Origin of the sequence: Plantactinospora sonchi (assembly GCF_036422035.1) — a bacterium.
GTDB lineage: Bacteria > Actinomycetota > Actinomycetes > Mycobacteriales > Micromonosporaceae > Plantactinospora > Plantactinospora sonchi.
Map to the genome: position 1 here is coordinate 1 of NZ_JAZGQK010000021.1, position 115343 is coordinate 115343.

Annotated in this window: 96 protein-coding genes (1 of these 96 running past the window's edge); 46 read left to right on the plus strand and 50 right to left on the minus strand. The window is 72.3% G+C overall.

Features of this window, described 5'->3' with window-relative positions:
• Position 1: 1 nt before the first annotated feature.
• The gene (locus V1633_RS23350) at positions 2–1603 is read right to left on the minus strand and encodes a peptide ABC transporter substrate-binding protein (RefSeq protein WP_407951945.1); all 1602 of its coding nucleotides are present in this window, start codon (positions 1601–1603) and stop codon (positions 2–4) included.
• Between the two features lie 309 nt (positions 1604–1912).
• Between V1633_RS23350 and V1633_RS23355 the strand changes: the two genes are divergently transcribed.
• Positions 1913–2914, plus strand: a complete 1002-nt coding sequence (locus tag V1633_RS23355; RefSeq protein ID WP_331212050.1) for an ArsR/SmtB family transcription factor — start codon at positions 1913–1915, stop codon at positions 2912–2914.
• Between the two features lie 157 nt (positions 2915–3071).
• On the opposite strand, the gene V1633_RS23360 is transcribed toward V1633_RS23355, so the two are convergent.
• Entirely contained in the window at positions 3072–4643 is a 1572-nt protein-coding gene (locus V1633_RS23360; RefSeq protein WP_331212051.1) for an aminopeptidase P family protein, read from the minus strand.
• 199 nt (positions 4644–4842) lie between these two features.
• Here V1633_RS23360 and asnB point away from each other — a divergent pair, with 199 nt between their 5' ends.
• A complete protein-coding gene (gene asnB / locus V1633_RS23365) occupies positions 4843–6801 on the plus strand; it encodes an asparagine synthase (glutamine-hydrolyzing) (RefSeq protein WP_331212052.1) in 1959 nt (652 codons plus the stop codon).
• Positions 6802–6933: 132 nt separating this feature from the next.
• On the opposite strand, the gene V1633_RS23370 is transcribed toward asnB, so the two are convergent.
• Both V1633_RS23370 and V1633_RS23375 read right to left on the minus strand, forming a co-directional pair.
• Positions 6934–8037: a lytic polysaccharide monooxygenase gene (locus V1633_RS23370; protein ID WP_407951928.1), complete on the minus strand. Its 1104-nt coding sequence runs from the start codon at positions 8035–8037 to the stop codon at positions 6934–6936.
• 326 nt (positions 8038–8363) lie between these two features.
• A complete protein-coding gene (locus V1633_RS23375) occupies positions 8364–8738 on the minus strand; it encodes a nuclear transport factor 2 family protein (RefSeq protein WP_331212053.1) in 375 nt (124 codons plus the stop codon).
• Between the two features lie 136 nt (positions 8739–8874).
• On the opposite strand from V1633_RS23375, the gene V1633_RS23380 reads away from it, so the two are divergent.
• Entirely contained in the window at positions 8875–9852 is a 978-nt protein-coding gene (locus V1633_RS23380; RefSeq protein ID WP_331212054.1) for a PfkB family carbohydrate kinase, read from the plus strand.
• Positions 9853–9857: 5 nt separating this feature from the next.
• On the opposite strand, the gene V1633_RS23385 is transcribed toward V1633_RS23380, so the two are convergent.
• The 3 genes from V1633_RS23385 to V1633_RS23395 form a co-directional block, all read right to left on the minus strand.
• Positions 9858–10688 carry an MBL fold metallo-hydrolase gene (locus V1633_RS23385; protein ID WP_331212055.1) on the minus strand — a complete coding sequence of 277 codons (831 nt, stop codon included), beginning with the start codon at positions 10686–10688 and terminating at the stop codon, positions 9858–9860.
• Between the two features lie 22 nt (positions 10689–10710).
• Positions 10711–11145 (minus strand): thioesterase family protein, encoded by a 435-nt coding sequence (locus V1633_RS23390; protein WP_331212056.1) that lies wholly within the window; start codon positions 11143–11145, stop codon positions 10711–10713.
• Positions 11146–11320: 175 nt separating this feature from the next.
• Entirely contained in the window at positions 11321–11722 is a 402-nt protein-coding gene (locus V1633_RS23395; RefSeq protein ID WP_331212057.1) for a DUF4190 domain-containing protein, read from the minus strand.
• Between the two features lie 196 nt (positions 11723–11918).
• Here V1633_RS23395 and V1633_RS23400 point away from each other — a divergent pair, with 196 nt between their 5' ends.
• Positions 11919–12650 (plus strand): PRC and DUF2382 domain-containing protein, encoded by a 732-nt coding sequence (locus tag V1633_RS23400; protein ID WP_331212058.1) that lies wholly within the window; start codon positions 11919–11921, stop codon positions 12648–12650.
• Positions 12651–12735: 85 nt separating this feature from the next.
• Here V1633_RS23400 and V1633_RS23405 read toward each other — a convergent pair whose 3' ends face one another.
• Genes V1633_RS23405 through V1633_RS23415 form a run of 3 tightly spaced genes read right to left on the minus strand, consistent with a single transcriptional unit; the run spans position 12736 to position 16330 of the window.
• Complete coding sequence (locus V1633_RS23405; RefSeq protein ID WP_331212059.1) at positions 12736–15036, minus strand: FtsX-like permease family protein; 2301 nt, start codon at positions 15034–15036, stop codon at positions 12736–12738.
• 32 nt (positions 15037–15068) lie between these two features.
• Positions 15069–15725 carry an ABC transporter ATP-binding protein gene (locus tag V1633_RS23410; RefSeq protein WP_331212060.1) on the minus strand — a complete coding sequence of 219 codons (657 nt, stop codon included), beginning with the start codon at positions 15723–15725 and terminating at the stop codon, positions 15069–15071.
• The gene (locus tag V1633_RS23415; RefSeq protein ID WP_331212061.1) at positions 15722–16330 is read right to left on the minus strand and encodes a PadR family transcriptional regulator; all 609 of its coding nucleotides are present in this window, start codon (positions 16328–16330) and stop codon (positions 15722–15724) included. Before V1633_RS23415 ends, V1633_RS23410 begins: the two co-directional genes overlap by 4 nt.
• A 173-nt stretch (positions 16331–16503) precedes the next feature.
• Here V1633_RS23415 and V1633_RS23420 point away from each other — a divergent pair, with 173 nt between their 5' ends.
• Positions 16504–17649 (plus strand): phosphatase PAP2 family protein, encoded by a 1146-nt coding sequence (locus tag V1633_RS23420; RefSeq protein ID WP_407951929.1) that lies wholly within the window; start codon positions 16504–16506, stop codon positions 17647–17649.
• 74 nt (positions 17650–17723) lie between these two features.
• Here V1633_RS23420 and V1633_RS23425 read toward each other — a convergent pair whose 3' ends face one another.
• The 3 genes from V1633_RS23425 to V1633_RS23435 all read right to left on the minus strand — a co-directional run bounded on the left by V1633_RS23425 (position 17724) and on the right by V1633_RS23435 (position 20159).
• Entirely contained in the window at positions 17724–19151 is a 1428-nt protein-coding gene (locus tag V1633_RS23425) for a PH domain-containing protein (RefSeq protein WP_331212062.1), read from the minus strand.
• Complete coding sequence (locus tag V1633_RS23430; RefSeq protein ID WP_331212391.1) at positions 19148–19636, minus strand: PH domain-containing protein; 489 nt, start codon at positions 19634–19636, stop codon at positions 19148–19150. Before V1633_RS23430 ends, V1633_RS23425 begins: the two co-directional genes overlap by 4 nt.
• Before the next feature lie 292 nt (positions 19637–19928).
• A complete protein-coding gene (locus tag V1633_RS23435; RefSeq protein ID WP_331212063.1) occupies positions 19929–20159 on the minus strand; it encodes a hypothetical protein in 231 nt (76 codons plus the stop codon).
• A gap of 145 nt (positions 20160–20304) precedes the next feature.
• Between V1633_RS23435 and V1633_RS23440 the strand changes: the two genes are divergently transcribed.
• The 3 genes from V1633_RS23440 to V1633_RS23450 are packed head-to-tail and all read left to right on the plus strand — an operon-like array spanning position 20305 to position 23347.
• Positions 20305–21456 carry an AAA family ATPase gene (locus V1633_RS23440; protein WP_331212064.1) on the plus strand — a complete coding sequence of 384 codons (1152 nt, stop codon included), beginning with the start codon at positions 20305–20307 and terminating at the stop codon, positions 21454–21456.
• Complete coding sequence (locus V1633_RS23445; protein WP_331212065.1) at positions 21453–22400, plus strand: DUF58 domain-containing protein; 948 nt, start codon at positions 21453–21455, stop codon at positions 22398–22400. The genes V1633_RS23440 and V1633_RS23445 overlap by 4 nt, the downstream gene beginning before the upstream one ends.
• Entirely contained in the window at positions 22397–23347 is a 951-nt protein-coding gene (locus V1633_RS23450; protein ID WP_331212066.1) for a VWA domain-containing protein, read from the plus strand. Before V1633_RS23445 ends, V1633_RS23450 begins: the two co-directional genes overlap by 4 nt.
• A 669-nt stretch (positions 23348–24016) precedes the next feature.
• On the opposite strand, the gene V1633_RS23455 is transcribed toward V1633_RS23450, so the two are convergent.
• From V1633_RS23455 to V1633_RS23470, 4 genes are all read right to left on the minus strand, one after another.
• On the minus strand, positions 24017–25357 hold the full coding sequence (locus V1633_RS23455) for an acyltransferase family protein (protein ID WP_331212067.1): 1341 nt from the start codon (positions 25355–25357) through the stop codon (positions 24017–24019).
• Positions 25354–26280: an alpha/beta hydrolase gene (locus V1633_RS23460; RefSeq protein ID WP_331212068.1), complete on the minus strand. Its 927-nt coding sequence runs from the start codon at positions 26278–26280 to the stop codon at positions 25354–25356. Before V1633_RS23460 ends, V1633_RS23455 begins: the two co-directional genes overlap by 4 nt.
• 132 nt (positions 26281–26412) lie before the next feature.
• The gene (locus tag V1633_RS23465) at positions 26413–27078 is read right to left on the minus strand and encodes a response regulator transcription factor (protein ID WP_331212069.1); all 666 of its coding nucleotides are present in this window, start codon (positions 27076–27078) and stop codon (positions 26413–26415) included.
• A complete protein-coding gene (locus V1633_RS23470; RefSeq protein ID WP_331212070.1) occupies positions 27075–28406 on the minus strand; it encodes a sensor histidine kinase in 1332 nt (443 codons plus the stop codon). Before V1633_RS23470 ends, V1633_RS23465 begins: the two co-directional genes overlap by 4 nt.
• Positions 28407–28571: 165 nt before the next feature.
• Between V1633_RS23470 and V1633_RS23475 the strand changes: the two genes are divergently transcribed.
• The 5 genes from V1633_RS23475 to V1633_RS23495 all read left to right on the plus strand — a co-directional run bounded on the left by V1633_RS23475 (position 28572) and on the right by V1633_RS23495 (position 33329).
• Complete coding sequence (locus V1633_RS23475) at positions 28572–29276, plus strand: beta-ketoacyl-ACP reductase (RefSeq protein ID WP_331212071.1); 705 nt, start codon at positions 28572–28574, stop codon at positions 29274–29276.
• Positions 29277–29332: 56 nt separating this feature from the next.
• Positions 29333–30109: an enoyl-ACP reductase FabI gene (fabI, locus tag V1633_RS23480; protein ID WP_331212072.1), complete on the plus strand. Its 777-nt coding sequence runs from the start codon at positions 29333–29335 to the stop codon at positions 30107–30109.
• Positions 30110–30198: 89 nt separating this feature from the next.
• Positions 30199–31251, plus strand: a complete 1053-nt coding sequence (locus V1633_RS23485) for a ferrochelatase (RefSeq protein ID WP_331212073.1) — start codon at positions 30199–30201, stop codon at positions 31249–31251.
• A gap of 89 nt (positions 31252–31340) precedes the next feature.
• Entirely contained in the window at positions 31341–32120 is a 780-nt protein-coding gene (locus tag V1633_RS23490; RefSeq protein WP_331212074.1) for an HAD-IIA family hydrolase, read from the plus strand.
• A 795-nt stretch (positions 32121–32915) separates the two neighbouring features.
• Positions 32916–33329: a DUF2267 domain-containing protein gene (locus V1633_RS23495; protein ID WP_331216541.1), complete on the plus strand. Its 414-nt coding sequence runs from the start codon at positions 32916–32918 to the stop codon at positions 33327–33329.
• Between the two features lie 124 nt (positions 33330–33453).
• On the opposite strand, the gene V1633_RS23500 is transcribed toward V1633_RS23495, so the two are convergent.
• Positions 33454–34473: an aldo/keto reductase family protein gene (locus V1633_RS23500; protein WP_331216542.1), complete on the minus strand. Its 1020-nt coding sequence runs from the start codon at positions 34471–34473 to the stop codon at positions 33454–33456.
• A 223-nt stretch (positions 34474–34696) separates the two neighbouring features.
• The gene (locus V1633_RS23505; RefSeq protein WP_331216543.1) at positions 34697–35488 is read right to left on the minus strand and encodes a hypothetical protein; all 792 of its coding nucleotides are present in this window, start codon (positions 35486–35488) and stop codon (positions 34697–34699) included.
• Between the two features lie 98 nt (positions 35489–35586).
• Here V1633_RS23505 and V1633_RS23510 point away from each other — a divergent pair, with 98 nt between their 5' ends.
• Positions 35587–36399, plus strand: coding sequence for a DUF3097 domain-containing protein (locus V1633_RS23510; protein ID WP_331216544.1), 813 nt, complete (start codon positions 35587–35589; stop codon positions 36397–36399).
• 62 nt (positions 36400–36461) lie between these two features.
• Here the strand turns inward: V1633_RS23510 and V1633_RS23515 are convergent, their stop codons facing one another.
• Positions 36462–37025: a GNAT family N-acetyltransferase gene (locus V1633_RS23515; protein ID WP_331216545.1), complete on the minus strand. Its 564-nt coding sequence runs from the start codon at positions 37023–37025 to the stop codon at positions 36462–36464.
• Positions 37022–38371 carry a serine hydrolase domain-containing protein gene (locus tag V1633_RS23520; protein ID WP_331216546.1) on the minus strand — a complete coding sequence of 450 codons (1350 nt, stop codon included), beginning with the start codon at positions 38369–38371 and terminating at the stop codon, positions 37022–37024. Before V1633_RS23520 ends, V1633_RS23515 begins: the two co-directional genes overlap by 4 nt.
• 239 nt (positions 38372–38610) lie before the next feature.
• Here V1633_RS23520 and V1633_RS23525 point away from each other — a divergent pair, with 239 nt between their 5' ends.
• From V1633_RS23525 to V1633_RS23535, 3 genes are all read left to right on the plus strand, one after another.
• Complete coding sequence (locus V1633_RS23525) at positions 38611–39084, plus strand: NfeD family protein (protein ID WP_331216547.1); 474 nt, start codon at positions 38611–38613, stop codon at positions 39082–39084.
• A gap of 5 nt (positions 39085–39089) precedes the next feature.
• Positions 39090–40202, plus strand: coding sequence for an SPFH domain-containing protein (locus V1633_RS23530; RefSeq protein WP_331216799.1), 1113 nt, complete (start codon positions 39090–39092; stop codon positions 40200–40202).
• 260 nt (positions 40203–40462) lie between these two features.
• Positions 40463–41281 (plus strand): hypothetical protein, encoded by an 819-nt coding sequence (locus V1633_RS23535; protein WP_331216548.1) that lies wholly within the window; start codon positions 40463–40465, stop codon positions 41279–41281.
• A 99-nt stretch (positions 41282–41380) separates the two neighbouring features.
• Here the strand turns inward: V1633_RS23535 and V1633_RS23540 are convergent, their stop codons facing one another.
• Genes V1633_RS23540 through V1633_RS23550 form a run of 3 tightly spaced genes read right to left on the minus strand, consistent with a single transcriptional unit; the run spans position 41381 to position 42531 of the window.
• Positions 41381–41842, minus strand: coding sequence for an SRPBCC family protein (locus V1633_RS23540; RefSeq protein ID WP_331216549.1), 462 nt, complete (start codon positions 41840–41842; stop codon positions 41381–41383).
• On the minus strand, positions 41832–42161 hold the full coding sequence (locus V1633_RS23545; protein ID WP_331216550.1) for an ArsR/SmtB family transcription factor: 330 nt from the start codon (positions 42159–42161) through the stop codon (positions 41832–41834). Before V1633_RS23545 ends, V1633_RS23540 begins: the two co-directional genes overlap by 11 nt.
• On the minus strand, positions 42154–42531 hold the full coding sequence (locus tag V1633_RS23550; protein WP_331216551.1) for a VOC family protein: 378 nt from the start codon (positions 42529–42531) through the stop codon (positions 42154–42156). The genes V1633_RS23545 and V1633_RS23550 overlap by 8 nt, the downstream gene beginning before the upstream one ends.
• 114 nt (positions 42532–42645) lie before the next feature.
• On the opposite strand from V1633_RS23550, the gene V1633_RS23555 reads away from it, so the two are divergent.
• From V1633_RS23555 to V1633_RS23565, 3 genes are all read left to right on the plus strand, one after another.
• Positions 42646–43509: a TrmH family RNA methyltransferase gene (locus V1633_RS23555; protein ID WP_407952089.1), complete on the plus strand. Its 864-nt coding sequence runs from the start codon at positions 42646–42648 to the stop codon at positions 43507–43509.
• A gap of 111 nt (positions 43510–43620) precedes the next feature.
• Positions 43621–44799 carry an epoxide hydrolase family protein gene (locus V1633_RS23560; RefSeq protein WP_331216801.1) on the plus strand — a complete coding sequence of 393 codons (1179 nt, stop codon included), beginning with the start codon at positions 43621–43623 and terminating at the stop codon, positions 44797–44799.
• A 64-nt stretch (positions 44800–44863) separates the two neighbouring features.
• Entirely contained in the window at positions 44864–46543 is a 1680-nt protein-coding gene (locus tag V1633_RS23565; RefSeq protein WP_331216552.1) for a PucR family transcriptional regulator, read from the plus strand.
• Between the two features lie 22 nt (positions 46544–46565).
• On the opposite strand, the gene V1633_RS23570 is transcribed toward V1633_RS23565, so the two are convergent.
• Entirely contained in the window at positions 46566–47915 is a 1350-nt protein-coding gene (locus tag V1633_RS23570; RefSeq protein ID WP_331216553.1) for a hypothetical protein, read from the minus strand.
• 96 nt (positions 47916–48011) lie between these two features.
• Positions 48012–49376, minus strand: a complete 1365-nt coding sequence (locus V1633_RS23575; RefSeq protein ID WP_331216554.1) for an acyltransferase family protein — start codon at positions 49374–49376, stop codon at positions 48012–48014.
• Positions 49377–49697: 321 nt separating this feature from the next.
• On the opposite strand from V1633_RS23575, the gene ngcE (V1633_RS23580) reads away from it, so the two are divergent.
• The 3 genes from ngcE (V1633_RS23580) to V1633_RS23590 all read left to right on the plus strand — a co-directional run bounded on the left by ngcE (V1633_RS23580) (position 49698) and on the right by V1633_RS23590 (position 53034).
• On the plus strand, positions 49698–51110 hold the full coding sequence (ngcE, locus tag V1633_RS23580) for an N-acetylglucosamine/diacetylchitobiose ABC transporter substrate-binding protein (RefSeq protein ID WP_331216555.1): 1413 nt from the start codon (positions 49698–49700) through the stop codon (positions 51108–51110).
• A gap of 104 nt (positions 51111–51214) precedes the next feature.
• Complete coding sequence (locus V1633_RS23585; RefSeq protein WP_331216556.1) at positions 51215–52120, plus strand: carbohydrate ABC transporter permease; 906 nt, start codon at positions 51215–51217, stop codon at positions 52118–52120.
• A complete protein-coding gene (locus tag V1633_RS23590; RefSeq protein WP_331216557.1) occupies positions 52120–53034 on the plus strand; it encodes a carbohydrate ABC transporter permease in 915 nt (304 codons plus the stop codon). Before V1633_RS23585 ends, V1633_RS23590 begins: the two co-directional genes overlap by 1 nt.
• A 39-nt stretch (positions 53035–53073) precedes the next feature.
• Here V1633_RS23590 and V1633_RS23595 read toward each other — a convergent pair whose 3' ends face one another.
• The gene (locus V1633_RS23595; RefSeq protein ID WP_331216558.1) at positions 53074–54066 is read right to left on the minus strand and encodes an N-acetylglucosamine kinase; all 993 of its coding nucleotides are present in this window, start codon (positions 54064–54066) and stop codon (positions 53074–53076) included.
• A gap of 199 nt (positions 54067–54265) precedes the next feature.
• Between V1633_RS23595 and V1633_RS23600 the strand changes: the two genes are divergently transcribed.
• The 5 genes from V1633_RS23600 to V1633_RS23620 all read left to right on the plus strand — a co-directional run bounded on the left by V1633_RS23600 (position 54266) and on the right by V1633_RS23620 (position 59632).
• Complete coding sequence (locus tag V1633_RS23600; RefSeq protein WP_331216559.1) at positions 54266–55228, plus strand: MurR/RpiR family transcriptional regulator; 963 nt, start codon at positions 54266–54268, stop codon at positions 55226–55228.
• 228 nt (positions 55229–55456) lie between these two features.
• Positions 55457–56959: an N-acetylglucosamine/diacetylchitobiose ABC transporter substrate-binding protein gene (gene ngcE, locus V1633_RS23605; RefSeq protein WP_331216560.1), complete on the plus strand. Its 1503-nt coding sequence runs from the start codon at positions 55457–55459 to the stop codon at positions 56957–56959.
• 18 nt (positions 56960–56977) lie between these two features.
• Complete coding sequence (locus V1633_RS23610; protein WP_331216561.1) at positions 56978–57910, plus strand: carbohydrate ABC transporter permease; 933 nt, start codon at positions 56978–56980, stop codon at positions 57908–57910.
• Between the two features lie 13 nt (positions 57911–57923).
• Positions 57924–58853, plus strand: coding sequence for a carbohydrate ABC transporter permease (locus tag V1633_RS23615; protein WP_331216562.1), 930 nt, complete (start codon positions 57924–57926; stop codon positions 58851–58853).
• Between the two features lie 173 nt (positions 58854–59026).
• Positions 59027–59632 (plus strand): GNAT family N-acetyltransferase, encoded by a 606-nt coding sequence (locus V1633_RS23620; protein ID WP_331216563.1) that lies wholly within the window; start codon positions 59027–59029, stop codon positions 59630–59632.
• Positions 59633–59678: 46 nt separating this feature from the next.
• Here the strand turns inward: V1633_RS23620 and V1633_RS23625 are convergent, their stop codons facing one another.
• Positions 59679–59903, minus strand: a complete 225-nt coding sequence (locus tag V1633_RS23625) for a helix-turn-helix domain-containing protein (protein WP_331216564.1) — start codon at positions 59901–59903, stop codon at positions 59679–59681.
• A 12-nt stretch (positions 59904–59915) separates the two neighbouring features.
• Positions 59916–60515 (minus strand): DUF2975 domain-containing protein, encoded by a 600-nt coding sequence (locus V1633_RS23630; protein ID WP_331216565.1) that lies wholly within the window; start codon positions 60513–60515, stop codon positions 59916–59918.
• A 187-nt stretch (positions 60516–60702) separates the two neighbouring features.
• Here V1633_RS23630 and V1633_RS23635 point away from each other — a divergent pair, with 187 nt between their 5' ends.
• Both V1633_RS23635 and V1633_RS23640 read left to right on the plus strand, forming a co-directional pair.
• A complete protein-coding gene (locus V1633_RS23635) occupies positions 60703–62442 on the plus strand; it encodes a bifunctional 3'-5' exonuclease/DNA polymerase (RefSeq protein WP_407952090.1) in 1740 nt (579 codons plus the stop codon).
• 171 nt (positions 62443–62613) lie between these two features.
• Positions 62614–63213 (plus strand): nucleotidyltransferase family protein, encoded by a 600-nt coding sequence (locus V1633_RS23640; protein WP_331216566.1) that lies wholly within the window; start codon positions 62614–62616, stop codon positions 63211–63213.
• 206 nt (positions 63214–63419) lie between these two features.
• Here V1633_RS23640 and V1633_RS23645 read toward each other — a convergent pair whose 3' ends face one another.
• The 5 genes from V1633_RS23645 to V1633_RS23665 form a co-directional block, all read right to left on the minus strand.
• Positions 63420–63947, minus strand: coding sequence for a hypothetical protein (locus tag V1633_RS23645; RefSeq protein ID WP_331216567.1), 528 nt, complete (start codon positions 63945–63947; stop codon positions 63420–63422).
• Between the two features lie 162 nt (positions 63948–64109).
• On the minus strand, positions 64110–64919 hold the full coding sequence (locus tag V1633_RS23650) for a metal-dependent hydrolase (protein ID WP_331216568.1): 810 nt from the start codon (positions 64917–64919) through the stop codon (positions 64110–64112).
• Between the two features lie 199 nt (positions 64920–65118).
• Entirely contained in the window at positions 65119–67134 is a 2016-nt protein-coding gene (locus tag V1633_RS23655) for a protein kinase domain-containing protein (protein WP_331216569.1), read from the minus strand.
• 132 nt (positions 67135–67266) lie between these two features.
• Positions 67267–68583: a glycosyltransferase family 4 protein gene (locus V1633_RS23660; protein WP_331216570.1), complete on the minus strand. Its 1317-nt coding sequence runs from the start codon at positions 68581–68583 to the stop codon at positions 67267–67269.
• A gap of 147 nt (positions 68584–68730) precedes the next feature.
• Positions 68731–70719, minus strand: a complete 1989-nt coding sequence (locus V1633_RS23665; protein ID WP_331216571.1) for an amylo-alpha-1,6-glucosidase — start codon at positions 70717–70719, stop codon at positions 68731–68733.
• 123 nt (positions 70720–70842) lie between these two features.
• On the opposite strand from V1633_RS23665, the gene V1633_RS23670 reads away from it, so the two are divergent.
• Complete coding sequence (locus tag V1633_RS23670) at positions 70843–73500, plus strand: MGH1-like glycoside hydrolase domain-containing protein (RefSeq protein WP_331216572.1); 2658 nt, start codon at positions 70843–70845, stop codon at positions 73498–73500.
• A 60-nt stretch (positions 73501–73560) separates the two neighbouring features.
• On the opposite strand, the gene V1633_RS23675 is transcribed toward V1633_RS23670, so the two are convergent.
• From V1633_RS23675 to V1633_RS23685, 3 genes are all read right to left on the minus strand, one after another.
• Positions 73561–74622 carry a hypothetical protein gene (locus V1633_RS23675; RefSeq protein ID WP_331216573.1) on the minus strand — a complete coding sequence of 354 codons (1062 nt, stop codon included), beginning with the start codon at positions 74620–74622 and terminating at the stop codon, positions 73561–73563.
• A 77-nt stretch (positions 74623–74699) separates the two neighbouring features.
• On the minus strand, positions 74700–75047 hold the full coding sequence (locus V1633_RS23680) for a PadR family transcriptional regulator (protein ID WP_331216574.1): 348 nt from the start codon (positions 75045–75047) through the stop codon (positions 74700–74702).
• Between the two features lie 96 nt (positions 75048–75143).
• On the minus strand, positions 75144–76070 hold the full coding sequence (locus V1633_RS23685; protein WP_331216575.1) for an acetamidase/formamidase family protein: 927 nt from the start codon (positions 76068–76070) through the stop codon (positions 75144–75146).
• A gap of 171 nt (positions 76071–76241) precedes the next feature.
• On the opposite strand from V1633_RS23685, the gene V1633_RS23690 reads away from it, so the two are divergent.
• The gene (locus tag V1633_RS23690) at positions 76242–77003 is read left to right on the plus strand and encodes an ABC transporter ATP-binding protein (RefSeq protein ID WP_331216576.1); all 762 of its coding nucleotides are present in this window, start codon (positions 76242–76244) and stop codon (positions 77001–77003) included.
• Positions 76997–79489 carry an FtsX-like permease family protein gene (locus tag V1633_RS23695; protein ID WP_331216577.1) on the plus strand — a complete coding sequence of 831 codons (2493 nt, stop codon included), beginning with the start codon at positions 76997–76999 and terminating at the stop codon, positions 79487–79489. The genes V1633_RS23690 and V1633_RS23695 overlap by 7 nt, the downstream gene beginning before the upstream one ends.
• A gap of 101 nt (positions 79490–79590) precedes the next feature.
• On the opposite strand, the gene V1633_RS23700 is transcribed toward V1633_RS23695, so the two are convergent.
• Positions 79591–80631 (minus strand): polyprenyl synthetase family protein, encoded by a 1041-nt coding sequence (locus tag V1633_RS23700; RefSeq protein WP_331216578.1) that lies wholly within the window; start codon positions 80629–80631, stop codon positions 79591–79593.
• Positions 80632–80780: 149 nt separating this feature from the next.
• Here V1633_RS23700 and V1633_RS23705 point away from each other — a divergent pair, with 149 nt between their 5' ends.
• A complete protein-coding gene (locus V1633_RS23705) occupies positions 80781–81743 on the plus strand; it encodes an FAD-dependent oxidoreductase (protein WP_331216579.1) in 963 nt (320 codons plus the stop codon).
• Between the two features lie 201 nt (positions 81744–81944).
• On the opposite strand, the gene V1633_RS23710 is transcribed toward V1633_RS23705, so the two are convergent.
• The 3 genes from V1633_RS23710 to V1633_RS23720 all read right to left on the minus strand — a co-directional run bounded on the left by V1633_RS23710 (position 81945) and on the right by V1633_RS23720 (position 84940).
• Positions 81945–84035, minus strand: a complete 2091-nt coding sequence (locus V1633_RS23710; protein ID WP_331216580.1) for a putative bifunctional diguanylate cyclase/phosphodiesterase — start codon at positions 84033–84035, stop codon at positions 81945–81947.
• 140 nt (positions 84036–84175) lie between these two features.
• Complete coding sequence (locus V1633_RS23715) at positions 84176–84460, minus strand: hypothetical protein (RefSeq protein WP_331216581.1); 285 nt, start codon at positions 84458–84460, stop codon at positions 84176–84178.
• A 48-nt stretch (positions 84461–84508) separates the two neighbouring features.
• Positions 84509–84940 carry a hypothetical protein gene (locus V1633_RS23720; protein WP_331216582.1) on the minus strand — a complete coding sequence of 144 codons (432 nt, stop codon included), beginning with the start codon at positions 84938–84940 and terminating at the stop codon, positions 84509–84511.
• Positions 84941–85512: 572 nt separating this feature from the next.
• Here V1633_RS23720 and V1633_RS23725 point away from each other — a divergent pair.
• The 5 genes from V1633_RS23725 (at position 85513) to V1633_RS23745 (ending at position 91355) form a co-directional block, all read left to right on the plus strand.
• Positions 85513–86877, plus strand: a complete 1365-nt coding sequence (locus V1633_RS23725; RefSeq protein WP_331216583.1) for an ABC transporter substrate-binding protein — start codon at positions 85513–85515, stop codon at positions 86875–86877.
• 94 nt (positions 86878–86971) lie between these two features.
• A complete protein-coding gene (locus V1633_RS23730; RefSeq protein ID WP_407952100.1) occupies positions 86972–87964 on the plus strand; it encodes a carbohydrate ABC transporter permease in 993 nt (330 codons plus the stop codon).
• 111 nt (positions 87965–88075) lie between these two features.
• Positions 88076–88915 (plus strand): carbohydrate ABC transporter permease, encoded by an 840-nt coding sequence (locus V1633_RS23735; RefSeq protein ID WP_331216585.1) that lies wholly within the window; start codon positions 88076–88078, stop codon positions 88913–88915.
• Positions 88916–88921: 6 nt separating this feature from the next.
• Positions 88922–90130 carry an ABC transporter ATP-binding protein gene (locus tag V1633_RS23740; RefSeq protein ID WP_331216586.1) on the plus strand — a complete coding sequence of 403 codons (1209 nt, stop codon included), beginning with the start codon at positions 88922–88924 and terminating at the stop codon, positions 90128–90130.
• A 355-nt stretch (positions 90131–90485) separates the two neighbouring features.
• On the plus strand, positions 90486–91355 hold the full coding sequence (locus V1633_RS23745; RefSeq protein ID WP_331216587.1) for a DMT family transporter: 870 nt from the start codon (positions 90486–90488) through the stop codon (positions 91353–91355).
• A 54-nt stretch (positions 91356–91409) separates the two neighbouring features.
• On the opposite strand, the gene V1633_RS23750 is transcribed toward V1633_RS23745, so the two are convergent.
• On the minus strand, positions 91410–92123 hold the full coding sequence (locus tag V1633_RS23750) for a GNAT family N-acetyltransferase (protein ID WP_331216588.1): 714 nt from the start codon (positions 92121–92123) through the stop codon (positions 91410–91412).
• Between the two features lie 126 nt (positions 92124–92249).
• Here V1633_RS23750 and V1633_RS23755 point away from each other — a divergent pair, with 126 nt between their 5' ends.
• The gene (locus V1633_RS23755; RefSeq protein ID WP_331216589.1) at positions 92250–93299 is read left to right on the plus strand and encodes a TetR/AcrR family transcriptional regulator C-terminal domain-containing protein; all 1050 of its coding nucleotides are present in this window, start codon (positions 92250–92252) and stop codon (positions 93297–93299) included.
• Between the two features lie 96 nt (positions 93300–93395).
• Here V1633_RS23755 and V1633_RS23760 read toward each other — a convergent pair whose 3' ends face one another.
• A complete protein-coding gene (locus V1633_RS23760) occupies positions 93396–95444 on the minus strand; it encodes an anthranilate synthase family protein (protein ID WP_331216590.1) in 2049 nt (682 codons plus the stop codon).
• A gap of 337 nt (positions 95445–95781) precedes the next feature.
• On the opposite strand from V1633_RS23760, the gene V1633_RS23765 reads away from it, so the two are divergent.
• From V1633_RS23765 to V1633_RS23775, 3 genes are all read left to right on the plus strand, one after another.
• Positions 95782–97197 carry an FGGY family carbohydrate kinase gene (locus V1633_RS23765; RefSeq protein ID WP_331216591.1) on the plus strand — a complete coding sequence of 472 codons (1416 nt, stop codon included), beginning with the start codon at positions 95782–95784 and terminating at the stop codon, positions 97195–97197.
• 215 nt (positions 97198–97412) lie between these two features.
• Positions 97413–99836, plus strand: a complete 2424-nt coding sequence (locus tag V1633_RS23770; protein WP_331216592.1) for a sensor histidine kinase — start codon at positions 97413–97415, stop codon at positions 99834–99836.
• 3 nt (positions 99837–99839) lie between these two features.
• Entirely contained in the window at positions 99840–100262 is a 423-nt protein-coding gene (locus V1633_RS23775; protein WP_331216593.1) for a roadblock/LC7 domain-containing protein, read from the plus strand.
• A gap of 136 nt (positions 100263–100398) precedes the next feature.
• Here V1633_RS23775 and V1633_RS23780 read toward each other — a convergent pair whose 3' ends face one another.
• Both V1633_RS23780 and V1633_RS23785 read right to left on the minus strand, forming a co-directional pair.
• The gene (locus tag V1633_RS23780; protein ID WP_331216594.1) at positions 100399–101427 is read right to left on the minus strand and encodes a phosphotransferase family protein; all 1029 of its coding nucleotides are present in this window, start codon (positions 101425–101427) and stop codon (positions 100399–100401) included.
• Positions 101428–101499: 72 nt separating this feature from the next.
• A complete protein-coding gene (locus tag V1633_RS23785) occupies positions 101500–103002 on the minus strand; it encodes a GH1 family beta-glucosidase (protein ID WP_331216595.1) in 1503 nt (500 codons plus the stop codon).
• Between the two features lie 1060 nt (positions 103003–104062).
• Here V1633_RS23785 and V1633_RS23790 point away from each other — a divergent pair.
• From V1633_RS23790 to V1633_RS23800, 3 genes are all read left to right on the plus strand, one after another.
• Positions 104063–106972 (plus strand): glycoside hydrolase family 48 protein, encoded by a 2910-nt coding sequence (locus V1633_RS23790; protein ID WP_331216596.1) that lies wholly within the window; start codon positions 104063–104065, stop codon positions 106970–106972.
• Between the two features lie 522 nt (positions 106973–107494).
• Entirely contained in the window at positions 107495–108376 is an 882-nt protein-coding gene (locus V1633_RS23795) for a phosphatase PAP2 family protein (RefSeq protein WP_331216597.1), read from the plus strand.
• Between the two features lie 55 nt (positions 108377–108431).
• The gene (locus tag V1633_RS23800; protein ID WP_331216598.1) at positions 108432–109112 is read left to right on the plus strand and encodes a maleylpyruvate isomerase N-terminal domain-containing protein; all 681 of its coding nucleotides are present in this window, start codon (positions 108432–108434) and stop codon (positions 109110–109112) included.
• A gap of 121 nt (positions 109113–109233) precedes the next feature.
• Here the strand turns inward: V1633_RS23800 and V1633_RS23805 are convergent, their stop codons facing one another.
• The 5 genes from V1633_RS23805 to V1633_RS23825 form a co-directional block, all read right to left on the minus strand.
• Positions 109234–110067, minus strand: a complete 834-nt coding sequence (locus tag V1633_RS23805; protein WP_331216599.1) for a DUF1028 domain-containing protein — start codon at positions 110065–110067, stop codon at positions 109234–109236.
• A gap of 88 nt (positions 110068–110155) precedes the next feature.
• On the minus strand, positions 110156–112639 hold the full coding sequence (locus tag V1633_RS23810) for a transglutaminaseTgpA domain-containing protein (RefSeq protein ID WP_407952091.1): 2484 nt from the start codon (positions 112637–112639) through the stop codon (positions 110156–110158).
• Entirely contained in the window at positions 112633–113784 is a 1152-nt protein-coding gene (locus V1633_RS23815; protein WP_331216600.1) for a DUF58 domain-containing protein, read from the minus strand. Before V1633_RS23815 ends, V1633_RS23810 begins: the two co-directional genes overlap by 7 nt.
• A gap of 13 nt (positions 113785–113797) precedes the next feature.
• Positions 113798–114793 carry an AAA family ATPase gene (locus V1633_RS23820; protein ID WP_331216601.1) on the minus strand — a complete coding sequence of 332 codons (996 nt, stop codon included), beginning with the start codon at positions 114791–114793 and terminating at the stop codon, positions 113798–113800.
• A 33-nt stretch (positions 114794–114826) separates the two neighbouring features.
• Positions 114827–115343, minus strand: the final stretch of a protein-coding gene (locus tag V1633_RS23825) for a fibronectin type III domain-containing protein (protein ID WP_331216602.1). The gene runs 2123 nt beyond the window's last position; the window shows 517 of its 2640 coding nt (coding positions 2124–2640); its start codon lies beyond the right edge, outside the window; its stop codon occupies positions 114827–114829.

Below are 115343 nucleotides of genomic sequence, written 5' to 3' on the forward strand. Positions count from 1 at the left end.
ACTACCCCGCCATCTCGATCTTCAACAGGTCGACCTGGCCGAACAGGTCCAGTTCGACGTCGCGGACCTTGGTGGAGTGCCCGAAGTTGTTCTGTCCGAAGCGGAGCGGGATCACCGGCATGTCCCGGACGAGGATCTCCTCGGCCTGCTGGTACTTCTTGATCGCCTCCGCCTGGTTCGGCGCGGCCACGCCCTCCTCGACCAGCCGGTCGAAGTCCGGGTTGCTGTAGCCGTAGTAGTTCGACGAGCCGCCGGTGGTGTAGAGCGGACCGAGGTAGTTCTGCATCGACGGGTAGTCCATCGACCAACCCAACCGGAACATCCCGACCGGGGTCTTCTCCTCCAGCTTGGTCAGCAGGTCGGCGAACCGCGACTCGGAGGTGCCGACACACTCCACCCCGAGGTTGTTGCGGAGCTGGTTGCAGGTCGCGTCGATCCACTCCTTGTGACCGCCGTCGCCGTTGTAGGAGATCTGCAACCGCGACGGACCGCCCGCGGCCTGGTACGCCTCCTTCGCCCGGACCGGGTCGAACTGGCACGCCTCGCCGCAGGTGTCCGGCCGGGCGCCCGCCACCAGCGGGGAGACGAAGGCCCGGGCCGGGGTCTGGGTGTCCTTGAAGATGGTCCGGATGATCTCGTCCCGGTCGATCGCCATCGAGATCGCCTTGCGCACCTCCGGGCGGGCGAACTCCGGCTGGAACGTCGGGAAGGCCAGGAACTGGAAGGACGACAGCGGGCTGCGCTTGAACCGGTCGCCGAGGTCGTCCGGCGCACTGCCGATGTTCTCGGTCGAGATCTGCCGTACCACGTCGAGGTTTCCGGCGGTCAGATCGGCGTACTCGGCGGACAGCTGCTGGTAGATCTGGAACACCACCCCGCCGATCTTCGGCCTGGCCCCGGGGTACGCGTCGTACCGTTCGACCTCGATCCGGGAGTCGTGCTGCCAGGTGCCCTTCATCCGGAACGGACCGTTGCCGATCAGCGCCTCCTCGAAGCCCTCCTTCAGCACCCCGTCGGAGGCCCAGGCGGCGTTCGGCAGCGGCGCGAAGACGTGGTAGCCGAGTACCGACTTGAACTCGGCGAACGAGCTCGACAGCGTGATGGTGAAGGTCTGCTCGTCGACCTTGCGCAGGCCGGTCAGCTTCCGGGCCTTCGGGTCGGGCGCCCGCTGCGGGCCCTCGCCGTCCGGATCGAGCGACTGCAGGTCCTCGTACCCGGCGATCTTCTCAAAGAAGTACGAGCCGCCGTTGCCGTTCGGCCCGTACGCCGCGTGGTTCCACGCGTTGAGGTAACTGTCGGCGGTCACCGGCTCGCCGTTGTGGAAGGTGAAGCCGCTCCTCAGCCGTACCGTCCAAAGTGTGTTGTCGGTCGACTCGATCGACTCGGCGGCCACCTCGACCGGCCGCTTGTCGGCGTCGAACTCGACCAGTGGCGTGAAGAGCGCGGCCAGCACCTGGGCGCCGGCGCTCTCGGTGGTGTTCGCCGGGAGCAGGTGCTGCGGCTCGACGAGACCGATCCGGACGGTGCCGCCACCCGGGTCGGCGGGGTCGTCGCCGCCACCGACGCACGCGGTGGCGGCGAACACCACGGCGAGCGCCACCATGACGGCTTGGCCGGGGTGTCGCCCCGAGCCCTTCGAGGTCAGGCGTCTGGGTACCGGCATGGAGCAGCCTCCTTCACAGATCGCCACCGACCCGACCGCGGGCGCCGGCGGCGGCGCCGCGCCTCGCGCGGCCACTTCCCACCAGTTACGAGCCGGCCGGCCAGGTTCGGCAATGCTTTTGGCTGGGCCCAAACCATCCGGGAGACCGACAACTGGCCGCCGGGGCGACAGCGTCTGGTGATCAGGCGGCGGACGGTCCGGCGCGGACGACGAGGACCGGTACCGGCCGACGGTGGTGTGGAGTCCGAGGTGGAGGTGGTGATGATCCGGATCTGGCTGGGACCCGACGACATCGCCCGGACCCGGATCGCCCCCGCGCCGCTGCCGCTGCACGAGATCCTCGTCAGCCTCGCCACCGCGCCCGTCGTCGACGACCCGGAACTGGTCCGCCTGCTGCGCGATCTGCGCCTCGGCGCCGGGCCGGCGAGCCCGGTCCGGGACGCGTCCGGTCCGGGCGGTGGCGTGGACGCCGGTGTGCGCCCGGCCAACCTGCTCGCCCCGCTACCCGAGGACCCCAGCCTCGAGGGCGCGTTGGAATGGCTGGTCACGAACTCGACGTACCGGGTACGGAGTCTGGCGGCCGCCGTCCGGGCCTACTACGAGCGCGGGGTGGCCGATGAACTCGCCGCCTGGGAGTCGGTGGTCCGGCTCGACGTGGCCGAGCGGAGCCGGTCGCTGGCCACCGGCGGGGTGGAGGCGCTGCTGGGTCTGCTCGACCCGCTGGCGGCCTGGCGCAACCCGGTGCTCGCCGTCGCGTCCCCGGTCGACCTGGACCTCCGCCCGGACGGCACCGGACTGGTGCTGGTGCCGTCCGTCTTCGCCCGCCACCTCTGGGTCGGGAACCAGCCCGATCCGGCCGTCGTGGTCTTTCCCGTGCGCCGCCCCCGTGCGGTGGGCAGCCACCCGGCGCGGTCGCACTCGATGGACGGGCGGTCGGTGGGCGGTCGCCCCGACGACCCGCGCCGGGTCCGGCCGCCCGTCCCGGCGTACGCCCCGGCCACCGCCGATCCGCTCATCGCGCTGCTCGGTCGCTCCCGGGCCGCGGTGCTGCGCGCCGCGCTGGTCGGGGCGAACACCACCGACCTGGCCCGACGGGCGGGGATCAGCACCCCGTCCGCGTCGCAGCACGCGAGCGTGCTGCGGGACGCGGGTCTGCTCCGGACCACCCGGCACGGCCGGGCCGCACACCACACGCTCACCCCGCTGGCCCGGGCCCTGCTGACCGCGTACGAAACCGCGACCCGCCGCTGACCCCGGACCGGAACGGTGCCGGCCGGTCAGAACGGCGCCGGCAGGTCCTAACCATGGCGGTCAGAACGGTGCCGGCAGGGCAGGAACCGTGGCAGTCAGAACGGTGCCGGCCGGTCAGGACGGTGTGTTCCCATCCCGACCGGCCGACACGGCAGGTTCAGCCGGGCAGTCGGGGACCGGCGGCGCGCTGGGCGTCCAGCCACGCCTCGACCTCGTCGGCGCGGCGGGGCAGCCCCGCCGACAGGTTGACCGCGCCATCCGCAGTGACCAGTACGTCGTCCTCGATCCGGATCCCGATGCCGCGCAGTTCCGCCGGAACCAGTTCGTCCTCGGGCTGGAAGTAGAGCCCGGGCTCGACGGTCAGCACGTAGCCCTCGCCGAGCGCGCCGTCCCGGTACTGCTCCTTGCGGGCGTTGGCGCAGTCGTGCACGTCCAGGCCGAGCATGTGGCCGAAGCCGTGCAGCGTCCACCGGCGGTAGATCATCGACTGCTCGTCCATCGCCTCCTCCACACTCACCGGCAGCAGCCCCAGGTCGGCGAGGCCCTCGGCGAGCACCCGCATGCAGGTGCGGTGCACGTCCTTGAACGTGACGCCCGGCCGGATGAAGTCCATGCCGGCCTGCTGGGACGCGTACACGATGTCGTAGACCTGTCGTTGCAGCGGGCTGAAGGTGCCGGAGACCGGGACCACCCGGGTGACGTCGGCGGTGTAGAGGTGGCGCCCCTCCACCCCCATGTCCATCAGCAGCAGCTCGCCCGGCCGGGTCTGGCCGGTGTTGCGGATCCAGTGCAGGATCGTCGCGTGCTCGCCCGCCCCGACGATCGAGCTGTAGCCGACGTCGTTGCCGTCGTGTCGGGCGCGCAGCCCGAACACACCCTCCAGCAGGCGCTCGGCGACCGGCCGGTCGGCGGGCAGGATCCGGGCGACGTCCTCGAAGCCGCGCACCGTGGCGTCGATCGCCTCCTGCAACTGGGCGATCTCCCACTCGTCCTTGACCAGCTTGTGCTCGGAGATGACGGCGGCGAGTTCGCGGTCCCGGCCCAGTCGGGCGGCCTCCTCGGCGTCGGTCTGCCGGGCCTCGTACGGCCGGACCGCGCCGTCGACCGACGGGTCCAGACCGCGCAGCACCCGGGTACGCCTCGGCGCGCAGTCGGCCAGCGCGTCCGCCAGCTCGGACAGCGGCCGGGTCTCGATGCCGAGTTCGGTGGCCTTCTCGGCCAGGGTGTGCCGGCGGCCGACCCAGAGTTCGCCGTCCCGGCTGCGGAAGAACTCGTCGTTCTCCCGGGACGACCGGGGACGCATGTAGAGCAGCGCGTCGTGCCCTGACCCGTTCGGGCGCATCACCAGCACACTGTCCGGATCGTGGTCACCGGTCAGGTAGACGAAGTCGCTGCCGGGCCGGAACGGGTAGTCGGTGTCGTTGGCCCGTACCTTCTCCGGGCCGGTCGGGATCACCAGGGTCTCCCCGGAGAACGCGGCCGACAGCGCCGCGCGACGCTTGGCGTGGTTGGGCACCTCGGGGCGCGGCCCGACCGGCAGTGTGGTGTCCTGCCAGCCCTGCCGCATGAAGGTGAGGAACTTCTCCGGGAAGTCCGGGTCGTGTGACTCGGTCCGTGCGGTGTCAGCCTGCGCTGACCCGGTCCGCGCTGACTCCGTCGGCGCCGTGCCGACCTGCGCCGACCCGGTCCGCGCCGGCTCCGCCGTGATGTCGGTCCGTTCGTCTGACATCGCCGCTCCTCCCTGATGCCGCCCGGGTGTCCCCCGGTCGCTCTGCCCGCCCCGGACTGGTCGAGCCCGGCGTCGGGGTGTTGATCACCCGCCTTGGCCTGATGCGACCGTACCGCGCCCACGCCGCCGTGGTGTACGGGCGTCAGGTGTGCCGGCGGTGCCGGCACGCCACCGGGCAGCGCGTGGAAAGATGACCGCCATGTGCGGACTCCTGGCCTTCTTCAGCGCGCACGGCAACGCCGGCGCACATCGCGACGCCCTGGCCGGTGCGTTGGAATGCCTGCACCACCGAGGACCGGACGAGACCGGTGTGGAGGTGATTTCGACCCCGGACGGGTACACCGACGCCGTCTTCGCGCACAAGCGCCTGTCGATCATCGACGTGGCACTCAGCCACGAGCCGCTGCCGTACGCGAACGGCCGCTACCTGCTGACCTTCAACGGCGAGATCTACAACTACATCGAGTTGCGCGAGGAGCTGGCCCGCAACTTCGGTGCGCAGTTCGCCACCCAGGGTGACGGCGAGGTGATCGTCGCCGGCTTCCACTACTGGGGTGAACAGGTCCTCAACCGGCTCCGCGGCATGTTCGCCTTCGTGATCTGGGACCGGCAGCTCCGTCGGGCCTTCGGCGCCCGGGACAACTTCGGGATCAAGCCGCTGCACTACCTCCAGACCCGGGACGGGGTGTACCTGGCGTCGGAGAAGAAGGCGCTGCTGCCGTTCGCGCCGTCGGCGCACCACGGCGACGCGGGAGTCGACCGCGCCAACCTGTCGCACTACCTCACCCTGCAGTACGTTCCGGAGCCCGGCACCCTGCACCAGGGCATCAACCGGATCGGGTCGGGGGAGTACCTGACCTGGTCGCCCGGGCAGCAGATCGAGATCCGCCGCTGGTACCGGCCGGTCTTCCGGCCCGCCCCGGTGCCGGAGCCGGAGCGGCTCTACCACCAGATCCGGGAGACGCTGCGGGAGAGCGTCCGGATGCACATGCGGGCGGACGTGCCGGTCGGCTCCTTCCTCTCCAGCGGCATCGACTCGACCGCGGTGGTGGCACTGGCCCGGGAGTTCAACCCGAACATCCTGACCTTCACGGTCGGTTACGACGTGCCGGGCTACTCGGAGATCGAGGTGGCCCAGGACTCCGCCAGGCACCTCGGGGTGACCACCATCCCGACCAAGATCGGGCCGTACGACATGATGAACGCGCTGCCCAAGATCGTCTGGCACCTGGACGACCCGGTGGCGGACCCGGCCCTGGTGCCGCTCTACTTCGTGGCGAAGAAGGCGGCCGAGCACGTCACGGTGGTCCTCTCCGGTGAGGGCGCGGACGAGTTCTTCGGCGGCTACACGATCTACCGGGAGCCGCTCTCGCTCGGCACGGTCAACGGGCTGCCCGGCGGGGTGCAGAAGGGCCTGCGGGCGGTCTCCAAGGCGATTCCGCAGGGGGTCAAGGGGAAGAGCTTCCTGGAGCGCGGCACCACCCCGATCGAGCAGCGCTACTACGGCAACGCCCGGATGTTCACCGAGGAGGAGAAGCAGGACCTGCTCCGCCGCTACGACCCCTCGGTGCGGTACACGGACGTCACCGCGCCGATCTACGCCGAGTGCACCGAGCTGGACGACGTCACCAAGATGCAGTACGTCGACCTCTACACCTGGCTGCGCGGCGACATCCTGGTCAAGGCCGACCGGATCTCGATGGCGCACTCGCTGGAGGTGCGGGTGCCGTTCCTGGACCGGGAGGTCTTCGAGGTCGCCGCCGGCATCCCGGTGGACCTGAAGCTGCCGCCGCGCTCCGACGCCACCAAGTACGCGATGCGTCAGGCACTGAACGGCGTCGTCCCCCCGGCTATCGTCAACCGGCGCAAGCTCGGCTTCCCGACCCCGACCCGGGTCTGGCTGGCCGGCGAGATGTACGAGTGGGCCCGGCACGTCTTCTCCATCTCCGGCGCCGGTGACCTGCTCGACCTGTCGTACGCCATGCGGCTGCTCGACGAGCACAAGCGGGGCGAGGCGGACCACTCCCGCAAGGTCTGGACGGTGCTGGTCTTCTGCATCTGGCACGCGATCTTCGTGGCCAAGACCCTCGACCCGGGGATCGAGCGCAACCAGTCCGCCCTGCTCACCAAGCCGGTGGTCGGCTCCATGGTCCGCTGACGGTGTAGGGAAGGGCCCCCATCAACGTTCTCGGTAGCGGAAGGGCCCCTTCCTGACCGCCAGAGCCTGCACGTGGACACGGGACGGGCCCGGCGCCATCGGCGCCGGGCCCGTCGCGGTGTGCGGTGGTGGTTACGCGCTGCTGCAGGTCGGCGTGGGTACGGCATTGGTGCTGCCGCTGACACTGCCGACAAATCCGAACGTGGCGCTCGCCCCCGGGGCGAGACTGCCGTTGTGCGCGACGTTGCGGACGGTCACCGAACTTCCGCTCTGGCTGAGCTGGCCGTTCCACAGACTGCCGATGGTCTGGCCGTTGGCGTACGTCCACCCGGTGGACCAGCCGCTCAGTGCCGAGGTACCGGAGTTCCGGACCGTGACCTCGGCCTGGAAGCCGCCGGACCAGTTGCCGGTGAGCCGGTAGGTGGCGGTGCAGCCGGACGTTCCGGCCGGCGGCGTGGTCGGCGGGTTGCCCGGCGGGGTGGTGGGCGGGTTGCCCGGCGGGGTGGTCGGGGTGCCCGGGCCACCGCTGCCCGGACCGACTCCGGTCACCTCACCGTTGCCGCCGTCGAAGACCACGTCGGAGCAGCCGAAGAAGTTCTCCTGGCTGTCCGAGCGGACCCAGCGGGAGTAGATGATGTGCCGGCCGCTCTTACCGGTCGGCAGCCGACCGCTGAAGTAGTAGTGCCCCTCGTTGCTGCCGACCGCGCCCTGCTGCGGCGGGTTGGTCACCGTGAGGAACGGCGTGGCCTCCAGGCTGCTCCAGGCCAGCGGGCTGCTCGGGTTGAAACCGTCCCGGGTCACGTAGAAGTAGAACGTGCCGGGGTGGTGGGCCCAGTTGCTGTACTTGAAGTTGAAGTTGCCACCGGCGGTCAGGTGGGTCAGCGGCCAGTCGTTGCGGGCCAGGTTGAACCCGCTGAAGGTGCTGTTCCCGCCGCTGCACAGCTGCCCGTCCGGGACGAAGCCGGTGGTCCGGCCGCCCGCGTCCGAGCGCAGCACGCTGAACCAGTTGTAGAGCGTGTTGGCCCCGCTCTGCGCGACCGCCGCCGCACACGCCGGGTTGTTGGGCTGGATGTTGCCCTGCGGGCTGAGCCCGTCCTTCCAGCAGAGGAAGGTACGGCTGCCCGGCGCCATGGCGGCACCGTGGGCGGCCACGGGAGCGGGGTTCACCACCGTGATGACACCGGCGGTGAGCGCGGCCACGGCACCGAGGACCGCGATCCTGCGTAGACGTTTCACCGAGTTTCTCCTTCTTGGGGGCAGTGTCGCAGCCGCGTGGACGGCGCTGCGGACAACCTGCGGGGGACCCGTCTGATCACGGGCGCCCGCTAACCGACACTGGGCGCGACCTCGTCGCGCTGCCCCGGCAGAGGTGGTGGGCTGGTATCCGCCGAAAGACAGGAGACGACGCGGCGCACAGTCCGATCACGGATCTGTGCCCTTCGCGTGGCCCTGCCGGCACCCGGCACAGCGCGTCAGCCCCCGCACTGGCTCGGTACGGGTTATCGCATCACGGATCGACGCCTGACGCAATAGGCAAGTTTCGATGCGGAAATTCCACTCGGTCAGTACCGCTCGACGAGGTGCTCCCGTCCGCCCGGCGGCTCGTACGGCGTCGGCCAGAACTCGGTGATCCGGCTGACCAGCCCGTGGGCGTCGAACTCGAAGAAGGAGAGGGCCGACAGCTCCGACCCCTCGTGGGCGACCCGGATCCAGGACGCCCCGTGTCGTCCCTCGCTGACCACCCGTTCCACGGTCACGTGCCAGTCGCCCGGGTACTCGATGTTGAACCGCAGGAACCGCTCCCGTCCCACGATCCGTTCCCGGGTCTGTGGCAGGTCGTAGACCACGTCCTCGGCGAGCAGGGCGCCGACCCCCGCCCAGTCCCGCCCCTCACAGGCCGTCCAGTAGCGGGATACCGTCTCGGATTGCTCGATCATGACGGTGGAGTGTGCCGGGTGGGTGTGACAGAGCCCGCCGGTGTGTCAGGGTCGGGCTGTCGGTCGGCACATGTCGTGGCCAGGGGCCGCCGGGCGGGGCGCCCGAGCCACGGCCGGGGGCGGTTCGGGAGGACGGATGGGGTACGCGGTGGTGCTCGGCGAGGCGCTCGTCGACCTGCTCGACGGGGAGTGCGCCGGGGCGCCCGTCTACCGGCAGGCGGTCGGCGGAGCCCCGCTCAACGTCGCGGTCGGGGTGGCCCGGCTCGGCGGGGCGGTGGAGTTCGTCGGGTCACTCGGGGACGACGTACTCGCCGGGCGGATCAGGAAACTGCTGGACGCGGCCGGCGTCGGGCAGCGCGGGGTGGTGGAGAGACCGGTCTCCACCACACTCGGCGTGGTCACCTTCTCCGGCGCCGAACCGGACTTCCGGTTCTACGGCACGCCACCGTCGTACGGCCTGCTCGGGCCGGAGGAACTCGACGTACCCCTGGTGGAGGGTGCCGGAGTCCTCTACGCCGGCTCGATCGCACTGCTCAGCCCGCCGGTACGGGCCGCCGCCCGGCGTGCCTGGGGGCTGGCCACCGGCTGGAAGGTCTTCGACCCCAACGTCCGGCCCCGCCTGCTCGCGGACCGGCTCGCGGTCGACGAGCTACGGGACCTGGTGGCCGAGTTCGCCGCCAGCGCCGACCTGGTGAAACTCAGCGTCGCCGACGCCGAGGTGCTGTACGGCGACGACGCCGGGGCGACCGCGCCCGGCGGCCGGGACACCGACCGGCTGGCCGAGGCGGCTGCGGCGCGGCTGCGGGGGCTCGGCGCCGGCGCGGTCGTGGTCACCGGGGGCGCCCGTGCTGCCCTGGCCTGGGCCGGACCGACCGGCGGCCCGCAGTGGCTGCCGGCGCCACGGGTCGACGCCGTCGACACCACCGGCGCCGGCGACGCCGTGATGGCGGCGCTGATCGCGGACCTGCTCGCCGACGGCCTGCCGGCGTACCCGGCCGGCTGGCGGGACCGGGTCGACTTCGCCCTCCGGGTTGCCGGACTGGTCTGCGAGTCGCCGGGCGGCGCGGTGGCGATGCCGACCCGGGCCGACGTCGCCCGCCGTTTCCCGGCCTGACCGGCTCAGGCGTCGCCGCGCAGTTCGGCGTAGCCGCGCCGGACGGCGGTCAACGCCACCTCCGGACCGAACGGCGCGTGCCGGGCGAGCTGCTCGACCGGGGAGTGGTCGGCGTCGCCGTCCCGGATCAGCCAGGCCAGTGCGGCCAGGTCCTCGTGCTGGGCCCGGACGAAGTCCGGGCCGACCACCGCGCCGTGCCCGGGCACCACCACCGAGGCCGGCGTGGTGAGCCGGAGCAGCGCGGCCACCGTCTCCACCCACTCCAACGGGTACGCGTCCTCGAACGCCGGCGGCCCGCTCTCCTCGATCAGGTCGCCCGCCACGAGTACGTCGGCGTCCGGCACCTGGACGACGAGATCCCCGTCGGTGTGCCCCCGACCCAGATGACGCAGCAGTACCGGTCGGCCGCCGACGTCCACCGTCGTCTCGTACTGCACGGGATGGCTGGGGGCGAGGATCCGGGTCCGGGCCACCTCGGTGGCGAGCGCCGGCTCGGCGGGCAGCACCTCGTCGTACGCCTGCCGGCGGACCAGCTCCGGCTGGTCGCGGAGCCGTTCGACGGTCAGCTGGTGGGCGTAGACCGGGTACGACGGGTCGGCGGCCAGGGTGTGGTTGCCGAAGCAGTGGTCGAAGTGGTGGTGGGTGTTGACCACGACGAACGGGTCCGAGGTGAGTTCCCGGGCGGCGGCGACCAGCTCGGCGGCCTGGGCGGCGGTGGAGAGGGTGTCCACGACCAGCGCCGCCCCGTCCCCGACCACCAGGGTCACGTTCACGTCGAGCATCGGCTGGCGCAGGACGTACACCCGGTCGCCGACCTCGGTGAAGGCGAGGGTCACGCCACCTCCCCGGCACGCGCGGTCATGCGGACCCGAGCGCGCGCTCGACGAACCGGTGGCGGTCGACCAGGACCCGTTCGACCCGGCCCTCGGCGACCGTCGTCGACCCCTCGGTGACCGCGACCTCGAAGAGCAGCCGCCGTCCGTCGACCTTGGCGAGCCGGGCCAGCGCGACGGCGGTCCGGCCGACCGGGGTCGGCACCCGGTGGTCGAGTTCGACCCGCATGCCGACGGTGGTCATCCCGGCCGGCAACCGGCTCGCCGTGGCGGCCACCGTCGCCGCCTCGGCCAGCGCCAGCACCCGGGGCGTACCCAGCACCGGTACGTCACCCGAACCGACCGCCTGCGCGGTGTCGGCGTCACCGACGGTCAGCTCGACCCGGGCGCTCAGCCCCGGCGGAAAGACGCTCTCCGGCTGCGGTGGCCCGGACCCCGCCCCGGACTGTTCCTGCTCCATGAGGCAGAGCCTAGGGCCTGGGCGGGCTCCGGCACGCCTCACCGCGCGTTCCCGCGCGTCACGGACATCCGGGATGTCAGGTTGCCGAACGTAACCTGATGGTCCGGGTGGCGACCGGGTCCGAGGTGGGCCCGATCGGTGGGTCGGGAGCCGCCGGGAGCTGTCTGGGCGGCCGTCAGTCGGGCAGGTCGTCGCGCATCTGTTCAACCTGCTGCTGCAGACGGTCCACCGCGTCCCTGTCGTTGAGGAAAGTGGTGACCCCGGCCGCGAAGGCGATCGCCACCAGGACCGCCAGGATGCTGAGTATCAGACCGCCGAGGGCCACGCTCCGACCCGTGACCCCCGGCCGGCGAGCCATCCGCAGTCCGACGATGCCGAGAACGACACCGATGATGCCGAGTACGAAACCGACCGCCGACAGGATGACGGTGAGAGAGCTGATGAGGCCGGCTACGCCGAATACCAGGGCGAACGTGGCTGCCGTGCTGGTTTTCGCCGCTGTCGTGGTGCCGTCGTCACCCCGGTGCATCGGATAGGCCGCACCACGGCCGGGCACCTGCCCTTCTGCTGCGGACATGTCCTCCTCCTTGCTCCGGTGACCCGGGGTATCCCCGCTTCCCTGGAAGCCATGCGCATGTCTGACGCCGAACGGCCCCACCTGGTCCGCGCTTCACCGGCACCGTCCGAGACGGGACCACTGGCGGACGAGGATCCTGGCCTGGCCTGGCCGTCGACGGGTATCCGGTGGATCGGAGCGAAGGAGGGAATCCGCGATGAGGATGAATCAGGAGCAGGTGAACTCGCTGTACGGCCGGCGTGTTCACGACAGAACCGGCACGAAGGTCGGAAACATCGGCAACGTGTGGGCGGACGCCGCCGGCGAACCGTCGTGGATCAGTGTGAAGACGGGGTTGTTCGGCCGACGGGAGTCGATGGTCCCGCTCCAGAACGTCAAGATGGGCCAGGATGACCTGACGGTGCCCTATGACAAGGACATGGTGACGAACGCGCCCCATGTCGAGGCGAGCGTCGACGAACCGTTGAAAACCGATGAAATCGGGCAACTATACGCTTACTATGGCATCAACCAGGGCCCACAGCCCGACGGCCGGACGACGGCGACCGGACGGGAGGAGATGACCCGCTCCGAGGAGCGGCTGCGGGTCGGCAAGGAAAGCCAACCGGCGGGCACCGCCAGACTCCGAAAGTATGTGGTCAGCGAGAACGTGCACACGACCGTGCCGATCGAACATGACGAGGTGTGGGTGGAACGCGAGCCGGTCACCGCCGACGCCCGCGGTGGCACCCGACCCGAGATCGGCGAGGCCGAGCGCGAGATGGTGCTGACGGCAGAACGACCCGTGGTGAGCAAGGAACGGGTCCCGGTGGAGCGGGTCCGGATGTCCGAGGACCGGGTGACCGAGGAACAGTCGATCGACGAACCGGTACGCCGGGAGAGGATCGAGGCGGAGATGCCGGAGAACCGTCGGCGGGGCCGCCGCTGACGGGGAACGCCACCCGGACAGACGACGCCCGGCCGGTCGAACCTGACCAGCCGGGCGTCGGGCATAGCCTCCGAGGACGTCCAGGTCAGGGCCGGCGGAGCTGCTCGGCGGTGATCCGCTGGGTCAGCCAGGCCGGTACGGCGATCAGCACCAGCCCCGCCGCCAGCGCACCGGCGGCGAGCCAGAGCGTCGGGGCGACCCGGTCCAGCACCACCCGTACCCCGACGTCGAGCAGGCCGGCCATCACACTGGCCACGGTGACCGTCGCCAGACTGGCCAGGACCAGCCCGGTCACCAGCGGCAACGCCCCGAAGCCGAGTTCACTGCCGGCGACGGTGCCCGGGCTGGTGCCGACCACCGCGAGGGTGGCGTTCTGCCGGCGCCGTTCCATCGTCCGGTCCACCGCAGCGGCGGCGAACGCGCCGATGCCGAGCAGGAAACTCACCACGAGACCGGTGACCAGCAGCGTGACCAGCAGATCCGCGTCGAAGCCCTGCCGGATGCCGAAATCACCTTGCAGATAGCCGGCCGGGGTGTGCGCGGCGAGCACCTGGACGGCCCGGTCGGCGGCGGCCAGGTCGGTGGCGACCAACAACGGCCAGGGGTCCGGAGTCGTCGGCAGGTTGGCGGCGACCGGCGCCTGGCGGGTCACCAGCAGCGCGCCGGAGACACCGAGGTTGAACCGGGGGCGCAGGTGCAGGACCTGGTCCGGCACCGGGACCTTCGTACCGCTCTCGGCGACCACCTCGGTACCGGGCTCCGGCAGCGGCCCCATCGGAAACTCGTCCGCCAACCGGTAGACCGCGCCGTCCCGGCAGGACTCGCCGGGGTCGAGCCGGTACAGGCCGGTCAGGTCGGCGCAGTCGGCCACCAGCAGGTTGCCCGGGGTGCCGGCCACCGTCGCCGGCACACTGCGCAGGTCGAGAATCTGGACGCCGGCCACCTGACGGAACGGTGCCTCCGGGATCGGCACCGGACCGAGCAACTGGTACAGCAGGTCGTCGCCGCTGGCGCCGCTCGTGCGTTCGGTGGGTACCAGGTCGCGGTCGTTGGCGATCAGGCCGACCCCGAGCGAACCGAGCCCCACCACGTAGACGATCACGGTGAGCGCGGCGACCAGCCGGGGCGCGACCCCGGGCGCGTGTCGCAACCTGGCGGCGGCCAACTCCAGCCAGACCGGGGTGCCGGGCAGCCGCTCCAGCAGGGCGGCGAGCGCGTACCCGAGGGTCGGCAGGGCGAGCGGCAGGGCCAGCCCGGTCAGCAGCAGCGAGCCGGCGAAGAGCAGGCCCTCCGGCAGCCCGGGACCCGTCCGGCCGAGCAGTCCGGCCAGCACCACGCCGGCCAGCCCGGCGACCAGCGGCCCGAGTCGCCACAGCCGGGGACGGCCGGCCGGGGCGTCCCGGCGTACCGCGAGCGGGTTGACCCGGGCCGGCCGGGTGGCGAAGGTGCCCACCGCGACCGCGTAGCCGACGGTCAGGACGAGCACGACCGCGATCACGACCGCCGGTACGGCGACGTCGGCGGCGTACCAGTGCAGCCGGCCGATCCGCCAACCCTGCGACAGTGGGGTGAGCAGGAGGTAGCCGAGCAGGCCGAGCAGCGCGCCGCCGGCGGTGACCACCCCCGTTTCGACCGCGTTGACCAGGGTCGCCTGCCGGGCCGACACGCCCAGCAGCCGGAGCGCGGCGATCCGCCGGTCCCGGGTGGAGGCCGAAAGCCGGGCGCAGGTGGCCAGGAAGACGCCGAACGGGACCAGCACGAACAGTCCGAAGGCGATGGCCAGCAGCCGGGCCGGGGTGAAGACGTCCGGCCCGGAGGACTGGGAGCCGAGCGCGTACACCAGCGGTGCGCCGAAGCCGGTCACCGGGTGGTGCTCGCGGAACCCGGCCGCGCCGGGCGGGACCGCCACCGACTCGCCGCCGACGTAGGCGAACAGTTCGTCCGGGGCGAGCAGGCCGGCCGGGCCGACCGTGCCGACGATCCGCTGCGGGAACCGTCCGGCGGCCCGCGAGTCGGTGGCGATCAGGTCGCGCAGCGCGGGGGAGACCACCACCTCCCCGGGCCGGGGCAGGGCGGCGACGCCGGGCGGGCGCGGGCTGCTCGGATCGGCGCCGATCACGACGGTACGCCGCAGCACCCGACCGCCGATTCCGTCCTCGATGTTGTGGATCCGCAGCGGAGACGGGCTGGTCCCGGTGTCGTCCTGGACCGGGGTGCGGGCCTCGGCCCGGTCGTGTTGGGCACCGGCCACCGAGACCGTGGCCAGCGACGCCAGCACCAGCAGTACACCGAGCGCCGCCCCCGACGACATCAGCGCGGTACGCAGCAGCCCACCCCGGCCGGAGCCGATCGACAGCCGCAGTCCGAGCCAGATCCACCGCCTCATCGCGGTACCGCCTTTCCTCCGGGACCGCGAGGTCACGCCGTCACCCGCCCGTCGCGGAGGAAGACGGTGCGGTCGGCGTACGCGGCGACCCGGGCCTCGTGGGTGACCATCACGACCGCGCTGCCCTCCTTGCGGGCCAGCCCGGTCAGCGCGTCCAGCACCACCTCGCCGGCGGCGCTGTCCAGCGCGCCGGTGGGTTCGTCGGCGAAGACCACCGCCGGTCGGTGCACCAGGGCCCGGGCCACCGCCGCCCGCTGCGCCTGGCCGCCGGAGACCTGCCCCGGACGTCGGTCGGCCAGCTCGTCGACCTCCAGGTGCCGGAGCAGTTCGGCGGCGCGGGTCCGGGCCTCGGCGCGGGGTACGTCGAGCAGCCGCAGCGGCAGTTCGACGTTCTGCCGCAGGGACAGCTCCGGCACCAGGTCGCCGAACTGCAGTACGAAACCGAACGAGTGCAGTCGCAGTCGGCTGCGGCGACCGTCCGGCAGGTTGTCGATCCGCTGGTTGTCGACGACCACCATGCCCTGATCCGGCCGGAGGATGCCGGCGAGGACGTGCAGCAGGGTCGACTTGCCCGAACCCGACGGACCCATGACGGCGACGATCTCGCCGGTGTCGATCGTGATCTCCGCGTTGTCCAGTGCGATGGTCTGGCCGAACCGGAGGCTGAGGTTGCTGGCCCGCAGGATCATCCGTGCTCCTTGTCCGCGCTGTGCCGCCGGCCGGTGCCGGTGCTGTGCTGCTGGGGAGTGGTGCTGTGCCGCTGGTCGGCGTCGTGGACCAGCGCGGCGAGCCGGTCGAGTCGGGCGACGGCGCCGTCGATCCACCTGAGGTCGGCGTCGAGGTGGTACATCTCGAAGTCGGCGTCGAGCTGGCCGATCAGGTCGCCGGCCTGCCGCTGCGCGCGCATCTCGCGCATCCGGGCCAGGTGGGCCTGCCGCTGCCGGTCGAGCATCGGCTCGGCGGCCCGGCCGCTGGAGAGCGCGATGAGGACCTTGGCGAAGAGCACCTTGCGGCTGCCGGTGACCTCGGGCACCTCCGGCTCGTCGAGCCAGCGTTCGAGCTCGCCGACGCCGGAGTCGGTGATCGCGTACACCCGGCGGTCCGGGCCGACGCCGGCCGCGACCCCGGCCAGACCGATCAGGCCCTCCTTGTCGAGTCGGCCGAGAGTGGCGTAGACCTGTGCGGACTTGAGCGGGCGGCTGTTGCCGAACCATTCGTCGTAGCGCTGGCGCAGCACGTAGCCGTGCTGGGAGTGCGGCTCGAGCAGGCCGAGCAGGATCCGGGAGACCGACATGCCGGCACCGTAGCAACTCAGTTGCTACCGTAGCAACTGAGTTGCTACCACGATCTCGTCGGCGGGAGAGGAGCCCGCTCGGCGGAGCGGCTGCCGGCCGGGAAGGAGCCGACGGTCATTCCGCGATGTCCCTGCCTCAGCCCGGAGTTGGGCCGCCGTTAACCTGGACGGCGATGCACGCGACCGTCACAGACACCCCACCCGCCACGCCACCCGGGCCGTCCGCACCGGACAGCCGCCGTCGGTTCGTCGCCATGTCCATCTGGGCGGTGGCCTTCGTCGCCTGCTGGTTGCTGATCGGGCTGCCCACCGACCCGCTCTACGCCTTCGCCTGGCTCTGGGCCGCCACCATCGCCTGGCGCAGCGACCGGCCCTGGCGTACCCACCTCGGCTTCGCCCGTGACTGGCTGCCGGTGGTGGTGCTGCTGGCCCTCTACAACCTGTCCCGGGGGTTCGCGGACAACGGCGCCACGCCGCACGCGTACGAGCTGATCGCCGCCGACCGCTGGATGTTCGGCTGGCTGATGGACGGTCAGGTGCCGACCATCTGGCTGCAGCGGTACCTCTACGACCCGGACGGCATCCACTGGTGGGACGTGCTGGTCAGCTGGGTGTACTTCTCGCACTTCGTGGTCACCCTGACCGCCGCGGTGGTGCTCTGGCTGCGGGACCGGGGCCGCTGGGCCGCGTTCATGCGCCGCTGGGGCTTCCTCTGCGCCGCCGGTCTGGTCACCTACTTCGCCTACCCGGCCGCGCCCCCGTGGTGGGCCGCCCAGTACGGCATGCTGTCGGACGTCGCCCGGATCTCCACCCGCGGCTGGCGTGAGTTCGGCATGCACGGCGCGGGCAACCTGCTCAACGCCGGCCAGATCGCCTCCAACCCGGTCGCCGCGATGCCGTCGCTGCACACCGCCTGGGCGCTGTTCGTGGTGGTCTTCTTCCTCGGCGTGACCCGGCGACGCTGGTGGCCGCTGCTGCTCTGCTACCCGCTGGCGATGACCTTCACCCTGGTCTACGCCGGTGAGCACTACGTGATCGACGTACTGGTCGGTTGGGCGTACGTCGGGCTGACCTTCCTCGTGGTCGGGCTGGCCGAACGGTGGTGGGCGGCGCGGAAGGCACGCCGCCGCAGCGGCGGAGCCGAACCGGTGGACACCGGTCCCGAGCCGGCGTCGGCGGCCACCCCCGAGTCCGCCCCGGCGGATGCGGTGCCGGGCCAGACCGGACCGGGTTCGGCAGCGGTCGGTGCGGAGCAGAAGGTGGCCGGACCGGCCCCGGAGACCCCCGGCCCGGACCGGACGGTCAGCCTCGGCCGCTGACCGCCGGGGGGCGGACAATTTCGGCCACTGACCCCGGCGGCGGTCAGCCTCGGCGGTTGGACCAGGCGGGCGGGTCAGCCTCGGCTGGCGACCCGGGCCGACCGGGCCCGTGCGGTCAGTTCGGCCGCCAGCGCCCACGCCTCGTGGACGTCGCGGTCCTGTGCCGCCGCGCTGGGCCCGCCCGCGGTGTCCGCGTAGACGGTGGCCAGGCGCAGGCGTCGCTGCAGCGGCCCCTGTACCACCCGGACGGACTGGATCCGGGCGTACGGCACGATGACCAGCTCCCGGGTCAGCAGTCCGGACCGGACGGCGAAGACCCGCGCGGAGAGGCCGGCACCGAAGGCGTTGCGGGCCAGCGGATGTACCCAGCGGGCCCGGGCCGGCGGCGGGGTCAGGGTGCCGGTGAGCGCCACCCCGGGCAGCACCTCGGCGACGATGCGCTGGGCGGTGGCCAGGTCGCCGACCGGGAGCAGCCGGTCCGGCTGGTTCCGGTCGGTGGACTCGCCGACCGCGTACCCGGCCACCGACAGCCGTAGCCGCAGCCAGCCCTTCATCCGCCAGAGCAGCGGCCAGGTGACGTTGATCGCCTGCAGCCGGTTCAGCGGTACCGCCTGCGCACGGGTCTCCAGCAGGCCGTGCCGGACCCGCAGCGCGGCGTCGTCCCGGCCGAGCTGGAAGCCCCAGTCGTCGAGGACCCGGCGGATCGGCTGGAGGATCACCCCGGCCATCGCGGTGAGGGTGCTGGCGACGGCGATGAACGACCACGAGTCCTCGGTGAGGAACTGCACCACCACGAACGCGACGCCGAACGGCAGCAGGAACGCCTGCGGGGTGAGCAGTTGGCTGACCAGCAGGTCCCGGTTCGACACGGTGTGCAGGTGCCGGCCGGGCACCGAGCCGGCGCCGATGGCGATTCCCGGCAGACCCGGCACCGCCACGGTGGGCGTCGGCGGCGCGCCGACCGGTGCGGTACCGGCGGGTTCACCGGCTGGCGGAGCAACAGTCGGGGCGCCGGCCGCTCCGGCCGGCAGTTCCGGTCCGGGCTGTGGGACCGGGCCGGCCAGGCTCAGCAGCCGTTCGCGGAGCACGACCGCGTCGGCCACGGTGAGGTACGCCAGCGGCGCTTCCGTCTTGCCGCCGCCGACCACCTCGAGCCGGAGTTCGGCCAGCCCGCTGAGCTGTGCCAGCAGCGGCCGGACCACCTCGACCGCCTGCAGCCGTTCCAGCGGGATCGCCCGGGTCCGCCGCCACACCAGGCCCTCGTGGATCCGCAGTTCCCGGCCGACCACGTGGTAGCCGGTGTTGTACCAGCTGATCACCGAGAGCGCGACCGCGCCGACCAGCAGCACCGCCACCAGCAGGCTGAACCAGCCGAGGCCGACCCGGGACAGCGTCGACCAGGAGAGCGCGGCGACGATGACGACCAGCGACTTCGCACCGTGCAGCACCGGGCTCAGCGGATGCAGCCGCCGCGACGGTTCGGCGGCGTCGCCGCTGCTCACAGACCCTCCGCCCGATCCTCGCCGAGCGCGGTGAGCCGGTCGCGGAGCCGGGACGCCTCGGCCGGGGGCAGACCCGGCACCCGGGCGTCGCTCGCCGCGGCGGCGGTGTGCAGCTGCACGGTGGCCAGGCCGAAGGCCCGCTCCAGTGGTCCGGCGGTGACGTCGACGAACTGCATCCGGGCGTACGGCACGATCGACAGGCGCCGGACCAGCAGGCCGTGCCGGACGAGCAGGTCGTGGTCGCGTTCGGCGTACCCCCAGGCCCGGACGGCGCGCGCGATGACGACCAGCTCCCACAGTGTCAGGCCGACGAGCAGACCGATGCCCAGCCCGAACAACCAGTGCCCGGTCAGCGCGAGGCCGACGCCGAGGCCGACGAGGATGACCAGCACGGTGATGCCGAGCCGCACGGCCTCCACCCAGATCAGGTTCCGGGAGACGGACTGCCAGCGTACGGTCTCCGGCCATGGTTCGAGCGGATCCATCGACCCGGCCGGCGGAGCGTCCACGGCGGTGCCGGCCGGTTGTGCTCCGGCCGGCGGCGGGCTCGCGGCGCCGACCGGTGGCGGAGCGTCAGAGATGTCGGCCGGCGACGTGCTCGTGGTGTCGCGCGCCGGTGGAGTGCCCGGCGGGACGTCGGCCGGCGGGAATCCGGGACCGTGGTCCGGGGTGGCGGCGGGCGCGTCGGGGTGACCGCCGCCGTCTCCGCCCGGGTCGCCGTTGTTGCGCACGTGGCCGGGTTCGCTCACGTCGCGTGCCTCGTTCGCTTCGCTCGCCTCACGTGTCGAGCGTAGGCGATCGGTCGACCGGGGCGACCTCACGGAGGAACCCGCGCGCCCCGAGGAAGTCGCCGAGGGACTCCCGGTGCTCGGCGCAGGCGAGCCAGGTCTTCCGCCGTTGCGCCTCGTGCAGCCGTGGATTGTTCCAGCGCAGCGCCCAGATGGCCGACGTCCGGCAGCCCCGGGCCGAGCAGACCGGTGACACCGGGGCGGGGGACCTGTCAGTCACGGCCGCGAGTGTACGCCGCGTCCGGCGACGCGCCGGGGCGGAGAATCCTGGTTCTCCCTTCGCGGTCGGTCGAGCGGACGTGCGAGAGTTGGGACGGCGCCCGTCGCCGACGCATCTGATCCCGTGACCCTGCTGTGGAGGACCGGTGGCCCAGCCGACCACGCCCGACGCTCCTGTTCCACCCGACGTCTCCCGTGGTGCACCCGGCCCGGGCGGTACGACGCCGGCCGAGGACGCCAGCCTGCTCGAACGCGCGTTGTTCGAGGTCAAGCGGGTGATCGTCGGGCAGGACCGGATGGTGGAGCGGATGTTCGTCGCCCTGCTGGCCCGGGGGCACTGCCTGCTGGAGGGCGTACCCGGCGTGGCGAAGACCCTCGCGGTGGAGACCCTCGCCAAGGTGGTGGGCGGCACCTTCGCCCGGGTCCAGTTCACTCCGGACCTGGTGCCGGCGGACATCGTGGGCACCCGGATCTACCGGCAGTCGAGCGAGAAGTTCGACGTCGAACTCGGGCCGGTCTTCGTGAACTTCCTGCTCGCCGACGAGATCAACCGGGCGCCGGCCAAGGTGCAGTCCGCGCTGCTCGAGGTGATGTCCGAGCGGCAGGTGTCGATCGGCGGGCAGACCCACCCGGTGCCGGACCCGTTCCTGGTGATGGCCACCCAGAACCCGATCGAGCAGGAGGGCGTCTACCCGCTGCCGGAGGCGCAGCGGGACCGGTTCCTGCTGAAGATCATCGTCGGGTACCCCACCGACGTCGAGGAGCGGGAGATCGTCTACCGGATGGGGGTCAGCCCGCCGGAACCCTCCTCGGTCCTCACCCCGGTCGAGCTGATGGCGTTGCAGCAGAAGGCCGACCAGGTCTTCGTCCACAACGCGCTGGTCGACTACGCGGTCCGGCTGGTCCTCGCCACCCGGGCCCCGGCCGAGCACGGCATGCCGGACGTGGCCCAACTCATCCAGTACGGCGCCAGCCCGCGCGCCTCGCTCGGCATCGTCCGGGCCACCCGCGCCCTCGCCCTGATGCGCGGACGGGACTACGCGCTGCCCCAGGACGTCCAGGACATCGCCCCGGACATCCTCCGGCACCGGCTGGTGCTCAGCTACGACGCGCTGGCCGACAACATCCCGGCCGACCACGTGGTGGACCGGGTGATGTCCACGATTCCGCTTCCCTCGGTCGCACCCCGGCAGCACGCCACCCCGGCCGGACCGGTGCCCGGGATGCCGCCCGGGGGCGCCCCCGGACCGGTCTCACCGGTCTCCGGCCCGGCGTGGCCGGGACGCCCGCCGGCATGACCGACCGTACGACGACAGGTGCCAACCCGGGCCGCGCCGAGGCGGTCCTCTCCCGACTCCAGCTGCTGGTGACCCGGAAGCTGGACGGCCTGCTCCAGGGGGACTACCTCGGCCTGCTTCCCGGCGCGGGCACCGAGGCGGGGGAGTCCCGCGAGTACCGCCCCGGCGACGACGTACGCCGGATGGACTGGCCGGTGACGGCACGGACCACGGTGCCGCACGTGCGGCGTACCGTCGCCGACCGGGAACTGGAGACCTGGCTGGCGGTGGACCTCTCGGCCAGCCTCGACTTCGGCACCGGACGGTGGCTGAAGCGGGACCTGGTGATCGCCGCGTCGGCGGCGATCGCCCACCTGACCGCCCGGGGTGGCAACCGGATCGGCGCGGTGATCGGCAGCGGCGGTCACCGCCCCGGTGCCGGTACGCCCGACGTGCTGCGGCTGCCCGCCCGTCCCGGCCGCAAGGAGGCCCAGGGGCTGCTGCGGACCATCGCCGGGATGGAGATCCAGCCGGGGCGTACCGACCTCGGTGGCCTGATCGACGCCCTGAACCGGCCGCCCCGGCGGCGCGGCATGGCGGTGGTGATCTCGGACTTCCTGGCCCCGCCCGAGCAGTGGGGTTGGCCGGTACGCAAGCTCGGCGTCCGGCACGACGTCCTCGCGATCGAGGTCGTCGACCCGCGTGAACTGGAACTGCCGGACGTCGGGGTGCTTCCCGTCGTCGATCCGGAAACCGGTGAACTGCACGAGGTGCAGACCGCCGACCCTCGGCTGCGGCAGCGGTACGCCGCCGCGGCCGCCGCCCAACGCGCCGCGATCGCCCACGCGTTGCGCGCCGCCGGCGCGGCGCACCTGCGGCTGCGTACCGACTCTGACTGGCTGCTGGACATGGTGCGGTTCGTCGCGGCGCAGCGACACGCCCGTACCCGGGGGACGACTCGATGATCCGTTTTCTTGAACCGTGGTGGCTGCTGGCCGTCCTGCCGGTGCTCGCCCTCGCCGGGGCGTACGTCTGGCGGCAGTTCCACCGCCGTACGTACGCCATGCGGTTCACCAACGTGGAACTGCTCCGTACGCTCGCCCCGAAGGGGCTGGGCTGGCGCCGGCACGCCGCCGCCGGCGTTTTCCTGCTCGCGCTGCTGGTTCTCGCCACCGGCATGGCCCGACCGTCGGTGGACCGGAAGGAGCCGTTGGAACGGGCGACGATCATGCTCGCCATCGACGTCTCGCTGTCGATGGAGGCCGACGACGTGGCGCCGAACCGGTTGGAGGCCGCCCAGGAGGCGGCGAAGCAGTTCGTCGGCGAGCTGCCGCCGAGCTACAACCTCGGACTGGTGGCCTTCGCCAAGTCCGCGAACGTCCTGGTCCCGCCCTCCAAGGACCGGGGAGCGGTCACCCAGGCCATCGACGGCCTGGTACTGGCCGAGGCGACGGCGACCGGTGAGGCGGTCTTCACCTGTCTGGAGGCGATCCGGTCGGTGCCGGCGGACGGCGCCCAGGGCATTCCACCGGCCCGGATCGTGCTGCTCTCCGACGGTTACCGGACGGCCGGGCGGTCGGTCGAGGAGGCCGCGGCGGCGTCCCAGGCGGCGAACGTGCCGGTCTCGACGATCGCGTTCGGCACCGACTCCGGGCAGGTAGACATCGGTGGCCAGGTGCAGCGGGTGCCGGTCGACCGGCTCGCGCTGGCCGAACTCGCCGAGACCACCCAGGGTTTCTTCTACGAGGCGGCCTCGGTCACCGAGTTGAAGCAGGTCTACCAGGACATGGGAAGCTCGATCGGGTTCCGGACCGAGGCCCGGGAGATCACCCACTGGTACGCCGGGATCGCGCTGCTCCTGGCGCTCTGCGCGGCCGGGATGAGCCTGCTCTGGACGTCGCGGCTGGTCTAGCGGATGCCTCGTGGACCCCGGCGCGGTGTGCCGGGATCCACGAGGCACCCCCGGCTCGGCGGCGACGTGTGCCGCGTCCGGCCGGCCGTGGGCGCCGGGCCTGCGGCAGGCGTGCGGAGGCCGGTCAGGCGTCGGACAGCTTCGGCGGGGCCGGTCACCGGCGGCGCCGACCGCGTGCCTGCGACAGCGCCGGCGCGGCCGGGCATGCCTGGGACAGGTCCGGTGGCGCCGGTCACCGGGACAGGTCGGGTGGCGCTGGTCACGGGGTGGCGCGGACCAGCATGAAAAGGACCACGACCCAGGCCGCGGCGAGAGTGAAACCCAGCGGGGCGACGTAACGGTGCATGATTCTGCTCTCCGGTGGCGACTGAGACTCCCCGGGCCGGCGCGGGGCCGGACGACGGGTGAGTCTGGGGATCAGCGGACGCGCACACGAAGTCGTGACCGGGCACTCCACGCCGGCGGCTCGGACCTGACGGGAACCGAGACACGCGCAGCGCACCGGATGCCCGGGTTCGGGCTCGGTGCTGCGGGGTGGAGCGAGGCTGGGTCAGTCGGGCCGGTGAGTCATGGCTCAGGCGGACTGACGAACGGCCCGGCCACGACTGGGAGGATCGCTATCTCGCACAGCGATCACCTCCAACACGTCGACGGGGCCGGGAACGCGAGTCATCGTACACCCGGGCGGTCGTCCGGCTGAAATTGACCGACGTGCTCCGGACTGTCGGTCATCCGACGTCGTGGCAGCACCGGCCCACCCCGCCGACGATCCGCCGCCACCCCGGCCCGATCCGCCGCGTCCCGGTCGGCGCCGGCCGCGGACCGGCCGACCAGACCGGCCAGGACCAGGCAGAACAGTGGCAGCCAGGCCAGCCGGGCGACCAGCCAGCCGGCGCCGTCCGGCACGGTGTGCAGCCCGGGTACGCCGTCGAGGCCGACCGCCCGGGCGCCGAGCGCGGCCAGTGCGGTCACCCCGAGCAGGGTGCTCTGGTGCCAGAGGTAGACGGCCATCGCGGCGCGGTTGACCCGGCGTACCGGACGCCACCGGTCGGGTCGGGCCAGCCAGCCGGCCAACGCGGGACGGACCAGCAGCGCCACGCCGACCTGGGCGAGCGCCAGGCAGACGGTGAACAGCGACGGCGGGTCGAGGTTGGAGACACCGTCGCCGGGCACGCCGACCGCGCTGGCCGGGTAGTCGGCGAGCAGCACCAGCGCGGCCATCCCGGCCGCACCGCCGAGCAGCAGCAGCCAGCCGGTACGCCGGTGCCCCACCCGCCCGACCGAGGCGTCCCGGGCCAGCGCGATGCCGAGCAGGTACGGCACCAGCCAGGCGGCGAGCAGTGCCACCGGCACCCGCCAGGCACCGTCGCCGGGACCGGCACCGCCGTCCGGGCCGGCCAGCCGACCGATCAGGTCGGTCAACCCGACCACGGCGACCGCGAGGGCGGTGGGCCGGACCGGCCCGTACCGGTCCAGGGCGCGGGACAGTGGGCCGGTCAGCGCGAACAGCACGGTCAACGGCAACAGGAACCACAGTGGACTGACCAGGAGTGTGCCGGCGGTCCGCAGGGTCGCCTCCGGTACGCCGAGCACCGCCGCGCCGGCCAGCACCACCGCCCAGCCGCCGAGCAGTACGGTGACCGGCCGGACCAGCCGACCGAGCCGCTGCCGGAGCCAGGGGCCGGGGTCCACCCCACGGCCGGCGGCCGCCCGGAGTGAGCGGGCCGAGGCGTACCCACTGACGAAGAAGAAGAGCCCGAGCGTCTGCAGCAGCCAGGTCACCGGTACCAGCTCCGGCATGGCGCGCAGCGGACTCGCCGTGCGCAGCGCGCCGTCCGGTGCCAGGACCAGGGCGGTGACCAGCCAGTGTCCGAGCACCACACCGGCGATCGCGTACGCCCGCAACCCGTCCACCGCCCGGTCCCGGTCGCCGTCCGGGTTCGCCGGACGCCCCGCCGGAGTCCGGTTCCGGTCCGTCGGGTGTGCGGGCCGGGCAACAGTCGGGTTCATCGGACGTCCTGCCCGTTCGTGGTCGCGTCCGGACCGAGTACCACCTGGGCGATCGCGTGCAGGGTGTCGCTGCCCGGAACCAGGTAGCCGTCGTGTCCGGAGACCCGGTCGACCGGCAGCGGCCGGGCACCGAAACCCGGCGTCGCCGGCCGTACGCCGTGCCCGACGTCACCGACACGCAGCGCCGGGATCCACCGGATCCAGTCGTCCGGTGCCTCGGCGGCCCAGACGGCGGCCCCGGTGCCGAGCTCCCGGGCCCGGTCCACCCCCATCCCCACACCACCGACGCTCACCAGGGCGGTCACCTGGGGCGGCAGCGCCGGCCCGGCGAGGCCGAGCAGCAGCGCACCGTAACTGTGCCCGACCAACGTGACCGTCGCCGCCGGGCGGTGTCGGACCAGCACGTCGACCAGCCCGACCAGGGCCGGTACGCCGGCCCGGGCGCTGTCCGGGCGGGCCGCGGTCAGGCCCACCCCGTCCGGCGGGTCGTAGCCCAACCAGGCCAGCACGGCGACCCGGGCACCGGGGCCGGTGGCGTGGAGTTCGTCGTACAGGGCGCGGGCCTGGGCGGCCGGGGCGCGTCGGGTCACCCCGCCCAGGCCCCGGTCGAAGTTCCGCAGCGTGCTGGCCACCCCGGGCACCAGCACCACGATCCGGTCGGCGGTACCCGGGTCGCCCAGCACCTCCACGATCCGGCCGTCGCCGCGCGGGTCGAAGTCCAGGAAGGACCGGCCGGACGAGACCCAGTCGGCGTACGGCGCTCCGGCGGCCCGCATCGCCGACGCCACCGACGGGTAGCTGTCGACAAAGCCGGTCACCGTCGTCGGCGGGGCCGCCTCCGCCGGTGGCGGTACCAGCAGGCCCAGGGCCAGCAGGCCACCCAACGTGCCGCGGACCGGTCGTCGCCACACCATCCGTCTCATCCCCCTCCGTGCCGCCCCCGGAACCGGTACAGGCCGGCCGGGTTGATCTCGGAGAAAGCGTGCGACGGCGGTGGGGGTCCGGTCGTCACCCCACGGACGGGCTACCGGAGGACCACGGGACCACCTGGAGTACTACTCACCCGCCGTGACCAGCCCGGACTCGTACGCGACGACCACCGCCTGGGCCCGGTCCCGCAGGTTGAGCTTGGCCAGGATCCGCCCGACGTGCGTCTTCACGGTCTGCTCGGCGACGAAGAGGTCACCGGCGATCTCGGTGTTGGAACGGCCCCGGGCGATCAGCCGGAGCACCTCGGTCTCCCGGGGGGTGAGCCCGGTGAGCGAGGTCGGTCGGGGCCGTTCCCGGTCGGGGCGCCCGGCGAACTCGGCGATCAGCCGCCGGGTCACCGTCGGGGCGAGCAGTGCGTCCCCGGCGGCGACCACCCGGACCGCGTGCACCAGGTCGGCGGCGGGGGCGTCCTTGAGCAGGAAGCCACTCGCCCCGGCCCGCAACGCCTCGTAGACGTAGTCGTCGAGGTCGAAGGTGGTGAGGATGAGCACCCGCGGACGGTCCTGGTCGGGCCGGTCCCCGACCAGTTGCCGGGTGGCGGCCAGCCCGTCCAGCACCGGCATCCGGATGTCCATCAGCACGACGTCCGGGTCCAGCCGCCGCACGGCGGTGACCGCCTCGGCGCCGTTGGCCGCGTCGCCGACCACCAGCAGGTCGGGCTGGGCGGCCAGCAGGGCCCCGAAGCCCTGCCGCACCATCGCCTGGTCGTCGGCGATCAGCACCCGGATCAACGACTCTCCTCCTCCGCGCGGTACGGCAGGTACGCGGTCACCGCGTACCCCTGGTCGGTCGGACCGGCGGTGAGTGTGCCACCGAGCAGCCGGGTTCGCTCCCGCATGCCGGTCAGCCCGTGCCGGGGCCCGCCGTCGGCGCCGCCGACCTGCCCGGCCACCCGTCCGCCCGGTCCCGCCGGTCCGTTGCGGACGTCGACGGTCAGTGCTGTCGCGTCGGTGTCCAGGACGACCCGCACGGTGGCGCCGGGGGCGTGCCGGGCGGCGTTCGCCAGCGCCTCCTGGACGATCCGGTACGCGGCCAGCGCGACCGCCTCCGGCGGCCGCCCGGCCGGGTCGGAGGGTTCGTCGTCGGCCGGCCGCCCGACGTCGCCGGGCGGGGTGCCGGCGGGCTCGGGGTCGGACAGACCGTCGAGGGTCACCGACATCCCGGCCCGCCGGGCCGCCTCGACCAGTTCGGGCAGCTCGGCCAGCCCTGGCTGCGGTGCGGTCTCCGGGGCGGCCGACTCGCTGCGCAGTACGCCGAGCAGTCGGCGCATGTCGGTCAGCGCCTCCCGGGCCGAGCCGGCGATCGCGGTGAACTCGGCCCGGGCCGGCTCGGCCAGCCCGGTGAGCCGGTACGGCGCGGTCTCCGCCTGCACCGCGATCATCGACATGTGGTGGGCCACCACGTCGTGCATCTCCCGGGCGATCCGGGTGCGTTCCTCCAGCACCGCCCGACGGGCCTGCTCCAGCTCGCTCCGCTCGGCCTGCTCGACCAGGGCGCGCTGGCTCTGCCGGCGCCGCCGCACCTGGTCGGCGAGGATCAGCAGCACCGCGAGGAACACGGTGACGCCGTGCGCGTTCCCGCTGCTGGTGGCGAAGAAGTAGACCGGCCACAGGGTGAGCAGATTCGCCCAGGCCGCGACGCCGATGCCGGCCCGCCCGGCCACCACCACCAGCACGAACAGGAAGACGAGGATCTGCACCGGGTTCCACGGCCAGGCCTCGTCCCTGGTCGCGTTGAACGTGCCGAACAGGACCGCCAGGTAGCCGACCCGCCAGGCGAGCAGTGGGCGGTACGGGGCCAGCGCCGCCGGCAGGGTGGAGCCGACAGCGATCAGCAGCGCGGCCGGCAGCGGCAGCTTCCGCTCGTCCGTCAGGTACTGCGCGGCGGCGGCGGTCAGCCCGATCAGCGCGAGCAGCAGCACCGGGACCAGATAGGCCCGCACCCGCGGCCACCGCCGTCCCCGGCCGACGGGTGGCGCCGGTGGGTAGTCCGGGCCGAGCAGGAGCCGCCGCAGGTCACCCAGGGCGAGTCGCAGTACGCCGACGGTGCCGTTCTCCATCCGCGTCAGGGTACGGGCGGACGATCTCCCCCTCGTACCCCCGTGGCACGATTCCGCACGTCGTACCTGGGTACGACGCGCCCCGGTTACTGATTACCTGCCGGTAGCGCCTAGTCTCCATCGCGCACCACCGTGCGCGTCCGTCACGTCAGAGGAGGAGACACCGTGGCCCGAACTGTGCTGGTGACCGGGGGTAACCGGGGCATCGGCCTGGCCATCGCCCAGGCCTTCGCCAAGCAGGGGGACCGGGTAGCGGTGACCCACCGGAGCGGCAATCCGCCGGCCGACCTCTTCGGCGTACGCTGCGACGTCACCGACGCCGACCAGGTCGACGCCGCCTTCTCGGCCGTCGAGGCGGAGTTCGGCCCGGTCGAGGTGCTGGTCGCCAACGCCGGCATCACCAAGGACACGCTGCTGATGCGGATGTCCGAGGAGCAGTTCACCGACGTGCTCGACACCAACCTGACCGGCGCGTTCCGCTGCGCCAAGCGGGCCGCCACCAAGATGGTCCGGGGTCGCTGGGGTCGCATGATCTTCATCTCCTCGGTGGTCGGCCTCTCCGGCGGTGCCGGTCAGGTCAACTACGCGGCCAGCAAGGCCGGTCTGGTCGGCGTGGCCCGGTCGATCACCCGGGAACTCGGCACCCGCAACATCACCGCCAACGTGGTCGCGCCCGGTTTCATCGACACCGACATGACGGCGGTGCTCGGCGACGACCGCAAGGCGGAGATCATCAAGTCCATCCCGGCCGGCCGGATGGCCGCCGCCGACGAGGTGGCCGGCGTGGTCACCTGGCTCGCCTCCGACGCCGCGGGCTACATCTCCGGCGCCGTCATCCCGGTCGACGGCGGCCTCGGCCTGGGCCACTGACCGCCGACGGCGTCACCGCCTCACCTTTTCAGCCCGAACGCAGGGAGGATCTGCACGTGTCTGGACTGCTGGCCGGCAAGCGGCTGCTCGTCACCGGGATCATCACCGACCAGTCGATCGGGTTCTCGGTGGCGAAGCTCGCCCAGGAGAACGGCGCGACCGTGGTGCTCACCGGCTTCGGCCGGATGTCGCTGGTCGAACGGATCGCCAGGCGGCTGCCCGAGCCCGCCCCGGTGATCGAACTCGACGTGACCAACACCGAACACCTGAACACCCTGGCCGACCGGGTCCGGGAGCACGTCGACGGGCTGGACGGGGTGGTCCACTCCATCGGCTTCGCGCCGCAGAGCTGCCTCGGCGGCGGCTTCCTCGACGCGCCCTGGGAGGACGTCGCGACCGCGGTGCACGTCTCGACGTACTCCTACAAGTCGCTCGCGGTGGCCGCGCTGCCGCTGATGAGTCCGGGCGGCGCGGTGGTCGGGCTCACCTTCGACGCCACCAAGGCGTGGCCGGTGTACGACTGGATGGGCGTCGCCAAGGCCGGGCTGGAGTCGGCCTCCCGCTACCTGGCCCTGCACCTGGGCGCCAAGGGGATCCGCAGCAACCTGGTCTCCGCCGGCCCGCTGCGCACCATGGCGGCGAAGTCGATCCCCGGGTTCGAGCAGTTCGAGAACGCCTGGACCGAGCGGGCCCCGCTGGGCTGGAGCCTGACCGACCAGGAGCCGGCCGCCCGGGCCTGCCTGGCGCTGCTCTCCGACTGGTTCCCGGCCACCACGGGTGAGATCGTTCACGTCGACGGCGGCTACCACGCGCTCGGCGCCGGCAAGATGTAAGGAAGGGGCCCTTCTTGTCGCCGGGCGGTGGCCGGCGGTGCGGAAGGGCCCCCTCCTGACCGCTCCGGCCGGCGGGCAAGAATGGTGCCATGTCGTACGACGCGGTGGTGTTGATTTCGTTCGGCGGCCCGGAGCGGCCCGATGACGTCCTGCCGTTCCTGCAGAACGTGACCCGGGGCCGTAACGTCCCGCCGGAGCGGCTCGCCGAGGTCGCCGAGCACTACCGGCACTTCGGCGGCGTGTCACCGATCAACCAGCAGAACCGGGAACTGCTGGCCGCGATCCGGGCCGACTTCGCCGCGCACGGTCTCGACCTGCCGGTCTACTGGGGCAACCGGAACTGGCACCCGATGCTGGCCGACACCGTCGCCCAGCTGCGCGACGACGGCGTCCGGTCCGCGCTCGGCTTCGTGACCAGCGCCTACGCCGGCTACTCGTCGTGCCGGCAGTACCTCGAGGACATCGCGGCAGCCCGGGCGGCGGTCGGGCCGGACGCGCCCCGGGTCGACAAGCTGCGGCAGTACTGGGACCATCCCGGATTCGTCGAGCCGCACGCCGACGCGGTCGCCGCCGCGCTGGCCACCCTCGCCCCGGGCCGCCGGGCCACCACCCGGCTGGTCTTCACCGCCCACTCGATCCCGGTCTCGATGGCCGCCACCGCCGGCCCGGACGGCGGCCGGTACGAGGCACAACTGCGCGAGACGGCCGCGTTGGTCGCCGCCGCGGCCGCCCCCGACCTGCGCCACGACCTCGTCTGGCAGAGTCGATCCGGGCCGCCGCAGGTGCCGTGGCTGGAGCCGGACATCAACGACCACCTGCGCAGCCTGGTGGACGAAGGGGTCACCTCGGTCGTGGTCAGCCCGATCGGTTTCGTCTCCGACCACCTGGAGGTGGTCTGGGACCTCGACACCGAGGCGGCCGACACCGCCAAACAGCTCGGCCTGGACTTCGTCCGGGCCGGTACGCCCGGCACCGACCCACGTTTCGTGGCGATGGTCCGGGAACTGGTGCTGGAGCGACTCGATCCGGCGAACGCGGTCCCGCGACGGCTGGCCGGATCGTCCGACGGCCCCCGGCTGCCCGCCTGGGACACCTGCGGGGTCGACTGCTGCCAGCCGCCCCGGCGGCCCGGGCCACGGTGACCGTGCACGCCCGTCACGCCGAACCTTCCCCTGATCAGGAGAGACATGAAGCAGTCACACCAGCGGGCCGTCCGACGTGGAGGCGCGGCATGATCGAGCGTAAGCCGGTGCAGAGCTGGCTCACCGACATGGACGGCGTACTGGTGCACGAGGGGCAGCCGGTGCCCGGCGCCCCGGAGTTCGTCAGCCGGCTGCGCGCCTCCGGCAAGCCGTTTCTGATCCTCACCAACAACTCGATCTACACCGCCCGGGATCTGCAGGCCCGGCTGAACCGGATGGGATTCGACGTACCGGAGGAGTCGATCTGGACGGCGGCGCTGGCCACCGCGCAGTTCCTGGCCGACCAGCGCCCCGGCGGTACGGCGTACGTGATCGGCGAGGCCGGCCTGACCACCGCCATGCACGCGGTGGGGTACGTCCTCAGCGACTACGCCCCGGACTACGTGGTGCTGGGGGAGACCCGGACCTACAGCTTCGAGGCGATCACCAAGGCGGTCCGGCTGATCGACGGCGGGGCGCGGTTCATCTGCACCAATCCGGACCCGACCGGCCCCTCGACGGAGGGCGCACTACCGGCCGCCGGTTCGGTCGCCGCGATGATCTCGAAGGCGACCGGGGTGGAGCCCTACTTCGTCGGCAAGCCCAACCCGATGATGATGCGCTCGGCGTTGAACACCATCGACGCCCACTCGGAGACCACCGCCATGATCGGCGACCGGATGGACACCGACATCCTCTGTGGCCTGGAGGCGGGGCTGGAGACGATCCTCGTGCTGACCGGGATCAGCACCAGGACGGAGGCCGAGCGGTACCCGTACCGGCCGTCCCGGATCGTCGGCTCGGTGGCCGATCTGATCGACGAGATCTGACCGTCGTCCCGGAGTCGCCGGTCCGGTATCCGCACCGGACCGGCGACCACGGGCCGTCCCGGGGAAACTTCCCGTTCTGGGGTCCGGCTCCCGGACGCTGTCGGCCGGGTTGCTCCACCTGTGGCCCGGATCCGCCGCGCACGTCGCCTCGTACCGGTCTGTCGCCGTCGTCCGACCCGAGCTCGGTACCCGCTTGCCGCGGGTCCGGCAGGCCCGCCCGTCGCCGGGCCTGGCCAGGCTGCCGGTGGTCGTTCGGGCATGCCGCCCGGGCTGGCGGGAAGACGGTGGTATCGGGTCGGCACGGTGGGGGGTGGTGACGATGGGCCGTGGCGTGCGGGCGGGCGGCATCGGCGGACGGACCAGGGCAGGCCGGAGCCGGACAAAACGGCGACGGGCCCTGTTCGCGAGGTGGGCTGAGGAGCTCGCCAGCCAGGTCGGGGTACTGCTGGGGCGGAAAGCCACCAAGGCGGGACGTAAACGGCCGCTGAAGACCGAGCGTGGGGGCAGACACGCCACACGCAGCGTGAGTGCGGACACCCGGGGCATCGCGAGCACCAGGATCAGCAGGCGCAAGGGCCGGCGGATCGGACGCGGCCGCAAGCGCGTCCGTCCGGGTTGAGACCGCTGACGACAGCACCGGTAAGGAGCCCACCGAGGCCGGTGGCGGAGGTCTGCGACACCGGCCGGTGACGGCAGCGGGGCCGCGCGGCGCCTCGGCAGGGGCACGCGCCGGACCACGGGACAGGCTGACAGGTACGCGCGGACAGGTGGCGCGGTGGCTGGAGGAGGACCCGGATGATCTACGAGGACTTTGTCGCCGCGGTGGCGGAGCGGGCGGGGCTGTCGGTCAACCAGGCGACGGCGCTCAGCTATGCCACCCTGGAGACGCTGGCGGACCGGATCAGCGGAGGCGAGGCGGACGACCTGGCCGCCCTGCTCCCGGACCGGCTGGCCGAGCACCTCCGCAAACCGGCTTCCCGCGAGTTGCCGGACCCGTTCGGGCTCGGCGAGTTCGTGCAACGGGTCGCGGACCGCGCGGACGTGGACACGCCGGTCGCGAGCACCGGCATCCAGGCGGTGTTCTCGGCCATGCGGGAGGCGGTCAAGCTCCGCGAGTTCGAGGACATGGTGGCCCAGTTGCCGAAGGACTTCAGCGAGGTGCTGGCCCCGGCCGGCTCGTCGACCGGCGGGCGCCGGTGGGGCCACTAGAAGGAGCCCGGGACCGGTTCGGCGCGGCCGAGCCGGGCAGTGTCCGGCGGCCCGCGTCCGGTGCGCGGGCCGCCGTCACGTCACCCTGACGTCCGGCGCCACCGGCCGGGTACGCCGACGACCGTCATCCCGCCCAGTCCGGCTTCACCGCCATCATCCGGGCGGTCTTCGTCCTGTCGGTCTCGACCAGGTCACCCAGCGTCTCGTCGACCCGGCGCAGCACCTCGTCGTCGAGCCGTACCCCGGCCGCCCCCACGTTCTCGGTGACCTGCTCCGGGCGGGACGCGCCGATCAGCGCGGTGCTGACCCCGGGACGGTGCAGGGTCCAGGCGACCGCGAGCTGGGCCATCGACAGCCCGGCCTGGTCGGCGACCGGCCGCAGTCGCTGCACCCGCTCCAGCAGCGGCTCGCCGAGGACCCGCCGGATGAAGGTCGGGGCACGCCCGGCGCTGGTCGCCCGGGAACCCGGCGGCGGTGCCTCACCCGGGCGGTACTTGCCGGTCAGTACGCCCTGCGCGAGGGGTTGGAAGGCGATCTGCCCGATGCCCTCCCGCACACAGAGCGGCACCACCTCGGGCTCGACGACCCGCCAGAGCATGTTGTACTGCGGCTGGTTCGACACGATCCGGTTGCGGATCCCGAGCTGGTCGGCGACGTCCAGCGCGGAGCGGATCTGCGCCGCCGTCCACTCGGACACACCCAGGTACCGCACCTTGCCCTGCCGGACCAGGTCCTCGAAGGCGAGCAGGGTCTCCGCCAGGGGTGTCCGGTCGTCGTACCGGTGGGCCTGGTAGAGGTCGACGTAGTCGGTGCCGAGCCGGCGCAGCGACGCGTGGCAGGACTCGATGACGTGCTTACGGGACAGGCCACGGTCGTTCGGTCCGTCCCCGACCGGCAGACAGACCTTGGTGGCGATCTCCACCGACTCGCGGCGTACGCCCCGCAGCGCCTCGCCGAGCAACTCCTCGGCGGCGCCCCGGGCGTACACGTCGGCGGTGTCGAACGTCGTGATGCCTGCCTCCAGCGCGGCCCGTACGCAGCTCAGCGCCGCCTCCCGGGCTACCGACTCGCCGTGGGTGAGCCAGTTTCCGTAGGTGACCACGCTGACCAGCAGGCCGCTGCGGCCCAGATGGCGATGCTCCATGATCGATGACCCTAGCCACTCCGGGTCCGGTCCGGTGTCCCCGGACGCGGCCGTGGCCGGCCCGGAACAGGCGCTGTCACCCGCCCTCAGGTGGCTCTGACCTGAGCGGTGCCGCGTCGGCCCGCGCAGCGGGAGTCGACCTGAGCCGGTGCGGCCTGGGCGGTCCCGTGCCGACCTGGACGGGCGGCGTGGGCCTGAGCCGGACCCGGGCGGGCGGGCCGCGCTAGGCGGACAGCGGGGCGTTGCAGGCGGCGACGACGGCCCGGCGGCACGCGGCGGTGAGCGGGCGCAGTGCCTCGTCCCGCCGCTGCGCCTCGTGGGCGTTGACCGAGCCGCCGGGCGCCACGTTCTCGGCCAGCGCGAGCACCTGGTCGAGCACGCTGGCCCGGGCGAACAGCCGGCGGGAGCGCGGATCGAACCCGGGAGGCAGGTCGACGGCACTGTCCGGCCGACGCAGCGCCGCCAGCGCCCCGGCCAGCTCCGGGCGCCACTGCGCCACGTCGAGTCGGGTCAGCGCCGCGGTCGCCTCGGCCAGGCTGACCGCGAGGTCCGCCTCGGCCTCGGCCGCGCCCGGACTGCCCAGCGAGGCGGCCGGTGCGTCCTCGGCCAGCGGGTAGACCCGCCACAGCACTGTCTCGAAGGTCACCCCGGACCCGGACGTGTGGGTGCGTACCTCCGGGATCACCCCGAGGCCGCGGGCCACCACCGCCTCCCCGGCGAGCAGCGCGGCGGAACTGAACGGTCCCGGACCGGGCAGCCCGCGCGGATCGCCCGGGGCGGGCAGCACCAGCCGGATCTCGTCCGGCGAGAGCTTGGCGAAGACCGGGAGCGCCGCGCGCAGCGGGACGTCGGTCCAGGTGCCGGGTGCGTCCGCGACGAGATGCTCCTCGCCGCGCTCGATCTCGTCGGCGATCTCGTCGTACGGCACCAGGCCGGCGCGCCAGGCGCGCACCCAGGCCACGAAGCGGCTCGAGCGGCGCGCCGTCAGGGTCGCCGCGCCCGTTGCGGGGGACATGCGGCTAGGGTACGTGCTCAGCCCGCCCCTGTCTCCCGGCCCCGCGCGGCGGCGCGGCTACGTCACCGAACATCCGGTTGCGGCTAGCGTCGCCCCTCATGGGGAGAAGGTACGGCGAGGACGTGCTCGCCGGGAACTGGCGACGACGCAAGGTAGTGCCCGAGGTGGACGCGGAGCCCGATCTGGTCGTCGAGGACGTCGACTCGGGCTTCTGCGGCGCGGTGGTGGGCTTCGAGTCGGGTGCGGTGGTGCTGGAGGACCGGCACGGACGACGCCGGAACTTTCCGTTGCTGCCGGCGGCGTTCCTGCTGGACGGCACGCCGGTGACGCTGCGTCGGCCGGCACCACGGACGGCCCCGCCGGCCCGACGGCGGACGGCCTCCGGTTCCGTCGCGGTCGCCGGGGTACGCGCCCAGGTGGCCAAGGCCAGCCGGATCTGGGTCGAGGGGGTGCACGACGCCGCGCTGGTGGAACGGATCTGGGGTGACGACCTGCGGATCGAGGGTGTCGTGGTGGAGCCGCTCGACGGCATCGACATGCTTCCCGAGCGGGTACGGGAGTTCGGGCCCGGACCGGACCGGCGGCTGGGGGTGCTGGTCGACCACCTGGTGGCCGGCTCGAAGGAGAGCCGGCTCGTCGCGACCGTCACCTCGCCGCACGTCCTGGTCACCGGGCATCCGTACGTCGACGTGTGGCAGGCCGTGAAGCCGGCCGCGGTGGGGATCCCGGCCTGGCCGGTGGTGCCGCCGGGGCGGCCGTGGAAGGAGGGGGTCTGCGCGGCGCTCGGGGTCGCCGAGCCGGCCGACCTGTGGCGGCGGATCCTGGCCCGGGTCGACAGTTTCCACGACGTGGAGACCCCGCTGATCAACGCGGTGGAACAACTGATCGACTTTGTGACCGAGCCGTCCTGAGGTCGCCGCCCGGCACGCCGTCGATCCGCCAGTACCGACCGGAGCCGTCCGGCGGCGGCGGCTCAGGCGGGTCCGGCGGACAGGTCACGCTGCATCAGCACGGTGTCGATCCACCGGTCGTGTTTGTAGCCGACCCCGACGAGCCGACCCACCTCGACGAAGCCGAACCGGCGGTGCAGCGCGGCCGAGGCGTCGCTGCCGGTGTCGGCGATGACCGCGACCATCTGCCGCGCTCCGGCGGACCGGGCCGCCGGGAGCAGGGCGCCGAGCAGGGCCCGGCCGAGACCCTGACCGGCCCGGCCCGGAGCGAGGTAGATGGTGTCCTCGACGGTGTGCCGGTAGGCGGGTTTGGGACGGTACGGCCCGGCGTAGGCGTACCCGGCGACGAGGCCGTCGACCCGGGCGACGAGGAAGGGCAGGCCCCGTCCGGTCAGGTCGGCGAGCCGCTGCCGCCAGTGGTCGACGTCGGGCGGGGTCTCGTCGAAGGTGGCCACGCTGCCGGTGACGTAGTGGGCGTAGATGTCGGTGATCGCCGCCAGGTCGGCCGCGGTCGCCGGGGTGATCTCCGGGTCCCGGGTCGGCACCATGGCCTCCTTCGGCAGGGGCGGATCGGTGGGACGGTTCACCCGAGGTCCTCCGGGGTCCGGGTGAAGACGAAGGTGGCGATCTCCAGCGCGGTCACCCGGTCGGCCGGGTCGCGGCGGACGGTCAGGATCTCCCCGTCGTTCATCCCGGAGCGGCCCCGCCACCGCCCGGCGGCGTCCCGGCCGAACCGCCATCCGACGGTGCCGCCGGGCAGCAGGTTGGCGCAGATCAGCTCGTCGGTGTCCGGGTCCCAGGCAAGTTCGTACTCCCGCCCCATCCACCACCACCGGCCGGTCAGTTCGGCGACCCCGGGTGGCGGCGGTCCGGCGGCCGGCAGCCAGGGACGGGGGACCGGCACGGGCTCCAGGTCGAGCACCGTGCTGAGCAGCTGGCGGCCGAGTGTCGACAGCGCGCCGGAGCGGAGGCCGTACGAGTTGGCGAAGCCGACCACGCCGGTCCCGGACGGCCGGTGCACCGAGAGGGTGGCCACGTAGCCCGGCATCGAGCCGCCGTGTCCGACGTACACCCGGTCGCCGAGGCGGTGCAGTTCCAGGCCGAGACCGTAGCCGGCGGTCCAGGAGTCGAGGTCGGCGAGGACTGCCGGGGTGCACATCTCGGCGAGGGTCTCCGGGGCCAGCACCTCCGGGTCCGGGTCGGCAAGGAACGCGGCCCACCGGGCCAGGTCGGTGAGACTGGCCCAGAGCTGTCCGGCCGGGGCCATCGCCCCGGTGTCGGTACGCGGCTCCTCGTGCAGCGTGCCGTGCCAGGGATGTACGACGTAGCCCCGGGCGAACGGCTCGGTCGCCTGGTAGGAGGTGCGGACCATCCCCAGTGGATCGAGCAGTCGGGACCGGACGAGGTCCCACCACGACTCGCCGGTACGACGTTCCAGCACCGCACCGAGCAGCCCGTAGGCCAGATTGGAGTAGTGGAAGACCCGGTGTGGCGGGTGGCTCAGTTTGTCGGCGGTGAGCCCGGCCAGCAGGGTGTCCAGATCGGCTCCGGCGGACCGTTCCCACCAGTCGCCGTCGGGTTCGCGTTGCAGGCCGCCGACGTGGCTGAGCAGTTGGCGCAGCCGGACCGTGCCGAGCGGGCCGCCGGGCAGGTGTCGTTCCAGCGGGTCGTCCAGGTCGAGCCGTCCCTCGTCACGCTGCCGGAGCAGCAGTGCGGCGGTCATCGTCTTGCTGATCGAGCCGATCCGGTACTGGAGATCCGGGTCCGGGGTCGGGGTCCGGCCGGCGGTGGCGACGTGGACGAGTTGTCCGTCCCGCATCACACCGATGATCACCGATGGGGCGCGGCCGGCGGCCTGGGCCTGGCCGACCAGGGTGTCGACCCGGCGAACGGTCTCCGGCAGCAGCGGGTGGCTCTCCGACGGCGGGGTCACGTCATGCCTCCTTCGGCAGGTGGTCGGGTCCGTCGCCGGACCGCCCGGGCCATGAAACGGCCCCCCTCGTCGGACCGTCCGTACGGAAGACGATCTTCCGTCGCCGGGCTGCCGAGCGGGCCGGGGGCCGGTCCGTCGCCGGATGTGGAGGTCCGGAACGTGCGCCGGTGTGCCGGGATCTTACCGGCGGCGATGTCCGCCGGTGGTCGTGACGTGCGTCGGCGTGCCAGGATCGGGGAGTGGAGCCCCTCCTGTGGATCGTCCTGGGTGTCGTGCTCGCCGTGGCGGAGATCTTCACGACGACGCTCTTCCTCCTCATGTTCGGCATCGGGGCGTTCGCGGCGGCCGGTGCGGCGGCTCTCGGCGCCCCGGTGCCGCTGCAGGCCGTGGTCTTCGCGGCCGTCTCGGCGCTGACCCTGCTCTTTGCCCGGCCGGCCATCCGGCGGCACCGCCGGTCGGCGCCGGCCGGGGACGGGGAACAGGCGTTCGGCGTCCAGGCGATCGCGGGGAGCAGCGCGCTGGTGCTGGAGCGGGTCGACGCCGACAACGGGGTGGTCCGGATCGACGGCGAGATCTGGGCGGCCCGCGCCTACGACGGCACCCAGGTGATCGCGGCCGGGGAACGGGTCCGGGTGATCGAGGTCAAGGGTGTCACCGCGCTGGTCTGGCGGGACGAGTTCGCAACTGATGAACAACCGGATGGCAAGGGGTGAGCGATGTGGGAAGTGTGATCGGTCTGCTGTTGGGCGCCGTGGCCCTGATCGCGGTGGTGACCCTGATCCGGGCTGTGAAGATCGTTCCGCAGCAGCGTGAGTACGTGGTGGAGCGGCTGGGGCGGTACAAGCGCACCCTCGGTCCCGGGCTCAGCCTGCTGGTGCCGTTCGTCGACGCGGTACGCACCAAGGTCGACATGCGGGAGCAGGTGGTCAGCTTCCCGCCGCAGCCCGTGATCACCTCGGACAACCTGGTCGTCTCGATCGACACGGTGCTGTACTTCCGGGTGGTCAACTCGGTGCAGGCGACGTACGAGATCTCGCATTTCCTCCAGGCCATCGAGCAGTTGACCGTCACCACCCTGCGGAACGCGATCGGCTCGCTCGACCTGGAACGGGCGCTGACCAGCCGGGAGGAGATCAACCAGCAGCTCTCCAGGAAGCTCGACGAGACGACCGGGCGGTGGGGGGTCAAGGTCACCCGGGTGGAGATCAAGGCGATCGAGCCGCCGCCGAGCATCCGCGACTCGATGGAGAAGCAGATGCGGGCCGAGCGGGACCGGCGGGCCGCGATCCTGAACGCGGAGGGGCACAAGCAGGCGCAGATCCTCTCCGCCGAGGGTGAGAAGCAGGCCGCGGTGCTGCGCGCGGACGGCGAGCGGCAGGCCCGGATCCTCCAGGCGGAGGGGCAGGCCAAGGCGATCCGTACCGTCTTCGACGCGATCCACCAGGCGAACCCGAGTCAGAAGGTGCTCGCCTACCAGTACCTGCAGGCGCTGCCGGAGATCGCCAACGGCCAGGCGAACAAGGTCTGGATCGTTCCGGCCGAGCTGACCAAGGCCCTCGAAGGGCTCGGCGGCGCGCTCGGCGGGTTGAGCCAGACAGCCGGGGACGAACCTCGTGCCACGGTCGACACGGCCGCCGTCGAGCGGGAGGCCGCCGAGGCGGCCCGGGCGGCGGCGGAGGCGGCCCGTGAGGTCACCGACGAGGTACGCGTCGTCGAGGCGCAGGTGTCCGGCGGTGCCGGGTCGCGGCAACTGCCCGCGCCCGAGCCGGTCTCGCCGGCGAGCCTGGTCGACGACTCCACTGTGGAGAAGCGGCAGACGGAGCGAGGCTGACCGTCCCCACCGGCGCTTTCGGTGACGACCGGGTCGCCGGTGGGGACGATTCGCCGAAGCATCCGCACGGCACCCCGGCACCTGACACGATCGGTCCTAGCGACGGGTGGTGACCAGGAGCCGGGGCGCCGCAACGGATGCGCCCTCGCCCACCCGCGTACCAGGTGAGCGAGGTGTCGCCCGTGACCCACCCCTCGAAACCGGCAAACCGCTCCGGCGGCCCGGAAAACCCCGTCCGAAGCTCAAAACACCCGCCGACCGTGGCAAAACGCCCGAAGAGCGCCAGCTCGGTCGCGACCGGCGGCGGGACCGCGATCGGGTACAAAGTCGACCCCCTCTCGGGACGCTGGCCGCACGGCGGTTTCGCGCTGATGCGCTTCGCGTACGAGCGGACGCCCGGCCGACCGGCCAGCGACGCGACCTGGGCCTGGTCGGTACGCCGGGCCGCCCGCCGCGCCGTCTGGATCCTGCCCGGTTACGCCATTGTGTACGGTTCGGTGACCCTGGTCGGTGCCGGTGACGCCCCGTTCCTGGCCCAGGGCCGGCCGGCGCACCTGCTCGGCTGGATCGCCGCTCTCTGGCTCGGCGTACTCGCCGCACTGGCGATCACCGGTCTGCTGGTCGCCGCCCGGACCCGGGTCCTCGCCACCGCCGGACTGCTGGTCGGGGTCGCCGGCACGATGCTGCTGCTGCCGTTCGGCGGCCTTCCGGACACCTCGGCGACCTTCGGGGCGTCCGGCCGGGTCATCGCCGTCACCGGCGGTGCGCTCTACTCGCTCGGCTGGGGCCTGACCGGGCTGGCCCTGTTCCGGTCCGGTGTCTTCAGCCGGGGCGACGGGGTGATGGTCATGGTCGCGGCGCCGATGCTCGGCCTGGGCGGGATGCTGGCGTCGGCGCTGCACAGTCTCGGCGCGGTGGTCCTGCTCGCCGCCGGGGTCGGGGTGGGCTGGCGGGCGGGCCGCCTGCTGCCCTCGTCCGCCCGGGCCAGCCTGACCAGAGCGAGTCGGCCCGGCGCGGTCGCCGCCACCGTCCCCGCCGGGGACAGCGTGGTGGTGGCGACCTCGCCCGCCACGCCCTGACCCGCCCGGGCGGGGTCGTGGCGTCCGGCCCCGTACCCGGCACGCCCTGATCCGTCGCGGCGGGTGTCGCCGTCCCGGCGGCCGGGGGGCTGGACGGCGCTAGCCGCTCCGGTCGCCGGTCTCCGGGGTGTCCGACGCGTCGAGCGTCGCCGCCAACCGGCGCAGTACGTGGGAACGCCAGCCGCCGGACATGATGGCGAAGGTCCGCTGGTGGTCCGGGTCGTCCGGGTCGAAGCCGGCGTGCTCGACGAAGAGCCGGGTGCCGCGTCCCTCGGCGGCCAAGGTCCAGGTGACCGTGCTGTCCAGCCGTCCGCCGCGCCAGGCCAGCCGCAGCCGGCGCTCCGGTTCGAGTTCCAGGACCTCGCAGTGCACCAGGCCGTCGAAGCCCTGGTCGGGTCGGGGCGTGGTCCGGAAGGTGAACCGGTGCCCCGGCACCGGCTTGAAGTCGTTCGGCATGAACCAGTCGGCCAGCAGGTCGGGGTCGGTGAGGGCACGCCAGACCCGGGCCGGTGGATGCCCGAGGTACTGGTCGACCCGGATCACACCCTGGTCATCGGTCATCGTCGCCCCTTTCGGCGTCGAGCAGGTCACGTAGGTTGCTGAGCTTCTCCCGCCAGAACCGCTCGTACGGCGTCAGCCACTCCGCCACGTCGCGCAGCGGTTCCGGGCGCAGCGAGTACCGTCGCTGCCGGCCGACCCTGCGTTCGACCACCAGCCCGGCGTCCTTGAGCACCTTCAGATGCTCGGAGAGACTCGGGCGGCGCATGTCGAAGTGCTCCGCCAACTCCTGGACCGGACGACTCTCGCGGTCCAGGAGCAGGCCGAGCAGTTGCCGGCGGGTCGGGTTGGCCAGCGCGGCGAAGACGTCGACCTCAGGCATGGGCGGTGGTGGCCTGGAGCACGATGCCGTTGCCGTCGGGGTCGTCGAAGGTGACGAACCGCCCCCAGGGCGCCTCCTGGACGCCTCCCTGGATCCGTACGCCCCGGCGGGTGAGGTCGGCGACATCGCCGTCGAGGTCGTCGGTCTCCAGGACCAGGCCCTTCACCGAGCCGGGTGGCATGGTGTCGAACCAGGTGACCAGGGTGATCGAGGTGTCGGCGCCCTTCGGGGCGACCTGCACCCACCGTCGTTCGGGGCCCATCGGGTTGTCGCCGAGCAGGTCGAAGCCGAGGACGTCGACGTAGAAGTCCCGGGCCCGGTCCTGGTCGGTCACCGGCAGGGAGAGCAGTTGGATCCGGTTGATCGTCATGTGGCGAATCTTAGGTAGGAGATTTCCTACCAGTCAATGGTAGGAAATCTCCTACCTGAGGCGTGCGGCTCTCCCAGCCGATCACGCACACGGCGCCCGGAGGAGAATCGGGGCGTGCCCACCGACCAGAGCGCCCTGCCCGCCGACCAGACCGCCGACGCGCCCGACAGGTCCGTCGAGGAGATCACCGATCCGGACGACCCGCGGATCGCCGACTACCGGGCGCTGACCGACGTCGAGTTGCGTACCCGGTGGGAGCCGCCGCACGGGCTGTTCATCGCCGAGGGTGAGCTGGTGCTGCGCCGCGCGCTCCGGGCCGGCTACCGGCCGCGTTCCTTCCTCGTCGACGCCAAACGGGTCGACCAGCTCGGGGACGTGCCGACCGGCGGCGCTCCGGTCTACGCCGCCAGCCAGGCGGTGCTGGAACAGGCGACCGGTTTCCACGTGCACCGGGGCGTGCTCGCCTCGTTCCACCGCCGGGAGCTGCCGGCGGTGGAACGGGTGCTGGCCGACGCCCGCCGGGTGGCGGTGCTGGAGGATGTGAACAACCACACCAACCTGGGCGCGATCTTCCGGGGTGCCGCCGCGCTCGGGGTGGACGCCGTACTGCTCTCCCCGTCCTGCGCCGACCCGCTCTACCGGCGCAGCGTACGGGTCAGCATGGGCGAGGTCTTCGCGGTGCCGTACGCCACGCTCGACCGCTGGCCGGCGGGCCTGGACCAGGTGCGGGCGGCGGGTTTCACCGTGCTCGCCATGACGCCGGCGCCGGACGCCGTACCGATCCAGCGGCTCACTCCGGCCCAGCGTGAACGGGCGGCGCTGCTGCTGGGAGCCGAGGGCCCCGGCCTCACCGCGGCGGCCCAGTCGGCCAGCGACGTACGGGTGGTCGTCCCGATGCGGCGCGGAGTGGACTCGTTGAACGTGGCCGCCGCGGCCGCGGTCGCCTTCTGGGAACTGGGGCGCGACGATCCGCTGTGAGGGGCGGATGACGCTCGGGGGGCCTGTGCGGCCAGGGAGACGTGGAACACTGGGCGCTCGACGGGACAGACCTTAGTATCCGCAGTTGTGACAGCTTCGCCCGATGTGAGCATTCACCCCTTCCGGGTCGACATTCCGCAACGCGATCTCGACGATCTGTACGAGCGGCTCGATCGCACCAGGTGGCCCGACCAGTTGTCCGGGGTGGGCTGGGAGTACGGCATTCCGCTGGACTACCTGATGGACCTGGCGCGGTACTGGCGGTACGAATATGACTGGCGTGCCGCGGAGGCCAGGCTCAACGAATGGCCGCAGTTCATCACCGCTATCGACGGGGCGGACATTCACTTCGCGCACATCCGGTCGCCGGAGCCGGGCGCGACTCCGCTGCTCATCACGCATGGCTGGCCCGGCTCGATCGTGGAGTTCGTCGAGGTCGCCGGGCCGCTGACCGATCCGTTGAACCACGGCGGCGACCCGTCCGACGCCTTCCACCTGGTTGTGCCGAGCATTCCGGGGTTCGGGTTCTCCGGGCCGACCCGGGAGACCGGATGGGAGTACCGGCGGGTGGCCGCCGCATTCGCCGAACTGATGCGGCGGCTCGGCTATCAGCGGTACGGCGTGCAGGGCGGTGACTGGGGTTCGGTCATCTCCCGCGAACTCGGCCGTACCCGGACCGACGACGTCATCGGCGTACACCTGAACCTGCTGCCGGGATCGTCCGTGACGGAGGAGCCGGACGCGGCCCAACTCGCCATGTTGGGTCCGGCGGAACGGGAGCGGACGCTGGCCTCGTGGCGGCGCACCCAACAGTGGGACCGCGACCGGGCCGGCTACGCGGCCATCCAGTCCACGCGACCGCAGACGCTTGCCTACGGCCTGACCGACTCTCCGGTCGGACAGTTGGCCTGGATAGCGGAGAAGTTCAAGGAATGGACGGACTCGTCCACCCGCCCGGAAGACGCCGTCGACCGCGATCACCTGCTCACCAACGTCATGCTCTACTGGCTCACCGGAACGGCCGGCTCGTCCGCCCGCATCTACTACGAGCGGGCACATTCGGACTACTGGGGGTCGCCGCCGGAGTCGTCGTCCGCACCGACCGCGCTGGCCGCCTTTCCGCAGGACAACTTCATTCCGTTGCGACACATCGCCGAGCGGACGAACAACATCGTGCGATGGACGGAGTTCGACCGGGGCGGGCATTTCGCCGCGATGGAGGCGCCGGATCTGCTGATCGCTGACATCAGGGCATTCTTCCGGCAGCTCCGCGCGGAGACGTCCGACTGATCCGGCCAGGTTGCCGCTGGTCGCGCCCGGCGGTCGCCCGACCGGGGGCGGTACCGTCGAGCGCGTGTTACCGACCGTGCGTGAGGTGCTGGCCCTCGATCCGGTCCGGCACGGCGGACCCCGGGTGGTCGCCGGGGCGGGCGGGCTCGACCGGCTCGTCCGGTGGGTGCACGCGGCCGAGGTTCCGGACATCGCCGCCCTGCTCAGCGGCGGCGAACTGGTCCTCACCACCGGTATCGGGCTGCCCGGGGACGATGCCGGGCTGCGCGCGTTCATCGACGAGTTGGCCGACGCCGGGGTCTCCGGGCTGCTGGTCGAGCTGGGGCGGCGGTATTCCGGCACGGTGCCGAGGAGCATGGTCGCGGCGGCCGAGCGGAGAGGGCTGCCACTGGTCGAGCTGTGCCGGGTGACCCCGTTCGTCCCGATCACCGAGGCGGTGCACGCACTCATCGTCGACGCCCAGCTCACCGAGCTGCGGGCGACCGAGGAGATCCACCAGCGCTTCACCGAACTGTCCGTGGAGGGCGCCGAGCCGGCCGAGGTGGTCCGGCAGGCCGCCGAGCTGGCCGGCAGCCCGGTGGTGCTGGAGAACCTCTCCCGACAGGTGCTCGGCTACGCCACCGCCGGGCAGAGCGCGGAACTGCTGCTGCGCGGCTGGGAGCAGCACTCCCGGCGGATCCGGCAGGTCGGCCGGACGGCGTACGACCCGGAGGTGGGCTGGCTGGTGACCATGGTCGGCGCCCGGGGACAGGACTGGGGAAGGCTGCTGCTGCGTTGGCCGGGTGACCTGTCGGCAGGTGCCCCGACCCCGCCGACCCGGCTGACCATCCTGATCGAGCGGGCCGCCTCCACCCTGGCGCTGGGCCGGCTCATCCGGCGTGACGCCGAAGGGCTGGAACGGCAGATCCACCGCAACCTGCTCACCGCGTTGCTCGACCACACCCGGCCGGTCGACGAGGTGGCGCTGCGGGCCCGGGCGCTCGGCGTTCCGCTGGACCGGCGGCACCTGGTGGGGGTGGTGGTCCGGTTCCGGACCGACGAGCCGGGTCCGACCCCGACCCACCAGGCCCGGCTGCGCGACCTGGCCGAGGCGGTCAGTCAGGCGCTCCGGGACGCCGAGCTGAGCGGGCTGTCGAGCACCCTGGACGACCAGGCGGTCGGCGCGTTGCTGGCGCTGCGCGGTGCCGGCGACGAGGATGCCGCCCTGGCCGCGTTCGCCACCGCGCTGGACCGGGTACGCGACGGCGCGGGCGCGGTGGCCGGGACACGTGACGGCATGGGCCTCGGGCCGGCCGGTGCGGTGATCGTGGCGGCCGGCTCCGGGGTGGCTGACCTCCGGGAGGCGCGACGCTCCCTGCTCGAGGCCCGGCAGGTCGCCGACGCGGCCCGACGCGGCCGGCGTGACCTGCGGGTGTTCCGGCTGCCCCAGGTGGGGCTGGCCGGACTGCTGCACCTGCTCCGGGAGGAGCCGAGGTTGCAGACCTTCGTCGAGCGGGAACTCGGCCCGCTGCTGGCGTACGACGCCGAGCATCCCCGCGAGCAGTTGCTCGGCACGCTGCGCAGCTACCTGGAGAGCGGGCGGAACAAGTCGGCCGCCGCCACGGCGGCGCACCTGTCCCGCCCGGCGTTCTACGAACGGCTGGCCCGGCTCGCCCGGATCCTCCGCGTCGACCTGGACTCGGTCGACGACTGCCTCTCCCTGCACGTCGCGCTGCTCGCCCTGGACGCCGTACGGGACGGTTGAGCCGGTCGCGGGAGTCCGTCGGTCAGGAGATCGAGGTGAGCGCCTTGGCGTAGGGCGGCGGCACGAAGTGCGGACCCGCCGGGGTGAAGACGTCGGTGGAGTTCGCCGCCGTCCACGCCTCGGCCGGTACGGCCGCCAGCAGGGTCCGGACCACGGCCGCGTCCCGCCAGTCGGGGTGCTCGGCGACCAGACCGAGCGCGACCACCGACTCCTCCACCTCGCCGACACACTCGAACGGCTTGTGCGCGTCGATGCCGAGCAGTTCGAGATAGCCCGGGGCCTGCGCCGGGTCGGCGAGCAGGTCGGCGCCGAAGATCCGGACCAGTCGGTCCCGGGGCATGAACGGGGCCAGCGCCAGGAAGATGAACCGGCACTTGGGGCAGTCCGCGCACCACCGCGCGCTGGGGTCGTGCAGCTTGAACGCGGCGTTGCAGCTGGTGACCACGTCGTCGTACCGGTCGAACTGGGCGAACAGTCGGGCGATGTGCAGTTCCGAGAGCGGGCGCAGCAGCGAGAAGTACGGCTCGGTCAGCCCGGCGTGTCCGGCCAGCGCCGCCCGGAGCAGTCCCTCGGCCTCGACGCCCTTGGACCACTGGTGGTTGACCTCGTGACCGTTCCAGATCAGATTCGGGTCGGAGGCGGAGCGTTCGTTCGACATCACCACCGGACCCAGCCCGTGCAGGACGGCGGTGGCGACCGCGATCAGCGAGTTGATCGCGGTGACCGGAATGTGCCCGTTCAGGGCGCCGGCCGAGTTCAGCGCGATCAGTGCCGGGTCGATCCGGCGACGGGCGGCCAGCGGGGTCAGGCCGGAGGCCTCGAAGACCGAGGTGATGATGTGGTTCGGGTTGACCGAGAACGGCACCGGGTCGAGGCCGGCCCGGCGCAGCGCCTCCAGGCTGACGATCGAGTCCTTGCCGCCGCCGACCGTCGACAGCGGCCGCCGGTCGGAGTTGTCCCAGGTGACCGGGTCGACCGGTCGGCCCTCCGGCGCGGTGGGCACCAGCTCCAGCACGTGCGGCAGTTGGTTGCGGTAGGCGTACTCGGCGAGGCCCTTGGTGTAGACGGCGGTGACCAGGGCGGTCGCGGCCTCGCCCAGCGGCGCCGGCAGGAGCAGCCGGGGCGGGGCGGCGGCCTTGTAGTAGCTGACCCCGGCGACCAGGTGCAGCAGCTCCAGGACCCGGTCGAGGGTCTGCCGGGTCGGTGCCGACGGCGGCGTCGGCGGGACCGGCAGGGTGATCGTCTCGGTGAACCGTAGCTCGCCGTCCGGGCCGGTCAGCGCGTAGTCGAGGGCGACCTCGCCGGTCTCCGGGTCGAACGAGTGGGCGGGGAAGGAGAAGGTCTCCATCCGCGGGAGCTGTCCGTTGGGCACACGCCATAGTAGGCCGGGACGATCGTGGCGCGCGGCGCAGCATGGGCAGTTTGTCGGGGTCGACGGGGTGGACCGGACCGGCGGCTGCCGCCCGGATCAGCCCGACCGGCCCGGGTCGTCGTCCGGCACGGACCGGACCAGCCGGAGCAGGGCGGCACCGACGAGGTACACGGCCAGGGCGCCGGTCGGCAGGCCCAGCGGATAGTCGCCGGACCTCGACGCCACGCTGTTGCTGAACAGGCCGACCACCGTCGCGCCGAAGCCGAGCAGGATCAGCGACAGCCGGAGCGGCGGCCGGGCCAGCGCGCGGGCCACGCCGGCCGGCAGCCAGCCGGGCCGGTGCGCGGGCCGGTGGGAGCCGCGAATCTCGATCCGGCCGAAAACACCGACCAGCAGCGCCAGCACCACGCTCAGCATGGCCAGCCAGGCGATCCGCCAGAGCCACCAGGCCGTGCTCCCGACCGGTGGGGTGGGCAGCACGCCGAGCGCGTCGAGCAGGCCGGCCAGCAGGATCACCGCGGTGAGATGCCACAGGAAGACGGTCAGGATCACGGCGTTCACCGCGACCACGGCCGTCCACGGCCGGGGCCGGTGCAGCCACCGCTCGGCGGGCCCGCGGAGCAGCATGATCAGCCCGAGCTGGGCGGTGGCCAGGGCGAGCAGGGCCAGACTCGGCGGGGACATGTTCTGGATCCGCTGGTCCGGCTGGTTGATCATGCTGATCGGGTACGGGCCGAGCACGGTCAGCAACGGCACGGCGGCCAGGCCGATCACCAGCAGCGGCAGCCCGACCCGGGGGCGCATCGGCAGCGCCCCGGTACGCCAGGCGAATCCGACCTGGTGCATGCCGAGCCAGCCGAACAGGTAGTTCCCGTACGACAGCCAACCCATCCAGAGCAGTCGACCCAGGTCACCGAGGGTGAGCAGGAGCAGGAGCACGACCGGTACGGCGAGGCCGAAGCGCCGGTGCAGGGCGTACATGACCGGGGCGAGCAGGACCACGCAGAGGTACGCGGAGAGGAACCAGAGCGGGATGGTGGCGTACCAGACCACGGTGCGGACCTGGACCGGGTCGACGCCGAGCAGTCGGGCCAGCAGGCCGGTGGCGGCGAGCAGCACCAGCAGCACGGTGGTGGGTCGGACCAGGCGTCCGGTGCGGTCGCGCAGCCACTCGCCGGCGTCACCGCCGCGTCGCCGGTGCGACTCGAGCGAGGCGGCGTTGGCGTAGCCACCGACCAGGAAGAACAGCGGCAGGACCTGGAACAGCCAGGTGCCGGGGCGGGCCGCGACCAGTGTCTCCAGCGCGGAGTGGCCGCGCAGGCCGCCGGTCGGGTCGTGGTCGATGACGGCGATCAGCCAGTGGCCGAGCACCACCATGGTGATCGCCACCGCGCGGAGCAGGTCGACGTAGCGCTCCCGTCGGGCGGGCGTGCGGCCGGCGAGCTCCCGCAGGCGGCGCATGCGGTCAGGCTATCGATCCGGCCGGGGTGGCGGCGGGGTATCCGGCAGATCGCCGGTGCCGGTGGAGTCCCTGGTGCGTTGCCGGTCCGTAACGGTTCGGCCGTCGGGGGTTGCTGCCGGCACCCACTTCCGTAAGAATCCTTCAGTAACTTACGGTTAAGTGAAGACAAGCAACGACCGTGCCAACCATCGACCGGTGCGGTGACAACTCCAGCTCCCCAGCAGCGCCCAGTGTTACCAGCCCGATGACCCTGCGCCTCGACGGCGGGCGTCGCCTCCACCGGTCGCGGCGTCCACCTGAACCGGATCCGAGGAGAAGCTATGAACAGGCGTGAGATCCTGCGTCGTACGGCGGCGGCCGGCCTGCTGGCGGCCCCCGCCACCGGCCTGCTGACCGGTTGCGCCCTCGGCGGCGGCGAGAAGGACAGTGGCGGCGAGACCTATGTGGGGACCAAGAGCGAGCAGAATCCGCTCGGTGTGAAGGACGACGCACCGCTCGAAGTGGTCATTTTCAATGGTGGCTTCGGCGAAGAGTATGCCAAGTCCCACGAGGCGATGTACACCGAGAGATATCCAAAGGCGCAGATCAAGCACTCCGCGACCCAGGAGATCAACAAGACCCTGCAGCCGCGGTTCGTCGACGGCACGCCGCCCGACGTGGTCAACAACTCCGGCGGGGGCCAGATCGACCCCAACGGCCTGGTGTCCCAGAACGCCCTCGCCGACCTCGGCGAACTGCTGGACGCGCCGAGCCTCGACGTGCCCGGGAAGACCGTCCGGCAGACCCTGCTGCCGGGCGCGGTCGAGGTCGGCTCCTACGACGGCAAGTTCCTGGTCCTGAACTACACGTACACCGTCTACGGCATCTGGTACTCCACGAAGCTCTTCACCGACCGCGGCTGGACGTACCCGAAGACCTGGGACGACCACATCGCGCTCTGCCGCGAGATCAAGGCCGCCGGCATCGCGCCCTGGACGTACGCCGGCAAGCACCCCCGGTACATGAGCTGGCCGGTGATCGCGACGGCGGTCAAGTTCGGCGGCCCGGACGTGGCCAAGGCGATCGACAACCTGGAGCCGAACGCCTGGAAGTCCGAGGCGATGAAGGCGGCGGCCGACGCCTGGTACCAGATCGTCAAGGACGGCTACATCCTCTCCGGCTCGCCGGGTCTGGACCACGTGCAGTCGCAGACCGCCTGGTGCCAGGGCAAGGCCGCCTTCATCTCCTGCGGGTCCTGGCTGGAGAGCGAGCAGAAGAAGGTCACGCCGGCCGGCTTCAACATGGCGGTGGCGCCGACACCCAGCCTCGGCAGCGGCGACAAGCTGCCGTTCGAGGCGGTCCGCGGCACCGCCGGCGAGCCGTTCATCGTGCCGGCCAAGGCCAAGAACCGGGCCGGCGGGCTGGACTACCTCCGGACGATGCTGTCGATGAAGGGCGCCCAGGACTTCACCCGCCGGGTCTCCAGCCTGACCGTGGTGGCCGGCTCCACCGAGGGCGTCGAACTGCCGTTCGGGCTGAACAGTGTGGTCAAGGCGCTGGACGCCTCGGGCACCAACGGGTTCAACTGGGTCTACAACAACTTCTACCGCAAGCTGGAGCGCGAGCTGGTCGACGCGGCCTGCGGCGAGTTCTTCAGCGGCCGGAGCACCCCGGCGGCGTTCCTCGAGGCGTGCCAGAAGGGTGCCGACCAGATCGCCGCCGACACCACGATCAAGAAGTACAAGCGCGCGTAGTCGGGTCACGTCGCCGGGGGTCGGTCCACACCGGGCCGGCCCCCGGCGACGCGGTTGTCGCGGGAGGCGGTCTTCCCGCGTGGAGTGGGCAGGATGTCGGTCTCGTGAAACATGGCAAGTACCCGCTGATCATCACCTTCCTGGTGCCGCCGTTGCTGCTGTACGGCATCTTCGTGCTCTCGCCGTACCTGCAGGCGTTTCAGATCTCCAGCACCGACTGGCTCGGCTACTCGGCCAGCGCCGACTACGTCGGGCTGGACAACTTCGCGACCCTGGTCCGCGACGGCTACCTGTGGAACGCGGTGAAGAACAACGCGATCCTGCTGGTGCTGCTGCCGGTCCTCACCATCACGCTCGGCCTCTTCTTCGCCACCATGCTCAACACCGGCGGTCGCCGCGGCCGGGCCGGCGTGGTCGGGGTACGCGGCTCCTCGGTGTACCGGCTGGTCTACTTCTTTCCCCAGGTCCTCTCGGTGGTGATCATCGCGCTGCTCTGGAAGGAGGTCTACCACCCGAACAACGGTCTGCTCAACGCCACGCTGCGCGGGTTCGGGCTGCCCGCCCCCACCTGGCTGGGCGACCCCCGGACCGCGTTCTGGGCGGTGCTGGCGGTGATGGTCTGGAGCAACGTCGGCTTCTACGTGGTGCTCTTCGGCGCCGCCATGCAGGCCATTCCCCGGGACATCTACGAGGCGGTGATGCTCGACGGTGCGTCCCGGTGGACCACCCTGACCAGGGTCACCATCCCGCTGCTCTGGGACACCGTCCAGGTCGCCTGGATCTACCTGGCGATCGCCGCGCTGGACGGCTTCATCCTGATCCAACAGATGACCGACGGCGGGCCGAACCACTCCTCCGACGTGATCGGACTGCGGATGTACAACACCGCCTTCGGCAGCGAGACCAAGTTCGGGTACGCCTCGGCGATCGGCGTGGTGATGTTCTTCCTGACCCTGTCGGTGGCGGTACTGGCGCTGCGGGCCGCCCGACGCGAACGGATCGAGTACTGATGACCACCGTGGACACCCCCACGCCGGCCGCGTCCGCCGACGACCGGGCGGCCCGGCCGCGGACCGGCGACCGGGCACCCCGTCGCGACCTCGGTGTGCTCAATGTCTTCTCGCACGGCTTCCTGCTGCTCTGGGCCCTGCTGACCACCCTGCCGCTGCTCTGGGTGATGGTGAGCTCGTTCAAGAGCGACGCGGAGATCCTGTCCGACCCCTGGGGGCTGCCCGGGGCGCTGCGCCTGGAGAACTGGGTACGGGCCTGGACCGAGGCCCGGATCGGTCAGTACTTCTTCAACAGCGCGGTGGTGGTGGCCGGCTCGCTGACCCTGACCATGCTGCTCGGGGCCACCGCCGCGTACGTCTTCGCCCGGTTCGAGTTCCGGGGGCGGCAGGTCTTCTACTACCTGTTCGTCGGCGGGATGATGTTCCCGGTCTTCCTCGCCCTGGTCCCGCTCTTCTTCGTGGTCCGCAACGCGGGGCTGTTCAACAGCTGGATCGGGCTGATCCTGGTCTACGCGGCGTACTCGCTGCCGTTCACGGTCTTCTTCCTCACCGCGTTCTTCCGGACCCTGCCGACCTCGGTCGCCGAGGCGGGGCTGATCGACGGCTGCGGTCACTTCCGGCTCTTCTTCCAGGTGATGTTGCCGATGGCGCGACCGGGACTGATCAGTGTGGCGATCTTCAACTTCCTGAGTCAGTGGAACCAGTTCATCCTGCCGCAGGTGCTGATGCAGGGCGACGAGTCGAAGTGGGTGCTCGCCCAGGGGCTGGCCGCGCTGGCGATCAGTCAGGGCTACCAGGGTGACTTCAGCGGGCTCTTCGCTGGGCTCACCCTCGGCATGCTGCCGGTGCTGGCGGTCTACGTCGTCTTCCAGCGGCAGATCCAGTCGGGCCTGACCGCCGGCCAGCTCAAGTAGCCCCGATGTCAGGAAGGGGCCCTTCTACAACAGAAAACGTTAGGAAGGGGCCCTTCCTAACAGCCGGCGGTGCAGTTCGGCAGGGTCGGTCACCTCGGGCAGCGCCCGGGCGGCCAGCCAGGCCGCCGCGACCGCGCCGTCGCCCGCGCCGAGCAGCGGAGCCGTCGGCCACCGCGCGGCCAGGGCCGGACGGACCGCGTCGGCCAGCGGGGTGGCGCCGGTGAGCAGGCCACCGCCGAGCACGACCGGGCTGCGTGCCGCCGTCGGTCGGATCCGGGCCACGCTCGCGGCGAGCAGTCGGGCCGCCTCGGCGACGATCCCGGTTGCCGCGGGTTCGCCGTCGGCGGCGGCGCGTACCAGCAGGGGAGCGAGGCCGGCGAGTTCGACCGGGGCACGCCGGGTCACCGCCTGGACGAGCAGATCCCCGGTGTCCCGGGACCGGGGCGCCACCTGGGCGGAGCCGAGCAGTTCGGTGAGGACGAGCCGGCCGAGCGTGCCGGGCGGCTGCTGGGCGTCCAGTTCGGCCAGGGTGTGCCGGACCGCCTCGCGGCCGAGCCAGAAGCCGCTGCCGGCGTCGCCGAGCAGCCAGCCGTGTCCGTCGGCCACCCGGTCCAGGGTCAGGTCGCGTACCTCGGCGGCGATCGCGCCGGTGCCGGCGATCAGGATCGTGCCGTCCGGTTCGGCCGTGCCGGAGGCGTACGCGACGAGCGCGTCACCGACGACCGCGTACGGGCAGCGGAGCCCGACCTGGTGCCACGCCCGGTCGAAGGCGGCCCGGCCGGCGGGGTCGGCGAGCAGTCGGCCGGCGCCGGCCAGTCCGATGGTGCCGGCCCGGACCAGGGTCGGGTCGAGGCCGGCGAGGGCGGCGTGGAGGGCGATCCGGAGCTGTGCGGCGGCCGGCTCGGCGCCGTGGCTGGTCGGGTTGCCGCCGCCGGCCCGACCGGTGCCGAGTCGCTCGCCGGTGAGCGAGACGACGGTGGCCCGGGTCGATGTGCCGCCGACGTCGAGGCCGAGCACCATCGTGCCGGACATCGACGCCGTCACCTACCCACCGGGCTCAGCATGGCGTCCATGCTGCTCGGTGTGGCTGCGCGGGGCAAGATCCGACCGGCTCGCGGTGGAACGGGCCAGGTAACAGTTTGAAAACTTCGCCCATCGTCTTGACAAGCAGGGGGTTTCAGTAAGAACTTTTACCACTAACAGTTAACTTCCTTTTCCGAAAGGCGTGCCCATGGTCGAGCACGAGGCGGACGCCGTCGCGGGCACCGCGGTGGTGGATGCCGAGCGCGACCTGCGGGCCGCCGCCGGACTCTCCCCGGCGGACAGTGTCCTGGTCCGGGTACGGTCCCGGCTGACCGAGTTCACCGGCGCCCTGCAACGGGTCGCCGAGCAGGTGCTCGCCGATCCGGCCGCCGCCGCCCGGGCCACCATCGTCGAACTGGCCGAACGCAGCGGCACCTCGCCGGCCACCGTCACCCGGTTCTGCCGGGCGATGGGTTTCGAGGGCTACGCCGACCTCCGGCTCGGCATCGCCGCCGAGACCGGCCGCGCGCACACCGCCGGCTGGACCGTCGACATCGGACGGGAGATCCAGCCGACCGACCCACTGGAGCGGGTGCTGGGCCAGATCATCGCCGCGGACACCCAGGCCATGCACGACACCGCCACCCTGCTCGACCTGACCGAGGTCGAGCGGGCCGCCGACGCCATCGCCCGGGCCGACCGGGTCAACATCTTCGGCGCCAGCGGCAGCGCCCTGGTGGGCGAGGAGATGCAGTTCAGCCTGCACCGCATCGGGGTCGCCGCGTGGGCCTGGAACGACGTCCACGAAGGGCTCGCCTCGGCGGCCCTGCTCCGGGCGGGCGACGTGGCGCTCGGTATCTCACACACCGGCCAGACCCGGGAGACCATCGAGACCCTCGCCGAGGCGGGCAGCCACGGGGCGACCACGGTGGCGCTCACCGGGTTCCCCCGGTCGCCGCTGGCCGAACTCGCCGACATCGTCCTGCTCACCGCGAGCCAGGCGACCACCTTCCGACCGGACGCGCTCTCCGCCCGGCATCCCCAGCTTGTTGTCCTCGACCTGCTCTACATCGCCGTCGCCCAGCGAACCCACGACCGGGCCCACGCCGCGTTCCAGCGGACCGCCCGGGCGGTGGGTGGGCACAAGGCGGCGAAGGAGACACGACCGTGACGCCGCCACGGGTCACCGTCCGTCGTGTTGAGCCGGCGCTGTTCGCCGGTGCGCCCGACGGTCCCCGTCGAGCCGGAGGATCCCCCATCCGCCTCCGACCCGATCGTCCCGACACCGTCACCGGGAAACCCCGGTCTCGGCAGGGGCGAGCACCCGCACCGCTGGCCGGTCCGGGCCGACCGGAGTACTCCGACCGGCCCGACCCGACTCTCAACTGAGGAGATGAAGATGTCCGCAACCCCCGACAACCCGTCGGCGCACTTTGACCCGTCGGCCACCTCCGGACCGGACCTGCCGGGCGCGCTCGGCGCCTCCCGTCGTACCGTGCTGCGCCGGGCCGCCGCCGCCGGCCTGCTCGTCACCCCGGCCGCCGGGCTGCTGAGCGCCTGCGCCACCGGTGGCGACGACGGCGGCAGCAACGAACAGGCCACCGGCGAGAAGAGCGCGACGAACCCGCTGGGCGTCAAGGAGGACGCCGCGCTGGAGGTCGTCATCTTCAACGGCGGGTACGGCGACAAGTACGCCACCGACGTGCACGAGAAGCTGTACAAGACGGCGTTCCCGAAGGCGGAGATCAAGCACCAGGCGACCCAGGCGGTCTCCACGGTGCTGCAGCCCCGGTTCGCCTCCGGCAACCCGCCGGAGTTCGTCAACAACTCGGGCGAGAAGTTCCTCGACTTCGGCGCCCTGGTCGCCGACGGCCAGATGCAGGACCTGACCGACCTCTGGGACGCGCCGTCGGTCGACGACCCGAGCAAGAAGGTCCGGGACACCATCATTCCCGGCGTGGTCGAGCAGGGGATGTTCAACACCCCGGACGGGCAGCGCAAGCCGTATGTCCTGTACTACGTCTCGACCGTGTACGGCATCTGGTATTCCGGCAAGCTGTTCAAGGACAACGGTTGGACCGCCCCCACCACCTGGGAGCAGTTCACCGCGCTCTGCGAGCAAATCAAGTCGAAGGGCATCACCCCGTTCGGGTACGCCGGGGCGAACGCCGCCTACTACCAGTGGAACGTGATCCTCTCCCAGGCGGCCAAGGTCGGCGGGCCGGACGTCCTGAAGAACATCGACAACCTGCAGCCGGGGGCGTGGACCGCCGAGCCGGTGCTGCAGGCCGCCCGGGCCTGGGCCGAGATCGGCAAGAACTTCTCGGACAAGAGCTTCGAGGGGCTCAAGCACACCGACGTGCAGCTGCGGCAGAACCAGTACAAGCTCGCCTTCTACCCCAGCGGTGACTGGCTGGAGAACGAGCAGAAGAGCAACACGCCGGCCGGCTTCGAGTACCAGATCATGCCGATGCCGAGCCTGACCACGGCGGACAAGCTGCCGGCCGGGGCGATCCGGGCGGCAGGCGGCGAGGGCTACTTCGTCTCGGCGAAGAGCAAGAACCCGCGCGGCGGCATGGAGTACATGCGGCAGATGCTCTCCAAGGCGGGCGCCCGGGGCTTCACCGAGACCGTCGGCGCGGCCACCGTGGTGCCGACCGGCAGCGAGGGCTTCCAGTTCCCGCCGGGGGTGGCCAGCTCGCAGGCCGCGCTGAAGGCGGCCGGGGCGAACGTCTTCAACATGATGTTCGACAACTGGTACAAGGAGCTGGACACTGAGGCCCGGACCGCGACCAACGAGCTGATGTTCGGCCGCGCCTCGGCCGAGCAGTGGGCCGAGCGGATCCAGAAGCGGGCCGACGCGATCAAGAGCGACAGCAGCGTCGCGAAGTTCACCCGCTAGTCGATCGGAGCGGAGATCATGCGGCAGGGCAAGCATCTGTCCGTCACGTTGAGCAAGTACGGGTTCATCGCCTCGTTTCTCGCGGCGCCGATAATTCTGTACTCGGTCTTCGTGGTCGGTCCGTACGCCCAGGCGTTCCAGCTCGCCATGACGGAGTGGCGGGGCATCGGCACGCCGAAGTGGGTCGGCTTCGCCAACTTCGAGCGGCTGTTTCAGGACGAGGTGTTCTGGAAGGCGATCCAGCACCACCTGGTCCTGCTGCTTGCCCTGCCGCTGATCACCATCGCCATCGCACTCTTCTTCGCCTTCATGCTCAACGTCGGCGGCGGCAGCCGCGGCGGGCAGCGGGTCGGGGTCAGGGGCTCCGGTTTCTACCGGGTGGTCTTCTTCTTCCCCCAGGTCCTCGCGGTCGCGATCATCGCGGTGCTGTTCCAGACGGTCTACCGGCCGGACGAGTCCGGTCTGATCAACGGCGTCCTGGTGAAGCTCGGGCTTGATCCGATCTTCTTCCTGATCAATCCGAACCTGGCCCTCTGGTCGATCATCGGGGTGCTGGTCTGGCAGGCGGTCGGCTTCTACGTGGTGCTCTTCTCGGCCGGCATGGCGTCGATCCCGACCGAGATCTACGAGGCGGCCGAACTCGACGGGGCCAGCCGGATCAGCATGTTCTTCCGGGTGACGATCCCACTGCTCTGGGACACCCTGCAGGTGGCCTGGGTCTACCTCGGCATCGCCGCGTTCGACGCGTTCGCCATCGTCGCGGTGCTCTCGGTGGACAGCGGCGGCCCGGACGGCGCCACCACCGTGCTGGCCATGGAGATCTACCGCAACGCCTTCGTCTACAACCGGTACGGCTACGCCTCGGCGATGGGTGTGGCGCTCTTCTTCCTGACCCTCACGTTCGCGGCGCTGACGCTGCGGGTGTCCAAGCGGGAAAGCGTCGAGTACTGACATGGGGCCGCAGATGACAACGAAGACCGAACCTCCGGCGGTCGACCGGTCGAAACTGTCCACGCCGACCGGGGACGCCAAGCGCAGGGCCCGGCGTCGCGGGATCAGGTCCGAGGTGGGTCTCTTCGCCAAACTGGGCCACCTGGCCCTGGCGGTGTGGGCGGTGATCGTCATCGCCCCGATCCTCTGGACCTTCCTGGCCTCGTTCAAGAACACCACGGAGATCTTCAGCAGCCCGTGGACCCTTCCAGGCGAGTTGCGCTGGGAGAACTGGGGGCGGGCCTGGACCGAGGCCCGGGTCGGCCGCTACTTCTTCAACAGTGTCATTGTGGTGGCGGCTGGCACCTTCGGCACCATGCTGCTCGGCTCGATGGCCGCGTACGTGCTGGCCCGGTACCGGTTCGTCGGCAACCGCCTCATCTACTACGTGTTCGTCTCCGGCCTGGCGTTCCCGGTCTTCCTGGCCCTGGTCCCGCTCTTCTTCGTAGTGAACAACCTCGGCCTGCTCGGTACCCACACCGGCCTGGTGCTGGTCTACATCGCGTACTCGCTGCCGTTCACGATCTTCTTCCTTGCCGCGTTCTTCAAGACGCTGCCGACCTCGGTCGCAGAGGCCGGCATGATCGACGGCTGCGGGCACACCCGGCTGTTCTTCCAGGTCATGCTGCCGATGGCCAAGCCGGGGATCATCAGCGTCGGCATTTTCAACATCATCGGGCAGTGGGCGCAGTATCAGTTGCCGCTGGTACTGCTGCCCGGTGGCACCGAGGACAAGTGGGTGCTCACCCAGGGCATCGCCGAGATCTCGACCAACGCCGGCTACGAGGCGGACTGGGCGGGGCTCTTCGCGGCGCTGAGCATGGCGATCCTGCCCATGATCATCGTGTACGCGATCTTCCAGCGGCAGATCCAGTCCGGCCTTACCGCCGGCGCGGTCAAGTAGCCCGGACGGATCCCACCGGCGGTGAAGTAACCCGGACGGAGCCGGTGCGGCGGGCCGGAGACCTGGTATTCCCGGCCCGGTCCGGGGCCGCCTGACCGGCGGTCCCGGCGGCCCCCGGAGGGGATCGCCGGGTCGCCACCGCGTCGGTCCGGGGCGCCCGGAAGGATGGGGGCGTGCCGCTGCTCGTGACTCCCGCCCTCCCCGGTGACCTCCTCGCCACCCTCGCCCAGCCCCACCTCGACACCGGCGACGGGCTGCTGCTGCGTCCGTGGCGCCCGGAGGACGCCGGCACCGTGCGGGCGGCGTTCAGCTGTCCGGTCATCCAGCGCTGGCACGTACGCCGGATCGACGGTGACGCCGAGGCGCGGGACTGGATCGCCGGCTGGGCCGCCCGCTGGCGCAACGGAACGGACGCCAGCTGGGCGGTGGTCGACGAACGGGACCGGCCGCTCGGTCAGGTCGGCCTGCGGATGATCTCGCTCTTCGAGGCGTCGGCGGAGTTGTCGTACTGGGTGCTGCCGGCGGCCCGGGGTGCCGGGGTCGCCGCACGTTCGGTCGGGGCCCTCACCGCCTGGTGCTTCGGCTCGCTGGGCCTGCACCGGCTGGGTCTGCTGCACTCCACGGCGAACGCCGCGTCCTGCCGGGTCGCCGAGCGGAGCGGCTATGCCCTCGAGGGCACCCTGCGCAGCGCGCTGCGGCACGCGGACGGCTGGCACGACGTGCACCTGCACGCCCGGCTGCGCGCCGACGGCGACATCCCGGCGGCGTCGGCCGGCTGACCGGGCCGGTGGGCGCCCCGTTCCGTCGGAACCATCGGGCCGCGCCCTAGGGTGGCCCGAGCGTGAACAGGTCGCCGGGCTGGCAGTCCAGTTCCCGGCAGAGTGCGCTGAGCGTGCTGAACCGGATCGCCCGGGCCCGCCCGTTCTTCAGCACCGACAGGTTGGCCAGCGTGATGCCGACCCGGCCGGCCAGTTCGGTGAGGGTCAGGCCGCGGTCGGCGAGCAGCTTGTCGAGGTGGACCTCGATCCGGTGATCGTCCTCGGGTGGCATGGTGACCGTTCCTCAGACGACGGTGTCGAGCTCGGCGCGCAGCGCCCGGCCCCGGTTGACGATCTCGGCGATGGCGAGGAGGCCGAATCCGGTCAGGACCCACGGTCCGAGGGGGGCGAGGTCCAGGACGCTGCTGAAGCCGCCGTCGGTGAACCGGGAGGACAGGCTCAGCGCGGCGATCGCCTCGGCGGTCGCGGCCAGCGGACCGCCGATCAGGACAACGAGGGCGAGGGCCCGGAGCCGTCGTACGATCGCGCCCCGGAACGGCTGGTCGCGTCGGGCCCGGCGGACGGTCGAGAGCAGCAGCCCGAGCACGGTGGCCGCCACGAGACAGCTCGGCAGTACGGTCAGCAGGCTGGCCACGAGCTGCCCGGCGGTCGGGTCGGACAGGGTCACGTCGACCGTGCCGTGCGCGGCGAGGGTGACCCCCGGGCCGAGTCCGTCCGGTGCGGCCAGTAACCCGGTGGGCAGCGCGACCATGATCTGGTCGTCGTTGAGCGTGCTCACCGTCGAGGCGACGCTGATGACGGCGAGAGCCACCAGCCCGCAGGTGATCACGGCCTGGAGTTCGGCGAGCCAGTCCGGCCGGCGAAGTCGGTCGAGGATTCGCACCGGTACCTCCTTATCGAAAATCGATATACCGATATTCGATAAGCAAGGGTCGGTTTGTCAAGCCCGCGGGTCCGACCGACCGGGCGGCGCCGACGTCGTCCCGCCGGTCCGACCGGGTTGGCGGCCGGACGGCCCGGGACCCGGCCGGGTGTGGCCGCCGACGCGGTCGGACGCGGTGGAGACCGGAGTGTCGGTCGGTCCGGGCAGAATCGTCGGCGTGCTGGTGGCGGTGGTCGCGGACGAGGACGGGGGCGGCGGCTCCCTGTGGCCGCTGCATCCGGACGGCGGTCCGGCCGGGCCGGTCGAGCGGGTGGCCGACCTGGTCGCGGCGATCGGTGACCGGGAACGCCGGCACCACCCCCGGTGGTTGTGGGCGTCCACCGCCGGCGCCTATCCCGGGCTGCTCCGTGCCGGCGTCCGGGTCGAGCGCTGCCACGACGTCGAGCTGACCGAGGCGCTGCTGCTCGGCCACGTCGGACGCTGGGGCGAGCCGCGCGGGCTGCCCGCCGCGTGGGCCCGGCTGACCGGCGGACCGGTGCCGCCGGACCCGCCGGCCCGGGCCGCCGTGCCGCCCGGCGACCACCGGGACGCGCTCTTCGAGGTGGTCCCGACGGCGCCGCCGGTCGGGATCGAGGCACTGAGCCGGGTCTACGCCGACCAGCAGACCCGGATCGCCGGGACCGAGCACCCGAGCCGCTTCCGGCTGCTGGTCGCCGCCGAGTCCGCCGGCGCCCTGATCGCGGCCGAGATGGGTGCGGCGGGGCTGCCGTGGCGGGCCGACGTGCACGACGCGCTCCTGGTCGAGCTGCTCGGCGAGCCGTCGCCGGTGGGCGGACCACCACGCCGGCTCGCCGAGCTGGCCGCCGGCATCGCCGAGGCCTTCGGCGTACGACAGCTGCACCCGGAGTCTCCGGCCGAGCTGCTCCGGGCCTTCGCCCGGGCCGGGCACGAACTGCCGAACACCCGCTCCTGGGTGCTGCGCAGGGTGGAACACCCGGCGGTCCCGCTGATCCTGGAATACAAGGAGCTCTACCGGATCTGGACGGCGCACGGCTGGGCCTGGCGCCAGGCCTGGGTCTCCGGGGGCCGGTTCCGGCCGGAGTACGTGCCGGCCGGGGTGGTCTCCGGCCGATGGGCGACCCGGGGTGGCGGCGCGCTGCAGATCCCGAAGGTGGTCCGGCGGGCGGTCCGGGCCGATCCGGGGTGGCGGCTGGTGGTCGCCGACGCCGGTCAGCTGGAGCCCCGGGTGCTGGCGGCGGTCTCCGGTGACGCCCGGCTCGCCGCCGCCGGTGGCGCCGGCGACCTCTACGCCGCGCTGGCCCGGGACAGCTTCGGCGGTGACCGGGCGCGCGCCAAGGTGGCCCTGCTCGGCGCGATGTACGGCCAGACCGGCGGTGAGGCGATCCCCGCGCTCGCGGTGCTGCGCCGCAGTTACCCGACCGCCTTCGAGTACGTCGAGGCGGCCGCCCGGACCGGTGAGGGTGGCGGCCTGGTCCGCTCCTGGCTGGGGCGGACCTGCCCACCCTCCTCGGTCTCGGTGCGGGAGTCGGAGGAGGGGGAGGGGCCGGTGCTCGAGGTGGCCGAGGTTGACCCGTTCGGTCCCCGGGCCCGGGCGGCGGCGCGGGCCCGGGGGCGGTTCACCCGCAACTTCGTGATCCAGGCGACGGCGGCGGAGTGGGCGTCGACACTGCTGGCGCTGTTGCGGGCCGGTCTGGCCGAGCCGGGCACGCGCCCGGAGGACCGGGCCGAGCTGGTCTTCTTCCAGCACGACGAGGTGCTGGTGCACTGTCCGGCGGAGCAGGCCGACCGGGTGACCGCCCTGGTGCGTGAGGCGGCGGCCCGGGCCGGGAGGTTGCTCTTCGGCGACACACCGGTGCGGTTCCCGCTGGACGTCTCGGTGGTGGACTGCTATGCGGATGCGGACTAGTTCGAAGGGCGATACCACAAAGCTCCAAATTAGTCCGTTTAGTGCCGATACTCGGCTTACGTCCGGTCGTTGGGTCCGGTGTGCGCGCGGCAGCCGCCGCGCGACCGATGTCGCGCGGCAGGGGCGCCGCGCGCCCGACGGAAGGTGACGCAACTGAGCCGGATCGCTGGAATGATCATCGCCGCGGGCGGGGGGCGCCGCATCGGCGGCCCGGAGGCGTTGCTGCACCGGGGCGAACGACCCCTGGTGAACCACGTGCTCGACACCATGCGCGAGGCCGGGTGCGGGCCGGTGGTCGTGGTCCTCGGGGCCGCGGCCGAACAGGTACGCGCCGCCGCCGACCTCGGCGACGCGATCGTGGTGGTCAATCGCTCCTGGGGCACCGGGATCGGATCGTCGATCCGGCTCGGCCTGGACGCGCTGCCCGACCCGCGTACCGAGGCGGTGGTGGTGGTACCGGTCGACATGCCGGGGCTGACCGTCGCGGCGGTACGCCGGGTCGCCGCGCTGCCGTACCCGGAGGCGCTGGTCTGTGCCACCTACGACGGGCTGCGCGGCTACCCGATGCTCTTCGGACGCCGGCACTGGGTGGGGATCGCCGCCCTGGCCAACGCCGACGTCGGGGCCCGGCCCTACCTGATGGCGCACAAGGACGAGATCGTCGACATCGCCTGCGACACGGTGGCGGACGGCAGCCGGGCCAACACCCCCGAACTGCTCGCCGCCTGGGGACTGAGCGTGCCGGTGCCCAGCCAGCGGGTGGCGGTGTGAACCGGCGGAGCCGCCGTCGGCCGGACCGGTCGGCGCGGCTGGCCTGGGGTGGGTGTCCGGACCTGTTCCCGTACCCGACCTCGCGCCGGCCGACCCCGATCGGTCCGGCCGCCCACCGGCGGATCTGGTCGGCCCCGAGGCGCCCACCGAGCCGCTGACCCCGACGCGGACAACGGCGCCGAGGGCGGCATCCGTTGCCCCGGCTGTCAGTCGGTGGGTCGGAGGAGTCGCTGCTGGAGCAGGGTCAGCCCCCAGACCAGCCAGAGACCGAGGTAGGCGAAGGGAAGCCAGCCGAAGGCGTGCAGCGACCAGCGGCCGGCCAGCGACGGTCCACCCCAGTCGGTGACCCGCTCCGGCTGCAGGGGATAGCCGAAATTCCGCAGCGTGTTCGCGACCAGCACCAGCGCGACCACGGTGGCGACCGCCGCCAGTGGTACGGCGAGCAGCCGTCGGCCGAGGAAACCGGCCCAGCGGCCGGCACGGTCCGGTTCGGCGTGCTCCGCACCGGGACGCTCCGAGCCGGCCCGATCCCACTCGACACGGTCCGCTGCGGGGCGGCCGACGGGCAGCAGTCGCGCCGAGCCGTGCACGAGCCGGCGTGCGGTGCCGGTCGCGCCGACCAGGGTCAGCAGCAGACCGGCCAGCTCCACCGGGAGAGAGATCAGGGCGTACGCCAGCCGGCGCCAACCGGTGCTGCGGAGCGGACTGAGCCAGGTCGTCTTCGTCGCGGTCATCCGCACACTGTGGACGTTCGGCCGACCGGTTGTCGTCAACCCTCAGGCAGAGGCCGGTCGGACCACGGTACTACCCCGCAGGTGCCACACCGGGGACGTCCGGTCGCCCGGCGCGGACACCCGCCCGGCCCCCGGCATCGGGTGCGGCGACCGGACGGGTGATCAGAGCTCGATGTTGAACCGACGCAGGATGGACGTGCCGGCCAGACCGGCCGCCGAGACGATCGCGACGACGGTGAAGACCACCCGCAGTACCACGGTCTCCACCTTGCTGCCAGCCCGGAAGGAGATGGCGTCGGGCAGGCCGATCATCCGCCACATCCGACGCTTGATCGGGATCGGCCAGAGGATCGGTACGCCGGCCCGGGTGATCATGTCGCCGAGGATGTGTACGAAACAGCCGACACCGAGGGCCACTCCGATCATCGGATAGCCCCGGTCGCTGGGCAGGTGGAGGTAGGTGAAGTAGGCCGCCGCCGCGGACAGCAGGGTCACCACCACCCAGCCGGCGCGCTTGGCCCACTCGTCGAAGAGGCCGCGCAGGGCCAAGCCGATCATGAAGAAGAGGACGCCCATCACCGCCCACTTGCCCCCGGAGGCGCAGAGCGCGATGGTGCCCCAGGTGACCAGGCCGACAAACGGCAGGGTGTGGGTCAGGGTGCGGTGGCCGTTGTCCCGGTCCGGGTCCTTGCTGAGCCGGGTCGCGTGGTAGACGCCGAGGGAGATCTTCTCCATCACCTCGGCGATGAAGAGCGAGACCACGCCGAAGGAACGCGAGACGGTGGAGCCGCCCTTGTTCTGCGTCACCCGGCCGGACATGTCGAGGTCGGGGAAGAGTGCCCCGCCCGCGCAGACCGCGGTGCCGACGGCGATCGCCAGCGGCGACTGCTCATAGCCGGCGAACTGGTCCAGCGCCCACGAGCCGGCCAGCCAGACGGCGGCGCCGGACAGGGCATGGGATGGCCCCATCATTGTTATGCATCCTCCCCAGGGAACACCCACATTGCGGAGTCACTGTGTCAAAGGGCGGACCGGCAGGCAATCACCTGATGATCCACACTGAATGCCCGGCGTGTCGCGGTCGGAGCGCGGGCCGTACGGCCGCCGGCGGGTCGCCGCAGCGTCGGGTACGACGGGACGCGGCGGCCCGTGCGGTACGTCGACCGACAGGTCAGCCGGCCGGACGGAAACTGGTCTGCAGCATCCGCAGGTAACTCTGGTTGACCCCCCAGTCGAACTCCCGGGTCAACCAGGAGACCGTGTACGCCCGCCGCGCCGAGGTGTTGATCAGCATCCGGACGGCCTGCACCCGCTCGCCGAGCGGGTTGGTCCACCGGCACTCCCAGACCGCGCCGCCGTCCCGGATGTCGAGCGGTCCGATCTCCACCTGTTCGTAGCCGGTCAGCGCACCCTTGACGAGCAGCCGGTGCTCCTCCGCCCGCCAGTACGCCTCGGCGTCCCGGGTCGGCGGGGTGGCGGGATCGACAGTGAGCAGCCGTGCCGTGCCGTCGACCTGCTCCCGGAAGCAGACCACGGTGCCGTCGGTGTAGCGCTGCCAACCGATCGGCACCGCGATCCGGAAACCCGACTGGTCGGTGTACCAGGTCCAGTTCTCGATCAGCCCGAACCGTTCGTGCGGCGGTCGGGGCGCGGCGGTGACCGGGACGCTCCGCTCCGGCGGCCGTACACAGGGAAAGGCGGCCGGCCCGGCCGGGGGCGTCGGTGTCCCGGGACTTGTCGGCGCGGGCAGGGCGTTGTCGCCGCGCTGGGCCCGTACCGCCAGTCCGGTGCTGAGCGCGGCCAGCACGGTGCAGGTCAGGGCCAGCGCCAGGATCCGCCAGAACCGACGGTGCCGCGAGCCGGCCCACGGCGTACCGGGCCAGGTCCTGCCGGGCCGCGCCGCCGGGTCGGGGCGGTCACCCCCGGGTGGTGCCGGGCCGACCGTCGGCCCGCCGGGCACCGCGCGCTCCGGTGTCCGTCGTCTTCCCGACACCGCATGCGGCCGCTCCGCGCGGCGCGGCCCGTCGGCGTCGTCGGCACGCCCGGGAACGGCCGGGGTCAGCCGCGCCCGCGGGGCCGGGTCGGGCCGCTCCGGACGGTCCCGCCCGTCGTCCGGATCCGGCGGATCCGGCTCCCGCCGGTTCGGTTGCGCCGCCGCCGGCGGCGCCACCCGCGGTCGCTGGTTCGGCGGGTGTCGCGGCTCGGGGGACGGGCGCGGGACCCGCTGGTGGCGCTGGTTCGGCGTACGGCGTCGTTTCGGTCGTTCGGCGGGCTCGTCCGGTTCGGCGGGAGGTGGTTCGGCCGGTGGCGGATCCGTGCGTCGGGCCAGGGAGCGGGCCAGGCCCAGCGGATGACGGCCGGAGCGGGGCGGCGGCGGATCGACGATCCGGTGCAGCAGTCGCTCGACCTCGTCGGCGGTGAGACGCTGCCGGGGGTCGCGGCGGAGCAGCCCGGCCAGTACGGGGCGGAGCGGCCCGGCCCGGGTGGTGGGGTCGGGGGGTGCCACCGCCAACGCGGTGAGCGTGGCCATCGTGGTCGGCCGGTGGTAAGGCGACCGTCCCTCCACCGCCGCGTAGAGGGTGGCGCCGAGCGACCACAGATCCGACTCCACCGTCGACGAACCGTCGGCGGCCCGTTCCGGTGAGACGTACTGCGGCGAACCGAGCACCACGCCGTCCCTGGTCAACGCGCCGTCCCCGCCGTCCACCGTGGCGAGCCCGAAGTCGGTGAGGACCACCCGGCCGTCGTCGGCGATCAGTACGTTGTGCGGCTTGACGTCGCGGTGCAGCACCCCGGAGGCGTGCGCGGCGCGCAGCGCGGCGAGCACGGCGAGGCCGACCTCGGCGGTCCGGCGTGGCGGGAGCGGACCGTCGGAGTCGAGGACCTGCTGCACCGAGCGGGACGGGACGTACTCCATGACGATCCACGGGGAGTCGGCGGAGTGCACGACGTCGTAGACCCGTACCACGTTGGGGTGGTTCAACCGGGCGGCGGTACGCGCCTCGCGCAGGGTCCGGACCGACAGCTCGACGCGCTCGTCCGGGGTCATCCACTCCGGAGGGACCACCTGTTTCATCGCCACCGGGCGGCGCAGCATCTCGTCGGTGGCCAGCCAGACCCGACCCATCCCGCCACTGCCGACGGTGTGCAGCAGCAGGTATCGATCCGCGATCCGTACCTGCTGCACCGGCGGTCCCCTCTGTTACCCGCCGTACACGATAGCGAGCGGGCTGTGCCTTTCGCATCATCCGTCGACGCGTCGGCACAGCTCCGCCCACAGATCGGAAATCTTCTCACCGGCCGTCCGGCCGGCAAGGGGTCAACAGGCGGCGCCGTCGAGGGCGAACAGGTTCCCCTCCGGTACGACGATCCGCCCCGCGCCGCCACCGGACCGGGTACGCGGCGCCGGCCCGGCGTTCGCCGCGCTGGCGTACACGGCGGCGGTCCGGGCGGCGATGCTCGCCCAGCCGTACCGCTCGGCGACCATGGTGCGGGCCCGGCGGGCCACCCGACGGGCGAAGACCTCGTCGCCGAGCAGCGAGTCGACGGCGCCGGCCAGCGCGTCCGGGTCGCTGTGCGGGAAGGTGACCCCGGTGACCCCCGGCTCGACGATCTCGGCGAGTCCGCCGGTGGCGGCCACCGCGAGCGGCGCCCCGGCGGCGGCGGCCTCCAGGGCGACCATGCCGAACGGCTCGTAGAGGCTCGGCACGACCGTCGCGTCGGTGGCGGCGAGCACCGCCGGCAACTGCCGCTCGGTCATGAACCCGGCGAACCGTACGGTCTGCTCCAGCCCGAGCCGGGACGCCTGCTCCTGCAGCTCCGACCGGTACGGCCCGTCCCCGGCGATCACCACCCGCAGTCCGGGGTGCCGGTCCCGCAGCCGGGGTACCGCGCGCACCAGGTGCTGCACACCCTTCTCGTAGACCAGCCGGCCGGCGAAGCCGACCAGCGGTCCGTCCCCGGCGAACCGCTTGCGGGCGGCGGCGACCGCCCGGGGCTGGGCCGCCCAGGCCCGGTCGTCGACCCCGTTCGGCACCACGTCGACGTGCCCGGCGGGCAGCCCGAACAGGGCGGCCACCTGGTCCCGCATGTAACCCGAGCAGGTGATCACCCGGTGCGACTCCTGGCTCAGCCAGTGCTCGACCGAGTGGATGGTCCGGTTCATCTCCTCCGGCAGCCAGCCCTGGTGCCGGCCCGCCTCGGTGGCGTGCATCGTGGTGACCAGCGGGATGTCCAGGTGGTCGGCGAGGTTGATCGCGGTGTGCGCGACCAGCCAGTCGTGCGCGTGGATCACGTCGTACCGCTGGTTGCGGGTGGCCCGCAGCGCGGTCCGGGTCAGGGTGTGGTTGAAGGCCATGGTCCAGGCGAGCAGGCTCGGGGTGGCCAGCGGGAAGCCGACCGGGTCCTCGGGGGCGCGCAGCACGTGCACCCCGTCGACGTACGCCTCGACCGGCGCGCCCTCGCCGTGCCGGGTGACGACGGTGACCTGGTGCCCGGCGGCGGCCAGCGCGGTGGCCAGCGCGTGCACGTGCCGCCCGAGTCCGCCGACCAGCACCGGCGGGTACTCCCAGGAGAGGATCAGCACGCGTTGCGGGCGGGCCACGGGGAAATCGATGACCTCGGCGTTCGGCGACATGCCCGGCCCCCTTTTCAGATGATTCCAGCGCACACGCGCACAGACACCGGTCGCCGGTGCCTCCGCGTCATTGGGTTGTCGCCAATACTGCCGGTCCGGGGAAAACCGGCGAAGACGTGGCCGTTGCGGGCATGTAACGCTGGTCGGTCACCTTCCCCTGACCCGGAGGAGTTCCGCCACCGACCACGCCTGGAAGGGCGCTCCGGTGGCCGCGTGCGGGGCGGCCCCGTCCGCGGTCTCGCTCACCGAGCCGAGGCCGAACTCCACCAGGTGTGCCTCCAACCCGGTGAAGAGGGCGGGAAGTTCGGCACCGGCCGGTCCGGCGGCCCGGGCCGCGTCGGCGTACGGGCCGATCAGCCAGGGCCAGACCGTGCCCTGGTGGTATCCGGAGTCCCGGTCCGCCGGCCCGCCCCGGTGCCGGGCGACAAAACCGGGACTGTCCGGGGCGAGACTGCGCGGGCCGAGCGGGGTGAGCAGGGCGGCACCGATCCGGGCCAGCACCGCCGGGTCCGGTTCCAGCGGCGCGTACGGCAACGACCAGGCGAGCAGCTGGTTCGGGCGGAGCAGGTCGTCGTCGTGCCGGTCGGCGGCACCCCGGGGATAGGCCGGCGCCGGCGCGTCGACCACGTCGTGCAGCCAGCCGGCCGGGGCCGGGAAGCGACGCCGGAACGACTCCCGGGCCCGGTCCCGCGCGGCCGGCACCGGCCCGGGGTCCTGGCCGACCAGCCCGGCCAGTTCGGCGACGGCGGCCAGCCCGTTGATCCACAACGCGTTCACCTCGACCGGCTTGCCGGCCCGCTGGGTCACCGGCTCGCCGTCGACCCGGGCGTCCATCCAGGTCAGCGCCTCCCCGGCGGCGCCCTGGGCGAGCAGTCCGTCCGCCGGATCGACCCCGATGCCGTACCGGCCGGTGCCGCGCAGGTGGTGGTCGACCACGTCGCGCAGCGCGGGCAGCAGTTCGGCGGCGAGGTCGGTGTCCCCGGCGACCGCCACGTGCCGGGCCACCGCGTGCAGGAACCAGAGCGTGCCGTCCACGGTGTTGTACTCCACCCGGCCGGTGTCGGCGGTGTTGGCGAGCATCCCGTCCGACAACGTCGCCGCGTACGCCCGCAGCAGCTCCCGGCCCTCGTCGGCACGGTTGGTGGCCAGGAAGAGCCCCTCGTAGGAGATCATCGTGTCCCGGGACCAGGCCCCGAACCAGGGATAGCCGGCGACCACGTCCGGGGCCGCTCCGGCCGGTGTGTCAGCGGCGGGGCCGGGACCGCCGGGGCGGATCACGAAGGCGTCGGCGGCCAGGGCCAGCGTCGCGGCCACCTGGTCCGCCGGTCTCGCCGCCGCCACCACCCGACGGTTGCGGCGCCGGGCCGCCTCGATCACCTCGCCGGCCGGTGGCGGTTCGACCGCCAACGCGTCCGGATCACCGGCCCAGGCCAGCACCGAGACGGTGTCGCCGGGCTTGTCGAGCGCGCCGGCGAACCGGCCCGCGTACCAGAGGTCCTCCTCCGGGGTCAGTCCCCGGGCCGCCTCCTCCCGGTGGTGCACCCCGTACCACCAGCGGCCCTCCGGGGACCAGTCCGGCCCGGCGAGCCGGAACGCCCCCTCGACCACCGCACCGCCGGCGACCGGTTCGATCACCGGCGGCGGTCCGTCCGCGCGCCGTTCACCGTGCGCGTCCCGCCAGGTGACCACCGCGGCCAGCCCCAGCCGGGCCGGCCCGCCGGAGACCAGCCGGTGCCGCACCGCCAGGCAGGACCGGCCGTACGCCATGGCCAGCTCGCGCTCGACGACCAGGTCGCCGACCCGCCACCGCCAGCGGGGCAGCCCGTCGGTCAGGTCGAAGCGTTCCAGCAGCTCGAACCCGCGCGGGTCGACGACGTCGGAACGCCACTCGTGGGCGCCGAGCCGTACCGTGGCGCCGGACGGCAGCGTCAGTTCCGGATCCAGGCTGACCAGCGCCAGCCGCCGGGCGGCCGGGGTCGGCCCGGCGACCACCAGCAGCCCGTGGTAGCGCCGGGTGCGCAGGCCGCCCACCGTGCCCATCGCGTAGCCGCCCAGCCCGTCCGGGACCAGCCACTCCCGGTCGGTCGCGGACGCCAGATGACCGCAGACCCGCGGTCCGAACTCGATAGGCAGCATGGCGCCATGATGCCCGCTGAGGTGACCGACCACACGCGCGGTGCTGATGATCTGTCGGTTCCTGGCCGGTCGGCCGGGAACCGACAACAATGTTCGGAAGGAAGACCGCACGGGAGCGGTCGGATGACGGGCGGGAATCGAATGGACGACCGGCAGGACGCGGAACGGAACCGGCTGGCCCAGGCCGACGCCGGCGAGCAGCCGTGGCGGGCCTGGGGCCCCTACCTTGCCGAGCGCGCCTGGGGCACGGTCCGGGAGGACTACAGCGAACACGGCACCGCCTGGGACTACTTCCCGCACGACCACGCCCGGTCCCGGACCTACCGGTGGAACGAGGACGGGATGGCCGGCGTCTGCGACGAGTGGCAGACGTTCTGCTTCGGGCTGGCGCTGTGGAACGGCGAGGACCCGATCCTCAAGGAGCGGATGTTCGGCGTCGGCGGGGACGGCGGCAACCACGGCGAGGACGCCAAGGACTACTGGTGGTACCTCGACTCCACCCCGACCCACTCCTGGATGCGCTGGCGCTACCACTACCCGCAGGCCGCCTTCCCGTACGACGAACTGGTCGCGGTCAACGGCGCCCGGGGCCGGGACGAGCCGGAGTACGAGCTGGTCGACACCGGGGTCTTCGACGACGACCGGTACTGGGCGGTGAGCGTCGACTACGCCAAGGCGTCGCCGACCGACCTGTGCGTCTCGATCACCGTCGCCAACCGGGGCCCCGAGCAGGCCCGGCTGCACGTGCTGCCCACACTCTGGTTCCGGAACACCTGGTCCTGGGGGCTGCCCGGCCGCGACCAGGTGCCGAAGCTGGTCGGCACGCCCGGCCGGCTGGTCGGCGAACACTGGGTGCTCGGCCAGCTGGTGCTGGAGGGCGACGGGGAACCCGCCGCGCTGCTCTGCGACAACGAGACCAACACCGAGCGGCTGTGGGGGCTGCCCGGCCGCAGCCGGTATCCGAAGGACGGCATCAACGACCACGTGGTGAACGGCGCGGACACGGTCAACCCGGCGGGGGAGGGGACCAAGGGGTCGCTGCACTACGTGCTCGACGTACCGGCGCGCGACGAGGTCCGGATCCGGCTGCGGCTCACCCTGACCTCGCCGCCGCCGAGCGAGGCGCCCGCCCCCGCCCTCGACCTCGGTGCCGACTTCGACCGGACCATGGCGACCCGGCGGGCCGAGGCGGACGACTTCTTCGGCCGGCTCATCCCGGACGGCGCGTCCCGGGACGAGGCCGAGGTGGCCCGGCAGGCGATCGCCGGGCTGATGTGGGGCAAGCAGTTCTACCACTTCGACGTGCAGCAGTGGCTGACCGGCGACCCGGCCGCCGTGCCGCCGCCGGACGGCCACCGGTACGGCCGCAACAGCTCCTGGCGGCACATGAACAGCTTCGACGTCATCTCCATGCCGGACGCCTGGGAATACCCCTGGTACGCCGCCTGGGACCTGGCCTTCCACTGCGTCAGCATCGCCCGGGTCGACCCCGGCTTCGCCAAGTCGCAGCTGCTCCTGCTGCTCCGGGAGTGGTACCTGCACCCCAACGGGCAGATCCCGGCGTACGAGTGGGCGTTCGGTGACGTCAACCCGCCGGTGCACGCCTGGGCGGCGCTGAAGGTCTTCGAGATCGACGGTGGGCGGGACTTCGACTTCCTCGCCCGGATGATGCACAAGCTGCTGCTCAACTTCACCTGGTGGGTCAACCGCAAGGACATCGGCGGCAACAACGTCTTCGAGGGCGGCTTCCTCGGACTGGACAACGTCGGCCCGTTCGACCGGTCGGCCGCGCTGCCGGTCGCCGGGGTGCTGGAGCAGTCCGACGGCACCGGCTGGATGGCCATGTACGCGCTCAACCTGCTCGACATGGCGTTGATCCTGGCGGTGCACGACCCGACGTACTCGGACATCGCGACGAAGTTCTTCGAGCACTTCGCGTACATCGCCGCCGCCGCGTACGACCAGGGACTCTGGGACGACGAGGACTGTTTCTTCTACGACGTCCTGCGGCTGCCGGACGGCAGCAACGTTCCGCTGAAGGTGCGTTCGGTGGTCGGGCTGCTGCCGTTGGCCGCGATCACCCGGCTCACCACCGTCACCCTCAACCGGCTGCCCGAACTGACCGCCCGGCTGCGTTGGTTCCTCGCCAACAAACCCGAGTACGCCGGGGTGATCGGCGCGCGTCGGCTCGGTGGCGACGGCCGGCAGCAGCGGCTGCTCTCCATGGTCGGCCCGGACCAGGTGGTCCGACTGCTGGCCCGGATGCTGGACGAGGAGGAGTTCCTCTCCCCGTACGGGCTGCGCACGCTCTCCCGGCGCCACCTGGAGGAGCCGTTCACCGTCGAACTCGGCGGACAGGAGTTCACCGTCGGCTACGAGCCGGCCGAGTCGACCAGCGGACTCTTCGGCGGCAACTCGAACTGGCGCGGTCCGATCTGGATGCCGACGAACTTCATGCTGATCTCGGCACTGCGCGATCACGCCGGATTCTTCGGCGACGACCTGCTGATCGAGTACCCGACCCGGTCCGGCAGCAAGCACACGCTCACCGAGATCGCCGACGACCTCTCCGCCCGGCTGATCTCGCTGTTCCTCCCGGACGAGTGGGGCCGGCGGCCGATCTACGGCATCTCCGAGCTGTTCCAGACCCACCCGGACTGGAAGGACCTGATCGCCTTCCCGGAGTACTTCCACGGCGACAACGGCGCCGGTCTCGGCGCCTGGCACCAGACCGGTTGGACCGCCCTGGTCGCCGACCTGATCCTGACCCTCCGCCGGTAAGGAAGGGCCCCCTGTTATCGCTTCCGGTTGTAGAAGGGCCCCTTCCTAACACCTCTCGGGCTAGCCGGCCGGGTGCTCCCGGTCGACGGCCCGGCCGAGCGCCGCCAGCCGCAGGGTCTGCTCCCGGCGGTGGATCAGCGCCACGCCGAGCGCGAACGTCACCACCGGCACCCCGACCAGCGTCACCCACTGGATCGGCGCCAGATAGATGGCGTGCCCCATGTGCCCGTTCGAGTAGGCCCAGCCGGTCAGGGTGTTTCCGACCAGGACCAGCAGCGCGGCGACCGGCGCGAGGAGCGCGACCAGTCGGCGCCGTACCGGCGGGGTGAGGGTGCCGACCGCGACCAGCAGGGTCAGCCCGGCCGCCGCGAGGACGGCGAGGTAGAGCCAGCTCACCGCGTCGGAGGTGGCGGTGAGCTGCAGGCCGCCGGTCTGCTGCAGTCGTCCCGGGGCGAGCGAGGAGACGTAGAAGGGTCCGGGGTGGTCCCGGCTCGTCGCCTCGACGATCCGGCTGACCAGGAAGATGCCGTCGACGGCGGCGAGGGCCAGACCGATCGACAGCAGGCGCCGTGCCCCGAGCACCGCCAGCCCGTGCCGCCGGGGTGCCGGCACGGTCAGCGCGATCGCCGCCACCAGGCCCAGGACGAGGCGCCACAGCGAGTCGACCGTCGACACCGGCTCGGTCCGGTAGGTCGCCGCGAGCGGCACGACCTCGACGAGTACGGTCACCCAGGCGAGCCCGGCGGCCGTCCGGCGCAGCCCGGCCAGCACGGCGGCGCAGACCAGGCCCCAGCCGGCGAGCCGGAGCCAGTCGGCCACCTCGAGTCCACCGCCGAAGCCCATCCGCGGCCCCGGAACCGCGTACGTCACCACCGTGTGTCCGGCCACCGCGAGCAGTGTGAACGCGGCCAGCAGACCGCTCGCCGCGGCGGCGTCGGTCCAGGCCGGTCCGGTGAGTCCGCGTCCGGTCCCGGTCAGCCGGGTGCGCAGACCGGTGCGGAGCAGGTTCGCGGTCTCGCCGATCCCGGGGCGACGTTGGCCCGGCCGGGCACCGGCCAGCAGCACGGCGAGCATCTCCTCCTCGTACCGGCGGCGGTGCTGCCAGGGGAAGACGGTGAGCAACCGACGGTACCGCCGCTCAAGCTGGTCGGATCGAGGGGCGCCGGTATCGGGTGCACCGGCCTCCGAGCTGTGCCCGGTCACGCGGCACCCCCTTCGGCGAGCAGGCCGCTGCGGCGCAGCCGGGCGCCGGCGGCGTTCGCGTTGCGCCGGAGTCGGGCGACCTCCTCGGCGAGCCGCTGCGCGCCGACGGCGGTGAGCCGGTAGTAGCGCCGCAGTCGCGACTGCACCACCTCTTCGTGATCCACCTCGATCAGGCCGTCGACCCGGAGCCGGTCGAGGACGGCGTAGAGGGTTCCGGCCCGCAGTCGCACCCGCCCGTCGGAGATCCGCAGCACGTCCTCCACGACCCCGTAACCGTGCTGGGGTCGCTCGGCCAGCGCGGTCAGGATCAGGAACGTCGGTTCGGTGAGTGGTCGATCTGTCATGTGCGACAGCATATACCGGAACACGGTATACAGAGGCGCATGGGCTGAAGTCCGACCGTGGCCGGGGATCCCGACGGCGGGTGATGGCCGTGGCGGTCAGCCGATCGCGCCGTCCCGCAGCACCGCGTGCGCGCCGACCGTCTGGTTGACGATCTGCGTCACCCGTACGTCGACCGCGACGCTGGCCAGCGCCACCGCGTCCGGACGAGTCACCGGGTACAGCCGCTGCAACAGGGTCAGCATCGAATCCAGCGCGGCGAAGGTGGCCTCGTCGAGCGTCGTACCGACCCCCATGGTCAGCCAGGCGTCGGCGGTACGGGCCACCGGTCCGGTCACCGGAAAGTCGTCCCGTACGTCGAAGGTGAGCGTCACCTCGTCCATCGGGCACTCGATGGCGGTGCCGCCGACCTCCCCGTCGCCCTGGGCGGCGTGCCCGTCACCGACCGAGAAGAGCGCGCCGTCGACCGGGATCGGCAGCAGCAGGGTGCTGCCGGCGACCAGCTCCTTGCAGTCCAGGTTGCCGCCGTGCGAGCGGGGCGGCACCGTGGAGTGCCGGCCCGGCGCGGCCGGCGGCATGCCGAGCACCCCCATGAAGGGGCGGAGCGCGACGGTGTGCCCGTGCTGGTTGCGACCGGTCATCGCGACCGGGTCCAGCTGCCAGGCGTGCACCACGCCCTCCTCCTCCACCCCGTAGCTGCGGTTGAAGTCGCTCGGCCAGCCGCCGGCCACGGTGGTGCCCCACGTCGTCGGCAGCACCGCGTCGATCCGTACCTCCAGGGTCTGGCCGGCGCGGGCGCCGCGGACCGCGACCGGTCCGATCAGCGCGTGACCGTAGTCGGGCTGGTACTGCGGGACCCGGGGGCGCTCCCGGTTACGGCCGCCCGGGTACGGCCCGGCCGACCACCAGCAGTCGAGGGTGCGGTAGCACACCGTGTCACCGGGTTCGATGGTGAGGACCGGCGGAAGGTCCCGGGAGAAGTAGCCGTGCAGTGTCCCGTTGTCCGGGGTGAGGGCGTGTCGCATCTGGGCAGGTTAGTGGTTGCCCGGCTGGTCAGGGTAGGTGCCGGTGACCGTCGGCGCCACCGGGCGGAGATCCGGCGCGGGTACCGGCGGAGCCGGCCGGGTCGGCGGCGGCCCGGGACATCTCAGGGCCGGGACTGGGGGACGTCTCAGGGTTCAGTCCGATGTGTCGATATGACACTCGATGATTGGCTCGTCGCTGTGGATGACGTCGTGCGACTCGAGTCGCTGAGCAAGACCTACGGTTCGGGCCGGAACACCCTGACCGCGCTGCGGGACGTGTCGCTCAGCCTCCGGGCCGGCAGCTTCACCGCCGTCATGGGACCGTCCGGCTCCGGCAAGTCGACCCTGCTGCAGTGCGCGGCGGGTCTGGACCGACCGAGCGGCGGGCGGGTGGTGATCGCCGGTACCGACCTGACCGGGCTCGACGAAACCGCGTTGACCCTGCTCCGGCGGGACCGGATCGGCTTCGTCTTCCAGGCGTTCAACCTGTTGCCGGCACTGACCGCCGAACAGAACGTGGCCCTGCCGCTGCGGCTCGCCGGACGCCGGCCGAGCCCGTCCCAGGTCGCGACCGTGCTCGCCGAGGTGGGGCTCGGCGACCGGGGCCGGCACCGGCCGGCCGAACTCTCCGGCGGCCAGCAGCAACGGGTGGCGATCGCCCGGGCGCTGGTGACGAAGCCGGCGGTGCTCTTCGCCGACGAACCGACCGGCGCCCTGGACACCGGCACCAGCCGGGACGTGCTGGCCCTGCTGCGCGGGCTCGTCGACCGGCACGGCCAGACCATCGTGATGGTCACCCACGACCCGGTCGCCGCCGCCAACGCGGACCGGGTGGTCTTCCTCGCCGACGGCGCGCTCGCCGGCGAACTCGTCCGGCCGGACGCCGAGGCGATCGCGGCCCGGATGACCCGGATGGAGGTCGCCGCGTGCTGAGCATCGCGCTGCAGACGCTGCGGCACCGCTGGACGGCGTTTGTCGGCACCTTCGTGGCGTTGACCCTCGGCACGACGATGATCGCCGTGATGGGGCTGGAGATCGGGGCCACCCTCGGGCTGCCGGAGCGCCTCCCGCACCGGTACGCGACCGCGCCCGTGGTGGTCGCCGCGCTCGACCCCGAGTGGGATCCGGCCCGGCACGACCCGGGCAGCCGGTCGCTGATCCAGGCCCGGGGTATCTCGGCCGACCTCGCCGCCCGGGTCGACGCGCTCGGGCGTACCGTGCCGGTCCGCTCGTTCTACGCACAGCTCGCCGACGGCCCCGCCGACCAGGTAGGACACGGCTGGTCGGCGGCCGAGTTCGGGGCGTACGCGCTGCGGGCCGGGCAGGCGCCGCGGGCCGACGACGAGATCGTGGTGCCGGACGGCGGGCCAGGACCGGGCCAGCGGGTCACCGTCCTCACCGCCGACGGGGCGAGGGAGTACACGGTCGCCGGAGTCACCGCCCCGGTCGACTTCGAGTCGGCGGTCTTCTTCACCGAGTCGGAGGCGGCCCGGCTCTCCCCCCGGGTCGAGGCGCTGGTGGCGTACGGCCCGGCGGAGCAGGTCCGCCGGGTGGTCGGCGGCGAGGCCGAGGTGCTCACCGGGGACCGGCGCGGCGTGCTGGACCCGAGTTACGGCACCGACCGCGAGGCCATCGACAACACCCGTACCCTGCTGCCGATCACCGCGGTCGTGGCCGGTTTCGTCTCGATCTTCCTGGTCGCCTCGACCTTCGCCTTCGCGGTGGCACAGCGACGCCGGGAGATCGCACTGCTGCGTACCGTCGGCGCCACCCCCCGACAGGTACGTCGGATGGTGGTGGCCGAGGCCGTGCTCGTCGGCACCGCCGCCGCGATCGCCGGGGGCGCCCTCGGACTCGTCACCGCGCCGCCGCTGGCCCGGGGCATGGTCGAGCTGGGAATGGCGCCACCCTGGTTCACCGTCGACGTCTCCACCGGACCGACGGTCTGGGTGCCACTGCTGATCGCCGTGGTCACCGGGCTCGGCGTGGCGTTGGCCGGCGTCTGGGCGGCGTCCCGCCGGGCCGGCGAGGTACGTCCGATCGAGGCGCTCCGCGACGCCACCGTCGACCTGCGCACCATGACCCCCGGCCGGTGGCTCTACGGGCTGCTCGCGCTCGCCTTCGGACTGGTCACGATCGGCTGGGTGGCGGTGGCGAACCCGGGTATGGTGCTGATGCCGACCCGGTACATCGGCATCCTGATGTTCCCCATCCTCGCCTTCGCGCTGCTCGCCCCGGTGGTGGTCGGACCGGTCGTCCGACTCGTCACCCGGCCGTTGGCCCGTTCCCGCGGCGCGGCCGGGATGCTGGTCCGGGAGAGTGCCCTGACCGCGGTCCGTCGGACCGCCGCCACCGCCGCCCCGGTGCTGCTCACCGTCGGGCTCTCCGTCTCACTGCTCGGTGCCGCCGCCACCATCGACCGGGCCAAGGACAGCGGTCGACGTAACCAGGTCACCGCCGACTTCGTGGTTCTGCCCGCCGGCACCCCCGGCGTCAACCAGGCGGTCACCGAACGGATCCGGGCCATCCCCGGGATCGACACCGTCGCCGTCCTGCCGACGATGGTGTACGCCCGCGACGACGCCCGGATCGCCGACTACGAGGCGCAGGCGGTGGATCCGGCGGCCCTGCCCCGGGCCCTGCGCCTGCCGGTCCGGCAGGGCTCGGCCACCGAACTGCGCGACGACACCATCATCGTGAACGAGGACTGGGGCGTCGACGTCGGCGAGACCGTCGAGGTCCTGCTCGCCGACGGCGGCACCGCGCCGCTGCGGGTGGTCGCCGTCCTCTCCACCACGACCGGCAGCAACGACGTCGCCTACCTGAGCGACCGGTTCGCCGACACCGCGCGGTACGCCTTCACCGGGTTGTCCCGCCGGGTCTACGTGACGCTGCGCCCGGGCACCGACCCGGACACCGTCCGGGCGGCCCTGGGGTCCGCCACCGCCGGGCTGGGCGCCCGCGCGGTCGACGCCGAGCAGTGGCTCGGCGAGGAGAGCAGCGAGAACAGCGAGGCCAGCACCCTCGGAATGGTGCTGGTGCTGGGCATCGCGATCGTCTTCTGCTTCATCGCCATCGTCAACACCCTGGTGATGGCGGCCGCCGACCGGCTGCGCGACCTGGCGATCCTGCGCCTGACCGGGGCCACCCCGGGACAGGCACTGCGGGTCTTCGCGGCCGAGTCGCTGCTGGTCGTCGGCGTCGGTGTGCTGCTGGCGGCCGGCGCGTCGGCGGTGAACCTCGCCGGACTGTGGCTGGCCCTGGGACAGTTGGTGGGCCCGACCCCGGTCACCGTTCCGTTGGGCACCGTCGCGGTGATCACCGCCGTCGGCGCCGTACTGGCGGTGCTGGGCGCGCTGCTGCCGATCCGGCTCGCCCTCCGCTCCGGCCCGGTCGAACTGGCCGGGGTCCGCGAGTGAGCACGGTGTCCCGGCACCGCCCCGGTAACCGCCGGGGCCGTGCCGGCGGCGGGACGCGGCGACCGGCCCGCCTCCGGTGCCCGGCTCGGCCGGGTCCGCGCTCAGGCCTCCCGGGTGACGATCAGTTCACCGATCGAGGCGAGACGGTCGGTGGCCACCCCGAGTCGTCCCAACTCGCCGAGCACCCCGGCGGCCAGCCGCAGCTCCTCCTCGGCGGCCCGCTCCGACCAGTTCCGTCCACCGGCCTCCTCCACCAGCGAGGCGAGTTCCCGCAGGTCGTCGGGGTCGGTGCACGGGGCCGGATCGGCGTACCGGGCACGGAGCCGGGTGGCGGCCGGATTGTCGGCGGCCAGTGCGGCCACCACCGGCAGACTCTTCTTGCGTCGTCGTAGGTCCGCCATCGCGGGTTTGCCGGTCCGGTCCGGGTCGCCCCAGATGCCCAACAGGTCGTCCCGGTGCTGGAACGCCATGCCGAGGTGCCGGCCGTACCGGTCGAGCAGCGCACGGGTCGGTTCGTCGGCACCACCGTAGAGCCCGCCGAGCGCACAGGCGCAGCCGAGCAGCGCGGCCGTCTTGGCGGCGGACATCCGTACCGTGTCCGCGACGCTGACCCCGGTCGCCTGTTCGAAGGAGAGGTCCAGGGCCTGCCCCTCGATCAGCTCGTCGGTGGTCCGGGCGAGCTGCGCCGCCGCCGGGCCGGCGAGCTGTCCCGGGGTACGTGCCAGGACCGCGAAGGCGAGAGCCAGCAGTGCGTCCCCGGCGAGGACCGCGGCGGACGGCCCGAAGATCGCCCAGGCCGTGGGCCGGTGCCGGCGGACCAGGTCCTGGTCCATCACGTCGTCCTGCAACAGCGTGCAGTTGTGCATCAACTCCACCGCGACGGCCGCCGGGAGGGCACTCTCGACCGCCCCGCCCACCGCCGCCGCGCTCACCAGGGTCAGCGTCGGCCGGATGAGTTTGCCGGAACCGACCTGGACCGGTCGGCCCGCGTCGTCCCGCCAGCCGAGCTGGTATTCGCAGACTTTTCGCATCTGTGGCCTGAGGTGCCCGACGGCGGCGGCCATCGCGGGGCGTACCGCCGCCTGGCTCTCCGTCAGCCATCCCCACTCGTCGAGCTTGGTGACCGCTCCCGTCCTGGTCATGCCGCCTGCCCTCCTCGCGTGTGGAAAGCGTCCAGCCCTGCCTGAGACTAGCGAGAGCACCAGAGATTTACCTGTATTGATTTTGTCGCCTGTGCGTGACAGAGTGCTCACTCTGGTCATTCGGGTCCGTTGCCGGCACCCTTGACGACATGGACGACGTGGTGGTGCTCGGGGCCGGCGTGGTGGGACTCAGCTGCGCGGTGCGGCTGGCCGAGGCGGGGGTACGGGTGAGTGTGCTCGCCGCCGACGAGCCGGCCGCGACCGTCTCCCGGATCGCCGCCGCGGTCTGGTACCCGACCCGGACCGAGGCCGATCCCCGGGTGCTCGACTGGGCCTGCCGGACCTACGACGAACTGGCCGACCAGGCCCGGCGGGAGGTGCCCGGGGTGGTCCTGCGGCCGACCCGGATGCTGCTGCGCCGCGCGGTCGCCGAGGACCCGTGGTGGTCCGCGGCGGTACCCGACTTCCGGTCCGTCCCGCCGCCCCCGGGGTACGGCGGGCAGTGGCACTTCACCGTGCCGACGGTGGAGATGGAGCCGTACCTGGACTGGCTCGTCGACAGGCTCGCCGGTCTCGGCGTACCGATCCGTCGGGACCGGGTGGGGGCGCTGCACGAGGTGGCCGGACAGGCTGCGGTCGTGGTGAACGCGACCGGACTGGCGGCCGGAGTGCTCGCCGACGACCCCGCCGTGCACCCGGTACGCGGCCGGATCGTGCTGGTCGCCAACCCCGGTCTGGTCACCTCGGTACGGGACGAGGGGCATCCGGGCGGGCCGACGTACGTCCACCCGCGCAGCCGGGACGTGGTGCTCGGCGGCACCTTCGAGCCGTACGAGACCGACACCGCGCCGGACGACGAGGCCGGACGGGCAATCGTGGCCCGGTGTGTCGAGTTGGTGCCGGAACTGGCCGGTGCCCCGGTCCTCGGGCAGCTCACCGGCCTGCGCCCGGCCCGGCACGGCGGACCCCGGGTGGCGGCGGACCCGTCCGGACCGGACGGCACCCGGCTGATCCACAACTACGGGCACGGCGGTGCCGGGGTGACCCTGGCCTGGGGCTGTGCGGACGAGGTGGTCGCGTTGGCCGGCGCGGCCTCGGCCACGCGGAGCTGATTCCGACCGCGTCCGCACGGCACGACGACCCACCGGCGTGCCGGCCCCAGCGCCCGGACGGTGGTGACCGGGTCGGACGGTGACCGGGCCAACCGCCGGACGGTGACCGGGTCGGCGGCCGGACGGTGACCGGGTCGGTGCTGGCCGGCCCAACGGCCGGACGGTGACCGGGTCGGTGGCCTGAGGAGGGGAATCCGCTCCTCAGGAGTGCGGAATGGCGCAGGGGACGTTCGCGGAGCTGCCGTTACGGGTGACGGTCCGCTCCATCAGCGTCCGTAGTGGCTCCGGCCGGCCCAGGTGGTAGCCCTGGCCCCGGTCCACGCCGAGGTCGCGGAGCACCGGCACCAGTTCGGGGCGGTCGATGTGTTCGGCGACGGTCCGCATCCCGAGCCCGTGCGCGGCCCGGACGACGGCGTCGATCAGGATCGGATCGGAGCCGCCGTGATCGGCCTGCCGGACGAACTCCCCGGCGATCTTCACCGTGTTGAACGGAAGGTGCTTGAGGTAGACGAAGGAGCCGTACCCGGCACCGAAGTCGTCGAGGCTGAACCGGCAGCCCGCCGAGGTCAGGGTGGAGGCCAGTCGACGCGCCGCGTCGAGGTTGGCGATCGCCGTCGTCTCGGTGATCTCCAGGCCGAGCTGGGTGGCCGGCACCCCCGCGCCGGCCAGGGTGCCGACCACCCAGTCGCCGAAGCTCGGGTCCTCCAGCGACCGGCTGGAGATGTTCACGTCCAACCGCAACTCGGCCCCCGCGGTACGGGACGAGGCCAGCGCCTGGGTGGCGGTCTCCACCACCCAGCGGTCCAACTCGTAGATCATGTCGCCGCGTTCCAGTGCCGGCAGGAACTCGCCCGGCCCGATCTGCCGGACCTGCTCGTCCCGGACCCGCATCAGCAGTTCGTAGCTGTGGACCCGTTCGTCGGGAAGGTCGATGATGGGCTGGGCGTCCAGCTGCAACTGCCCGGTCTCCAGGGCGCGGCGGACCCGGGACACCACGTGCACCCGCTGGGCCGCCACCTCCTGCTGCTCCGGGGCGAACAGTCGGGCCCGGTTCCGGCCCTCGCCCTTGGCCTGGTAGAGCGCCAGGTCGGCGTGGGCGAGCAGCAGGGTGTGGTCGTCGGCGGTGTCCAGCGGCGCCGCCCCGATGCTCAACGTCACCCGCAGCGGCTCACCGCGTACGGCGAGCGGGGTCCGGGCGACCAGGTCGCAGAGTCCCGCACCGATGGCCAGCGCCCGGTCCGCGTCACAGCCGGGCAGCAGGACCGCGAACTCGTCGCCGCCCAGCCGACCGAGTACGGCCTCCGCCGGCAGGTGCTCGGTGAGCAGCCGGGCCAGTAACCGGAGCACCTCGTCGCCGACGGTGTGCCCGCGCAGGTCGTTGATGTCCTTGAAGTTGTCGATGTCGAGCAGCAGCAGGGCGGTGGTGGAGCCGTTTCCGCCCGCCGTCAGGTCGCTCATCCGGGCTGTGAGTGCCCGCCGGTTCGGTAGCCCGGTGAGCGGATCGTGCGCCGCGAGGTACGCCAGCTCGTCCTGCACCTGCCGGAACTCGGTGATGTCGTGGGCGGTACCCAGCATCCGCAGTGGCCGGCCGGAGTCGTCGGTGAACACCTCACCGAAACACCGCAGGATCCGCATCTGGGCACCGCCGGAGAGGTACATCCGGTGGGTGTAGGTGAACGGGGTGGCCTCCTGGATCGCCCGGTCGAGTTCCGCCTCGATCAGTTCGACGTCGTCCGGGTGGACCATCGACCGGTAGGTCGGATAGTCCAGGTGGGTGTCGGCGGCCAGGCCGATCATCGCCTTGAGGGTCGGCGACCAGACCACCTGGTCGGTCGGCAGATGCCACTCCCAGGTCCCGACCCGGGCCAGTTCCTCGATGTGGTTCAGCCGCCAGGCGTAGTCGTCGGCGCGGCGTTGCGCGGCCGACTGCTCGGTGACGTCGGTGAACTCGTACAGCAGCGGCGTGACCGCTGGTGACCCAGCCGTCGGTCCGGCCGACGTCGGTGGCTCGCCAATCGGCTGCCGGCCGTCGGCCGGTTCGGCCGGCAGTCGTCGGCAGCTGACCCGGAGGTGCCGGGTGGTCCCGTCCGCCGCCGGACGGTGTACGTCCACCGGTGGGCCGTCCGGTGTCGCGGCGCCGAACGGCAGCGAGCCCGGATCCGCGCCGAGGAGCCGGCCGAGCTGGCGTGCCGCCTGGTTGCACCAGTTGACCTCACCCTGTTCCGACGTGGTCAGCAGTGGTGTCGAGATGATGTCGAGCAGCGCGGCGGGCACACTCGGCTGTGCGGGCACTGAGCCTCCCGTAGAGATCGGCCGAGTCCGGGCAGCGAACACCGGGCACGCACGGCCGGCCGTGAGGCAACCGAGTGTACGGAGGTCCCACGTCGTCGCCAAAGGGCACCGCCGATGCCGGGACCTTCGTGGTCCGGTCGTCAGTCAGGCGCGGGCAGGTCCCGCCGGACGATGGCCACCGCCACCCGGCAGAACTCGTCCATGTCGGGCGTGAACCCCTCGGCGATGTCGGGATGCAGCCCGGACCGGGTCTCCTCGAGCAGCCGCCGGCACACCTCTTCGACCGGCTCGTCCGAGTACTCGGCGCGGACCCGTTCGGTCGCCGCCCGCAGCGCCGAGCTGAGCTGTTCCTCCAGCGGCCCCCGCAGGTGCTCCGGAGCCCCGCCGAGCCCGCCGTCGTCCAGTGTGACGTGTGGCTCCGACATGGCTACCTCCTTCGTCGCCGGTCGGCGTTACCCTGTCCGTACCGGCGGTCAAACCGTCGACGCCAGGGTGGCCACCCGGACCAGGTACGACAGGTCGTCGGCCGGCTCCTCGCGGTAGGAGATGTGCTGGATCTGCCGGTCGTCGACGTAGAGAGCGACGTCGGCGAGCGCCCCCAGGTGCGCCAGCCCGATGTCGGCCGACCGTTTCTTGTCCTGCAGTACCGCGCCGATCCCGCCGAGCAGCGTCGCCGCGTCCGCCGTCCGTCGGCCCGTCGGGCAGCGGAGGACAACCTCCAGGGAGACGGGTCCGGCCAGTGCCGTCCAGCCGGTACGTTGCGCCGCGCCGCAGGCGGCCTCCAACAGCGCCCGGACCCGGGCGGCCTGGCGGTGACCGGCCGCGAAGATGGACAGCGCCTCGGTCCTGACCGGTGGCGGACCGCTGACCTCGAACGACAGTGTGAGCGCCCGGGTGTCCTGCACGGCGGCACCTCCTTCGATGACGATCCTGCCGAACGGATCGCGGGGGCGGGGCGGTTTCACCCGATCGGGGCCGTGCGCCGGTCGGGGTGGGCTCGCGGATCGGCTCGCCGGAGGGCCGGGGTGATTCGTCCGGTCGCCCGGCGGGTGGTCGGTGCCGATCGGCGCGACGGGTGTGCGTCCGGGGCGGTCGGCGTCGACGGCGACCGTTGGTGCCGGAGGTTACGACCACGGTAGCCGAGGCGCCGCCCGCCGGGAATACCACTGTGGAACGGCCCGGGCCCGGTCTCCCGGAATGTCCCATCCCTCGACGGCTGGTCCGGCTGCCCCGCCCGGCGGGCGGTCCGGGCGGAAGGCCCCACCCGACGATCGGGGCAAATCGGTCAGACGGTGGGTCCGGGGACGTCCTGCCGTTGTGGAGGTTTCGCCGGGTGGGTGGTGGGGCAGTGGGGAGCCCAGATCAGCTACGCCCGCTTCCGGGCGGCTCCCGGCCATCCGGCCCGCCGCCAGACGGACGGGTGTTTTCGCCGTGCCGGGAGCCTGGCGGGGCCCGGCCGTCGTCGAGAGGAGCCGTCGTGGAGCCGACGGGTGGCCCGCGCAGCGGGTACCGGATGCGGGTGGCCGGGCCAGGGCGGAGCAGGAACGGACCGCGACGAACCGAGGCGGACGTCGGAACGGCCGGTCGGCGCGGGCGGACCCGGCTGGCCGGCGCTGCGGCCGTACTGACCCTGCTGGCGCCGCTGGCCGCCTGCGGCTCCGGCGACGACGGTGGGATTCCCACGGTGAACCTGTACTACTCCCCGGAGCAGAACCTGCAGAAGGTCGTCGACGACTGCAACGCCCAGGCGCAGGGCCGGTACCGGATCGCGTACCGGATCCTGCCCCGGGCCGCCGACGAGCAGCGTGTCCAGATGGTCCGGCGGCTCGCCGCCGAGGACAGCGGAATGGACGTGCTGGGTCTCGACGTGACCTGGACCCAGGAGTTCGCCAGCGCCGGCTGGCTCCGGGAGTGGACCGGTGACCGGAAGGCCGAGGCCGAACGGGGCACGCTGGCCGGGCCGCTGGAGACGGCACGGTACGAGGGCCGGCTCTACGCCGCGCCGAAGAACACCAACGTGCAACTGCTCTGGTACCGCACCGACCTGGTGCCGCAGCCACCCCGCACCTGGGACGAGATGATCAGTACGGCCCAGGAACTGAAGGGACGCGGCCAGCCGTACCAGGTGATCACCATGGGGGCCCAGTACGAGGGCCTCGTTGTCCTCTACAACAGTTTGGTCGCCAGCGCCGGTGGAAAGATCCTGAACGACGAGGGCACCCGGGCGGTCTTCGACGCCGGCGCGGTACGCGCGCTGGACGTGCTGCGCCGCTTCGCCACCGCCGGCATCACCACCTCGTCCTTCACCAACACCATTGAGGACCAGGCGCGGCTCGACTTCCAGTCCGGTGCCGGCGCCTTCCAGCTCAACTGGCCCTTCGTCTATCCGGCGATGCAGGAGGCCGACCCGGCGCTGGCGGAGAAGGTCCGCTGGGCCCGGTACCCGGGAGTGGATCCGGACCGGCCGAGCCGGGTGACCGTGGGCGGCTTCAACCTGGCGGTCAGCCGATACTCCCGGCATCCGGAGGAGTCCTTCGCCGCCGCCGCCTGCCTGCGCGACGCGGAACACCAGAAGTTCTCGGCGATCAACGACGGGGTGCCGCCGACGATCGAGAGCGTCTACGCCGATCCGGAGATGGACAAGGCGTACCCGATGAAGGAAACCATCCTCGAGGAGTTGAAGGACGCGACGACCCGGCCACGGAGTCCGGCGTACCAGAACATCTCCACCGTGCTGTCGGCGATGCTCTCGCCGCCGTCGGCGATCCAGCCCGAGCGGACCGCCGCGCAGATGCGCGAGGCGGCGCAGGACGCGCTCGAATCCAAGGGGGTGCTGCCATGACCGAGCGGAGCGAGGTCATCAGTGGGCATGGTCGGCCAGGTCATGGTGTCGACGAGCGTAGCGAGGAGAGGCCATGACCGAGCGGAGCGAGGTCATCAGTGGGCATGGTCGGCCGGATGGTGGCGGTGACGGACGGCCGGACGGGATCCCCCGGATTCCGGCGCCCCGAGGTGTGGCAACCCGTGGCGGGGGTCGGGCGCCGTTGAGTGAGGGAAAGCGGGCGGAGCGTCGGCTGGGTTGGCTGCTCTGCGCCCCGGCCGCGCTGGTGATGATCGCCGTGACGGCGTACCCGATCCTCTACTCGGTCTGGCTGTCGTTGCAGCGCTTCGACCTGAAGTTCCCCGACCAGCGGGAGTTCGTCGGCCTGGCCAACTACGCGACGGTGCTGACGAACGAGTACTGGTGGACCGCGTTCGGGGTGACCATGTTGATCACCGTCGTGACCGTCGCGGTCGAGTTGGTGCTCGGCATGGGACTGGCCATCGTCATGCACCGGACGATCGTCGGGCGCGGGCTGGTCCGCACCGCGGCCCTGATCCCGTACGGGATCGTCACGGTCGTCGCGGCGTTCTCCTGGCGGTACGCCTGGACGCCCGGCACCGGTTACCTGGCGACGTTGTTCGGTGAGGGGGCGCCGCTGACCGATCGGGCCAGCGCACTCGCGATCATCATGCTGGCGGAGATCTGGAAGACCACCCCGTTCATGGCGCTGCTGCTGATGGCCGGGTTGGCGCTGGTCCCCGAGGACCTGCTCAAGGCGGCGTCGATGGACGGCGCCACCGCCTGGCAACGGTTCACCCGGGTGATGCTGCCGGTGATGAAGCCGGCGATCCTGGTGGCGTTGCTGTTCCGCACCCTGGACGCGTTCCGGGTCTTCGACAACATCTACGTGCTGACCGCTGGGGCGAACGAGACCTCGTCGGTGTCGATGCTCGCCTACAACAACCTGATGCGCGGGCTGAACCTCGGGATCGGGTCGACGATGTCGGTGCTGATCTTCCTGACCGTGGCGGTCATCGCGTTCGTCTTCGTGAAGTTGTTCGGCACCGCTGCCCCTGGCAGCACCGACGAGGGAGGCCGCCGGTGAGCGCGAGGAGCGTAGCGCAGCGGAGCCCCGCAGTCGCGAACGAAGGGGGAGTCCGGTGAGCGCGAGGAGCGAGCTTGCGAGCCCCGCAGTCGCGAACGAAAGGAGACTCTGATGGCGGCCATCGACACCACCGCCAGGGCGAAGTGGCGGTGGGGACTGCTGGACGTCGTCGTGGTGGTCTTCGCCCTCGTGCCGGTGCTCTGGATCGCGTCGCTGTCGTTCAAGACCACCGCGACGCTCACCGACGGGAACTTCATCCCCCGCGAGTGGACCCTGGACAACTACCGGACGATCTTCTCGACCGACCAGTTCGTCCGGGCGCTGGCCAACTCGATCGGGATCGCGCTGATCGCCACCGTGGTCGCCGTGGTGCTGGGCACCATGGCGGCGTACGCGGTGGCCCGGCTGGACTTCCCAGGCAAGAAGGCACTGGTCGGCGTCTCCCTGTTGATCGCGATGTTTCCGCAGGTGTCGCTGGTCTCGCCGCTGTTCGAGATCGAGCGGTCGCTCGGGCTCTTCGACACCTGGCCGGGGCTGATCCTGCCGTACATCACGTTCGCGTTGCCGCTGGCCATCTACACGCTCTCGGCGTTCTTCAAACAGATCCCGTGGGACCTGGAGAAGGCCGCCAAGATGGACGGCGCGACACAGGGCCAGGCGTTCCGGCGGGTGATCGCCCCACTGGCGGCGCCCGGGGTCTTCACCACCGCGATCCTGGTCTTCATCTTCTGTTGGAACGACTTCCTCTTCGCGATCTCGCTGACCTCCACCGAGCGGTCCCGCACGGTGCCGGTGGCGTTGTCGTTCTTCACCGGGGAGTCGCAGTTCGAGGATCCGACCGGGGCGGTCTGTGCCGCCGCCGTGGTGATCACCGTACCGATCATTCTGTTCGTGTTGTTCTTCCAGCGTCGCATCGTCTCCGGTCTGACGTCCGGCGCGGTCAAGGGGTGAATCGTCGTGGCTGACATCGTGCTCGACAAGGTGAGCAAGCAGTTCCCGGACGGCACCACGGCGGTCCGGGACGTCGACCTGGAGATCGCCGACGGCGAGTTTGTCATCCTGGTCGGCCCGTCCGGGTGTGGGAAGTCGACCACCCTGAACATGATCGCCGGGCTGGAGGACATCAGCTCCGGCGAGCTGCGGATCGGTGGCCAACGGGTCAACGACCGGGCACCCCGGGACCGGGACATCGCGATGGTGTTCCAGTCGTACGCGCTGTATCCGAACATGACGGTCCGGGAGAACATGGCGTTCCCGCTCCGGCTCGCCAAGCTGGACAAGGCGACGATCGAGCAGAAGGTCACCGAGGCAGCGAAGGTGCTGGAGTTGACCGCGCTGCTGGACCGGAAGCCGGCGAACCTTTCCGGCGGGCAGCGTCAGCGGGTGGCGATGGGTCGGGCGATCGTCCGGAGCCCGAAGGCGTTCCTGATGGACGAGCCGCTCTCCAACCTGGACGCCAAACTCCGGGTGCAGATGCGGACGGTGGTCTCCCGCCTGCAGAAGCAGCTCGGCACCACCACGGTGTACGTCACCCACGACCAGACCGAGGCGATGACCCTGGGCGACCGGGTGGTGATCATGCGGGGCGGCGCGGTGCAGCAGGTCGGCCCGCCTCAGGAGTTGTACGACCACCCGACCAACCTCTTCGTCGCCGGTTTCATCGGGTCGCCGTCGATGAACTTCCTGCACGCGGCGGTCGAGGAGGGGCAGCTGCGTACCGCGCTCGGCGCGGTGCCGATCGGCGACCGGGTCCGGCGCGAGCTGGAGGCGGAGAACGCCCCTCGGGAGCTGATCCTGGGCGTGCGTCCGGAGCATTTCGAGGACGCGGCCCTGATCGACGACAGCACCCGGGCCCGGGGCATGGAGTTCGAGGCACCGGTCGAGATCGTCGAGTCGATGGGCTCCGACAAGTACGTCTATCTCACCGTGGAGGGGGAGCGGGCCAGTGCCGCCGAGTTGGAGGAGTTGGCCGCCGACGTCGGCGCTGACGAGCTGAGCGGTTCGGGAACCAACCTGGTCACCCGGCTCTCGGCGGAATCCACGGTGGCCGAGGGGGAGAACCGGCGGATCTGGTTCAACCTGGAGAAGATCCACCTGTTCGATCCGTCGAACGGCCGCAACCTCACCCTGCACGAGGGGCGGTCCGCCGGAGCGCTCGCCACCTGAGTCTGCGCCCGGTCGGCCGGAGGAGATCCGGCCGGCCGGAGGCTCGGCACCGGCTGCGGGACGGTCGGGACGATCCGCCCGGCCGGGCGGAGAACCGGCGACTGGAGATCCGTCGTCCGTGGTGGCTCGACATCGTCGACGAGCGGGGAGCCGTGGACCGACCGGGTAGCGGCCGGACGCGGGACGGCTGTGGCGGCGTCGGGCGCGCCAGCGGCGCCAGCCGGCGCCGCTGGCGCGGAACCGGCCCGGATCATGGCCCCCACCGGCCCGAACGGCCGGTCAGCGGACGCCCGAGCACGTAGCGTAATTCTGTGGGTACGGGATCGGCGGTAATCCGGGGCGGCGGAGTCCGGGCGTGATCATCGCCGCGGTGCTGCTGGCGCTCACCTCCGCCAGTTGTTTCGCACTGGGCGCGGCGCTTCAGCAGCGTGCCGCACGGCGGGAGCCGCAGCACGGAACGTTCGATCCCCGGCTGTTCGTCCGGTTGCTCCGCCGCCGACGCTGGCTGCTCGCCAAGTCTCCCGACCTCGCCGGCACCGTGCTGCAGGCGATCGCCCTGCGGCTCGGGCCACTCACCCTGGTGCAGCCCCTGATGATCAGCGGCATGTTCCTGGCGATACCTCTCGAGGCGGCGCTGGACCACCGGCGGCCGCACCCCCGGGACGTGACGGCGGTGACCTGCTGCGTGTTCGGGTTGGCGGCGTTCCTCGCCGCGGCCCGGCCGAGGGCGGGTGTGCCGGAGCCCTCGCCGATGGGGTGGCTCGGGGTCGGGCTGGTCGGCGCCACCCTGATCGGGATCTGTCTGACCTTCGCCTGCCGGGTCACCGGCGCCCTCCGGGGAACCCTGCTGGGGACCGCCTCCGGGCTGCTCTACGCGGGCACCGCGTCGCTGCTCAAGACGTTTGCCGGGCGGGTCTCTCTCGATCCGCTCGCGGTACTCACCGACTGGCATCTCTACCTGCTCGGCGTACTCGGGATCGCGGCGGTGGCGCTGAACCAGAATGCCTTCCAGAACGGTCCGCTCGCCGCGCCGCTGACCGCGATCACCCTGGTCGACCCGGTGGCGAGCGTACTGATCGGGGTGACGGCCTTCCACGAGACGATGTCGATCGGCGGACTCCGGCTCCTGGTCGAGATACCCGCCGTGCTGGCCATGATCTTCGGGATCTGGCTGGCCAGCACCCGTTCCACCGGACGTGAGGGCTTCGAGGGCGGCCAGGCGTGAGCAGGCACTGCGGCCGCTCGTGGTGCGGGGCCTGGGCTGCCGCCGATCCGTCGGTCAGCGCTGGCCGGCCGCCGGAGGCCGCCACATCGGCTGGATCGCCGGCCCGTCCTCCGGCAACCGGATCGGGTCGCCGTGTGCCCGGAAACCGTGCCGCTCGTACAACTTCCGGTTGCGGGCGGAACTCGCCTCCAGGTACGCCCCGAGGCCGGCGGTGTCGACCAGTTCGAGCTGGTGACGCAGCATCGCGCCGCCGAGGCCGTGGCCGCGCCACGTCGGCACCACGACCATCTGTTGCAGGTACCAGTGCGGCTCCCGTCGGGGATGGCGGCGCCGGGTCAGTTCGCTCACCAGGGCCATCCGCGGCGCGTACTCCGGACCGTAGACCGGGATGAACCGGGCTGTCTCCTCGGCGGACCCGGTCGGCTCGCCGGACGCGGTGTCGGTGCCCGGCGAGCCGGTCGTGCCGGGTGCGGGCTCGGCCGGCGGTGCCTGCCCGGCGGCGGGATCGGCCGGAAGGAGTTCCCAGAGTGACAGTCCGGCGATCTCCCCGGCGCCGTGCTCTGCCACCAGCAGCACACCCTCCTCCAACATGCCCCCGACCCACGCGGCCGCCTGGCCGGTCCAGGCGACGGTCCGCTCCTGGCGAGCCGACCCGTCGGGTACGACCCAGCTGAACACCGCCTCGTCGAGACAGCCCTGGCCGAGCGCGCGCATGACCGCCGGGGCATCCGCCAGCCCGGCTCGGCGCACCGTCACCTCGTCGCTCATGACCACCCTGCTTCCTGGCAGGCCCTCCCGGGCCGGCGAACGATGATGGGTACACTGTACGCACCGCGACGCCGGCTCGCGGACCCTGCCGGTTGCCGTGCCGGGCCGTCGGGGAAGGAGAAGCCGATGGACCAGGTCGGGCCGCCCCCGCCCCCGCCCCCGCTGAGCCTCGACCGCATCGTGCGCGCCGGGATCGGGATCGCCGACTCGTACGGCCTGGACGCCCTGTCGATGCGCCGGGTCGCCGCCGCGCTGGACGCCGGGGTGATGTCCCTCTACCGCCACCTGTCCGGCCGGGCGGAACTGGTCGACCTGATGGTGGAGACGGTGTTCGGCGAGCTCGACTACCCCGATCCCGGCCCGGACGGCTGGCGGGCCCGGCTGGAGTTGTCCGCCCGGCAGGAGTGGGCGATGTACCAGCGCCACCCGTGGGTGCTGTCCAGGGTCGCGGGTACCCACCGGCCGCCCCTCGGGCCGAACGTGCTGGCCAACGCCGAATGGCTGCTGCGCGCCGTCGACGGCCACGGGCTCGATGCCCGCACGATGTTCCAGCTCTACTTCACGGTGAGCGACTACGTGCAGGGCGCGGCCCTGTACGTCCACGGCGCCGTCGAGGACGAAAGGCGTACCGGCACCAGCACCGAACAGTGGTGGACGGCGAACGCCCCGACGCTGACCCGACTGTTGCGGACCGGCCGGTTCCCGACGCTGTCCCGGCTCGTCCCGGAGATCGGGGGTGCGCCGGGAACCCAGATCAAGGACTTCGAGTTCGGCCTGCGGCGGGTACTCGACGGCATCGGGACGCTGCTCCTCGGCACAGCGGCGGCGGCAGCGGGCCCGACGGAAGAAGTAACCAGGTTACCCACCCCGCCGGACCGGCCTTCCGCGCCCGCCACCGGTACCTCGGAGTTGCTCGGCCGGCGGTGGACCCCGGAGCTGCTCCAGGTGCTCGGCCAGGGCGAGGCCCGGTTCGGTGACCTCGTCCGGGCCGTTCCCGGGATCTCCCGGCGGGTGCTCGCCGAACGCCTGCGGCAACTCGCCGACGAAGGACTGCTGGTCAGACGGACGGAGCCCGGCCCACCCACCCGGATCAGCTACGCGTTGACCGACGCCGCACGGCGGAACGCGCCGGGGCCCGGTCCCGGCGGGCCGGGGCACCGACGTCAGCTCCGCTGAGCAGTCCGGACCCGTGATCGGGACCGGTGGCCCGGGCGAGGGCTTTCGACCCGCCCGGACCACCGGCTTCGGCCTGGCTACCCGCAATCCGGGCGGCTATGCGCCCACGATCCGCCCCGGCAGCCCGGCCGACGCCGCCCCGGGCGGTGCCGCCCCGCCCGCCGTCGCCGCAGGCAGTGCCGCCGTGGTCGGCGACGGCAGCAGCCAGCCGAGCAGGTCGGCCAGTACGGCCAGACCGTCACGGCTCAGCACCGACTCGGGATGGAACTGCACGCCGGCGTACGTCAGACCGCGTAGCGCGTGTACCGCGCCGTCCGTGGCGTCCCGGGCCAGTTCTACCGGCCCGTACCCGGTGGTCACCCCGTCGGTCTCGGACCGGGCCGTGTAGCTGGAGTAGAAACCGACCCGCCGGGTCGTACCGAAGAGGTCCACGTCGCGTTGCAGTCCCTGGTACGGCGCGGTACGCCGGTGCAGCCGCAGACCGAGTCGCCCGGCCAGGATCTGGTGACCGAGACAGACGCCGAGGGTCGGCCGGCCGGATTCGAGCAGGCGCCCGACGACGGTGCGCAGCGCCGCCATTCTCGGGTCCGCCAGGTCACCCGGATCCCCCGGACCAGGGCCGACCACGGTCAGGTCGGCGTGGGCCGGACCAAGACCGGTGGCCTGATCGAGACCGGTGAGGTCTGTCAGCTCGTCCCAGGCCCGCAGTTCCACGGCGAGACCGAGGGCCCGCAACTGGTGCGCGAGCATGCCGGTGAAGGTGTCCTCCGCGTCGATGATCAACGCCCGCCGGCCGACGAGCCCGGGCAGCACGTTGACCTCCGGCCGCCGCTGCTCCAACCAGAACGGCGCCAGATGGTGGTTCCGGGCCGCCAGCGCCGCCCGTACCGCCGGGTCGTCGGCGAGCCGCAGCTCCGCGGACACCGAGGGTCGGCCCGCGACGTCCGTCGACGGCCCGGCGGCCCCGGGTGCGGCCACGGGCGGACGCAGCCCCAGGGCGGCCAGCACCCCGGCCGCCTTGGTGTGCGTCTCGGCCACCTCGCCAGCGGCGGTGGAGTGCCGCACCAGGGTCGCGCCGACCGGTACCCGCAGTTCTCCGCTCGGGGAGATCTCGGCCGTCCGGATCAGGATCGGCGCGTCCAGGGTCTGCCGGCCGGCCTCGTCCACCCCCAGCAGCGCCAGGACACCGGCGTAGTAACCCCGGCCACGGCGCTCGTGCCGGGCGATGACCCGACAGGCGTTCTCCATCGGGCTGCCGGTCACGGTGGGCGCGAACATGGTCTGCCGGAGGACCTCCCGGACGTCCAGCGAGCCCCGCCCGGCGAGCAGGTACTCGGTGTGGACCAGGTGCGCCATCTCCTTCAGGTACGGTCCGATCACCTGTCCGCCGTGCTCGGCGACCGTGGCCATCATCTTCAGTTCCTCGTCGAGCACCATGTACAGCTCGTCGATCTCCTTCGGGTCCGCGAGGAAGTCCAGCAGCGCGTCCCGGTCCGCCGGCCCGTCCGGGTGCCGGAACGTGCCGCTGATCGGGTTCATCATGACCAGGCCGTCCTCGACGCTGACATGACGCTCCGGTGACGCCCCGACCAGGATCCGGGCGCCGGTGTACACCAGGAACGTCCAGTAGGCGCCCCGTTCGTCGGTGAGCAGCCGGCGCAGCGCGGCCAGCGCCGCCGGCAGCGGCGGCCCGGCCAGGGTGCCCCGGTACGCGCGGTGGATCACGAAGTTGGCACCCTCGCCCCGGCCGATTTCGTCCCGGAGCACCCGGCCGACGATCTCCGCGTACTCCGGGTCGGAGATGTCGAAGTCGCCGCCGAGGACCGGCACGGTCGAGCCGGGCAGCAGGTCCAGTGCCTCCGCCAGCGGCACACGGTCGTGTCCGTCCAGCGCCAGGCACTCCAGCGGGGTCCCGTCGTCGACACAGGCGAAGCCCCGTTCGGCGATCTGCCGGTACGGCACCAGCGCCAGCGTGCGCGGGCCGGCCGGTCCGCCTTCGAGGGGGATGTCGGTGAGTCTGTCGACGGTGCGCAGGGTGCCGGTGAGGACCTCGAGGGCGTGCGCGCCCTCCCGGCGTACCAGGGCGAACGGTCCCGGGTCGGTGCCGGCGGCGATCGCGGTCAGCAGGTGTCTCAGCTGGGTCATCGGATGTGTTCCTCTCGGCCGTGACGGCCGTCCGGCGTGGTGGCCGGAACAGGGGAGGAACGTCGGCGGCCGCCACGTGGGCGGCCGCGTTTGGGGAGCTACGCGCGGAGGTCGGCCGCCGGAATGGCGGGCCACCAGGAGTTGAGTCGCGCGAGCATGACGGTGAGTCTAGGCCAACCGGGGCGGCTCCAGGGCCCCGAAACGCCCCGGACCATCAGCCGGGCGACCGACCCGGTCGGGGGTGTCCGGCGGACCGGCCGAGCCGATCCGTCCCCGGCCGGCCCCGGGTGGCGCGACATCGGTATCAGCGGCACGACAACCGGGTACGTTTCGGTCGATGAGGATTCTCGCCTTCGACCTGGGCACGTCGTCCGTGCGCGGCCTGGTGCTGGACGCCGGCGCCCGGCCGCTGCCCGGTGCGCTGGCCCGGCGGAAGACGCCGATCTCGATCGTGGAGGGCGGCGCGGCCACCATCGACGGGCCGGCCTACCTCGGCGCCCTCATGGAGTGCCTCGACGACCTCTCCGCCGCCGGCCACCTCGACGGGGTCGAGTTGGTCGCCACCTCCGCACAGTGGCATTCGGTGGTGCCGCTCGATCCCGACGGTGAGCCGCTCGGCCCGGTGCTGACCTGGCTCGACACCCGGCCGAGCCCGCCGCCGGGGGTGCCCGGACCGGCCGATCCGGACGACTTCCACCGCCGGACCGGGACGTGGTGGCACCGGTTCTACTGGTCCGTACGGCTGCCCTGGCTGCGGGAGCTGGCCGGGGTCGGCCCGCTGCGCTTCGCCGGCCTCGTCGAGTACGTCCTCGGCCGGCTGCTCGAGGAGACGGCCATGTCGATATCCCAGGCGTCCGGTACCGGGCTGCTGGACCTGCGCACCCTGGACTGGGACGCCGAGGCGTGCGAGCTCGCCGAGGTCCGACCGGGGGAGCTGCCGGCGCTGGCGCCGGCCGACTGGAGTGGCCGGCTCCGGCCCGAGTACGCCCGACGCTGGCCGGCGTTGCGCAGTGTCCGATGGACGCCGCCGACCGGTGACGGCGCCGCCTCCAACGTCGGGTCCGCCTGCTACGACACCCGGCGGGCCGCGGTCACCGTCGGCACCTCCGCCGCCGTCCGACTGGTCCAGTCCGCGCCGGTGGGTACGGAGCTGCCGTCCCTGCCCGAGCAGCTCTGGCGGTACCGGGTCGACCACGGGCACGTGGTCACCGGGACCGCCTTCTCCGCCGGCGGCAGCCTCTACGCCTGGGCCCGCAAACAGCTGCGGCTGCCGGAGGGGCCGGAACTCGACCGTGCGCTCGCCCGGATCCCGCTCGACGGGGGCGCCGTCCGGGCCGATCCCCGGCTCGGCGGTGACCGTCCTCCCGGGCTGGCCCCGTCCGGTTCCGGCATGATCACCGGGATCGGCCTCGACACCGCCGCGGTCGAGATCCTGGCCGGGCTGATGGCCGCGTTGTGCCGCCAGGTCGACACCGGGGTGGCCGCCATCGAGTCCACCCTGGACAAAAGGGTCCAGGTAGTACTCGGCGGTGGTGCGGTGGCCGCCTCGACCTGGTGGCGGCGGGCGTTCGCGGCGACGCTGGCGCCGCGCGAGGTACACCACGTACCCGATCCGGAGATCGGTGCGGTCGGCGCCGCACTCGTGGCGATCGGTCGGCTGGACGGAGCGACCGGCCTCGAACGCATCGTCCGGACGGATGAGGGCCGGTCAGGGACAGCGACAAGATCGGATCACCAGCAGTATCCTTCCTGAACTGTTCTGCGTAATGGATCATTGACAGCGGGACCGGGCCTGATTTGAAATGACTCCGCTCCTTGGCGCGCCCGGCATCGAGGACGGTAGGAGGCATGGTGGCTGTTGCCCCGGATCCGTCGTACGGTGCTGTCTCGCGGCACCGTCGACGCCGTCTCGACGTCCGGGTCGTACCGCACCGCCGTCGTTCGCCCTTCCGGTTGCGGGACTGGCGGATGCGTACCAAGCTGGGCGCGGTGCTGGTCGTCCCGTCGGTCGCGTTCCTGCTGATGGCCGGGGTGCAGACCGGTCAGCTGATCGGCCAGGCGGACCTGCTGGACGAGTTCGCCGACCAGGTCCGGGTCGGGCGCGAGATCAGCACGCTGGTGCACGAGCTGCAGCGGGAGCGGGACCAGACCGCCGGCGAGCTGGCGGCACTCGGCCTGGCGCCGGGCCGGGTCGAGCCGGGACGGCCGCTGCCCGCGCTCGAACCGATCTATCCGGTCTCCGACCGGGCCATCACCCGGTTCCGGGAGGCGGCATCGCCGTTGGCGCTCGGCGAGGCATCCTGGCGGATCTCCTACGACCGGGTCGACGAGGCACTCAAGCGACTGCCCGACGTACGCTCGGCGGTGCCGGCCGCCGGCCTGACACCCGACCCGGTCCTGGCCGAGTACGACCGCGTCATCGAGGTCCTGCTGGTGCTGCTCGCCGAGCCGTCGCCCGGAGTCGACCGCCCCGAGCTGACCGACGCCGTCGAGCGGTACGTCGAGTTCGCCCGGGTCAAGGAGATCAGTTCCCGGATCCGGGGTGAGCTGTACGGGGCCGCCCGCTCCGGGCGCTACGACTCCGTCGACCTGGTCAAACTCGCCGACCTGCGGGGCCAGCAGCTCAGCGGGATCGCCGGCTTCCGCCTGTCGGCCACCGACCGGCAGATCGAGCGGTACGCCAACGCCACCGCCGAACCCGGCTTCGTGACCGCGGTCAAACTGGAGGAGAGCACCATCGCCTCCGGGCCCCGCGGCGCCGTACTGCTGAAACCGGCCGAGTGGTGGGCGGCCAGCCAGCACCGGCAGGACCTGCTGCGCCAGGTGGAGGCGGGTGCGATCGACGACGCGATCGACGAGGCCGACACCCGCAGCGCCGCCCAGTTGCGTCGTACGCTGCTGACCGCCGGCGGCGTGCTGGCGGTCCTGTTGGTCGCGCTGCTCACCTCGGTCGCCATCGGCCGCTCGATCGCCCGTTCACTGCGTATCCTGCGGGGCCAGGCGCTGCGGGTGGCCCAGGTGGAGCTGCCCGAGACACTGGAACGGCTCCGCACCGCGGATCCGGCCACCGCCCGGATCGACGTACCGCCGGCGGACGTACGGTCGATGGACGAGATCGGCGAGGTCGCCGAGGCGTTCGTCGCCGTGCACCGCAGCGCGGTCACGGTGGCGTTGGAACAGGCGACGATGCGCCGGCACGTCAACGCGATGTTCGTCAACCTCGCCCGACGCAGCCAGGTGCTGGTCGAACGCCAGCTCGAGCTGCTGGACGAGCTGGAACAGGACGAGCGGGACCCGGACCAGCTGGCGAACCTGTTCAAGCTCGACCATCTCGCCGCCCGGATGCGCCGTAACGACGACAGCCTGCTGGTACTCGCCGGCACCGAGGCGACCCGGCGCTGGAACCGGCCGGTGCTGCTCTCCACCGTCCTGCTCGCCGCGGTCGCCGAGATCGAGCAGTACCAGCGGGTCCGGCACACCGCGCCCGGGGAGCTGTACATCGTCGGGCACGCCGTCGCCGACCTCGTGCACCTGCTCGCCGAGCTGCTGGAGAACGCGTCGTCGTTCTCCCGCCCGGACACGGCGGTGCAGATCGGCGCGGCCGCCCAGCCGGACGGCAGTGTGCTGGTGGAGATCGTCGACGAGGGTCTCGGGATGAGCCCGAGGTCGCTGCGGGAGGCGAACGAGGTACTCGCGGTGCCGCCGGCGGCCGACGTCGCCGCGTCGGAGCGGATGGGCCTGTTCGTGGTCAGCCACCTCGCCGCCCGACAGGGCGTACGGGTGGGCCTGGCGGCCACCGGCCGGGGTGGCCTGGTGGCCAGCGTCCGGCTGCCCACCAGGCTGTTGGCGCCGGCTCCGACGGTGGAGTTGGACCGTGGCCCCGGCCGGCGGATGCTCGCCACCGTCGCCGGCCCCCGCACCGGTCGGGCCGCCGGGGCCGGATCCGGCACGTCCGAGGTCCCGGCCGGACCCGGTCTTCCCACCGTCCGGCCGGTACGGGAGATCCCGACCCGGGCCGAGGACGTGCTCGGCGCGGCCGGGCCGGACCGGGCGTCGGACAGCACCTGGTGGTCCCGGCATGGCCGGTCCCCGGCGGCTTCGACGTCGGCCGGTGCCCCGGTGGTACCCGCCCCGGGCAATGCCCCGCCGGCGATTCCGGTGACCGGCGGGGTCAACTCCCGGGGCCTGCCGATCCGGGTGCCGATGGCCCAGTTGCCGACCAACTCCGGGCCGGTCCAGCCCAGAGTCCCCAGACAGCGCGAGGAGCCGGATCCGGACCAGGTGGGCGGAATGTTGTCGCGGTACTACCGCGGCGTCCGGCAGGCCGAGGCCGAGGACACGATGGTGATACCGATGGCGCCGGCGGGCGTTCGCACCGAAGAGGAGAAATAGGTATTGAGCACGCTCAGTCAAGCGGCGAAGGATCTGAACTGGCTGGTCAGCGGTTTCACCGACCGGGTGCCGGGGGTGGCGCACGCCATCGTCGTCTCCGCCGATGGTCTGCTGGTGGCGGTTTCCGAGCACCTGCCCCGGGACCACGCGGACAAGCTGTCCGCGGTGACCTCGGGACTGTCCAGCATCACCACCGGTGCCGCGGAGATGTTCGACGGTGACATCGTCAAACAGACGGTGGTCGAGATGGGCCGGGGCTACTTCCTGGTGATGCAGATCCGGGACGGTTCGATCCTGGCGGTGCTGGCCGCCAAGGAGGCCGACATCGGTGTGGTGGGCTACGAGATGGCGAAGCTGGCGAAGGCGGCGGGTGAGATGCTGACTCCCGCGCTGCGGGCGGAACTGCAGCAGGCGCTGCCCCGCTGACCGGAGGACGCCGGCCGGCGGGGCAGCGCGGGCCCGCGGCGCGCGGGCCCGTCCCACTGGTCGCACCCGGCCGCCGTGGGCGCGGTCGGGCGGCCGGCCCGGGGAGCCGGCCGGGCAGGTCGGAAACCTGCCCGTCTCACCGGCCACCCGTGCGGTCGAGCTGGTCGAGCTGCGCCTCCAGCAGCCCGGCGAGCCAGCGCTCGAACTCGACCCGCTCCGGGCCGTCCCAGCCCCGGGTGGCTCCCTCGATACACATGATCAGGTACAGGTAACACGTGTAGAGGGCGAGTCGGCGGCGGCCGGAGTCGCCCAGGTCCAGCCGGCCGTGCCCGGCCGACGCGTACCCGTCGAGGATCTCCGGCTCGTCGTCGAGGTTCCGGAACAGGGTCAGCGAGACCAGTTCGGCCAGCGGGTCGCCGAAGAACGCCCGTTCGCCGTCGATCAGCCCGGTGACCCGGGTCGGACCGGAGCCCTCGGCGCTGACGAAGACGTTGCCGTCCCAGAGGTCGAAGTGGACCAGTGCGGGACGGCGTACCTCGTCGAGCACGTCGGCGTGCCGCCGGAGCAGTTCGCCGATCTGTTCCGGCGGGCGGGGCAGGGTGCTGCCCAGCCGTACGGCGTCGTCGAGGATGTCGTCGACCATCGCCCCGAACGCGGCCCGCCAGGACGGCTGCCAACTGCGGCTGCCCCGCAGCGGATAGCCGTACGCCGGGCCGGTGACGGTGTGCAGGCGGGCCGCGTGCGCGGCGATCTCACCGCGTACGTCGGCGAGCTCCGCTGCGGCCAGCCCGTCCCGGATCTGGCGCAGGTCGACGCCGGGGACACGGCTGAGGAAGATGACGTCGGTGCCGATCAGTTCCCGGCCGAAGTCGGCGTGGACCACCTCCGGTACCGGCACCCCGACCTGGGCCGCGCGGCGGTAGAAGTCCGCCTCGGTGCGCATCAGGTCGACCTCGTGGCTGAGCAGTTTCAGGTGCGGCGGCGGTGCCACCTTGAGGACCAGGTCGGCGCCGTCGGCGAGGGTGACGCCGTACGCCGCGTTGTAGGTTCCGCCGGTCAGCTCGGCCCAGGTGTCGACCTCGGCCTGGTCACCGAAGGCACGACGGACCAGCATCCGGAGTTCGGTTCCGGTGACGTGTCGGCGGGTCAGAGTCTGTACTTCCATGGATCCCCCGGTGGCGGTTCGGTCGGGTGGCGGACTGCCGCCCGAGTGGTGGCCGGTGCGCCGAGCAGGGGGTCAGATGGCGTTGTCCGCGATCACGCCGCGGTACCAGTGGGCGCTGCGCTTGAGCACCCGCCGCTGGGTGGGGAAGTCGACGTAGATCAACCCCCAACGCTGCTCGTACCCCTCGTTCCACTCGAAGTTGTCCATCAGCGACCAGACGTGGTAGCTCTCCAACGGTACGCCGTCGGCGATGGCCCGGTGTACGGCGGCGAGATGGTCGCGGAGGAACTCGATCCGGGCCGGGTCGTCCACCGTCCCGTCGGCGGCCAGCACGTCGGGCGTGGGCAGACCGTTCTCGGTGATGGTGAGCGGGACGTCGCCGTAGTCCCGGGTCACCCGGGTCAGGATGTCGTACATCCCTTCGGGGAAGATCTGCTGCCAGCTCGCCACCGAGGTCGGCCACTTCCGGGTGATGCCGCCGCCCGCGGTGACGTAGATCGGGGTGTAGTACTGCACCGCGAGCAGGTCCACCGGCGCCGAGATGATCGCCAGGTCACCGTCCCGGATGCCCTGCGCCAGCCGGCTGTCCGGCCCGAGGTCGGCGAGCACGTCCGCCGGGTACGCGCCCTTGAAGATCGAGTCGAGGTAGAGCCGGTTCTCGTAGCCGTCGTACAGCCGGGTGGCCTCCTCGACGCCGGGGCTGTCGTCGGCCGGGTAGCAGGGGTGCAGGTTCAGCGCCGGGCCGATCCGGCTGTCGGATCCGGTGGCCCGCAACGCCTGCACGGCGAGCCCGTGCGCGAGTTGCAGGTGGTGGGCGACCAGGTAGGCGGCGGCGGGGTCGCGCAGGCCGGGCGCGTGGTGGCCGCCCAGGTAGCCGTTCTGGACCACGGTCTTGGGCTCGTTGATGGTGAGCCAGACCGGCACCGTGTCGCCGAGCGCGGCGAAGACGGCCTCGGCGTAGTCGGCGAACCGGTAGGCGACGTCCCGGGACTCCCAGCCGCCGATGTCCTGGAGGGACTGCGGCAGGTCCCAGTGGAAGAGGGTGGCCATCGGCGCGATGCCTCGCTGGTGCAGGCCGTCCACCAGGCGTCGGTAGAAGTCCAGACCGCGCTGGTTCGGCGTACCGGTGCCGTCGGCCTGGATCCTCGGCCAGGAGATGGAGAAGCGGTAGGTGTCCAGCCCGAGTTCCTGCATCAGGTCCAGGTCGCCGAGGTAGCGGTGGTAGTGGTCGGCGGCGGTGTCGCCGGTGTCGCCGTTGCGGACCCGACCCGGGGTGTGGCTGAAGGTGTCCCAGACGGACTCACCGCGACCGTCCTCCTTGGCCGCGCCCTCGATCTGGTACGCCGAGGTGGCCGCGCCCCAGCCGAAGCGCTCGGGGAAGCGCAGGCCGAGTCGTGCCTCGGGCGATGTGCGCCGCTCCGGGTCGGACTCGGAGCCGGCGTCGCAGCCGGTGAGTGTCGCGCCGGTGCCCGCAGCGGCGGTGGCGGCCGCGCCGACCGACAGGCGGGCGGCTGGAACGGCGCTGGCGGATAACGCGGCGCGGCGCAGCAGATGCCGCCGAGTCAGTACGGACATGCTGTCTCCTCGTGTGTGGGGCCCTCCGCAGGTGGCCCGGGAGCGCTCCCATGGAAGAGGGTAAGCGATCACCGGGGCGGTTGCGTATGGGATGTTCGGGTGGCAATGGCGGGTCTGGGCCTCGTCCATTGCCCGTCCCCACGTGCGCCATGAGCAAGGCGACCGGGCGTCGCGTCGCGACGAGTCCGGTCGCCGGGAGGTGCCGATGGCGCAGTCGGTCGACCGGTTCGACGCTGGGGCGCTGTACCGATGACCGATGCACCCCCCGAGGTTTCGGGGGGTAGTGTGTGGGGACGGGGAGGGCAACCCCCGTCCCCACCGTGAGTTACCAACACGCACGAGCGGAATTGGCGTCCAGGTCGTGCGTGCCGCGCGGGAGCCGGGCCACGCGAGTGGCTCTGGTTCCACCTCCTCTCGAGGGTGGTGACGCGGCTGGCGGCGGAGTCCGGGCTGGCCCGCCGTCAGCTCTGGTGGCTGAGCGGTCGGCGGCTACACCGCGGGACGGGTAGCCTGCCAACGGAGTGTGGACGATCTGGTCGGGCCGGACGTCCGCGAGCTCCGTGGTGGTGCGGATAACAAGCTACTTACATCGCCATCAATGGAAGCGCTCCCATCGACGTTGGTTGGACTGTAGCCCGCGTCACGGGTTTGTGAAAGACCCAAAACAAGATCGAAACATCTGGCCAACGTCGAGGAAACTCCGTTGTGCCCGCCTCGGTCGACCAATGCCCAGCTCAGAGGCGATGGCGACCATCTCCTATGGATCATGGAACCGCTCCCACTTGCTGCGGGAGCGCTCCCATGCAAGACTGTCGAACTATCGCGCCAGGGAGCCACACCGACGCGATCGCGGGCCGCCGAGGGCATCCGAACATCGGTACGGCGCCCCACACCGGAGCCGCCACGTCCGGCGCCTCCTCCGGCGTCAGCCGACCCCGGTCCGGGACGGGTTGACCACCACCATTCCGGCGCCCCCCACCCACGCGCACCGCTCCAGCTCCACGCGCAGGAGGCGCCTCGCCGCGGCACCGCCGCGGCTGGTCCGCGAGGAGATGCACGAATGAAGTTGAGGTCAGCAAGACGCCGGATAGCGGTGGCTGCCGCCGGCGTACTGACGGTGGGGGGTGTCGCTGTCGCCCCCGGTGTCGCCCAGGCCGCCCCCGGCTGCGACGTCACCTACGCCGCCAACAGTTGGGGCAGCGGATTCAGCGCGTCCGTGACGATCCGCAACGTCGGCGACCCGATGACAAGTTGGCGTCTCGGATTCACCTTCCCGGGCAACCAGCGGGTCACCCAGGGCTGGTCGGCCAACTGGACCCAGTCCGGCGCGAACGTGACCGCGACGAACGCGGCGTGGAACGGCAACCTCGCCACCGGTGCGTCGACCACCATCGGTTTCAACGGGTCGTACTCCGGCACCAACGCCAGCCCCACCTCGTTCACCGTCAACGGTGTCGCCTGCAACGGCGCGCAGAACACCGCGCCGACCGTCGACATCACCAGCCCGGCGAACAACGCGAGCTTCACCGCACCGGCCAACGTCACCGTCAGCGCGACGGCCACCGACACCGAGGGACCGGTCGAGCGCGTCGAGTTCTACCGCAACGGCCTGCTGGTCGGCACCGACACGACCGCGCCGTACAGCTACACCAACAGCGCCCTGCCGGCCGGCACGTACACCGCCCAGGCCCGGGCGTACGACAGCGAGGGCCTGGCCGGCACCGACGAGGTGGCCTTCACCGTCACCGGCACCAGCCAGTCCAGTGTGGTCACCCCGCCGACGCTCTCCCTCGCCGAGGGAGCCGGCGGCCAGCTCAACGTCAAGCTCAGCAGCGCGCCGACCAGCAACGTCACCGTGTCGCTGAGCAAGAGCGGCGACGCCGACGTCACCCTCGGCGCGACCAGCGCGACGCTCACCGCGCAGAACTGGAGCACCGGGGTCAACGTCGCGGTCAACGCCGCCCAGGACGCGGACGACGTCAACGACACCGCGACCATCACGGCCAGCGCCAGCGGCCGTACGCCGTCGGTCACCCAGGTGACCGTCAGCGACGACGAGGGCGGCGGCCCGACCGGCGAGTACGGCGAAGAGTTCATGGAGCTGTACAACAAGATCAAGGCTCCGGCGAACGGCTACTTCAGCCCCGAGGGCGTGCCGTACCACTCGATCGAGACGCTGCTGGTCGAGGCGCCGGACCACGGCCACGAGACCACCTCCGAGGCGTTCAGCTACTGGCTCTTCCTCGAGGCGATGTACGGCCGCACCACCGGCCAGTGGGGCCCGTTCAACCAGGCCTGGCAGGTCATGGACCGGTACATCATCCCGTCCGAGACCCAGTCCAACTACAACCCGAGCGACCCGGCCGACTACGCGCCCGAGGCCAACCGGCCCGACCTCTACCCGCAGCAGGGCGGCAAGCTCGACGCGAACGTACGGGTGGGCCAGGACCCGATCGCGCAGGAACTCCAGTCCACCTACAACAGTGGCCGGGTCTACGGCATGCACTGGCTGCTCGACGTGGACAACGTCTACGGCTACGGCCGCTGCGGCGACGGCACCACCAAACCGGCGTACATCAACACCTACCAGCGGGGCCCGCAGGAGTCGGTCTTCGAGACCGTGCCCCACCCGTCCTGCGAGACCTTCGCGCACGGTGGACCGAACGGCTACCTGCCGATCTTCATCGGCGACTCGTCCTACGCCCAGCAGTGGCGCTACACCAACGCTCCCGACGCCGACGCCCGGGCCGTGCAGGCCGCCTACTGGGCGCTGAAGTGGGCCAAGGAGCAGGGCGCCGAGGGCCAGATCTCCACCACCATCGCCAACGCCGCCAAGATGGGCGACTACCTGCGCTACGCGATGTACGACAAGTACTTCAAGCAGCCCGGGTGCGCCTCGCCGTCCTGCGCCACCGGTACCGGCAAGAACAGCGCGTCGTACCTGCTCTCCTGGTACTACGCCTGGGGCGGCTCGCAGGGTGGCAGCAGCAGCTGGTCGTGGCGGATCGGCTCCAGCCACAACCACGGCGGCTACCAGAACCCGTTCGCGGCCTGGGCGCTGTCCAACGTGACCGAGCTGGTCCCGCGGTCGCCGACCGCCCGCCAGGACTGGCAGACCAGCCTCGACCGGCAGCTCGACTTCTACACCTGGCTGCAGTCGGCCGACGGTGCCATCGCCGGTGGCGCCACCAACAGCTGGAACGGCGACTACAGCGCCCGTCCGTCCGGCGTGCCGACCTTCTACGGCATGGTGTACGACGAGAAGCCGGTCTACCACGACCCGCCGTCGAACCAGTGGTTCGGCTTCCAGGCGTGGAGCCTCGGCCGGGTTGCCGAGCTCTACAACGAGACCGGTAACGCCAAGGCCAAGGCGATCCTGGACAAGTGGGTGCCCTGGGCGATCGCCAACACGACCGTCAGCGGCAGCACCTACCAGATCCCGTCGACGCTGCGCTGGTCCGGCCAGCCGGGCGGCAGCTGGAGCGCCGGTACCACGTCGGTCAACAACGCGAACCTGCGGGTGACCGTGGTCGACCACACCCAGGACGTCGGTGTCGCCGGCGCGTACGCCCGGGTGCTGGTGCACTATGCCGCCCGGTCCGGCAACGCCCAGGCGGCCTCGACCGCCAAGGCGCTGCTCGACGCCGTCCTGCAGCACAAGGACGACAAGGGTGTGGCGGTTCCGGAGACGAAGGCGGACTACAACCGCTTCGACGACACGTACAACAGCAGCACCGGGCAGGGCCTCTACGTCCCGTCCGGATTCACCGGAACCATGCCGAACGGCGACCAGATCAACTCCAACTCGACGTTCCTGAGCATCCGGTCGTTCCTCCGGGACGACCCGGAGTGGCCGAAGGTGGAGTCGTACCTGAACGGCGGCCCGGTGCCGACGTTCACCTACCACCGGTTCTGGGCTCAGATCGACGTCGCGATGGCGTTGCACGACTACGACCAGCTGCTCGGCTGACGCTGGTCGACAGACGGGCCTGATTCCCACGGTCAGGCCACCCGTGGCGGGTCCGGCCGGATTGGCCAACGCAGCGGTCCGGCCGGCCCGCCACTCCCACCTCGGGGAGCAGTCCCCGGGGTGGGACGCCACCACCGACCTCCGGGGGGGGGGCCCCCCCGGGTGGCCCCCCCCGGGCCGGTCCCGGGCCGCCCCGGGCCGTCGGTTCCGTCAGGTGGGCGTGCCGAGCGCGGGTGGAGCGAGTATTCTGGCGGGAAGAGGGAGAGGCCGCTTCCCCCGTGGTGGCCTCTCCCTCTCTGTGTCACTCAATCTCCGTGTCACTCCCTCCCGTGACACATCCTTTCTGTGACACCTCTCTGTGACACCCGGCGGATCCGCCACCACTCGCGAGCCGGCAACCGCCACGAACCGCGACCCGTCACGAGCCGCCCCCGCCCACGACCGCGACGCCGTCACCAGGCCAATCACGTCGATAGTGGGGCCGCCGTGCGGATCATCAGCTGCCCGGCTACGGTTTCCGCCATGAGTGGGCGGAAAACGGTCCTGACGGCTGGCTGGCTGTGTCTGTTGACCCTGGTACAGGTTCTGGCCCTCATCGCCGTCTGGTGGTTCGCGGTCCGTACCGAACACGGCCAACTGCTCGACACGATCGCGCTCACCGGAAACTCCATCGGGCGACAACGGATCGTCGGAGTGGTCGGCGGCGTACTCAACGCCGTCTCCCTGCTGTCGTTGCTGGCCGCCACCGTGGTGATCGGGTTCATCGCGTTGATCCGGGGCCGGATCGGGCTGGCGGTGGTGACCATCGTGCTCATCGCCGGAGCGAACGTGACCACCCAGGCGCTCAAGTACTTCATCCAGCGGCCCGACTTCGGCATCGACCCGGAGCGGGCGGCGGCCGGCAACAGCCTGCCCAGTGGACACACCACGGTGGCCGCCTCGGTGGCGATCGCCCTGGTGATGGTCCTGCCGCCCCGGCTGCGCGGCTGGGGTGCGCTGCTCGGTGCCGGATACGCCGCGGCCGCCGGAGTGGCCACCCTCTCCGCCGGCTGGCACCGGCCGAGCGACGCGATCGCCGCCCTGCTGGTGGTGGGCGCCTGGGGGACCCTGGCCAGTCTGGTACTGCTGCTGACCCAGGGCGAAACCGTACAGGTGGAACCCGGCGACGGGCACCAGGTGGCCCGTAACGTGCTCGCGATCGGCGGTCTGGCCCTGCTGGTCGGGGCGGCGGTCGCGATCGGCTGGACTGACGGCGAGCGGATGATCCCGATCGAGGAGTTCGGTCGGCGGCGGCTCCTGGTGGCGTACGCCGGCAGTGCCGCCGGCATCGTCGGAACAGCGGCGCTGGTGATGGCACTGGTGCTGCGTACGGTGCACCGGGTGGTGCCCCGCCGGGTCGGGTGACCCGGTCGCGCCGGTACGACGTCCTTGTCGATCCTGTCGGGTAGGGTCACCCGACATGCGGACCCGGGACGTCTTCCGGCTGGAGGCCGAGCGACTGTCGGAGGTGCTGGGCGGGCTCAGCGAGGCGGACTTCTCCCGCCCCACCGCCTGCCTGCCCTGGTCGGTCCGGGACCTCGTCGCACACGTGCGGACGGGCGCCGGACGGATCGTCGGAATGCTCGCCGAACCGGCGCCACCCCGGGCCGAGGTCGACGCGGCGACCTACTTCGGCCCAACCAAGTTCGCCCCGGAGACCGACGCGGCCCGGATCGACTCGGCCCGCCGGGAGGGTACCGAGTTCACCACCGGGCGCGAACTCGCCACCGACCTCGACCGCGCCTGGCGCGAGGCGTACGACGTCACGGCCCGGGTGCCGGGGGAGCGGGTGGTCCGTACCCGGCACGGTGATCCGATGACCGTCGACGACTTCCTGGCCACCCGGGTGGTGGAGGTGGGTGTGCACGGGCTGGACCTGGCGGCGGCGCTCGACCGGGAGCCGTGGCTGACCGCACCCGCGGCTCGACTCATCGCGGGGCTGCTCACCGCCGCTGCCGGTACGGCCGGAGACGGGCTCACCGATGAGCTGGGCTGGGACCGGTTGACCCTGATCGCCAAGGCGACCGGCCGCTGGCCGTTGACCGGGGTCGAGCAGCGGGTGGTCGACCGCCGCGGCGTACGCTGGCCCGCCTTCGGCTGACGGCGCCCTCGTCGGTCGCCCACCCCGACAGCGGCAGGGCCGGCCCGACGTGCCGGGCCCGTCCGGCGCCCGCACGGCCCTCCGGCGTCGCCGCGCCGCCCGAACGCCTGTCGGGGCAAGTTCAGGCTTGTCTGCGCAGGTGGGCCAGGACCAACGGGTCGATCCTGGCCGGGACCAGCCGTTCCTCCAGGTTCTCCACGCCGGCCCAGGCGGCGAGCCGGGCGTCCAGATCGCCGCCGTCATTCGGGTGGCCGGCGGCGGCGAGCAGCGTCGCCACCTCGTCGGCGAGCGCACCGGTCAGGTCCAGCAGGGTCGCCGGATCGGGCCGTCCGAAGAGCATGGTGTGCACCTCGAGCAGCCGCCCGAGCTCGGTCACGGGGTCGGGGTGGTCGTCGACCCGCAGATCCACCAGCACGTCGCTGCCGCCGCCGTACCCGGCGCCCCGGGCGACCACCAGCAGCGCCGCGCTCTGCCGACCGCGCCGGTCACCACCGGCGAGGTCGCCGGCCCGGAGCGCGCCGAGCAGCCGCTCCGCGAAACCCTGGTCGGCCAGCCCCAGCCAGGCGTCCCGCATCTCGTCGACCACCTGCGGGCCGGCCAGGATGTTGCCCTGGACCGCCCAGCCGTCACCGGCCTGCCCGCCGGCCCAGTCGTGGCATTCCGGCCCGGTCCAGGTGGCCCCGGGGCCGTCCACACCGACCACCCCGAGCTGGCGGTGCGCCCGGCCACTGTCGGCGGCGAGGAGCCCGGCCACCACGTCGGCGGCGGCCAGCCCGGTACGGAGGAAGGCGAGGCCCTGCGGGCGGTAGGCCAGGTTGGCGTGCGCCTGGGTGGCGAGCGCCCCGACCTCGGCCTCGGCGGCCGGCACCAGGGCTCCGACACCGAGGAACTTGCTGGCCACGGCGACGCCGTGCATCCGCCCGTCGGCGGAACGCGCCACGATCGAGAACGTCACGCGGCGAGACTACCGGCCCCGGTCCAGCCGGTACCGGAGGGCGGCTGGTCCGGTGCTGCGGCCGGTGGCCGTACGTCCGCGGGCGGCGTCAGTCCCGCCAGCGGAGCGGGCCGGGATGCAGTGACCAGAGCAGCCGTCGCCACCAGGGCCGGGTCGCCCGCAGCTCGGCGGCGTACGCCAGGGCCAGCTCGCCGGCCCGCCGTGCCTGCTCGTCGGTGGCGATGTCCGGCGCGAACGCGGCCAGGTTGACCAGCTCGGCCAGGTCGTCGACGCCGGGTACGGCCGGACGCAGCCGGCCGGTGGGCGGCCGGTCGCCGACCTCGCCGGGTCCCGGGGCGACCGGTTCACCCGCCGGCCACGGTCCACCCGGTGTCGGCGCTCCGCCCGACCTCTCCGGACCGCCTGGGTTCTCCGGCCCCGGTGTCGCAGCCTCGCCCGGGCCCCGCAGACTCGCCCGGGCGTGCGCGGCCACCTCGGTCGCGGCCAGATGGTCCGGAACCGGTCGCCCGGCCAGCCGCAACGCGTCGGTCAGCTCCCGCCACGCCCCGGCGATCCGCTGGGCCGGCGGGCCGTCGGCGAGCCGCCGACGGCGCTGCGCCCGCCGCATCCCGACCACCACCAGGGCCAGTCCGGTCAACACCAGCACCAGACCACCCGCGCCGCCGCCGACCAGGACCGGTACTCCCGATCCACCGCCACGCGGCGCGGCCGCCGTCACCGGTGCCGCCTCCGGAGTCGCCTCCGGAGTCTGGCTGGCCTCCTCCGGCGGCGGGGTCGAATCCTCCGGCTCCGGCTTGAACTCGTCCTCCACCGGCCGGGGGGTGGTGTTCGGCAGCGGCAGCGGGTTGAACGCCACCCAACCGAGGCCCTCGAAGAGCACCTCCGGCCAGGCGAGCGCGTCCGCGCCCCGGACCGGGCCGCTGCCGGTCGGAGAGTCGAAGCCGACCACCACCCGGGTCGGCAGGCTCATCATCCGGGCCAGTACGGCGAACGCGGCGGCGAACTGCTCCGAGGTACCCCGCTGGCCGCCACCGTTCGGCGGTCCGAAGAGGAAGAACGCGAGGTTCGGATAGGCGTGCCCGCTCGGGGCGTCAGCCACCACCCGGTAGTGCTCGGCAAGGTAGCTCTCCAGCGCCATCGCCTTGGCGTACGGGCCGCTGTTCTCCTCCGAGATCCGGTCGGCGAGGCGTTGCAACTGCTCCGGGGCGCCCGGCTCGACCTGGAGAAACCTGAGCGCTTCGGGACCGAAGGCGACGTTCGCCGAGGGCAGCAGGTTGTAGTCCGGGCGTTCCCGCTCCGAGTTGACCGTGTAGCGCAGCCCCTGCCTCAGCCCCTCTGGCTGGATCAGCGTGCCGCTCGCCTGGTCGTACGCCACCCGGGCGCCGGTCACCTCCCGAGGAGTGGGCACCGCGGGAAGGAGTCGGCCGGTGAGGTCGCCGATGGTGATTTCCTGCTCGATCCGCGCCACCGGAATGTCCGGGGACCGCTCGGTCGCGGGAAGCACCCGACCGGCGTTGCGGTAGGTGCCGCCGACCCGCCAGGTCACCCCGTCGTAGTCGTTCAGTACGGCGAGCCGGATCCGTACCCCACGTGACTGTCCGGGGGCGTCGGCCGGACCTTCCTCGTCGGCCGGTTCTCCGTCCTCGGGCGACTCCTCCTCGCCGTCACCACCGGCCGGCTCGGTCGGCGGCGGATCGTCCGGCAGCGGCGGTATCCCGGTGGTGTGCACCTCGAGCAGGGTCTGCTCCGGGTGCAGCGCCCAGCCGGAGATCCGGATCAGCGGGTTCTCGTCCAGACTGTCCACCTGCGGCGGCTGTACGTACCGTCGCGGGTCGACCGGAGTGGCGCCGACCTGCCGGGCCACCACCGGGGCCAGCACGGCGGCGAGCCCGACCACCACGACCAGCCCGAGGGCGGTACTGGCGGCGGTCCGCAGCCGCAGCGCGGCCCGGACCGCCGGGGTCAGACCGGCCCCGGCATCGGCCGAGTTCGCCGGATCGCGCCGGTCCGGCCGTCCGCCGGTGGCCAGCGCCAGCGCGGCGGCGGCGGCGAAGGCCACGGTCAGCCAGGCTGGCGACTCGGCGTTCGGGCCGACCACGTACAGCGCTCCGGCGTACAGGGCGACCGGTGCGGTGAGCCCGAGCAGCACCCTGGCCGCCCGGATCCCGACCTCGGAGGCGGCGAGTCCGGCCAGCCAGGCCGCCACCACCGGCACGATCACGGTGTCCGGGGTCGGCTCGACTGGGATCAGCGCGGTGAGCAGTCGGGGGATGCCGTTGCGGACCGCGTCGGCGGCGACGTCGGTCAACCCGCCGGGCAGGTCGGCCCGTCGGGCGGTGAACCAGATCGAAAAGCCCGCGTAGCCGAGCAGGGCCAGCACCGACAGCGGGGCGACCAGCCAGGACGGCAGTCGCCGGGTGGCCAGGCTGACCCCGACCGCGCCGACCGCCGCCCCGAGGACAAGTTGGCCGAGCAGCGGACCGGCGTACACCCGGCCGAGCACCACGCCGGCGAGCCCGATCATCGCGACCAGCGCCGCCGGCACCGCCAGCGTCCTCAGTAACCTCACCACCGGCGGACCCCGTCCCACTCGGCGGCGAACTCCGCGCCGTCCGCCGCGTCGACCACCACCAGACCCGCCCCGCCGGCCGGCGTCGGCCCGTCGGCGCCGAAGACCCCGACGACCACCGACGGGTACGCCGACCGGAGCCCGTTGAGGTAGCCCAGGTCGGCCCGGCCGGCCGGCCCGGTGAGGAAGACCAGGGTGTCGCCGAGCCGCTCCTGACGCAGCCGGAGCGTGGCGGTACGCAGCGGGTCGTCGTCACCGCCCCGGGTTCCCGGGGTGAGTTCGGTGGCGGCGAGCCGGTCCAGGAACTCCCCACCGGGATCGGTACCGACGAGCAGCATCGTCACCGGCAGGTCCTCCCGGCGTGCGGCCACCACCACCGAGGCGGCGGCCTCGCAGGCCGACTCGAACGTCTCGACCACCCCGTCGACCGGTCTCGGATAGGCGGCCGCCCGGTTGTCGAGCAGGACGACGATCCGGGGCAGGCTGGTGTCCAGTTGCTCCTTGACCATCAACTCGCCGACCTTGGCGCTGGTCCGCCAGTGCACCCGGCGAAGCTCGTCACCGATGACGTACTCCCGGAGCGAGTCGAACGTGATCGAGCCCTGGGGAACCTTGTCGACCCGCCCGTCCATGCTCCGGGACACCCCGGCCGGGGTGGCGGTCAGCGGATGGATCCGGGGATGCACCCAGACCTGGGCGGTGCCGCCGTGCGAGCGGGCGACGGTGACCAGACCGAGCGCGTCCCGGCCGGTGATCCGCAGCGGTCCGATGGTGATCACCCCACGCCGGTGGGTCGGCACCGGATAACTGACCGTGGTGTCCCGGCCGGGCCGGAGCCGGAGTACCGGAACCGGCACCGGCCGGTTGCCGCAGCGGTCCTCGGCGACCAGGTTGGCCGACCGCAGCCGGGCACTGTTGCGGATGGTCAGGGTCATGGTCGCCGGCTCGCCCCGGCCGACCCGGTCCGGATCGGCGACCCGGGTCACGTCGAGCCGGGGACGCCAGGCGGCGTTGCCGACCGCGCAGCCGACCGCGATGCCGGCGGTGGTGCCGAGCAGCGCGAGTTCGGGATAGCCGAAGCGGAACCCGACCAGCAGCAGTACGGCGGCGCCGGCGAGCAGACCGAAGCCGCGCGAGGTGATCGTCATGCTGCTGCGGCGGTCAGGTCTGCGCCGTGGCGAGCTGTCCCGACGGCAGCGGCACCGGCACCGACGCCACCGCCTCGTACAGCACCTCGGTCGGGGTGACCCCCCGGACCTGGGCGTCGGGGGAGAGCAGGATCCGGTGCGCGAAGACCGGCTCGGCGAGCAGCTTGAGATCCTCGGGCAGGATCCAGCCCCGGCCGTCGATCAGCGCGTACGCGCAGGCGGCCCGGGTCAGCGCGATCACGCCACGGGGGCTGACCCCGACCCGGACGTGCGGGTGGTTGCGGGTGGCGGCGGCGAGCCGGACCGCGTACGCGTACAGCGGATCGGCGATGTGCACCCGCTGCGCCATCCGGACCATCTCGCCGACGGTGTTGGTGTCGGTGACCGGCTCCAACGCCTCGGGGGATCGGACGGTGGCGCCGCGCAGCACCTCGATCTCCACCAACTCGTCCGGGTAGCCGACCGAGAGTTTCACCAGGAACCGGTCGAGCTGCGCCTCGGGAAGCCGGTACGTCCCGTCCATCTCGACCGGGTTCTGGGTGGCGACGACGAGGAACGGTCGGGGCACCGGGTGCCGTACGCCGTCGACGGTGACGTTGCGCTCCTCCATCACCTCCAGCAGCGCGGACTGGGTCTTCGGCGAGGCCCGGTTGATCTCGTCGGCGATGACGATGTTGGCGAAGATCGGGCCGGGGTGGAACTCGAAGGCCCGGTTGGCCTGGTTGAAGATGGTCACCCCGGAGACGTCCGCCGGAAGCAGGTCCGGGGTGAACTGGATGCGTCGCCACTGGCCGTGCACGGTGGCCGCGATCGCCCGGGCCAGGGTGGTCTTGCCGACCCCGGGCACGTCCTCGAGCAGGACGTGCCCCTGGGCGAAGAGCGCGGTCAGCGCCAGTCGGACCACGTGCGGCTTACCCAGCACCACCGAGTTGATGTTCTCGGCGATCCGGGCGGCCAGGCTGGCGAATCCCTGCACATGGTGCTGGGTAAGCGGCTCGTGGTTGTTCACGGTCGTGGTGCTCCTGACGTACGGGTGGTGCGGTCAGCAGGTCCGCAGACGGTTGACGTTGTCCCCGCCCTCCAGGTTGAGCCAGGCCCACGGGATGTACGGCGTGCCGCCGTTCCACTTGATCCGGACCCACCAGGTGCTGCGCTTCTCGTTGTTGTAGATGTAGGCGTAGACCTCTTCCCCGGACTTCTTGCAGATCGTCTCGATCCGGGTGCCCGGCCTCGCCCAGCCGACCTGCGCGTCGTTGTCCTGCCGGGTGCCGGAGAAGATCTCGTTGCCGTTGCGGCCCTCCCGGTCCCGGTCGCAGTACGTCGCGGTGTCACCGTTCTGGCCGTTCTTACAGGTGGCGACGCCGAAGATCGCCGCGGTCGTCGCACTGCCCTGCGCGGTGGCACTGCCGGCCGCGTTGGTCGCCGTCGCGCTGAAGGTGTACGCGGTCGCCGGGGTGAGGCCGGTGACCCGGATGCCGGAGCAGACCCCGGCCACCCGCGATCGGCCGGCCGGGGTCACCGCGCACTGGGTGTCCCCGTCGCCGTCGTTCACGGTGACC

Excerpts from the sequence above, each read along its gene's own strand:
- V1633_RS23420 (WP_407951929.1), top strand. The coding sequence starts at position 16,504 with ATGCACGCGACCGTCACAGACACCCCACCCGCCACGCCACCCGGGCCG.
- V1633_RS23815 (WP_331216600.1), bottom strand. The coding sequence starts at position 113,784 with ATGACGATCACCTCGCGCGGCTTCGGTCTGCTCGCCGGCGCCGCCGTA.
- V1633_RS23680 (WP_331216574.1), bottom strand. The coding sequence starts at position 75,047 with ATGACAGATCGACCACTCACCGAACCGACGTTCCTGATCCTGACCGCG.
- V1633_RS23540 (WP_331216549.1), bottom strand. The coding sequence starts at position 41,842 with ATGACCGATGACCAGGGTGTGATCCGGGTCGACCAGTACCTCGGGCAT.
- V1633_RS23700 (WP_331216578.1), bottom strand. The coding sequence starts at position 80,631 with ATGACCAGGACGGGAGCGGTCACCAAGCTCGACGAGTGGGGATGGCTG.
- V1633_RS23455 (WP_331212067.1), bottom strand. The coding sequence starts at position 25,357 with ATGAACCCGACTGTTGCCCGGCCCGCACACCCGACGGACCGGAACCGG.
- V1633_RS23645 (WP_331216567.1), bottom strand. The coding sequence starts at position 63,947 with ATGACCGCGACGAAGACGACCTGGCTCAGTCCGCTCCGCAGCACCGGT.
- V1633_RS23610 (WP_331216561.1), top strand. The coding sequence starts at position 56,978 with ATGCGGCAGGGCAAGCATCTGTCCGTCACGTTGAGCAAGTACGGGTTC.
- V1633_RS23795 (WP_331216597.1), top strand. The coding sequence starts at position 107,495 with ATGAGTGGGCGGAAAACGGTCCTGACGGCTGGCTGGCTGTGTCTGTTG.
- V1633_RS23445 (WP_331212065.1), top strand. The coding sequence starts at position 21,453 with ATGACCGACCGTACGACGACAGGTGCCAACCCGGGCCGCGCCGAGGCG.
- V1633_RS23755 (WP_331216589.1), top strand. The coding sequence starts at position 92,250 with ATGGACCAGGTCGGGCCGCCCCCGCCCCCGCCCCCGCTGAGCCTCGAC.
- V1633_RS23750 (WP_331216588.1), bottom strand. The coding sequence starts at position 92,123 with ATGAGCGACGAGGTGACGGTGCGCCGAGCCGGGCTGGCGGATGCCCCG.
- V1633_RS23500 (WP_331216542.1), bottom strand. The coding sequence starts at position 34,473 with ATGGAGCATCGCCATCTGGGCCGCAGCGGCCTGCTGGTCAGCGTGGTC.
- ngcE (WP_331216560.1), top strand. The coding sequence starts at position 55,457 with ATGTCCGCAACCCCCGACAACCCGTCGGCGCACTTTGACCCGTCGGCC.
- V1633_RS23650 (WP_331216568.1), bottom strand. The coding sequence starts at position 64,919 with ATGATGGGGCCATCCCATGCCCTGTCCGGCGCCGCCGTCTGGCTGGCC.
- V1633_RS23460 (WP_331212068.1), bottom strand. The coding sequence starts at position 26,280 with ATGAGACGGATGGTGTGGCGACGACCGGTCCGCGGCACGTTGGGTGGC.
- V1633_RS23660 (WP_331216570.1), bottom strand. The coding sequence starts at position 68,583 with ATGTCGCCGAACGCCGAGGTCATCGATTTCCCCGTGGCCCGCCCGCAA.
- V1633_RS23410 (WP_331212060.1), bottom strand. The coding sequence starts at position 15,725 with ATGATCCTGCGGGCCAGCAACCTCAGCCTCCGGTTCGGCCAGACCATC.
- V1633_RS23430 (WP_331212391.1), bottom strand. The coding sequence starts at position 19,636 with ATGGATCCGCTCGAACCATGGCCGGAGACCGTACGCTGGCAGTCCGTC.
- V1633_RS23615 (WP_331216562.1), top strand. The coding sequence starts at position 57,924 with ATGACAACGAAGACCGAACCTCCGGCGGTCGACCGGTCGAAACTGTCC.
- V1633_RS23760 (WP_331216590.1), bottom strand. The coding sequence starts at position 95,444 with ATGACCCAGCTGAGACACCTGCTGACCGCGATCGCCGCCGGCACCGAC.
- V1633_RS23360 (WP_331212051.1), bottom strand. The coding sequence starts at position 4,643 with ATGTCAGACGAACGGACCGACATCACGGCGGAGCCGGCGCGGACCGGG.
- V1633_RS23495 (WP_331216541.1), top strand. The coding sequence starts at position 32,916 with ATGATCTACGAGGACTTTGTCGCCGCGGTGGCGGAGCGGGCGGGGCTG.
- V1633_RS23375 (WP_331212053.1), bottom strand. The coding sequence starts at position 8,738 with ATGATCGAGCAATCCGAGACGGTATCCCGCTACTGGACGGCCTGTGAG.
- V1633_RS23405 (WP_331212059.1), bottom strand. The coding sequence starts at position 15,036 with ATGAGGCGGTGGATCTGGCTCGGACTGCGGCTGTCGATCGGCTCCGGC.
- V1633_RS23505 (WP_331216543.1), bottom strand. The coding sequence starts at position 35,488 with ATGTCCCCCGCAACGGGCGCGGCGACCCTGACGGCGCGCCGCTCGAGC.
- V1633_RS23595 (WP_331216558.1), bottom strand. The coding sequence starts at position 54,066 with ATGTCCGGCACGATGGTGCTCGGCCTCGACGTCGGCGGCACATCGACC.
- V1633_RS23590 (WP_331216557.1), top strand. The coding sequence starts at position 52,120 with ATGACCACCGTGGACACCCCCACGCCGGCCGCGTCCGCCGACGACCGG.
- V1633_RS23545 (WP_331216550.1), bottom strand. The coding sequence starts at position 42,161 with ATGCCTGAGGTCGACGTCTTCGCCGCGCTGGCCAACCCGACCCGCCGG.
- V1633_RS23510 (WP_331216544.1), top strand. The coding sequence starts at position 35,587 with ATGGGGAGAAGGTACGGCGAGGACGTGCTCGCCGGGAACTGGCGACGA.
- V1633_RS23705 (WP_331216579.1), top strand. The coding sequence starts at position 80,781 with ATGGACGACGTGGTGGTGCTCGGGGCCGGCGTGGTGGGACTCAGCTGC.
- V1633_RS23395 (WP_331212057.1), bottom strand. The coding sequence starts at position 11,722 with ATGTCCGCAGCAGAAGGGCAGGTGCCCGGCCGTGGTGCGGCCTATCCG.
- V1633_RS23625 (WP_331216564.1), bottom strand. The coding sequence starts at position 59,903 with ATGCCACCCGAGGACGATCACCGGATCGAGGTCCACCTCGACAAGCTG.
- V1633_RS23765 (WP_331216591.1), top strand. The coding sequence starts at position 95,782 with ATGAGGATTCTCGCCTTCGACCTGGGCACGTCGTCCGTGCGCGGCCTG.
- asnB (WP_331212052.1), top strand. The coding sequence starts at position 4,843 with ATGTGCGGACTCCTGGCCTTCTTCAGCGCGCACGGCAACGCCGGCGCA.
- V1633_RS23715 (WP_331216581.1), bottom strand. The coding sequence starts at position 84,460 with ATGTCGGAGCCACACGTCACACTGGACGACGGCGGGCTCGGCGGGGCT.
- V1633_RS23415 (WP_331212061.1), bottom strand. The coding sequence starts at position 16,330 with ATGTCGGTCTCCCGGATCCTGCTCGGCCTGCTCGAGCCGCACTCCCAG.
- V1633_RS23575 (WP_331216554.1), bottom strand. The coding sequence starts at position 49,376 with ATGCGCCGCCTGCGGGAGCTCGCCGGCCGCACGCCCGCCCGACGGGAG.
- V1633_RS23470 (WP_331212070.1), bottom strand. The coding sequence starts at position 28,406 with ATGGAGAACGGCACCGTCGGCGTACTGCGACTCGCCCTGGGTGACCTG.
- V1633_RS23690 (WP_331216576.1), top strand. The coding sequence starts at position 76,242 with ATGACACTCGATGATTGGCTCGTCGCTGTGGATGACGTCGTGCGACTC.
- V1633_RS23780 (WP_331216594.1), bottom strand. The coding sequence starts at position 101,427 with ATGGAAGTACAGACTCTGACCCGCCGACACGTCACCGGAACCGAACTC.
- ngcE (WP_331216555.1), top strand. The coding sequence starts at position 49,698 with ATGAACAGGCGTGAGATCCTGCGTCGTACGGCGGCGGCCGGCCTGCTG.
- V1633_RS23790 (WP_331216596.1), top strand. The coding sequence starts at position 104,063 with ATGAAGTTGAGGTCAGCAAGACGCCGGATAGCGGTGGCTGCCGCCGGC.
- V1633_RS23665 (WP_331216571.1), bottom strand. The coding sequence starts at position 70,719 with ATGCTGCCTATCGAGTTCGGACCGCGGGTCTGCGGTCATCTGGCGTCC.
- V1633_RS23550 (WP_331216551.1), bottom strand. The coding sequence starts at position 42,531 with ATGACGATCAACCGGATCCAACTGCTCTCCCTGCCGGTGACCGACCAG.
- V1633_RS23450 (WP_331212066.1), top strand. The coding sequence starts at position 22,397 with ATGATCCGTTTTCTTGAACCGTGGTGGCTGCTGGCCGTCCTGCCGGTG.
- V1633_RS23485 (WP_331212073.1), top strand. The coding sequence starts at position 30,199 with ATGTCGTACGACGCGGTGGTGTTGATTTCGTTCGGCGGCCCGGAGCGG.
- V1633_RS23685 (WP_331216575.1), bottom strand. The coding sequence starts at position 76,070 with ATGCGACACGCCCTCACCCCGGACAACGGGACACTGCACGGCTACTTC.
- V1633_RS23390 (WP_331212056.1), bottom strand. The coding sequence starts at position 11,145 with ATGGAGCAGGAACAGTCCGGGGCGGGGTCCGGGCCACCGCAGCCGGAG.
- V1633_RS23800 (WP_331216598.1), top strand. The coding sequence starts at position 108,432 with ATGCGGACCCGGGACGTCTTCCGGCTGGAGGCCGAGCGACTGTCGGAG.
- V1633_RS23670 (WP_331216572.1), top strand. The coding sequence starts at position 70,843 with ATGACGGGCGGGAATCGAATGGACGACCGGCAGGACGCGGAACGGAAC.
- V1633_RS23640 (WP_331216566.1), top strand. The coding sequence starts at position 62,614 with ATGATCATCGCCGCGGGCGGGGGGCGCCGCATCGGCGGCCCGGAGGCG.
- V1633_RS23400 (WP_331212058.1), top strand. The coding sequence starts at position 11,919 with ATGAGGATGAATCAGGAGCAGGTGAACTCGCTGTACGGCCGGCGTGTT.
- V1633_RS23600 (WP_331216559.1), top strand. The coding sequence starts at position 54,266 with ATGGTCGAGCACGAGGCGGACGCCGTCGCGGGCACCGCGGTGGTGGAT.
- V1633_RS23350 (WP_407951945.1), bottom strand. The coding sequence starts at position 1,603 with ATGGTGGCGCTCGCCGTGGTGTTCGCCGCCACCGCGTGCGTCGGTGGC.
- V1633_RS23380 (WP_331212054.1), top strand. The coding sequence starts at position 8,875 with ATGGGGTACGCGGTGGTGCTCGGCGAGGCGCTCGTCGACCTGCTCGAC.
- V1633_RS23490 (WP_331212074.1), top strand. The coding sequence starts at position 31,341 with ATGATCGAGCGTAAGCCGGTGCAGAGCTGGCTCACCGACATGGACGGC.
- V1633_RS23785 (WP_331216595.1), bottom strand. The coding sequence starts at position 103,002 with ATGTCCGTACTGACTCGGCGGCATCTGCTGCGCCGCGCCGCGTTATCC.
- V1633_RS23735 (WP_331216585.1), top strand. The coding sequence starts at position 88,076 with ATGGCGGCCATCGACACCACCGCCAGGGCGAAGTGGCGGTGGGGACTG.
- V1633_RS23770 (WP_331216592.1), top strand. The coding sequence starts at position 97,413 with ATGCGTACCAAGCTGGGCGCGGTGCTGGTCGTCCCGTCGGTCGCGTTC.